The organism is Coralliovum pocilloporae (genome assembly GCF_030845175.1).
GTDB lineage: Bacteria > Pseudomonadota > Alphaproteobacteria > Rhizobiales > Cohaesibacteraceae > Coralliovum > Coralliovum pocilloporae.
Genome location: NZ_CP132542.1, coordinates 3,435,318 through 3,550,660 on the forward strand (window position 1 = coordinate 3,435,318; position 115,343 = coordinate 3,550,660).

General features: G+C 54.8%; 108 protein-coding genes and 2 tRNA genes (1 of these 110 only partly in view). 41 read left to right on the forward strand and 69 right to left on the reverse strand.

All coding sequences use genetic code 11. The annotated features are described in order from the left end of the window. Positions 1-271: 271 nt before the first annotated feature. Entirely contained in the window at positions 272-1,546 is a 1,275-nt protein-coding gene (gene eno / locus RA157_RS15550) for a phosphopyruvate hydratase (RefSeq protein WP_350334036.1), read from the reverse strand. A gap of 240 nt (positions 1,547-1,786) precedes the next feature. Here eno and RA157_RS15555 point away from each other — a divergent pair, with 240 nt between their 5' ends. Further along, on the forward strand, positions 1,787-2,227 hold the full coding sequence (locus RA157_RS15555; RefSeq protein ID WP_350334037.1) for a GFA family protein: 441 nt from the start codon (positions 1,787-1,789) through the stop codon (positions 2,225-2,227). On the opposite strand, the gene RA157_RS15560 is transcribed toward RA157_RS15555, so the two are convergent. Next, a complete protein-coding gene (locus RA157_RS15560; protein WP_350334038.1) occupies positions 2,215-3,348 on the reverse strand; it encodes an NAD(P)/FAD-dependent oxidoreductase in 1,134 nt (377 codons plus the stop codon). The two genes, RA157_RS15555 and RA157_RS15560, sit on opposite strands and share 13 nt — an antisense overlap. Positions 3,349-3,502: 154 nt before the next feature. On the opposite strand from RA157_RS15560, the gene queF reads away from it, so the two are divergent. The 3 genes from queF to RA157_RS15575 all read left to right on the forward strand — a co-directional run bounded on the left by queF (position 3,503) and on the right by RA157_RS15575 (position 6,464). Continuing rightward, positions 3,503-3,949 carry a preQ(1) synthase gene (gene queF / locus RA157_RS15565; RefSeq protein WP_350334039.1) on the forward strand — a complete coding sequence of 149 codons (447 nt, stop codon included), beginning with the start codon at positions 3,503-3,505 and terminating at the stop codon, positions 3,947-3,949. Between the two features lie 5 nt (positions 3,950-3,954). Further along, on the forward strand, positions 3,955-4,944 hold the full coding sequence (locus RA157_RS15570) for a DUF1835 domain-containing protein (RefSeq protein WP_350334040.1): 990 nt from the start codon (positions 3,955-3,957) through the stop codon (positions 4,942-4,944). Positions 4,945-5,105: 161 nt separating this feature from the next. Then, positions 5,106-6,464 carry a VWA domain-containing protein gene (locus RA157_RS15575; protein WP_350334041.1) on the forward strand — a complete coding sequence of 453 codons (1,359 nt, stop codon included), beginning with the start codon at positions 5,106-5,108 and terminating at the stop codon, positions 6,462-6,464. Between the two features lie 36 nt (positions 6,465-6,500). Here the strand turns inward: RA157_RS15575 and kdsA are convergent, their stop codons facing one another. The 5 genes from kdsA to tpiA all read right to left on the reverse strand — a co-directional run bounded on the left by kdsA (position 6,501) and on the right by tpiA (position 11,413). After that, a complete protein-coding gene (gene kdsA, locus RA157_RS15580; protein ID WP_434058450.1) occupies positions 6,501-7,349 on the reverse strand; it encodes a 3-deoxy-8-phosphooctulonate synthase in 849 nt (282 codons plus the stop codon). Between the two features lie 139 nt (positions 7,350-7,488). Then, the gene (locus RA157_RS15585; RefSeq protein WP_350334042.1) at positions 7,489-8,364 is read right to left on the reverse strand and encodes a VOC family protein; all 876 of its coding nucleotides are present in this window, start codon (positions 8,362-8,364) and stop codon (positions 7,489-7,491) included. A gap of 11 nt (positions 8,365-8,375) precedes the next feature. Continuing rightward, complete coding sequence (pyrG, locus tag RA157_RS15590; RefSeq protein ID WP_350334043.1) at positions 8,376-10,004, reverse strand: CTP synthase; 1,629 nt, start codon at positions 10,002-10,004, stop codon at positions 8,376-8,378. A 119-nt stretch (positions 10,005-10,123) separates the two neighbouring features. After that, positions 10,124-10,534, reverse strand: a complete 411-nt coding sequence (secG, locus tag RA157_RS15595) for a preprotein translocase subunit SecG (protein WP_350334044.1) — start codon at positions 10,532-10,534, stop codon at positions 10,124-10,126. 123 nt (positions 10,535-10,657) lie between these two features. Continuing rightward, positions 10,658-11,413 (reverse strand): triose-phosphate isomerase, encoded by a 756-nt coding sequence (tpiA, locus tag RA157_RS15600; protein WP_350334045.1) that lies wholly within the window; start codon positions 11,411-11,413, stop codon positions 10,658-10,660. A gap of 211 nt (positions 11,414-11,624) precedes the next feature. Here tpiA and RA157_RS15605 point away from each other — a divergent pair, with 211 nt between their 5' ends. From RA157_RS15605 to RA157_RS15635, 7 genes are read left to right on the forward strand one after another with little or no spacing between them, the layout of a single operon-like run. Then, entirely contained in the window at positions 11,625-13,457 is a 1,833-nt protein-coding gene (locus RA157_RS15605) for a peptidyl-prolyl cis-trans isomerase (RefSeq protein ID WP_350334046.1), read from the forward strand. A 14-nt stretch (positions 13,458-13,471) separates the two neighbouring features. After that, positions 13,472-14,986 (forward strand): anthranilate synthase component I, encoded by a 1,515-nt coding sequence (gene trpE, locus RA157_RS15610; protein ID WP_350334047.1) that lies wholly within the window; start codon positions 13,472-13,474, stop codon positions 14,984-14,986. Continuing rightward, positions 14,983-15,594, forward strand: a complete 612-nt coding sequence (locus RA157_RS15615; protein ID WP_350334048.1) for an anthranilate synthase component II — start codon at positions 14,983-14,985, stop codon at positions 15,592-15,594. The genes trpE and RA157_RS15615 overlap by 4 nt, the downstream gene beginning before the upstream one ends. Positions 15,595-15,608: 14 nt before the next feature. Next, positions 15,609-16,625, forward strand: a complete 1,017-nt coding sequence (trpD, locus tag RA157_RS15620; protein WP_350334049.1) for an anthranilate phosphoribosyltransferase — start codon at positions 15,609-15,611, stop codon at positions 16,623-16,625. 2 nt (positions 16,626-16,627) lie between these two features. Further along, positions 16,628-17,422 (forward strand): indole-3-glycerol phosphate synthase TrpC, encoded by a 795-nt coding sequence (trpC, locus tag RA157_RS15625; RefSeq protein ID WP_350334050.1) that lies wholly within the window; start codon positions 16,628-16,630, stop codon positions 17,420-17,422. Positions 17,423-17,442: 20 nt separating this feature from the next. Then, positions 17,443-17,928, forward strand: coding sequence for a cyclic pyranopterin monophosphate synthase MoaC (moaC, locus tag RA157_RS15630; RefSeq protein ID WP_350334051.1), 486 nt, complete (start codon positions 17,443-17,445; stop codon positions 17,926-17,928). 18 nt (positions 17,929-17,946) lie between these two features. After that, positions 17,947-19,158 carry a molybdopterin molybdotransferase MoeA gene (locus tag RA157_RS15635; protein ID WP_350334052.1) on the forward strand — a complete coding sequence of 404 codons (1,212 nt, stop codon included), beginning with the start codon at positions 17,947-17,949 and terminating at the stop codon, positions 19,156-19,158. Between the two features lie 42 nt (positions 19,159-19,200). On the opposite strand, the gene pgi is transcribed toward RA157_RS15635, so the two are convergent. Beyond that, complete coding sequence (pgi, locus tag RA157_RS15640; protein WP_350334053.1) at positions 19,201-20,814, reverse strand: glucose-6-phosphate isomerase; 1,614 nt, start codon at positions 20,812-20,814, stop codon at positions 19,201-19,203. Between the two features lie 90 nt (positions 20,815-20,904). After that, positions 20,905-21,558 (reverse strand): fructose-6-phosphate aldolase, encoded by a 654-nt coding sequence (fsa, locus tag RA157_RS15645; protein ID WP_350334054.1) that lies wholly within the window; start codon positions 21,556-21,558, stop codon positions 20,905-20,907. Between the two features lie 434 nt (positions 21,559-21,992). Between fsa and RA157_RS15650 the strand changes: the two genes are divergently transcribed. The 3 genes from RA157_RS15650 to RA157_RS15660 all read left to right on the forward strand — a co-directional run bounded on the left by RA157_RS15650 (position 21,993) and on the right by RA157_RS15660 (position 25,678). Beyond that, positions 21,993-22,907: a radical SAM/SPASM domain-containing protein gene (locus RA157_RS15650; RefSeq protein WP_350334055.1), complete on the forward strand. Its 915-nt coding sequence runs from the start codon at positions 21,993-21,995 to the stop codon at positions 22,905-22,907. A 147-nt stretch (positions 22,908-23,054) separates the two neighbouring features. Further along, positions 23,055-24,212: a dTDP-4-amino-4,6-dideoxygalactose transaminase gene (rffA, locus tag RA157_RS15655; RefSeq protein WP_350334056.1), complete on the forward strand. Its 1,158-nt coding sequence runs from the start codon at positions 23,055-23,057 to the stop codon at positions 24,210-24,212. Next, positions 24,209-25,678 carry a tetratricopeptide repeat protein gene (locus tag RA157_RS15660; RefSeq protein WP_350334057.1) on the forward strand — a complete coding sequence of 490 codons (1,470 nt, stop codon included), beginning with the start codon at positions 24,209-24,211 and terminating at the stop codon, positions 25,676-25,678. Before rffA ends, RA157_RS15660 begins: the two co-directional genes overlap by 4 nt. Before the next feature lie 12 nt (positions 25,679-25,690). Here the strand turns inward: RA157_RS15660 and RA157_RS15665 are convergent, their stop codons facing one another. Then, positions 25,691-26,380: a WbqC family protein gene (locus RA157_RS15665; RefSeq protein WP_350334058.1), complete on the reverse strand. Its 690-nt coding sequence runs from the start codon at positions 26,378-26,380 to the stop codon at positions 25,691-25,693. Positions 26,381-26,588: 208 nt separating this feature from the next. Here RA157_RS15665 and lexA point away from each other — a divergent pair, with 208 nt between their 5' ends. After that, positions 26,589-27,311: a transcriptional repressor LexA gene (gene lexA, locus RA157_RS15670; RefSeq protein WP_350334059.1), complete on the forward strand. Its 723-nt coding sequence runs from the start codon at positions 26,589-26,591 to the stop codon at positions 27,309-27,311. Between the two features lie 87 nt (positions 27,312-27,398). Here the strand turns inward: lexA and RA157_RS15675 are convergent, their stop codons facing one another. After that, entirely contained in the window at positions 27,399-29,699 is a 2,301-nt protein-coding gene (locus RA157_RS15675; RefSeq protein WP_350334060.1) for a ComEC/Rec2 family competence protein, read from the reverse strand. A 132-nt stretch (positions 29,700-29,831) separates the two neighbouring features. Here RA157_RS15675 and gltX point away from each other — a divergent pair, with 132 nt between their 5' ends. Together gltX and gltA are read left to right on the forward strand one after the other, a co-directional pair. Continuing rightward, positions 29,832-31,265, forward strand: coding sequence for a glutamate--tRNA ligase (gltX, locus tag RA157_RS15680; RefSeq protein ID WP_350334061.1), 1,434 nt, complete (start codon positions 29,832-29,834; stop codon positions 31,263-31,265). A 171-nt stretch (positions 31,266-31,436) separates the two neighbouring features. Then, a complete protein-coding gene (gene gltA, locus RA157_RS15685) occupies positions 31,437-32,729 on the forward strand; it encodes a citrate synthase (protein ID WP_350334062.1) in 1,293 nt (430 codons plus the stop codon). A gap of 36 nt (positions 32,730-32,765) precedes the next feature. On the opposite strand, the gene lpxB is transcribed toward gltA, so the two are convergent. From lpxB to RA157_RS15890, 41 genes are all read right to left on the reverse strand, one after another. Next, entirely contained in the window at positions 32,766-33,935 is a 1,170-nt protein-coding gene (gene lpxB / locus RA157_RS15690; protein WP_350334063.1) for a lipid-A-disaccharide synthase, read from the reverse strand. Further along, the gene (locus tag RA157_RS15695; RefSeq protein ID WP_350334064.1) at positions 33,928-34,806 is read right to left on the reverse strand and encodes an LpxI family protein; all 879 of its coding nucleotides are present in this window, start codon (positions 34,804-34,806) and stop codon (positions 33,928-33,930) included. The genes lpxB and RA157_RS15695 overlap by 8 nt, the downstream gene beginning before the upstream one ends. Before the next feature lie 34 nt (positions 34,807-34,840). Beyond that, positions 34,841-35,629, reverse strand: coding sequence for an acyl-ACP--UDP-N-acetylglucosamine O-acyltransferase (gene lpxA / locus RA157_RS15700; RefSeq protein WP_350334065.1), 789 nt, complete (start codon positions 35,627-35,629; stop codon positions 34,841-34,843). Beyond that, positions 35,622-36,098, reverse strand: a complete 477-nt coding sequence (gene fabZ, locus RA157_RS15705; protein ID WP_350334066.1) for a 3-hydroxyacyl-ACP dehydratase FabZ — start codon at positions 36,096-36,098, stop codon at positions 35,622-35,624. Before fabZ ends, lpxA begins: the two co-directional genes overlap by 8 nt. Before the next feature lie 27 nt (positions 36,099-36,125). Further along, complete coding sequence (lpxD, locus tag RA157_RS15710) at positions 36,126-37,178, reverse strand: UDP-3-O-(3-hydroxymyristoyl)glucosamine N-acyltransferase (RefSeq protein ID WP_434058451.1); 1,053 nt, start codon at positions 37,176-37,178, stop codon at positions 36,126-36,128. 107 nt (positions 37,179-37,285) lie between these two features. Continuing rightward, positions 37,286-39,598, reverse strand: coding sequence for an outer membrane protein assembly factor BamA (gene bamA, locus RA157_RS15715; RefSeq protein ID WP_350334068.1), 2,313 nt, complete (start codon positions 39,596-39,598; stop codon positions 37,286-37,288). 145 nt (positions 39,599-39,743) lie between these two features. Further along, positions 39,744-40,898, reverse strand: a complete 1,155-nt coding sequence (gene rseP / locus RA157_RS15720; RefSeq protein WP_350334069.1) for an RIP metalloprotease RseP — start codon at positions 40,896-40,898, stop codon at positions 39,744-39,746. Positions 40,899-40,972: 74 nt separating this feature from the next. Next, entirely contained in the window at positions 40,973-42,181 is a 1,209-nt protein-coding gene (locus tag RA157_RS15725) for a 1-deoxy-D-xylulose-5-phosphate reductoisomerase (RefSeq protein WP_350334070.1), read from the reverse strand. Further along, the gene (locus RA157_RS15730) at positions 42,175-42,993 is read right to left on the reverse strand and encodes a phosphatidate cytidylyltransferase (RefSeq protein ID WP_350334071.1); all 819 of its coding nucleotides are present in this window, start codon (positions 42,991-42,993) and stop codon (positions 42,175-42,177) included. Before RA157_RS15730 ends, RA157_RS15725 begins: the two co-directional genes overlap by 7 nt. Positions 42,994-43,057: 64 nt before the next feature. Further along, complete coding sequence (locus RA157_RS15735) at positions 43,058-43,843, reverse strand: isoprenyl transferase (protein ID WP_350334072.1); 786 nt, start codon at positions 43,841-43,843, stop codon at positions 43,058-43,060. A gap of 35 nt (positions 43,844-43,878) precedes the next feature. Beyond that, positions 43,879-44,442, reverse strand: a complete 564-nt coding sequence (frr, locus tag RA157_RS15740; protein WP_350334073.1) for a ribosome recycling factor — start codon at positions 44,440-44,442, stop codon at positions 43,879-43,881. 78 nt (positions 44,443-44,520) lie between these two features. Further along, positions 44,521-45,246: a UMP kinase gene (pyrH, locus tag RA157_RS15745; protein ID WP_350334074.1), complete on the reverse strand. Its 726-nt coding sequence runs from the start codon at positions 45,244-45,246 to the stop codon at positions 44,521-44,523. A gap of 161 nt (positions 45,247-45,407) precedes the next feature. After that, the gene (gene tsf / locus RA157_RS15750) at positions 45,408-46,334 is read right to left on the reverse strand and encodes a translation elongation factor Ts (protein WP_350334075.1); all 927 of its coding nucleotides are present in this window, start codon (positions 46,332-46,334) and stop codon (positions 45,408-45,410) included. 151 nt (positions 46,335-46,485) lie between these two features. Continuing rightward, entirely contained in the window at positions 46,486-47,286 is an 801-nt protein-coding gene (rpsB, locus tag RA157_RS15755) for a 30S ribosomal protein S2 (protein WP_350334076.1), read from the reverse strand. Positions 47,287-47,516: 230 nt separating this feature from the next. Beyond that, positions 47,517-50,969, reverse strand: a complete 3,453-nt coding sequence (dnaE, locus tag RA157_RS15760) for a DNA polymerase III subunit alpha (RefSeq protein ID WP_350334077.1) — start codon at positions 50,967-50,969, stop codon at positions 47,517-47,519. Between the two features lie 407 nt (positions 50,970-51,376). After that, the gene (locus tag RA157_RS15765) at positions 51,377-52,078 is read right to left on the reverse strand and encodes an ABC transporter ATP-binding protein (protein WP_350334078.1); all 702 of its coding nucleotides are present in this window, start codon (positions 52,076-52,078) and stop codon (positions 51,377-51,379) included. Then, positions 52,075-53,343, reverse strand: a complete 1,269-nt coding sequence (locus tag RA157_RS15770) for a lipoprotein-releasing ABC transporter permease subunit (RefSeq protein ID WP_350334079.1) — start codon at positions 53,341-53,343, stop codon at positions 52,075-52,077. The genes RA157_RS15765 and RA157_RS15770 overlap by 4 nt, the downstream gene beginning before the upstream one ends. Before the next feature lie 51 nt (positions 53,344-53,394). After that, entirely contained in the window at positions 53,395-54,714 is a 1,320-nt protein-coding gene (proS, locus tag RA157_RS15775; RefSeq protein ID WP_350334080.1) for a proline--tRNA ligase, read from the reverse strand. 722 nt (positions 54,715-55,436) lie between these two features. Then, entirely contained in the window at positions 55,437-55,703 is a 267-nt protein-coding gene (locus tag RA157_RS15780) for a DUF1467 family protein (protein WP_350334081.1), read from the reverse strand. A 41-nt stretch (positions 55,704-55,744) separates the two neighbouring features. Beyond that, complete coding sequence (mce, locus tag RA157_RS15785; protein WP_350334082.1) at positions 55,745-56,149, reverse strand: methylmalonyl-CoA epimerase; 405 nt, start codon at positions 56,147-56,149, stop codon at positions 55,745-55,747. A gap of 15 nt (positions 56,150-56,164) precedes the next feature. Next, positions 56,165-57,772 (reverse strand): ribonuclease J, encoded by a 1,608-nt coding sequence (locus RA157_RS15790; protein WP_350336225.1) that lies wholly within the window; start codon positions 57,770-57,772, stop codon positions 56,165-56,167. Positions 57,773-57,855: 83 nt separating this feature from the next. Continuing rightward, the gene (locus RA157_RS15795; RefSeq protein ID WP_350334083.1) at positions 57,856-58,641 is read right to left on the reverse strand and encodes a biotin--[acetyl-CoA-carboxylase] ligase; all 786 of its coding nucleotides are present in this window, start codon (positions 58,639-58,641) and stop codon (positions 57,856-57,858) included. A 3-nt stretch (positions 58,642-58,644) separates the two neighbouring features. Beyond that, the gene (gene nuoN / locus RA157_RS15800; protein ID WP_434058452.1) at positions 58,645-60,084 is read right to left on the reverse strand and encodes an NADH-quinone oxidoreductase subunit NuoN; all 1,440 of its coding nucleotides are present in this window, start codon (positions 60,082-60,084) and stop codon (positions 58,645-58,647) included. A gap of 23 nt (positions 60,085-60,107) precedes the next feature. Then, the gene (locus tag RA157_RS15805) at positions 60,108-61,619 is read right to left on the reverse strand and encodes an NADH-quinone oxidoreductase subunit M (RefSeq protein ID WP_350334084.1); all 1,512 of its coding nucleotides are present in this window, start codon (positions 61,617-61,619) and stop codon (positions 60,108-60,110) included. Next, a complete protein-coding gene (gene nuoL / locus RA157_RS15810) occupies positions 61,619-63,604 on the reverse strand; it encodes an NADH-quinone oxidoreductase subunit L (RefSeq protein WP_350334085.1) in 1,986 nt (661 codons plus the stop codon). The genes RA157_RS15805 and nuoL overlap by 1 nt, the downstream gene beginning before the upstream one ends. 10 nt (positions 63,605-63,614) lie before the next feature. Then, the gene (gene nuoK / locus RA157_RS15815; RefSeq protein ID WP_350334086.1) at positions 63,615-63,923 is read right to left on the reverse strand and encodes an NADH-quinone oxidoreductase subunit NuoK; all 309 of its coding nucleotides are present in this window, start codon (positions 63,921-63,923) and stop codon (positions 63,615-63,617) included. A 45-nt stretch (positions 63,924-63,968) separates the two neighbouring features. Then, positions 63,969-64,583 carry an NADH-quinone oxidoreductase subunit J gene (locus RA157_RS15820; protein ID WP_350334087.1) on the reverse strand — a complete coding sequence of 205 codons (615 nt, stop codon included), beginning with the start codon at positions 64,581-64,583 and terminating at the stop codon, positions 63,969-63,971. Between the two features lie 81 nt (positions 64,584-64,664). After that, positions 64,665-65,153: an NADH-quinone oxidoreductase subunit NuoI gene (gene nuoI, locus RA157_RS15825; protein ID WP_350334088.1), complete on the reverse strand. Its 489-nt coding sequence runs from the start codon at positions 65,151-65,153 to the stop codon at positions 64,665-64,667. Positions 65,154-65,207: 54 nt separating this feature from the next. Continuing rightward, entirely contained in the window at positions 65,208-65,426 is a 219-nt protein-coding gene (locus RA157_RS15830) for a hypothetical protein (RefSeq protein ID WP_350334089.1), read from the reverse strand. A 13-nt stretch (positions 65,427-65,439) separates the two neighbouring features. Then, entirely contained in the window at positions 65,440-66,489 is a 1,050-nt protein-coding gene (nuoH, locus tag RA157_RS15835; protein ID WP_350334090.1) for an NADH-quinone oxidoreductase subunit NuoH, read from the reverse strand. Positions 66,490-66,501: 12 nt separating this feature from the next. Continuing rightward, positions 66,502-68,565 carry an NADH-quinone oxidoreductase subunit NuoG gene (gene nuoG / locus RA157_RS15840; protein WP_350334091.1) on the reverse strand — a complete coding sequence of 688 codons (2,064 nt, stop codon included), beginning with the start codon at positions 68,563-68,565 and terminating at the stop codon, positions 66,502-66,504. 31 nt (positions 68,566-68,596) lie between these two features. Then, positions 68,597-69,901 (reverse strand): NADH-quinone oxidoreductase subunit NuoF, encoded by a 1,305-nt coding sequence (nuoF, locus tag RA157_RS15845; RefSeq protein ID WP_350336227.1) that lies wholly within the window; start codon positions 69,899-69,901, stop codon positions 68,597-68,599. A gap of 12 nt (positions 69,902-69,913) precedes the next feature. Further along, entirely contained in the window at positions 69,914-70,894 is a 981-nt protein-coding gene (gene nuoE, locus RA157_RS15850; protein ID WP_350334092.1) for an NADH-quinone oxidoreductase subunit NuoE, read from the reverse strand. A 13-nt stretch (positions 70,895-70,907) separates the two neighbouring features. Beyond that, positions 70,908-71,144: a hypothetical protein gene (locus RA157_RS15855; protein WP_350334093.1), complete on the reverse strand. Its 237-nt coding sequence runs from the start codon at positions 71,142-71,144 to the stop codon at positions 70,908-70,910. Then, the gene (locus RA157_RS15860; RefSeq protein WP_350334094.1) at positions 71,141-72,331 is read right to left on the reverse strand and encodes an NADH-quinone oxidoreductase subunit D; all 1,191 of its coding nucleotides are present in this window, start codon (positions 72,329-72,331) and stop codon (positions 71,141-71,143) included. Before RA157_RS15860 ends, RA157_RS15855 begins: the two co-directional genes overlap by 4 nt. 20 nt (positions 72,332-72,351) lie before the next feature. Then, positions 72,352-72,954, reverse strand: a complete 603-nt coding sequence (locus RA157_RS15865; protein WP_350334095.1) for an NADH-quinone oxidoreductase subunit C — start codon at positions 72,952-72,954, stop codon at positions 72,352-72,354. Between the two features lie 14 nt (positions 72,955-72,968). After that, positions 72,969-73,550 (reverse strand): NuoB/complex I 20 kDa subunit family protein, encoded by a 582-nt coding sequence (locus RA157_RS15870; protein ID WP_350334096.1) that lies wholly within the window; start codon positions 73,548-73,550, stop codon positions 72,969-72,971. Next, on the reverse strand, positions 73,541-73,906 hold the full coding sequence (locus tag RA157_RS15875) for an NADH-quinone oxidoreductase subunit A (protein WP_350334097.1): 366 nt from the start codon (positions 73,904-73,906) through the stop codon (positions 73,541-73,543). Before RA157_RS15875 ends, RA157_RS15870 begins: the two co-directional genes overlap by 10 nt. 462 nt (positions 73,907-74,368) lie before the next feature. Continuing rightward, positions 74,369-74,445 (reverse strand) — tRNA-Asp (locus RA157_RS15880). A 45-nt stretch (positions 74,446-74,490) separates the two neighbouring features. Next, a tRNA-Asp gene (locus RA157_RS15885) sits at positions 74,491-74,567 on the reverse strand. 226 nt (positions 74,568-74,793) lie between these two features. Then, on the reverse strand, positions 74,794-75,030 hold the full coding sequence (locus RA157_RS15890) for an Lrp/AsnC ligand binding domain-containing protein (protein WP_350334098.1): 237 nt from the start codon (positions 75,028-75,030) through the stop codon (positions 74,794-74,796). Positions 75,031-75,284: 254 nt separating this feature from the next. On the opposite strand from RA157_RS15890, the gene RA157_RS15895 reads away from it, so the two are divergent. Further along, positions 75,285-75,773 (forward strand): DUF4864 domain-containing protein, encoded by a 489-nt coding sequence (locus RA157_RS15895; RefSeq protein WP_350334099.1) that lies wholly within the window; start codon positions 75,285-75,287, stop codon positions 75,771-75,773. A gap of 70 nt (positions 75,774-75,843) precedes the next feature. Here RA157_RS15895 and tgt read toward each other — a convergent pair whose 3' ends face one another. The 5 genes from tgt to coaD all read right to left on the reverse strand — a co-directional run bounded on the left by tgt (position 75,844) and on the right by coaD (position 79,646). Further along, the gene (gene tgt, locus RA157_RS15900) at positions 75,844-76,974 is read right to left on the reverse strand and encodes a tRNA guanosine(34) transglycosylase Tgt (protein ID WP_350334100.1); all 1,131 of its coding nucleotides are present in this window, start codon (positions 76,972-76,974) and stop codon (positions 75,844-75,846) included. Further along, a complete protein-coding gene (queA, locus tag RA157_RS15905; RefSeq protein WP_350334101.1) occupies positions 76,971-78,032 on the reverse strand; it encodes a tRNA preQ1(34) S-adenosylmethionine ribosyltransferase-isomerase QueA in 1,062 nt (353 codons plus the stop codon). The genes tgt and queA overlap by 4 nt, the downstream gene beginning before the upstream one ends. A 68-nt stretch (positions 78,033-78,100) precedes the next feature. Next, positions 78,101-78,562, reverse strand: a complete 462-nt coding sequence (locus RA157_RS15910; RefSeq protein WP_434058509.1) for a peptidylprolyl isomerase — start codon at positions 78,560-78,562, stop codon at positions 78,101-78,103. Positions 78,563-78,593: 31 nt separating this feature from the next. Beyond that, positions 78,594-79,136 carry a peptidylprolyl isomerase gene (locus tag RA157_RS15915; RefSeq protein WP_350334103.1) on the reverse strand — a complete coding sequence of 181 codons (543 nt, stop codon included), beginning with the start codon at positions 79,134-79,136 and terminating at the stop codon, positions 78,594-78,596. Between the two features lie 21 nt (positions 79,137-79,157). Next, positions 79,158-79,646 (reverse strand): pantetheine-phosphate adenylyltransferase, encoded by a 489-nt coding sequence (gene coaD / locus RA157_RS15920; protein ID WP_350334104.1) that lies wholly within the window; start codon positions 79,644-79,646, stop codon positions 79,158-79,160. A gap of 150 nt (positions 79,647-79,796) precedes the next feature. Between coaD and RA157_RS15925 the strand changes: the two genes are divergently transcribed. After that, positions 79,797-80,108: a hypothetical protein gene (locus RA157_RS15925; protein ID WP_350334105.1), complete on the forward strand. Its 312-nt coding sequence runs from the start codon at positions 79,797-79,799 to the stop codon at positions 80,106-80,108. Between the two features lie 93 nt (positions 80,109-80,201). Here RA157_RS15925 and RA157_RS15930 read toward each other — a convergent pair whose 3' ends face one another. Together RA157_RS15930 and gyrA are read right to left on the reverse strand one after the other, a co-directional pair. After that, positions 80,202-80,816 carry a LysE family translocator gene (locus RA157_RS15930; RefSeq protein WP_350336228.1) on the reverse strand — a complete coding sequence of 205 codons (615 nt, stop codon included), beginning with the start codon at positions 80,814-80,816 and terminating at the stop codon, positions 80,202-80,204. Positions 80,817-80,950: 134 nt separating this feature from the next. Continuing rightward, complete coding sequence (gyrA, locus tag RA157_RS15935; RefSeq protein WP_434058510.1) at positions 80,951-83,671, reverse strand: DNA gyrase subunit A; 2,721 nt, start codon at positions 83,669-83,671, stop codon at positions 80,951-80,953. Positions 83,672-84,202: 531 nt separating this feature from the next. Between gyrA and RA157_RS15940 the strand changes: the two genes are divergently transcribed. From RA157_RS15940 to RA157_RS15975, 8 genes are all read left to right on the forward strand, one after another. Further along, positions 84,203-85,939: an ABC transporter substrate-binding protein gene (locus tag RA157_RS15940; RefSeq protein WP_350334107.1), complete on the forward strand. Its 1,737-nt coding sequence runs from the start codon at positions 84,203-84,205 to the stop codon at positions 85,937-85,939. Positions 85,940-86,072: 133 nt separating this feature from the next. After that, positions 86,073-87,134, forward strand: coding sequence for an ABC transporter ATP-binding protein (locus RA157_RS15945; RefSeq protein WP_350334108.1), 1,062 nt, complete (start codon positions 86,073-86,075; stop codon positions 87,132-87,134). Positions 87,135-87,148: 14 nt separating this feature from the next. Further along, the gene (locus RA157_RS15950; RefSeq protein WP_350334109.1) at positions 87,149-88,243 is read left to right on the forward strand and encodes an ABC transporter ATP-binding protein; all 1,095 of its coding nucleotides are present in this window, start codon (positions 87,149-87,151) and stop codon (positions 88,241-88,243) included. Beyond that, positions 88,243-89,109 (forward strand): carbohydrate ABC transporter permease, encoded by an 867-nt coding sequence (locus RA157_RS15955; RefSeq protein WP_350334110.1) that lies wholly within the window; start codon positions 88,243-88,245, stop codon positions 89,107-89,109. The genes RA157_RS15950 and RA157_RS15955 overlap by 1 nt, the downstream gene beginning before the upstream one ends. An 11-nt stretch (positions 89,110-89,120) precedes the next feature. Next, positions 89,121-89,918, forward strand: coding sequence for a carbohydrate ABC transporter permease (locus tag RA157_RS15960; RefSeq protein WP_350334111.1), 798 nt, complete (start codon positions 89,121-89,123; stop codon positions 89,916-89,918). Continuing rightward, the gene (locus RA157_RS15965) at positions 89,918-90,196 is read left to right on the forward strand and encodes a DUF2160 domain-containing protein (RefSeq protein WP_350334112.1); all 279 of its coding nucleotides are present in this window, start codon (positions 89,918-89,920) and stop codon (positions 90,194-90,196) included. The genes RA157_RS15960 and RA157_RS15965 overlap by 1 nt, the downstream gene beginning before the upstream one ends. 79 nt (positions 90,197-90,275) lie before the next feature. After that, entirely contained in the window at positions 90,276-90,674 is a 399-nt protein-coding gene (locus RA157_RS15970; RefSeq protein ID WP_350334113.1) for a BlaI/MecI/CopY family transcriptional regulator, read from the forward strand. Further along, positions 90,661-91,758, forward strand: coding sequence for a M56 family metallopeptidase (locus RA157_RS15975; RefSeq protein WP_350334114.1), 1,098 nt, complete (start codon positions 90,661-90,663; stop codon positions 91,756-91,758). The genes RA157_RS15970 and RA157_RS15975 overlap by 14 nt, the downstream gene beginning before the upstream one ends. Before the next feature lie 25 nt (positions 91,759-91,783). On the opposite strand, the gene RA157_RS15980 is transcribed toward RA157_RS15975, so the two are convergent. Genes RA157_RS15980 through RA157_RS15995 form a run of 4 tightly spaced genes read right to left on the reverse strand, consistent with a single transcriptional unit; the run spans position 91,784 to position 94,248 of the window. Beyond that, complete coding sequence (locus RA157_RS15980; RefSeq protein ID WP_350334115.1) at positions 91,784-92,263, reverse strand: DUF6505 family protein; 480 nt, start codon at positions 92,261-92,263, stop codon at positions 91,784-91,786. Continuing rightward, a complete protein-coding gene (locus RA157_RS15985; RefSeq protein WP_350334116.1) occupies positions 92,263-92,967 on the reverse strand; it encodes a biotin/lipoate--protein ligase family protein in 705 nt (234 codons plus the stop codon). The genes RA157_RS15980 and RA157_RS15985 overlap by 1 nt, the downstream gene beginning before the upstream one ends. Then, the gene (locus RA157_RS15990) at positions 92,964-94,043 is read right to left on the reverse strand and encodes an Mrp/NBP35 family ATP-binding protein (RefSeq protein ID WP_350334117.1); all 1,080 of its coding nucleotides are present in this window, start codon (positions 94,041-94,043) and stop codon (positions 92,964-92,966) included. The genes RA157_RS15985 and RA157_RS15990 overlap by 4 nt, the downstream gene beginning before the upstream one ends. Positions 94,044-94,050: 7 nt before the next feature. Beyond that, positions 94,051-94,248 (reverse strand): DUF6494 family protein, encoded by a 198-nt coding sequence (locus tag RA157_RS15995; protein WP_350334118.1) that lies wholly within the window; start codon positions 94,246-94,248, stop codon positions 94,051-94,053. Between the two features lie 87 nt (positions 94,249-94,335). On the opposite strand from RA157_RS15995, the gene RA157_RS16000 reads away from it, so the two are divergent. Continuing rightward, entirely contained in the window at positions 94,336-95,091 is a 756-nt protein-coding gene (locus RA157_RS16000) for a hypothetical protein (protein WP_350334119.1), read from the forward strand. On the opposite strand, the gene RA157_RS16005 is transcribed toward RA157_RS16000, so the two are convergent. Continuing rightward, a complete protein-coding gene (locus RA157_RS16005) occupies positions 95,085-96,968 on the reverse strand; it encodes a 4Fe-4S binding protein (protein WP_350334120.1) in 1,884 nt (627 codons plus the stop codon). The genes RA157_RS16000 and RA157_RS16005 overlap by 7 nt on opposite strands. A 447-nt stretch (positions 96,969-97,415) precedes the next feature. Here RA157_RS16005 and RA157_RS16010 point away from each other — a divergent pair, with 447 nt between their 5' ends. From RA157_RS16010 to RA157_RS16060, 11 genes are all read left to right on the forward strand, one after another. Beyond that, positions 97,416-98,018, forward strand: coding sequence for a DUF3305 domain-containing protein (locus tag RA157_RS16010; protein WP_350334121.1), 603 nt, complete (start codon positions 97,416-97,418; stop codon positions 98,016-98,018). Beyond that, positions 98,015-98,695, forward strand: a complete 681-nt coding sequence (locus RA157_RS16015) for a DUF3306 domain-containing protein (RefSeq protein ID WP_350334122.1) — start codon at positions 98,015-98,017, stop codon at positions 98,693-98,695. Before RA157_RS16010 ends, RA157_RS16015 begins: the two co-directional genes overlap by 4 nt. A 19-nt stretch (positions 98,696-98,714) precedes the next feature. Further along, complete coding sequence (locus RA157_RS16020) at positions 98,715-99,323, forward strand: TorD/DmsD family molecular chaperone (RefSeq protein WP_350334123.1); 609 nt, start codon at positions 98,715-98,717, stop codon at positions 99,321-99,323. Positions 99,324-99,382: 59 nt separating this feature from the next. Next, complete coding sequence (locus RA157_RS16025) at positions 99,383-99,574, forward strand: twin-arginine translocation pathway signal protein (RefSeq protein WP_350334124.1); 192 nt, start codon at positions 99,383-99,385, stop codon at positions 99,572-99,574. A 106-nt stretch (positions 99,575-99,680) separates the two neighbouring features. Next, positions 99,681-102,575 carry a formate dehydrogenase subunit alpha gene (locus RA157_RS16030; protein WP_350334125.1) on the forward strand — a complete coding sequence of 965 codons (2,895 nt, stop codon included), beginning with the start codon at positions 99,681-99,683 and terminating at the stop codon, positions 102,573-102,575. Positions 102,576-102,587: 12 nt separating this feature from the next. Next, positions 102,588-103,181, forward strand: coding sequence for a formate dehydrogenase FDH3 subunit beta (fdh3B, locus tag RA157_RS16035; protein WP_350334126.1), 594 nt, complete (start codon positions 102,588-102,590; stop codon positions 103,179-103,181). A gap of 78 nt (positions 103,182-103,259) precedes the next feature. Beyond that, complete coding sequence (locus RA157_RS16040) at positions 103,260-104,468, forward strand: formate dehydrogenase subunit gamma (RefSeq protein WP_350334127.1); 1,209 nt, start codon at positions 103,260-103,262, stop codon at positions 104,466-104,468. Next, entirely contained in the window at positions 104,469-105,761 is a 1,293-nt protein-coding gene (locus RA157_RS16045; protein WP_350334128.1) for a c-type cytochrome, read from the forward strand. It abuts the gene before it with no gap. A gap of 19 nt (positions 105,762-105,780) precedes the next feature. Further along, the gene (locus RA157_RS16050) at positions 105,781-105,918 is read left to right on the forward strand and encodes a hypothetical protein (RefSeq protein WP_350334129.1); all 138 of its coding nucleotides are present in this window, start codon (positions 105,781-105,783) and stop codon (positions 105,916-105,918) included. A 2-nt stretch (positions 105,919-105,920) separates the two neighbouring features. Beyond that, positions 105,921-107,291 carry a sigma-54-dependent transcriptional regulator gene (locus RA157_RS16055; RefSeq protein ID WP_350334130.1) on the forward strand — a complete coding sequence of 457 codons (1,371 nt, stop codon included), beginning with the start codon at positions 105,921-105,923 and terminating at the stop codon, positions 107,289-107,291. A 185-nt stretch (positions 107,292-107,476) separates the two neighbouring features. Next, a complete protein-coding gene (locus RA157_RS16060) occupies positions 107,477-109,270 on the forward strand; it encodes a methyl-accepting chemotaxis protein (protein WP_350334131.1) in 1,794 nt (597 codons plus the stop codon). A gap of 60 nt (positions 109,271-109,330) precedes the next feature. On the opposite strand, the gene RA157_RS16065 is transcribed toward RA157_RS16060, so the two are convergent. Beyond that, entirely contained in the window at positions 109,331-111,334 is a 2,004-nt protein-coding gene (locus tag RA157_RS16065; RefSeq protein ID WP_350334132.1) for a sensor histidine kinase, read from the reverse strand. A 157-nt stretch (positions 111,335-111,491) separates the two neighbouring features. Between RA157_RS16065 and RA157_RS16070 the strand changes: the two genes are divergently transcribed. Further along, a complete protein-coding gene (locus tag RA157_RS16070) occupies positions 111,492-112,124 on the forward strand; it encodes a MarC family protein (RefSeq protein ID WP_350334133.1) in 633 nt (210 codons plus the stop codon). On the opposite strand, the gene RA157_RS16075 is transcribed toward RA157_RS16070, so the two are convergent. Then, on the reverse strand, positions 112,105-112,470 hold the full coding sequence (locus RA157_RS16075; protein WP_350334134.1) for a hypothetical protein: 366 nt from the start codon (positions 112,468-112,470) through the stop codon (positions 112,105-112,107). The genes RA157_RS16070 and RA157_RS16075 overlap by 20 nt on opposite strands. A 134-nt stretch (positions 112,471-112,604) precedes the next feature. Here RA157_RS16075 and RA157_RS16080 point away from each other — a divergent pair, with 134 nt between their 5' ends. Next, the gene (locus tag RA157_RS16080; RefSeq protein WP_350334135.1) at positions 112,605-113,561 is read left to right on the forward strand and encodes a cation diffusion facilitator family transporter; all 957 of its coding nucleotides are present in this window, start codon (positions 112,605-112,607) and stop codon (positions 113,559-113,561) included. An 11-nt stretch (positions 113,562-113,572) separates the two neighbouring features. Here the strand turns inward: RA157_RS16080 and queE are convergent, their stop codons facing one another. The 3 genes in view from queE to queC are tightly spaced (at most 2 nt apart) and all read right to left on the reverse strand, a layout consistent with a single transcriptional unit that may run on beyond the window. Then, a complete protein-coding gene (gene queE / locus RA157_RS16085; RefSeq protein ID WP_350334136.1) occupies positions 113,573-114,298 on the reverse strand; it encodes a 7-carboxy-7-deazaguanine synthase QueE in 726 nt (241 codons plus the stop codon). Further along, the gene (locus RA157_RS16090; RefSeq protein WP_350334137.1) at positions 114,295-114,651 is read right to left on the reverse strand and encodes a 6-pyruvoyl trahydropterin synthase family protein; all 357 of its coding nucleotides are present in this window, start codon (positions 114,649-114,651) and stop codon (positions 114,295-114,297) included. Before RA157_RS16090 ends, queE begins: the two co-directional genes overlap by 4 nt. Positions 114,652-114,653: 2 nt before the next feature. Next, positions 114,654-115,343 carry the 3' portion of a 7-cyano-7-deazaguanine synthase QueC gene (gene queC, locus RA157_RS16095; protein WP_350334138.1) on the reverse strand. 12 nt of this gene lie beyond the right edge of the window, so only the last 690 of its 702 coding nucleotides appear in the window; the start codon falls outside the window, past its right edge; the stop codon is at positions 114,654-114,656.

Below are 115,343 nucleotides of genomic sequence, written 5' to 3' on the forward strand. Positions count from 1 at the left end.
GTGATCAAGTTCTGCAAGAAAAGTGTGCCAATTCACACCCGGATTTCACATTCATAAATTCAGACTTTTTGATGCGAAAAGATCTGGAATGAGCTGCGGATGTGTACTGACCTCAGACCAGGATCAAAACTCATTGCTGATGTTCATTCTAGAGACAGCACCCTGACAACAGGGCCATGAGGAACAGAAACGGGGTCAGAGCATATCGCTCTGACCCCGAAAGCAATCAATCGTCTATCCTCCGGCCAACTGTGAAGGCCGGACGGATCAATCAGCGCTTGAGAATGCTCCGCCCAGCATAGACCGCCTGAGGGCCGAGCTCTTCTTCAATCCGAATGAGCTGATTGTATTTGGCCAACCGGTCAGACCGTGCAAGAGAGCCTGTCTTGATCTGTCCGCAATTGGTGGCAACAGCCAGATCAGCAATTGTGGAATCTTCCGTTTCACCGGAACGGTGAGACATAACAGCGGTGTAGCTGGCCTTATGCGCCATCTCAACCGCATCAAGTGTCTCGCTGAGTGATCCGATCTGGTTCACTTTCACAAGTATAGAGTTGGCCACACCCTGGGCGATGCCCTGCCCCAGGCGCTCGGAATTGGTGACAAACAGATCATCACCGACCAACTGGCAACGGTCACCGACTTTTTCCGTCAGGGCCTTCCAGCCATCCCAGTCGTCTTCCGCCATGCCATCTTCAATCGAGATGATCGGATAATCATCCACCAGTGCAGCAAGATAGTCGGCCATTTCCTCAGATGAGAGAACCTTACCCTCGCCTGACAGATTATACTGACCGTCCTTGAAGAATTCCGTCGATGCCACATCAAGGGCAAGACAGACATCATCGCCCGGCGTGTAACCGGCAGCGGAAACAGATTCCATAATGAAATCAAGTGCGGCGCGGGTTGAAGCGATATTCGGTGCAAAACCGCCTTCATCACCAACATTGGTGTTATGGCCAGCCGCATTCAACGCTTTCTTCAGCGTGTGAAAGATTTCCGACCCCATACGAACAGCCTCGGAAATTGATTCAGCACCGACCGGCATGATCATGAATTCCTGAACATCAATCGGGTTGTCCGCATGCTCACCACCATTGATGATGTTCATCATCGGCACCGGCAGCGTCCGGGCATAGGCGCCACCCACATAACGGTAGAGTGGCAGGCCGGATGCCTGGGCCGCCGCTTTGGCAACTGCAAGAGAAACACCGAGGATGGCATTTGCACCGAGACGGCCTTTGTTGTCAGTTCCATCGAGCTGGATGAGCGCTTCATCGATATGAATCTGGTCTTCTGCATCCATGCCGCTGATTGCCGAGAAAATCTCATCATTCACGGCATCAACAGCCTTCAGAACACCCTTGCCCAGATAACGTTCGCCGCCATCACGCAACTCGACCGCCTCATGAGCACCGGTAGACGCGCCGGACGGCACAGCCGCACGACCAAAAGACCCATCCTCCAGGATGACATCAACTTCAACGGTCGGATTACCCCGACTGTCCAGAATTTCACGGGCGGTGATGTCAACAATGGCGGTCATCTGATGTCCTCTTTGCAAATCGCAGGGCCTAGCATTTCGAATTCCCTCGCTTCTAACCGAACGAAACCGAGAATGAAAGAGACAGATACATCCCCAAAATGACGGTAATGCAACAAAAGGGCGAAACCGTCCTGTCAGCAAAACACTTACGCCGGCAACAGACATTGCTTCAAAGTCTGTTTTGGCCAAAGCTCTACCAATCATGCAGAATAAATGCCGATTGATCTCAGGGAGGGTCAGATGCAGGGTCACTGTTTGTGTGGAGCAATCCGATTTGAAGTGGATGAGCCGGTAGAGGCCTGCGTCAATTGCCATTGCGAGAGCTGCAGGCGCCAATGCTCAGCCCCAATGACCACATATATCGGCGTTCTGGACAAAAACTGGCGCTGGATTTCAGAACCGGCCAAGGTCTACAGATCGTCTCCTGGCGTCGAGAGGCGGTTCTGTGCCGAATGCGGCACCCCTATCTCGTTCAGATCGCTCAAGATGTCTGACACCATGCATTTCTATGTGGCTGCGATGGAGAGACCTGAACGATTCGAGCCAAGCCTGCATGTTTCACATGAGGAGAAATTGCCCTGGCTCAAGCTGGCAGATGGACTGCCAACCTGTGTCGGACCGGATTATACCAAAGCCGAGATTCAGGACGCTGATAACAGTGCCGACAATCAGCCGGATTGAACCACCGTTCCATCCAACAAGGCCTGAACTCTCTCAGCGATTGCCAGACAGGATGTGAGGCCCGGTGATTCTATACCGTGCAGCCCCACATAGCGCACGCCCTCCACACCATCCGAGACATTGATGACAAAATCTCCGCCACGCATAACCTTTGGCCGTATACCGGCGTAAGACGGGACAAGATTGTCCGGCTCAAGATCAGGGAAATATGAACGAACACGCCCTGTAAACCGTGCGGCAAGTTCACTGGAGACGGAGTAATCCAATTGATCCGGTTCAGTCTCGGGCAAGAGCCAGTCCACATCAGGGCCAAACCTGCCACTGCCAGCCATATCAAGGGTAAAATGCACCCCCAGGCCACCCGGTTCCGGAATTGGATAGATCAGACGGGAGAACGGCGTTTTGCCGGAATAAGAACAATAGCACCCCTTGGCGAACCGAAACTCTTCAATCTGATCCGGATCGGCTCCCAGCATTGTAGAGACGCGGGCAGAAAAGAGACCGGCTGCATTGACGACAAGCCGTGTCCGGAGCCGATATTGGTCCTGGCCGTCTTCAAGACTGACGGATAGTTCCCCTCGCTGCCAGTCCCCTCCATTAACTGAGGAGCGGAAGGCTATGAAACCGCCTGCATCCTCTATTTCGCCAACAAAGGATGTCATCAGTGCATGGGAATCAACAATACCTGTCGACGGAGAACAGACAGCCGCTACAGAGAACAGGGCCTGCTCCTCTTGCCTCTCCCGGGCGGAAAGGAAGTAGAGATCTTCAACGCCTTTATTCCGCGCATCGGACACAATGCCGGAGAGTGTGTCCTCTTCGGACGGATTTGTTGCAACAATCCATTTGCCGATACGTTGATGAGGAACATGGAAATTGCGGCAATAGTCATAGAGCAAATGCTTGCCGCGCTGGCAAAGTTCGGTCTTGAGCGATCCTGCCGGATAATAGATCCCGGCATGAATGACCTCAGAGTTTCGGGAACTCGTCTCCATGCCGACCATATCGTGCTGTTCCAGAACAAGAACAGAATGGCCCGAGAGCGCCAGAGCCCGCGCCACCGCAAGCCCCACAACGCCAGCACCAATCACAACAGAATCGAACTCGTAATCGGCCATCATCAGCTCTTTTTCTCGTTCATGACAGATGAAACCTACAGGAACCGCATGTCGAAAACACGTCTGCATTAACCGGTGTGAAAAAGAACTGGTACAGAGTGGATCTGCTGCCTAAATTAGCGGCAATCTGATCAACCTGTGAAAAAGACAAATCTCCATGGATACAAAACTTCTGGGACAAGCCGCCGAGGTTCCTCAAACGCCTGAAGAGGCCATTCTGGATCGCGTGCCCAATCCGCACACAGATACAGATTACGTGACCCGTTTCGTCTGCCCGGAATTCACTTCGATCTGCCCAGTGACGGGGCAGCCCGATTTCGCCCATATCGTCATTGATTACATCCCTGACGAATGGCTGGTTGAATCCAAAGCCCTGAAACTCTTCATGCAATCCTTCCGCAATCATGGTGCTTTTCATGAAGACTGCACGGTAATGATCGGCAAGCGTCTTGTGGAAACGCTGTCGCCGCGGTGGCTGCGGATCGGTGGATACTGGTATCCGCGTGGCGGCATCCCGATTGATGTCTTCTGGCAAACCGGTCAGCAGCCAGATGGCGTCTGGATTCCTGATCAGGGTGTCGTTCCCTATCGTGGCCGGGGATAAACATCATGTCAGTCCTGATTATCACCAATGGCGACTCCGCTGCCAGCCTGCTGGAAGAGGCAAAGCTGGCCGACACTGTTCTTCCGTGGCGCGATGTCCTCCACGAAGGCCCGCTGCCGCAGGACAAGCAAGGACCGGATTTCTGGGCTGTCCGAGCGGATTACCTTGCCAGCCAGTTTGGCGGGGCACGGGATGAGATTCTGAAGGACTTCGAAGACCGTCATGCCATCCTCGAGAATCACGAGGCCTTTGAGCGCATTGAACTGTGGTTCGAGCACGACCTCTATGACCAGCTGCAGCTCATTGAGTGCCTGACAGTGCTTGCGGATCTCAACGCAATCAACAAGACTTACCTGGTCCAGTCCCCCACATTTCTCTCCATGAAGACCGCAGAGACAATCGGCGACCTCCTAAGCCTGCGGGTTCCGGTAGCCCCTGCGGCTCTGGTGTCGGCACAGAAGGCATGGCTTGCAGTACGTTCATCCAACCCGCAGGCCATCGAAACCATGCGCGCGGATGAGATCACAGATCTGATGTTCCTCCGGCCCGCGCTCAAGCGTCTGCTGCAGGAATATCCCGGCCCTGAAGGTCTCTCACGAACCGAGCGGCAAATCCTTTATTCCATTGATCGCGGGATAAGCCGCACCGGCATGCTGTTCGCCAGAGCGCTGAATATGGAAGAAGCGGCTTTTATGGGAGATCTATCCTTCTACACCATTCTGTCTTCCATGCAGCACTGTGCCTTCCCGCTTGTCCAGGGCCTCTCGGAACCCTTCTCAAGCGCTGTTATGGATGACGGTGAAAGGCGGAAGGCCTTCATTACCAGCAATCTCGAACTGACGCAGACAGGCAAAGATGCCCTCAATGGCAAGCTCGATATTATCGGTCTGAACGGTATAGACAGGTGGATTGGCGGCCATCATCTGAAAGGCCTGCCCTGCTGGCGCTGGGATGATGAGAACGAACGTCTGGTCGCACCACCGCTCAGTCATTGATCAGCAACATACAAAATCAGAGGAGTTGGCGGTACTATCACATGAGCGTTATTGCCAGCTTCCAACAGCATATAGATACAATTTTATTCAATCCGATAGCCAGATATTAAGATCGCATCCTTAAACTAAGCCGTATCTATGACAAGAGATCGGTCTCTACCATGTCTTTCACGCTCAAAAGCCTATTCAAACGGTTTCGCCACGATGAGCGCGGCGCGGTCGTTATCATGTTCGCGCCGATATCATTGATGCTTATTATCAGTGTTGGTGCTGCTATTGATTATACCCGCCTTGCAACAACGCGAAACACCATTCAGGATCTGGCCGATGCCATGGCAATTGCTTCGACACGGGGGTTGCTGATCAGCGAGTCCGAAGCGCGGAACGAAGCCAGTCGGGTGTTCGATTCAAACCAGCGCTATTATTCAGAAGACATGAACCTGCGCTTCAACCGGACCAGTGATCTGGAGATTACTAATACAATCGATACCAGAGCTGCCGGTGTTACCGTTCATGCCGAGGTCAAGACTGTCTTCTCTGGCCTACTTTCCCTGCAGTCCGTAGATTTTTCTGTCTTTTCCCGCAGTGAAGTGAACGAAGACAATATTGAAATCGTTCTCGTACTCGACGTATCAGGTTCCATGTCGGGCACGAAAATTAAAAACTTGCGTACGGCTGCCGCCGATTTCATGAATATCATCTTCGGCGAAAAATCAACGGCGGATAATATTCGTATTACAGTCATTCCCTATTCGGGCAATGTTCGGTTTCCAGCGGGTTATGGTAGCTGGTTGCATCCTGATCACAATCCCAACGCATCCTTCAATGGGTGCTTCCAGGTCATGGGATCCAAGCTGGAAAAATATAATGGCCAAACGAATATAAGCAGGGTTTCCGCCCGGCAGATGACACTTTACAGCGGCATCGGCGGCATGCGTCGAGACTATCTCGATTCAGGTGGGTCAAGCAGTACCAGGCGTCATGGCGCAAGACGGACACAAGCAGATGCACAATGTCTGACACGCTCACAGCATGCAATTCTGGCCTTTTCCAACAGCAAATCACGCCTGGTGAACTATGTCCGCAACCTGCAGACAGAAAAGCGAACTGCAACAGACATTGCCATGTCATGGGCCCGGAGATTTACCAGTCAGACCTGGAGAGGCCGGTTTCTTGAAAGTGGTCAGTACCCGCAGAACCGCAATGATGCAAAAAAGATCATCGTCCTCATGACCGACGGCGCGATCTATCATGGCAGTACCAGACATGACAGAGGAGATCACGGCTATTCAACAGGAAAAGCCGGTCAGTTTTTCGACTCCGTCTGCAGTCTGACCAAAACTGATGGCGTGGAGATATTTACAATTGGATATTCAGTGAGTAACAGCACTCTTCTGAATCAGCTGAAGCGCTGCGCAACAACTGTAACGGATCACTATTTCAATCCATCAATCGCCAACTTGAAGAAGACGTTTGAAACGATTGGAAAGAACATCACAGAGCTTCGCCTGACGAACTAGGTGTGATCAGGCTGTAGTGCAACAAACCGGGCAGGATTATTCCAGTCCGGTTTTTGCTATTTTATCAAAGGCCATAAGGGTCTTGAGCAAGCTCTTGAACTCATTCAGCGGCACCATATTGGGTCCGTCAGATGGCGCTGTATTCGGGTCCTGATGGGTCTCGATAAAAAGACCTGCAACACCAACAGCTACCGCTGCTCGAGCTAGAACCGGAACGAACTCACGCTGGCCACCGCTGGTCGCACCTTTACCACCTGGCTGCTGCACAGAATGGGTCGCATCAAAAATCACCGGAGCACCGGTCTCTGCCATAACCGGCAGGCCGCGCATGTCAGAGACCAGCGTATTGTAGCCAAAACTGCTACCGCGCTCTGTCAGCATCACTCTGTCATTGCCCGATGCAGTGACCTTGTTGACCGCATGCGCCATATCCCATGGCGCCAGGAACTGTCCCTTCTTCACATTGACCACAGCACCGGACTGGGCTGCCGCAACCAGAAGGTCCGTCTGACGACAGAGAAAGGCCGGGATCTGAAGCACATCGACAATCTCTGCCACCGGCGCACATTGATGCGGTTCATGCACATCTGTCAGCACCGGCAGGCCAAATGTCGTCTTGACTTCAGAAAAGACAGACAGCGCCTTTTCAAGACCAATGCCACGCCCGGAGGACACACTCGACCGGTTAGCCTTGTCAAAAGACGATTTGTAGACAAGACCAATACCCAGATCATCGGCCATCTCTTTCAACGCGCTGGCCATCTCCATGGCGTGATCACGGCTTTCCATGGCGCATGGCCCGGCGATGACCGAAATGGGAGCCTTGTTGGAGAAGGTCACCGATCCCAGAGTGATGGACGATGCAGGTACGAGCATATCAGACATGAAACCTCTCTACAGCGTGCTTCTGAAAAGTTGACAGACTTTTCAGATAAAAGCTCGCGCAAAAATAAACTCTTAAAGCACCGCACCCAATTCAAGTTAAAGGTCTGGTGCTCTAAAGGCATGAAACAGGTGCAGGAATTCAGACCTGTTCAAAAATCAGCCCTGTACCGAACAGATCGGCAGGTTGAATAACAAGCGTGTCACGGAACTCGGAAAATCCGATTCCCGACTTCTCTACAATAGAGCAAAGTGCGGCCAAATCGCGAACACCGACCCGGATAGCCTGCAAAAACAGCCCCTCACCCGTCTGCTCATGCGATTGAAGCCCATACAACACCTGCGCTGCACTTGGGGTAACCGCTGCAATCTGCCCCCGAGGGGTCTCAAGTTCAAGCCCGAGGCTGGTGGCTCGCATTTCACGCTGGCCGGAAAAGCCGCCCAGAAACTCGTGGTGACTGGCGGGTTCCGCAGCCGTCAGCACAACACCCGTGACAGAACACGCACCATTGGCATGCGTCTGATAATCGGACTTCCAGAAGTTTTCCGGATAAAGATTATGGCAGGTGAAGAACATCATATCAGGCGACAATGCGTCCCTGACAAAGGTCAGATCAAAGGCAACCTTGCGCACAGATCCATCCGGACCAACGGCCTCGCGCTCAAAGCCAAAGGGTTCACAAACATCCAGTGCCAGTGTTTCGAAATCTGAGCGGTCTTTCGCCGCGTCACGACTTTCAACAACCAGCATGGAACCGCCCTCATACCGGGCCAGCACATCGCGGTTGAACCCACCAAAACTGAACGTCTTCCCGGCACCGTCCGCAATAAGGTTCGGCCGGTCAGCCGTCAGGATTTCAAAGAAAAATCCGTCCAGCTGAACAAGCCGGTTGGCGGTCCCCCAGGGATGCTCACCGCGCGGCGTTACCGAAAAGCCAAGCGCCTCATAGCGCTCGGCAGCCCGGTCGAGATCCTGAACAGCGAGAACCACATGATCGAGACCACGCACATCAAGCATCGCAAAAAGCCCTATACCAGACGGCTTTGTTCAACAGCCGCAGCGATGAACGAGCTGAACAGAGGATGCGGCTCAAACGGACGCGATTTCAGCTCCGGGTGATACTGCACACCAATGAACCAGGGATGATCCGGATATTCTACGGTTTCCGGCAGGAAACCGTCCGGCGATGTTCCCGCAAAACGCATCCCGGCCTCTTCCAGCCGGTCACGATAGGACGCATTCACCTCATACCGGTGGCGATGCCGCTCGGAGATTGATGTGGATCCGTAGACATCCGCAATCCGGGACCCGGCAGAAAGGCTCGCCGGATAGGCGCCCAGGCGCATTGTGCCGCCCATGTCACCATCGGCCAGACGAACCTGTCGCTCATTGCCCTGAACCCACTCGGTCATCAGGCCAACAATCGGCTCTTCTGTCGGGCCGAACTCTGTCGAGCTGGCCTTTTCGATACCGGCCAGATTGCGTGCCGCTTCAACAACCGCCATCTGCATGCCGAAGCAGATACCAAAATACGGAACATTCCGCTCACGAGCGAACCGGACCGCTTCGATCTTGCCGGCAGCCCCACGCTCACCAAATCCGCCCGGCACCAGGATGCCATGCACATGCGACAGGTAAGGTGTCGGATCTTCCTGTTCGAAAACTTCCGATTCGATCCATTCCAGATTGACCTTGACCCGATTGGCAATGCCACCATGGGTCAGAGCTTCAATCAGGGACTTATAGGCATCCAGCAGGCTCGTATATTTGCCAACCACAGCAATGGTGACTTCGCCTTCCGGGTTCTTGATCGTCTCGACGATCTGTTCCCACTGGCTCAGGTCAGGCTCATTACGGTCTTCAATGCCGAATGCATTGAGCACTTCATTGTCCAGCCCCTCATGATGATAGGCCAGAGGCACCTCATAGATGGTTTTCACATCGAGGGCCTGGATGACAGCGCTTTCCCGAACATTACAGAACAGCGACAGCTTGCGGCGCTCGCCTTCCGGAATCGGTCGGTCGCAACGGACCAGAAGAATATCCGGAGCGATACCAATGGACCGCAACTCCTTCACAGAGTGCTGTGTCGGCTTCGTCTTCAGCTCACCCGCGCTCGGAATGTAAGGCATCAGGGTCAGATGAATATAGATCGCATGACCACGGGGCAGCTCATTGCCCAGCTGACGGATTGCCTCAAAGAACGGCAAGGCCTCAATATCACCAACCGTGCCACCAATCTCACACAGGACGAAATCATACTCATCGTTGCCATCCAGCACGAAGTTCTTGATCTCGTCGGTCACATGCGGAATCACCTGAACAGTTCCGCCGAGATAATCTCCGCGGCGTTCCTTTGTCAGAATGTCCTGATAGATGCGACCGGTCGTGATGTTGTCACGCTTGTTACAGGGGCGCCCTGTAAACCGCTCATAATGCCCCAGATCAAGGTCCGTTTCGGCACCATCGTCGGTGACAAAACATTCCCCATGCTGATAGGGCGACATCGTGCCCGGATCAACGTTGAGATAGGGATCGAGTTTACGTAGCCTGACGGAATAGCCACGTGCCTGAAGTGCCGCTCCAAGGGCCGCAGACGCAAGCCCTTTGCCTAGCGACGAAACCACACCGCCGGTGATGAAAATATACCGCGCCATGGGCGTGCAGAGTACCGTGTTCTTGTTGATTCGCAAAAGGGTGAATGCATGTTTCCACGCAAAAGAAACCGGCCGGTCGACAAATTCATCAACCGGCCGGAATCAAAACTCAATCCACGTTATTCAGCCGCAGGAATCTGCGGCCCTGACGTGGTCTCGCCGCTCTGCTGACGCAGGACATCGAGAATACCGTTACCGGAACCGGACGAACCATCCGTGTTCGTGCCACCAGCCGCGCCATCATTGGTCTGCTGTTGTTCCACATTATCCAGAATGGAGGACGGTGGATTATCAACACGAGCCAGAATGGTCAGGGTGATTGACGTGGCAAAGAATACGGTCGCCAGAATAGCCGTTGTCCGGGTCAGAACATTAGTTGCTCCGCGATTGGTCATGAAACCACCGCCGCCACCGCCGCCGCCCATGCCGAGCGCACCGCCTTCAGACCGCTGAAGCAGTACCATGGCAATCAGCGCCAGAACCACAAGCAGGTGGATCACAATCAGAGCTGTTTCAAAAATGCCTTCCATGGGATTTGGTCATCCTTTGGGTTGGCGCAGACAAAACGCGCCATACCTGTCATATGAGATCTGAGGCGCGTTCTACACGAACTCGCCCCAGCTTTCCAGTCGCTAATCGGTAAAACCGTGAAATTAGCCGTATGCCGCCGCAATACCGAGGAAATCAGCGGCTTTCAGGCTGGCACCACCCACCAGTGCGCCGTCAACATTCTCCACAGCCATCAGCTCTTTCGCATTGCCCGGCTTAACCGAACCACCATAGAGAATCCGCATCTGCGCGCCTTCTTCACCGAACCGATCAGTAAGTTCCTTACGGATATGGGCATGAACTTCGGCCACATCAACCGCGCTCGGGGTCCGACCGGTACCAATGGCCCAGACAGGTTCATAGGCAACGACAGTATTGTCTGCGCGAGCCCCATCAGGAACAGATCCGGCAACCTGACTGCCGATTCGGTCAAGGGTCGCACCCTGGTCCCGTTCAGCTTCCGTTTCACCGACACAGACAATAGCGATAAGGCCAGCGCGCCATCCGGCTTCTGCCTTGGCTTTCACAGTCCCATCACTCTCACCATGATCTGCACGACGCTCGGAATGGCCAACGATCACGGCGGACGCTCCTGCATCAGACAGCATCTCGGCAGACAGATCACCCGTATGAGCACCTGACGCGTTCTGATGACAATCCTGACCACCTGTTGTGATACCACTCCCAACAGCACTAACCGACATGGTGTAGAGCAGCGTGGCAGGCGGGCAGATCATCAGATCGACTGCAGACTGAAGCTCCGCACCATAGCCTTTACCCATCGCCTGAAACTCGGAGAGAGCCTCTTTCAGGCCGTTCATTTTCCAGTTTCCGGCAACAAGTGGTTTAGGAGCTGTCATGATAAAATCCTCTTGAAGTCTGCGCTCATCGTCAAAAAGTGTCCACTATCACGGAATTAGATGCGAGAAAGCCTCTTGCTGTCCTTGCGATAGCAGGTTTCGCTCTCTATTATCCGCGCGCGCTCGATGGGTCCAGTACGGATTTTGTCGAGCATGATACATCCCTGGAGCAAGGCTCCGTACACCGATTAAGCAAGGACGGCGTGAAACGATGCTGGATGCACTCAGAGGAGCTGCCGGAACATGGGTAGCAAAACTGTTTATTGGCCTCTTGATCATGAGTTTCGCCGTCTGGGGCGTTGCTGACTTTACCGGCGGTGTTGACCTTAATGCCGTGGCGAAAGTCGGAAAAACCAATGTCAGCGGGCTGCAGCTTCAACGCGCCACGGCCAATCGGGTGACACTGGATCAGCTCATTCTTCAGGCTGCGATGAATGATCGTGCCAAGTCCTACAATCTTGGTATTTCCGAAGAAGCGCTGACAAAGGCAATTGCCGAAGATCCTATCTTCCAGGCCGGGACGGGTCGTTTCAGCCGTTTCGCCTTCCAGAACATTCTGAGTCGTCTGGGCTACACGGAAGATGACTACATCGAAGAGCGCAAGATCGACGAGCTGCGTGTACAGCTGATCGGCGCTCTCACTGGCGGGTTCCAGATTCCCGACACGGCTCTTGAAGCTTATGGGCGTTATCAGAATCAGGAGCGCACCATCCGTGCTCTTGTTATCGACAGGAATCAGGTTGAGGCGCCTGCAGACCCGGATCAGACAGCTCTTGAAAGTTTCTACGAAGACCGCAAGAGCTCTTTCAGAGCACCGGAATATCGGTCTTTTTCCTATATCAAGCTGGAGCCGGAAGATATCGCCAAACCGGGCGATGTAACCGATGTGGAAGTTGAAGACTCCTATAAAGCTGACCTCGCGCGCTATGAAACAGCAGAACAGCGCCGCGTTCAGCAGGTTCTCTTCCCAAGCGAAGATGAAGCCAAAGCTTTCAAAACCAAACTTGATGGCGGCATGAGCTTCGAGGATGCCCTGAAGGAACGCAACCTGACCCCGGAAGGCGTGGACCTTGGCCTGCTGACACGCCAGCAGTTCACCGACGCCGGTGTTGCCGACGCGGCATTCAGCCTGACGGAAGGAACCGTCAGTGATGTGCTGGCCGGAACATTCGGCTCAATCGTCATCCGCCTTGCGGAAGTCAAGCCAGCTGCTGTCCAGCCCTTGAGCGAAGTTGAAGGTGAGATTCGCGCATCCATCGCAGCACAGAAGGCCGAGAATGAAATTCTCGATCTTCATGACGCCATTGAAGATGAGCGCGCCGGTGGTTCTAACCTTGAACAGGTGGCAGAGAAACTCGGCATGCCGATTGAGATTGTCACCGATGCGGATGCCAGCGGCGCTCTTGAAGCTGGCGGTCAGCTTGAAGGCCTGACATTGCAGAACGAAGCTCTGCGGGCCGTGTTCGGTGCCGATGCCGGTGAAGAAATCAATGCCCTTGATGTTTCCGGTCGTGGCTTCGTCTGGGTCGAGACCACATCTGTAAAAGCAGCACGGGACAGAACACTGGACGAAGTTCGCGATCAGGCCATCGCCGCCTGGAAAGAAGCCGAGACAGCAAAAGCCGTTGAAGCCTTCGGTCAGGAGCTCGCCGGTCTTATCAAATCCGGAGATGGCACCATGGATCTTCTGGCTGCCTCTCTGGGATTGAGTGTGGTGGATACAGGAGCCATCAAGCGGACGGACCAGAGCGCCCTTCCCCCAAGTGTCGCCACAGCAGCCTTTGACAAGCCACAGGGCACCATTGACGTTCTGCCGGGCAGCAATGCCACCGATCGGATTGTCTACCATGTGACAGAGGTCAAGGATCCGGCCTTCTTCAAGGAAGCAGCAGAGAACCAGCCCATTGCCAATGGTGTTGCCAATGAAGTGCAGAACGAACTGATCAGTCAGTATGTTTTCAAACTTCAGAGCGAGCTTGGCGTTACCATCAATCAGCGCGCCGTGAATGCCATCATGCAGACCGGTCAGCAGCAGCACTATTGATATTGTGAGGCTTCATGCTGATTGAACCATCCTGTGAGGCGTTCGAAGCGCCCTATTCATCTGGCACGCCGCAAGTGGTGTGGACCCGCCTGATCGCGGATCTGGAAACCCCTGTATCAGCCATGATGAAGATTGCCGCCGACCAGCCCAATGCCATTCTGCTTGAATCGGTGGAAGGCGGAGCTGTTCGTGGCCGTTACTCCCTGATCGGTCTTGATCCGGATATCATGTTCCGGTGCAATGGTGCCGAAGCGGAAATCAATACAGATATCGCCCAGGGCTCAACCGAGTTTACTCCGTGCGAAAAGCCTTCACTTGAGGCTCTCCGGGATCTGATCGACGCGTCCCGGATTGATATCCCGGAAGGCCTGCCCCCCATGTCCGCCGGCATCTTTGGCTATCTGGGCTATGACATGGTGCGACAGGTCGAGGAACTGCCGGATACCAGCGTCGACGTGCTTGAGGTCCCCGATACCATTCTGGTCCGACCGCAGCTTGTTGTAATCTTTGATGCGGTCAAGGATGAAATGGTTCTGGTGACACCGGTGAGACCAAAGGCCGGGCAAACCGCAAAGGCAGCCTATAATGCCGCCGTCAACCGGTTGACGGACGCTATTGACCGTATTGAAGAACCGGCACCGCGCCAGACAGTTGACGTTCCTGAGCATCTGGAACTTCAGCAGACATCCAACACGACACCCGAACGCTATCGGGAGATGGTGGAAGCAGCGAAAGACTACATCACAGCTGGCGATATTTTCCAGGTGGTGCTTTCACAAAGGTTCCAGACCCCTTTCCCGCTCCCAGCCTTCTCGCTGTATCGGGCCTTGAGACGGACCAACCCGGCACCGTTTCTTTATTTCCTGAATTTCGAAGGCTTCTCTATTGTTGGCTCCAGTCCGGAAATCCTGGTGCGCGCCCGCGACGGGGAAATTACGGTCAGACCCATTGCCGGAACACGCCCGCGCGGCGCAACCGCCGTGGAAGACAAGGCCTATGCAGACGACCTGCTGGCCGACCCGAAAGAATGCGCCGAACACCTGATGCTGCTTGATCTGGGACGCAATGATGTGGGTCGCATCGCAAAGATCGGCTCGGTCAAGGTCACGGATAAGTTCTTCCTCGAATATTATAGCCAGGTCATGCACATCGTCTCCAACGTGGTTGGCGAACTGGCCGATGATCATGATGCTCTGGATGCACTGGCTGCAGGCTTTCCCGCAGGCACGGTCTCCGGTGCGCCCAAAGTGCGCGCCATGGAAATTATCGATGAGCTGGAGCATGACAAGCGTGGCCCCTATGCCGGATGTGTCGGCTATTTCTCCGCTGACGGGAACATGGACACCTGCATTGTCCTGCGCACAGCCGTCGTAAAAGACGGTGTCATGCACGTTCAGGCGGGTGCCGGGATCGTTGCGGATTCCGTGCCGGAAAACGAACAGCAGGAATGCATCAACAAGGCCAAGGCCCTGTTCAGAGCCGCCGATGAAGCCCTGCGCGTTGCCCAGTCCGGGAGGCGAGCTCAATGATCCTGATGATCGATAATTATGACAGCTTCACCTATAATCTCGTCCATTATCTGGGTGAACTGGGTGCCGAGCTGTCGGTGGTTCGCAATGACAAGATTTCTGTCGACGACATCCGTGCGCTTGACCCGGATGCCATCGTCATTTCCCCAGGCCCCTGCACACCCAATGAAGCAGGTATCTGCCTTGATCTGATTGAAGCCTTCGCAACAGAGATTCCCATTTTCGGAGTTTGCCTGGGTTTCCAGTCTATCGGTCAGGCCTTTGGCGGCAAGGTCATCCGCGCACCTTATCTGATGCATGGCAAGCTGAGCCCGATGCATCACGGCAACAGAGGGGTCTTCAGAGACCTGCCGGACCCGATAACAGCGACCCGCTATCATTCGCTGATTGTCGAGCGTGAGAGCCTGCCGGACTGCCTTGAGATCACGGCAGAGACCGAAGACGGCATCATTATGGGCTTCCATCACAAGAGCCTGCCGATCCACGGGGTCCAGTTCCATCCGGAGAGCATAGCGTCCGAGGGGGGCTATGACATCCTGAAGCATTTTCTGGCCATTGCCGAAGACTGGAATACAGAAACCGGACGTCGAACCAAGAGTGACGGCTGAGGGGGAGTGAATAGATGACCGATCTGAAACCACTTCTGGCACAGGCTGCGGACGGCAAAGCCCTGTCCCGGCAGGATGCGGAAGCCGCCTTCAACATCATCATGTCCGGCGGTGCGACTCCGGCGCAGATCGGCGGTTTCCTGATGGCACTCCGGGTGCGTGGCGAAACGGTTGACGAGATTGCCGGTGCCGTTGCCACCATGCGGTCAAAGATGCTGCGGGTAAACGCGCCGGATGGGGCCATCGATATTGTCGGTACCGGTGGAGATGCCTCGGGCACCTACAATATCTCAACCACATCGGCTTTCGTTGTCGCCGGTGCAGGCGTGCCTGTGGCCAAGCATGGCAACCGCGCTCTGTCTTCCAAATCCGGCACGGCTGACGCTCTGATGGCGCTGGGTGTAAACCTTGATCTGGAACCTGAGCAGATTACCCGCTGTATCGAAACAGCCGGTGTCGGCTTCATGTTTGCTCCCAATCACCATGCGGCAATGAAGCATGTGGGTCCGGCCCGTGTGGAACTCGGAACACGCACAATCTTCAATCTGCTGGGTCCGCTCTCAAACCCTGCAGGCGTCAAGCATTATGCCATTGGCGTCTTTGCAGCCCATTGGGTTGAACCAATCGCTCATGCTTTGCGGGACCTTGGTGCGGAAAGTGCCTGGATCGTCCATGGCGACAGCGGTCTTGACGAACTGTCAATCACTGGCCCCAATCTCGTTGCCGAGCTGAAGAATGGTGAGATCAACACTTTCGAGATCGCACCGGAAGATGTCGGGCTCACAAGACGCGACCTTGAAGAAATCAAGGGTGGCGACGCGGAAGAAAATGCAACAGCACTCAAGGCGGTGCTGGATGGCGATCTCTGCGCTTACCGCGATACTGTGTTGATGAATGCCGGGTCAGCTCTTGTGGTCACCGGCAAGGCGAAAACCCTGACGGAAGGCGTCGAAATGGCTGCCCGGTCCATCGATAGCGGCAAGGCTCGCAAAGCCCTGGATCTGCTGGTTGAGACCTCAAACGGATCGTAAGTATGGATATCCTCAAGAAAATCGAACTCTACAAGCGCGAGGAAATCGCCGCTGCAAAGAGCACAACAAGCCTCGATGATCTCAAGGCCCGCATCCAGGATGTCTCAGTACCACGCGGGTTCGCCCAGGCACTGACGACCAAAATTGATGCCGGTCACTTTGCCCTCATCGCAGAGATCAAGAAAGCCAGCCCGTCAAAAGGCCTGATCCGCCCGGATGACTTTAACCCGCCTGAACTGGCGAAAGCCTATGAACGCGGTGGCGCAGCCTGTCTCTCTGTCCTGACTGACACACCGTCTTTTCAGGGGCATCCCGACTATCTGGTCGCGGCACGTGAGGCAACGGCCCTGCCCGCTCTGCGCAAAGATTTTCTCTATGATTCCTATCAGGTTTATGAAGCACGCGCCTGGGGCGCAGACTGTATCCTGATCATCATGGCTTCGGTGACAGACGACGAAGCCCGGATGCTTGAAGAAACCGCTGGTATGCTTGGCATGGATGTTCTGGTCGAAGTTCATGACAGGGAAGAGCTGGACCGGGCACTGACACTGCAGTCAGCATTGCTGGGCATCAACAATCGCAATCTCAAGACATTCGAGACCAGCCTTGAAACAAGCGAAATTCTGGCTCCGCGTGTCCCTGCGTCAAAGACCCTCGTTGGCGAGAGCGGTATTTTCAGTCATGACGATCTGACAAGGCTCAGCCAGTCCGGCATCAACACCTTCCTCGTGGGCGAGAGCCTGATGAGGCAGGCTGATGTGGAACAGGCAACACGAGACCTGTTGACCAAGGCATAACACACGATCAGGAGATCCTCATGGCAACCGGCGACCGCCTTACCCATCTGGACGAAACAGGCTCCGCCAACATGGTGGACGTATCCTCCAAGGATGTCACGACAAGAACAGCGATTGCCGGTGGCTCGGTGCAGATGGCCCGTGAAACGCTGGACATGATCATCTCCGGCAATGCCAAAAAGGGCGATGTGATCGGCACTGCCAGACTGGCTGGCATTATGGCTGCCAAGAAGACGCATGATCTAATCCCGCTGTGCCATCCCCTCGCGCTCAGCAAAGTGGCTGTCGATATCGAAGTTGACGAGGAGCTCCCCGGGCTGCAGGTGCGTGCCCTGGCCAAGCTTGCCGGACAGACCGGCGTCGAAATGGAAGCCCTGACAGCCGTTTCCGTAACCTGTCTTACTATTTACGACATGGCAAAAGCGGTTGACCGCAGCATGACCATTTCCGGTGTCCGCCTGCTCGAAAAGACAGGTGGTCAGTCCGGCAGCTACATCGCCGAATAGCAAACCGGGAGTGATATCATGGCTCTGATGCCGGTCGCAGAAGCGCTGGATCGCCTATTGGCGAATGTAAGGCGAAAAGACGCTGAACACCTGCCGTTGCACAACGCCTATCGCCGTGTTCTTGCATCAGATCTCAAAGCCAGAAGAACCCAGCCCCCCTTTGCGGCATCTGCCATGGACGGCTTCGCAGTCCGGTCTGAGGATATGATTGAAGCGCCCTCTGAACTGACCATTATCGGAGAAGCCCCGGCTGGCCATGGTTTTGACGGAACGGTTGGCGTCGGAGAAGCCGTTCGCATCTTTACAGGGGCACCGCTGCCGAATGGCGCGGACAGTGTCCTCATTCAGGAAAACGCCGATTACGCCAAAGGCCGCCAAACCCTAAAGGCTCTTGAACCAGTCAAGCCAGGCCAGCATGTGCGTCCGGCCGGGCTGGATTTCACTGAAGGCCAGACCCTGCTGGCTGAAAGCTGCGTGATTGGTCCTGGTGAACTGGCTTTGGCAGCATCCATGGACTACGCGCAGATACCGGTGGTGCGGAAACCTCTGGTCGCCGTTCTGGCTACGGGCGATGAACTCGTCGCCCCGGGCACCCCGAGGCGAGATGACCAGATTGTTGCCTCCAATTCCTTTGGTGTTGCGGCTCTTGTCCGTGACAATGGTGGAGATGTTCTCGACCTCGGAATTGCCGCTGATACCGTTGAAGCCATCGGCTCGGCCATCAAACAGGCTCTTGAAGCAGGGGCTGATCTGATTGTCACACTCGGAGGAGCCTCTGTCGGCGATCACGATCTGGTCCAGACTGTCCTGAAAGATCACGGCATGTCTCTGGATTTCTGGCGCATTGCCATGCGTCCGGGCAAGCCGCTGATGGCCGGCTCCATCGACAGCACGCATATTCTCGGCCTGCCGGGCAACCCTGTATCCAGCATGGTCTGCGGCCTGCTGTTCATGCGGCCATTGATCCGCACACTTGCAGGCCTGTCTCTGGATGATATCAGTGATGTAGATGCTGTTCTTGGGGCGGATCTGCCCGAGAACGATCAGAGGCAGGATTATATCCGCGCCACCCTGTCACAGGGCCCTGACGGACACCTGACGGCCACACCATTTGCAAAGCAGGACAGCTCCATGCTGGCGCGGCTTGTTCAATCAGATTGCCTGATTATCCGCCCACCATTTGCCGAGGCCGTCAAGACCGGGGATGTCTGCAAGATCCTGAAACTATAGGTCGTCAAAGCTGGTCAAGTGAACCAACAGAATAGACGCGCTCTAATCCTGAAGATCCTTGAACATTGCAATCAGGCCAGCCGTTGATGAATCAAGGTCGTCAACCTGCTCGCCGTCTCTGATCACAGGCAGGAGTTCCCCGGCAAGGATCTTGCCAAGTTCGACCCCCCATTGGTCAAACGAGTTGATCCCCCAGATCACTCCCTGGACGAACACCTTGTGTTCATAGAGTGCAATCAGGCTGCCAAGCACTCTCGGGCTCAGTCGCTCATACAGAATGGTGTTGGAAGGTCTATTTCCCGGACAGACCTTGTGTGGCAACAGTTCGGCTATTTCCGCCTTATTCAACCCTCTGCCTTCAAGATCCGTCTGGACTTCATCAGCCGTCTTGCCACGCATCAGAGCTTCAGACTGAGCAAAACAGTTGGCCACCAGAACCGCATGGTGCTCACCCTTTTTCTCCTGCGGATTTGCCGCCAGCAGGAAGTCGCACGGGATCACATCAGTGCCCTGATGAATAAGCTGGTAGAATGCATGCTGTCCGTTGGTCCCGGGCTCTCCCCAGACGATGGGACCGGTTTTGCACCCTGTGCCCTGGCCGTCCATATCAACCGACTTGCCATTGCTCTCCATATCAAGCTGCTGGAGATAGGCTGGAAACCGCAAAAGGCGCTGATCATAGGGCAGAACAGCCAGAGACGGATACCCGAGACAATTCCTGTTCCAGATCCCAATAAGGGCCAGAAGAACCGGCATATTCGCATCCAGCGGTGCATCCCTGAAATGGCAATCCATATCATGGGCACCGGCAAGGAACTCGCGGAATCTCGCGGGACCAATAGCCAGCATCACAGAGAGGCCAACAGCGGACCAGACAGAGTAACGTCCACCGACCCAATCCCAGAAGCCGAAAACACGCTCAGACGGGATCCCAAACGAGGACACCGCCTCAAGATTGGTGGAGAGCGCAACAAAATGATGTGGAATTGCGCCCTCGCCTAGTGCGTCGACCAACCATTCACGAGCGCTGCCAGCATTCAGCATCGTCTCATGGGTGGTGAAGCTCTTTGAGACGACAAGAACAAGCGTCGTTTCAGGCGGCAGGCTTTTCAGCACATCATGAAGATGCGCCCCGTCTGCATTGGACACGAAATGGCATCTGGGACCATCGGCATAAGGAGCAAGCGCAGAGGTCACCATCGCCGGACCGAGATCAGAGCCGCCAATCCCGATATTCACCACATCTGTAAAGACCTGGCCACTGGAGCCAGAGATTTCTCCGTTACGGATGCTGTCTGCAAAGGCAGACAATTGCTCCAGAACCTCGTGGACATCGCCCATGACCGGTTCACCATCGACGCGCATATCCGCATCGACCGGAGCACGCAGAGCAACGTGAAACGCGGCACGGCGTTCTGTCCCGTTGATCAGTTCACCGGAAAACATGGCCGACCGGCGTTCAACAACACCGCGCTCCCGGGCCAGTTCCACAAGCGCCGCCCGAACAGTCTGGTCTATGAGATTCTTCGAGTAATCCAGAAGCAGGTCGGACGCAGACAGTGAAAACTGCTCGAACCGTGTCGCATCAGCTGAAAACATGTCGCGCATATGCATATGCGCCATCTGCTTTGCCAAAGCCCGCAAGCCGTTATTCATCTTACCCCGTCCGGTAGAGTAGAGCGTGCCGGACCTTTATCAGCATAAAGGCCCAGCCAATGACATTAGACCTCAGACCCTAATATTGTCCTACAGGATCGATTGACCGGTCTTTTCCCAGTCTGCCACAAACTGGGCCAGCCCCTTGTCCGTTAGCGGGTGTGCCACAAGCGCCTTGATCACATTTGGCGGGATCGTAGCCACATCGGCACCAGCCAGAGCTGAATCCGTTACATGATTGGCTGACCGGATAGAGGCAGCCAGAATCTTCGTCTCAAACGCATAATTATCATAGATGGCACGGATATCGCGGATAAGGTCCATTCCATCAAGATTGATGTCATCCAGACGGCCGATGAACGGAGAAATATAAGTGGCTCCTGCCTTGGCGGCCAGCAGCGCCTGATTAGCAGAGAAACACAGCGTTACATTGGTCTTGATGCCTTTACGGGAGAAATGCGCACAGGCCTTGATACCATCAAGGGTCAGAGGCAGCTTGATCACCACATTATCCGCGATCTTGGCCAGATGTTCACCCTCTGCGACCATGCCATCAAATTCTGTCGAAGCCACTTCAGCGGAAACAGGGCCATCGATCAGAGCACAGATCTCGGCAATGACTTCCTTGAAGTCACGGCCCGACTTGGCAATCAGACTCGGATTGGTGGTCACCCCATCAAGAAGTCCGGTTTCAGCCAGTTCCTTGATCGCAGCCACATCAGCCGTATCAACAAAGAATTCCATCAGTTCAGTCCCTCAATTGAGAACACCACCCCTTAACGGAAGCGGTCACATTTCATCATCTGACCAAGGCTCAGCGATACTGAAACCCGGCACAGAATTGCGTTCTCTTTTGCATCGCACACCAGAGCCTCACTCGCAATAGCCCAGAGCTTCACTCGCAATAGCAATGCCCATATCAAAGGCTGCGATGATCACTCCCGACACTGCGTGACAAGAACAGAACCAGCGAAGTGTTAGCGTGTTGTTGGGAGACTGTCAGCATGATAGTTTGTTGAAGATCAATAACTTGATTCGGCAAAGACTTTTGCTGATGTGGGCGGGCCAGTTTTCAATTTCCTCAAACAGCGAAGACTATCTTATTCGTGAAACACCAGGTCGATGCATTATTCAAAAACGGTTTGGCTGAGCAGTTTCCATCTCAGTTGAATATTGACGTGTCGGAATTCTGCAATCTTGCTTGCGTGCATTGCCCATACGAGATCGTAACCAAACTCAAGGGTGCACAGCGCAAGAATCTTGACCCGGACCTTCATACGAAGATCGTTTCAGAGATCGTCGAGGAAGGAATGCCCCATTGCCGGTTTGTACGTTACACCGGAGATGGAGAGCCAACGCTTCACCCCAAGCTACCGCAAATGATTGCTGACTTAAAAAATCGCACCGGCATTCAGACCAATCTGACCACAAACGGTCTCCTCATGACACAAGCCCGCGCGGAAGCCTATCTGGACGCAGGCGTTGATGTTTTCGACATCAGTATTGATGCCTTCAAGGAAGAAACCTATCGTCAGGTCAGAGTGAACGGTGAACTGGCCGACCTTCTGGTGGCCGTACGGCTCTTGCTGGCAGAGAACAAAAAGAGAGGAAAGCCTGCAAAGATTGTTGTGAGCTTTGTACACCAGCCTCTGAATGAGGGAGAAGCAGACGACTTCCGGGCTTTCTGGAACAATGAAGGTGTGGATTTCGTTGTTATCCGCGACAAGCATTCCTGCGCTGGAGAGATGAAAGAAACAGCTCAGGAAATGTGGTCAACTGCACCAACGCAACGCACTCCCTGTCGTTATCCCTGGGAGAGACTGGTCGTGAAGCCGGACGGAAAAGTCGTCTTCTGCCCGGCTGACTGGTACCACAAAGCCGAGATCGGGCACGTCAAAGACAATACAATCGGTGAGATATGGCGTGGTGAAAAGATGCAGGCTCTGCGGCAGGCTCACGTCACGAACCGGCTTGAGAACCATTCATTTTGTCGTCAATGCCCCGACTGGCAGGTCATTCCCTGGCCAGGCCAGAACAAGGACTATGCGTCAATGATGAAACTGTTTCAAAATCGCGATGTCAAAGCCTCTTAGGGCGGGGATTTTCAGCATAGATCTCTCGCCTCACTGTATATCCGACCGGTTTTGGTTCCACCTCAGTCAACTGTCTGTTGTCCTGAGCAAGGCGAAGAAGTCGAAACAGGAACCAGACAACCCAACTCATATCAATGGAGGGAACGAATGGAACCGATCCCCCTGACAAAAGCCCCGCTGGATACAACAGACAAAGACGCTGTTCTGGCTGCATTGGACAACCCTCGTATGGAGGGTGGAGGCACCTATTCAATCGAAGCTGAAAAGCTTCTTGAAAAGCTGATCGGCTCACCATGTGCGATGCTGACAAATTCAGGCACTGCGGCGCTTGATATGGCCATGATCCTCGCGAATGTGACAAGCGGGGATGAGGTTATCCTGCCATCCTATACGTTTTCATCAACGGCCACTTCTGTTGTCTTGAGAGGTGCCACTCCGGTTTTTGTCGATATCGATCAGCATACGTACAATATTTGCCCGGATGCTGCTGAGGCAGCCATTACCGACAAAACCAAGGCAATCATTGTGGTCCACTATGCCGGCGTTGCTTGTGACATGGAGCGCTTTCTGGATCTGGGACGTCGTTTCAATCTCATGATAGTTGAAGATGCTGCGCATGCGATCGGCGCCAGCTGGCATAATCACAAATTGGGAAGCCTGGGTACCCTCGCTGCCTTCAGTTTTCACGCGACCAAAAACATTTCCGCAGGCGAAGCAGGCGCTTTGATGGTCAATGATGAAAGACTGATCGAGCGGGCGGAGGTCATTCTCGAAAAAGGAACCTCCAGGCGGCAGCTTATCAGAGGCAAGATCAGCAAATACAGATGGGTTGATATGGGCTCATCCTTCCTTCCAAGTGAGCTGACAGCAGCCCTCTTGCTCAGTCGCCTTAATCGACTGGATGAGATCAACCAGAGCAGGCTTGCGGTCTGGAACTATTATGCTGGCCATCCAAAGATACAGTCTCTCTTGAAATCCGGCCTTATAGAGATGCAGACCCATTCGCCGGAGAGCAGCCACAACGCCCATCTGTTTTGCCTGCTTCTGCCAACCGCTGATATCCGTGACAGGCTGACTCAAAAGCTCAAGAGCATGAATATCTCTGCCTATCATCACTATCTGCCGCTGCACGACTCGCCAGCAGGACAGAAATTCGGCCGCGCCTCAGGGAGCCTGAGGAACACTCAAAACATCTCAGATCGCCTGATCCGCCTGCCGCTCTATAGTGAGCTTAGAAACGATCAGGTTGATTTCATTCTCGAGGCAGTCCACGATTTTCTCGTCGGAGAAGGAACTGGGGCATGAACCTGGCAGACGATGCCTTACAGGCCCAGCTTATCCAGCAAGCACAAATGCTTATCAAAATAGCCAGCCAGGCGATCAACCAGGGTTCCGCTGCCGAATGTCAGGCAGCTTTTACCCTTCTGGTTCCCAAGTTCGCTGATATTCTGAAAGATGCCAAAAGAGAACATACTGATATCCTGGTTGCCTGCTATGGAAATCTTTACTTTCTCGCGTGGCGTGGTTGCGATGAATTGACCAGCCTGACTTCTTTTTCTGATGCAGTTTCTAAACCGTTTGGTGCATTTATTCGAGAAACCTGGGAAAGCAAGACATCACGGGAGCTTTTGGCGGGGAAAGACGCAACCGCGCCCATGAAGCTGGCTTATATTTGCAGCGCCGCACAACTAAAGTCAGCCAACGCGATTCCCAAGGTTATTTTTGCATTTCTGGCGGGCCATGCCACATCTTCGGCTCTGCCGCTTGAGCTGACGGTTTATCTGCTGTCGAAGCCGGACAATATATTTCTTAATGCCATGTCGGCTTTCGGCGCCAACGTTGTTGATGTTTCAGATACAGGTTCGGCATCCGGTCGCGCAGATACCGTTGTAAATCATGCAAGATCCAACAGGATTGATGCTATCGTCTGCGATGAGCCAGGGGCAATCCAGTCCATTATCTATCAGAGACGAGCTGCACCGGTGCAGGCATTTGCCGAGATGGGATTTGCACCTTGGGGCATAGAAGGTCTCGATATCTGTTTCTCGGGTATCAGTCAGGATGAACAAAGCCTCAAAGCCTGCTGCAACAAAGTCGTTCCCACCAAACGCCCCGTCATCAAGGACAGCCTGATTACAGTCGCAGAGCCAGAACAGATTGACGCGTTGAGGGCGCAATTGCTCGAACTGCTGGACGAAGACGCTCGCACATCCGAGGACGCTCTGATCTATGGATTCTATGGCCGTATCGTAAAAATCTCAGAAGATTATCTCAATCGAGCAGAACAGATCCTGCAACACAATCAGAATGCGGTCTTGTTTATCGGTGGCACCGGCAACGGTAAACTGATCAACACATTCCTGAGCGGTAGCCCGGTCCGTTCGCGCATCCATTTTATAAATTCGTTTGTGCCTGGACAGGTCATTGCTCAGGCAATTGACGTCTTCCTGGACAGCGATCCCTTTCCTGGCGGCGTATCGTGTCTTGAGTGCCAGATTAGATCAGTTCCGGTTATCTGGCGTGCCGGTTTCGGAGATCAGACATTGGGCCTGCTGGCAGACATGCGGGATCCGTCTCTTTCTGCTGAAACAGACGAGGAATATGTTTCAAAAGCCGTCGAGCTGGCCAATACCGAATTACTGGCCGAGGCTCGCATAAGAGCATTGTCCATTGCTGAGGAAACCTGCGATTATGTTGGGGCAGCCCGTCAGATTGAAACCGCCTTACGAGACGAGCTTGAGGCTCTGCGCAGTCATGCAGGTGAAACCTGACATCACACCCGATCAGTCACACGGCAACATATAGTCCAGCGCATCCGGTCCAGTATTAAAGAGCAGATCCAGTATCGTAACGGCATGATCGAATGGCTCGTGGCATTGCCTGTAGGGGCGATAAGATGAATAATCCATATATTCGAGCATGATACCGCAATCATCAAAGCTGTTTTCCTGCAGGTAATTTCGCCCGGCCGGACCGCTGAGATAACGGGTGGCTCCGGCTTTCGTGAGAAGTTCCAGCACGCGCGCTTCACCACGGTGAGACAGGTTATAGTTTTCAGACTGATCAAATGCGGTCTGCGCACCAAGAAACTCGGAAGCAATATGGCGGATCAGAAACTGGTTCAGCTCGGAAAGAAACTGCCATTTTCTTTTCAAATAGACCTCTTTGACAAAGTCAGAATAGACATCCCAGTAAGGTGCAGCTCGATAGTTCTCTTCCAACAGTCGATAGTGCTGGGCCTGCCAGTCCACCTGGTCTACCCTCACCTCATTAATCAGCCTGTTTTGATCCGTCCCGCAAGGAATCGTAACCCATCGACTACCTGTCTCTGTCTGAATGCGATTCCGGTTCCGCCAGTCATTTTTTGTGTAGCGTAGATCATCATGAAAAATGAACAGATCCACCTGTCGGATGATGTCAAAATACCCTTTCCAGGGAATATAATTGGACTGAAGGATCGCAACTTTTTTCATGACTGTCCGGTAAAAACTCAGGGTAGCTTACAAGTCGAGGGCGCGACTCTCTCCGCCAATATTATCGAAAATAGAGCAAACCATATCGAAAACCACACATCAAATTTGCCGTGACGTTAACCTCTCTTGAAGAACATAACCAGAATATGTATTCTATGTTCGCGTTTTGTACGCATTGATTCGATCAGAAATCGGTCCGGAGGGTGGTATGCTCACTCAGAAACAATATGAACTTTTGCTGTTCATTCATGAGCGTTTGAAAGAAACGGGCATTCCGCCATCCTTTGACGAGATGAAGGACGCGCTTGATCTCAGGTCCAAGTCAGGCATTCATCGCCTTATCACTGCGCTTGAGGAACGTGGCTTTCTGCGACGGCTTCCAAACCGGGCGCGAGCACTTGAGGTTATCAAGTTACCGGAATCCGTATCCCCCAGTCTGGCGTCACCACGGCAGAAGGGGTTCTCTCCGGCTGTTATTGAAGGCTCTCTTGGCAAGAAACCACCAGCCAAGCCAACCAACGATCAGTTCGATGATGCCGGGCAGTCCGTTTCAATCCCGGTGATGGGTCGTATCGCAGCGGGGACGCCAATCTCTGCCATTCAGAGCCATTCCCATACCATCGCAGTTCCTCCGGAGCTTCTGTCCTCGAAACCAGGCGATCACTACGCGCTTGAGGTCAAGGGCGACTCCATGATTGAGGCAGGCATTCTGGATGGCGACACAGTTCTGATTTTCAAGACAGAATCAGCGAATACCGGCGATATTGTCGTTGCTCTTGTGGACGATGAAGAAGCCACTCTGAAGCGCCTGCGCAAAAAAGGGGCTTCCATTGCACTTGAAGCAGCAAACCCGGCCTATGAGACGCGAATTTTCGGACCTGACCGTGTAAAGGTGCAAGGCCGTCTGGTCGGGCTCGTTCGCCAGTATTGAACCGAAAGCGTGATGCGCCAAAGTGGAAGCCGGTTTGGCGAAAAGACCGCTCCAGCAAAGGTGTTGAGCCTGTGGTCTGGATCCCATTCAGCGCAATTTGCTCTGACCCAATTGACTGGACGCAGCTTTCTGTCTGTTACGGGACCAGGGGCGGTTATGATTTGAGGCGGCAGGCACAACGTAAAAGTCGTTTCGTGAATTCCCCTGATTGATGTTGGCTGTCGGGTTCTCAATAACCTCGGAAAGATAGACAGCCAATGTACCCTGCTCTCTCAACCGTTGACCATCGATAGCCAAATCAGCCTTGCATGTCTCGGGCAAAGGAAAACGGCTGATGACGATATCAGCAGAATGACAATCCCAATGCGCTGCCTCAGGGCTCTTGGCGACTGAGAGCACATGCGCTGCGCGAAGAACGCAACCCTGATCATCACAGCTTAAGGCATCAGAATCGTTTTTGGTTGATGACAACAGATCCGGGTCCGCAAGAGCCTGAGCCCAAAGTTCTGCTGTGAATGTGTTGCGCCGGGTTTGAACGAGTTGGTATTGACCCGATGACAAACGGTAAACCACCTGCGCCCCGCTTTCAGCAACCAGGATGTCGGGCTGTCTGTGCAGTGGCTTGATAGAAACCGCTATCAACAGAACGGCAAAACCGAGCCATCGCCAGCGGTTTGACCAGATGCACAACCAGCCAAGCCCCAATCCAGCCAGAACAGGCGTTGCTGCAGGAAACTGACCAATCCCGCCGAAATCGCTGAGTTGATCAACCCAATTCGCAATCCCGACCACAGCATCAAGCGACCATCCGACCACAGAAAACGCGAGACTGTCATACCCAAACGGGATCAGCAGAACACCCAGCAGAAGAACCGGCATCAAGATGAAGGTGACAACAGGCATCGCCAGGCTGTTGGCAATCAGACCAAACTCCGCCACGCGGTTGAAATGATAGGCTGCAAAGATACCCGTTGCCAGGCCGGCAACAAGGGAAGACAGGATCAGAGCACCGAACCAGCGGATAAGGGTCCTCAAGGCAGCTGCAAATCGTCCGGGCTGCTCCATCACCAGGCTTGCGTGTCCGTTACTATCTCTTGACCAGGTCAATCGCTCAAACACTGCAATCAGACTGGCCGCAGCGGCGAAAGACATCTGAAATCCTGGGGACAGAAGGCTCTCCGGCGCGATCAGAAGCACACATAGCGCTGCCAAAGCGAGGTTTCTGAGCGTCAGGGCGCTTCGATCAAACAAGACGGCTGTCAGAAATATAGCTGTCATGATAAAGGCCCGCTGTGTCGCCACACCGGCCCCGGACAAGGCAAGATAAATCACGGCAGACAGAAGAGCTCCCGTAGCCGCCCACTTCCTGATCGGATGATGGAGAGCGAGATATGGAAACGCCGCGAATATGGCACGCAAGAGCCAGTAGACAGCTCCAGCAACAATCGCCATATGCATTCCGGAAATAGCCAGGACATGCGCAAGGCCAGAGGCACGCAGGGCTTCTACAGTGTCGTTGGGTATCAGCCCTCTATCCCCTGTAACCAGCGCTACAGCAAGCGCGCCGTTCCTGCCCGGCAGGCTCTCCATAATACGCAGAGCCAGACTTTGCCTTATATCTGAAAGGGTCGCCCGCACATGACTGGCGAGCGGCCAGGACATGTCACTTTCACCGAAATCAGGTTTGCCGTAGAAATAGCCGATAGCCCCTTTGCCATCGAAAAACGCAGCGCGTCTGAAATCATAGCCACCGGGAATAGCCGGACCGGATGGCGGCAACAGGCGCGCCCGACCTGTGATCACGGTTCCTGACATCAGCATCCCCTGATCAACGGATCGGGCTGAAACCTGAACGCGCGCGGGAAGCCCTGGAGATGACTGTGATGGATCAACACGCAGCAGGAACCGCTGCCCGACAGGCCGGAACTCAGCCCATTCAACAAACCCTGTCACGGTGACAGAGCGTTCCCTGTCTATGAACTCTGTTCCAATACGGGCAGTCTGCAATGTGGCTATGGCAAAGCCAACAAAAACCAGACCTGAGAGAGGGAGAAAACGCCCCAGACCCGTTCGGTTGATTCCCCCGATTAAAGCACAGACAGCCAGAACCAGGAGGCATCCGATAACAATCGCATTGGGTTCATGCGGGGCAGAGAAGTACAGCAGAATACCGGTACCAATAAGAAACGGCGTCCACAGAAACAGGCGCCCCCGTTCAAGGTCTCCACGAAACTCGTCAGCAAGCCGGGTGGAAAAATACCGCAGAGTTTCGCCAAAGGTCGTTCGGACATCCGGGGTTTCAAACAGATAGGATCGGTCAGTGGCGTGATGATCAGACCGCGCCTCTTCCTCATCTTTCCCTGTCTTGTTCTCCCTGATTTCGGCCAAGAACCACCCTCTTTTTGCGGCGCAACACTTGCCTGAAACGTGTTCTGTGTTACACCTCTCAGCAAACATCAATCAGGCTGTCTTCGCAACAAGGACGTGTGAAGACCCCGCCTTCCCAGTCTGGTAGAAACTATGTCAAAGACCGTTGTCACACGCTTTGCTCCATCACCAACCGGCTTCCTCCACATCGGTGGTGCCCGGACGGCCCTGTTCAACTGGCTCTACGCCAAAAGCCAGGGCGGCAAGATGCTGCTGCGCATCGAGGATACGGATCGCGAGCGGTCAACAGACGCCGCTATTGATGCCATCAAGGAAGGGCTTGTCTGGTTGGGCCTCGATTGGGATGGCGATGCAGTCTCTCAGTTTGCCGGTGTTGAACGCCACCAGGAAGTTGCCCGGCAACTGGTTGAAGCAGGCAAGGCCTATTACTGCTATTGCACACAGGAAGAGCTGACCGAAATGCGTGAGACCGCACGCGCTGAAGGTCGCCCGCCCCGTTATGACGGACGCTGGCGGAACCGGTCTCAGGACGAAGCACCGGCTGGTGTCGATCCGGTGGTCCGGATCAAGGTTCCTGAAGAGGGTGAAACTGTTGTGGACGATCAGGTTCAGGGACGCATTGCCTTCCCGAACAAGGATCTGGATGATTTTATCATTCTCCGCTCAGACGGAACGCCAACCTATATGCATGCCGTTGTGGTCGATGATCACGACATGGGCGTTACCCACATCATCCGTGGCGATGACCACCTGACCAATGCGGCCCGCCAGACTGTCATCTATCAGGCCATGGGCTGGGACGTGCCTGTTATGTCACATATTCCACTTATCCATGGCCCGGATGGTGCCAAGCTCTCCAAGCGTCACGGAGCCCTGGGTGTAGAAGCCTATCGCGACATGGGCTATCTCCCGGAAGCGCTCAGAAACTATCTGGCGCGCCTCGGCTGGAGCCATGGCGATGATGAGATTTTCTCCACCGAACAGGCCATTGAATGGTTCGACCTTGATGGTATTGGCAAATCAGCAGCCCGTTTTGATTTTGCCAAACTCGAGAATCTCAATGGTCATTACATGCGGACCACGGATGACCAGACACTTCTCGATGCAATGAAAGCGCTGCTGCCACATCTCGAATCCGGTTCTGAAATATTGTCAAAGCTGAATGACACGCGCAGTCAGCAGGTCTTGCTGGCTATGCCTGGCCTGAAAGAACGCGCCAAGACCCTGCCCGACCTGGTCGACGGTTGCGGGTTCATCCTGTCGGAGAGGCCGCTCGCGCTGGATGAAAAAGCAGCCAAGATTCTGACGGACGAAGCAAGAGACGTATTGTCCCGCCTTCTGCCAGGCCTGAAATCTGTCGGAAATTGGACAGTGGAAGAAACCGAAACAGCAGTCAAAGCCTTTGCGGAAGATGCTGAACTGAAGCTCGGCAAGGTTGCTCAGCCACTGCGTGCGGCCCTGACCGGCCGTGGCACCTCACCAGGTATTTTTGATGTTCTGGTTACCCTGGGACGTGAAGAAAGCCTTGCACGCATTAAAGATCAATCAACGGAAACAGAAAGCTAACCATAGGGCATCTATACCAAAGTCATATCGGGAAACTGCGGGGCAAACTTGCAGGTTTCCGGCAAATCAGATAGGCAGTCTACGGACTTCCTCCAACTCAAAGCGTGCCTCGGGCAGCAGAATACCCTGCCAACCGAACCATGTACGTTTTGCCAGAAAGGGGCTTGTTGCATGACCAACACGACCGCAAAGTTTACGATCGGTGATAAATCCTGGGATTTTCCCGTTCGTGACGGTACCATTGGACCCAGCATTGTAGACATCACACCATTCTATCGTGATTCCGACCATTTTACTCTGGACCCGGGTTTCACATCTACGGCGTCCTGTGAATCAAAAATCACCTATATCGATGGCGACAAGGGCACCCTGCTCTATCGCGGCTACCCGATTGAACAGCTCGCTGACGGCGGTGATTTTCTGGAAACCTGTTATCTGCTTCTTTACGGAGAACTGCCGACAGCGGCGGAAAAGCAGGACTTCGATTCCCGTGTGACCTATCACACCATGATCCATGAACAGATGATGCGGTTTTTCACGGGCTTCCGCCGTGACGCGCATCCAATGGCAATCATGGTAGGTGTTGTCGGTGCCCTGTCTGCTTTCTATCATGACTCGACCGATATCTCAGACCCGCACCAGCGGATGATCGCGTCCCTGCGCATGATTGCCAAGATGCCGACGATTGCGGCCATGGCTTACAAATACTCGATTGGCCAGCCATTTGAGTACCCGCGCAATGATCTGGACTACTCATCCAACTTCCTGAAAATGTGCTTCGCGGTGCCATGTGAGGAATACAAGGCCAATCCTATCCTGGCTCGCGCCATGGACCGGATCTTCATTCTTCATGCTGATCACGAGCAGAATGCTTCCACCTCTACCGTACGGCTGGCCGGCTCTTCTGGTGCCAATCCGTTTGCCTGTATCGCAGCAGGTATCGCCTGTCTCTGGGGCCCTGCTCACGGTGGCGCAAATGAGGCCGCTCTCAACATGCTTGAGGAGATCGGTACCGTTGACCAGATTCCGGAATATGTCCGTCGTGCCAAAGACAAGGATGACCCGTTCCGCCTGATGGGCTTCGGCCACCGGGTTTACAAGAACTACGACCCACGCGCCAAAATCATGCAGAAAACCTGCCATGAGGTCCTGAATGAGCTCGGTCTTGGCAATGACCCGACCCTTCAGGTCGCCATGGAACTGGAGCGGATTGCGCTTGAAGACGAGTATTTCGTGGAGAAGAAGCTCTATCCGAATATCGACTTCTACTCAGGTATCACCCTGCGCGCCCTTGGTTTCCCGGCTTCCATGTTTACAGTCCTGTTCGCACTGGCACGGACCGTGGGCTGGATTGCCCAGTGGAAAGAAATGGTGGAAGATCCAAAGCAGAAAATCGGTCGTCCGCGCCAGCTCTATACAGGCGCGGAAGAGCGGAACTATGTTCCAATCAACGATCGCGGCTAAGGCCAGGAATCAGGATGTATAGTCAAAAGGGGCGTCTCAGACGCCCCTTTTTTGTTGAACAAGGTCCAGAACAATATCGGCAGGTTCAGCCTTTTTACCGCCGCCATCGGCCATAAGCCCGTGCAGTTCGGCGAATGAAGCCAGCTGAGCCCGTCTCTCCGGTGTGTCCGTCAGCAATGACGCTACCGCCCGTGCCAGCACATTGGCGCGAGCCATCTCATCCACATATTCCCGGATGGCCGGTCGCTGCAAAATGAAGTTCGGCAGAACAATCGTCCAGGTCCGAATGAATGGCCGAACCAGCCTCGCCAGCCAGTCGAGCTTATAGACGATCGTCATCGGAACCCGGGCCATGGCCAGCTCCAGCGCAACAGTACCGGAAACAGCAAGAGCCGCATGGGCATCACGAAAAGCCTGATCACGTCCGGCCTGCCCTGAAACCACCTCAGCCTGGAATGGCCATTCAGCCACCTTCTGCCTGATTTCACCTGCGAGATGATCAACCGCCGGAATAACAATCCTTGGCGTCAGACCAAGCGCCTGAAGCTCTTCAAGCGTGTGCCTGAACAGGTCAAGATGACGGGTTATCTCGCCACGGCGACTGCCCGGCAGAACCAGCAAATGCGGCCTATCAACCTTATCCAGCGCAGGACGCTCATCTTCATGGGGGGGATAAAGATGATGAAGGCGATTCATCACCGGATGGCCGACATAAGAGCAGGCAGGACCACCAAGCACACGATGCGTCTCGGGCTCAAACGGCAAGATGGCCAAAAGGTGATCAATATAGGAGCGCATCCTGGCGGCACGCGCCGGCCTCCAGGCCCAGACACTGGGAGAAACCCAGCCCACAATTGGCAGATCCGGCTGTGCCTGTCGCACACGTTTTGCAACGCGATGAGAAAAGTCCGGGCTGTCAATCACCACCAGAACATCAGGCCGAAAAGCCAGAACGGCAGAAACCGTCTGCTTCAGGCGCTTTAAAATAGTGGGCAGGCGTCCAATAACTGCAGACAATCCCATGACCGCGATATCAGAAACGGGAAAAACAGACTGGAAACCAAGGCGTCCCATGGCTTCACCACCAACACCAGCAAAGGTTACCTGTTCACCCAGCCGGTCTTGCAAATCCGCCACCAGACTTGCGCCGAGGCGGTCTCCGGATTCCTCTCCCGCAACAATGAACACACGAAGCGGCTCAGACATCGCCAGCCTCCGCTACCTCAAACCCGAAGAGAAACAAGCCCGCTTGATCCGCCAGCTGAAGCGTGCGCTCCCTCTCGGCTATCAGAACGCGACCAGCCTGAACGGCCAACCCGGCCAACCCGGCTTTCTCAGCCACAAGAACCGTATTCGGACCGATGGTTGGGAGGTCCACCCGAATATCCTGTCCAGGCTTTGACACCTTGACAAGAACACCATGGCCGTTCGGCCAGTTTATCCGACCGGATGTACGCAATGCACCGACGCGATCTATCATGGCGTCGGTCCCTTCAGCCCCCTCAACAGCCACAATACGTCCACGCACAGCAACAGCGGCCTGGCCGACATCAAAGTCACCAAGCACGCCCAGTGCTGCAGAAGCTCTCTCCACATCAAGCTGATTATCTGAGGACAGCCGCTGTCTGGTCATATGACCGCTCTGGGCGATAAGTTCAGGTGCGATGTCCGGGACAGAAACAATACGATGCCCACGGTCCTCAAAGATCCCCAGAACACCGCGCAGAACCTGATCATCCCCCCCCACCAGAATGCGTAGGATTCGGGGCAAGAGCCTGACAGCGCCAAAATCTAGCCGGATGGACTTGAAGTCAGGTCGTTTGGACACGGAACCAACAAAAACAACATCCTGGCACCGGTGCTGCTTCAAAAGCTCGAACAAGCGACCGACTTCCCCCCATTTCAATCGATAATGAACGGGCCAGGTTTCCAGCACGTCAGATGGCTCGTCAGCCAGGCCGATCATAATGACCTGGCGACCAACGGCCTCGACTGACCGGGCAATTTCAAACGGCAGAACGCCACCGCCCGCAACGACGGCTAATGGTGGCATATCTGACGCTTTGTCTTTTGTCACCGGTCACCCTGATATGTTCAGCAACGCCGCGAGCCTAGTCACGCGGCGTACAGAATGATCGCTTTGAATCCGACGTGATGAACTGAACCACCTCACTGACCAGCGGGTCAGACGCCAGATCGGCACCAAGAAGAGCAACACGCTCTCTCAGGGTTCCATCACCACTGAATAGCTCACGATAGGCCTGCCTGAGATTGTGAATGCTCTCACGCGGGAAACCGCGGCGCTTCAGCCCCACCAGGTTCAACCCGCCAAGATGCGCCCTGTTGCCGATAACCGAGCCGTATGGAATGACATCATGCTCGACACCGGACATACCACCGACAAATGCATGAGGACCAACACGAACAAACTGATGAAGCGCGCAAAGTCCACCGAGAATGGCGTGATTACCAATCTCGCAGTGACCGGCGACTGTCGCATTATTGACCAGGATCACATGATTACCAATCATGGCATCATGGGCAACATGCACGCCTACCATCAATAGGCAATTGCTGCCAATCTGTGTCAGAAGGCCGCCACCTTCCGTGCCTGGGTTGATTGTCACATGCTCACGGATTGTGACGTTGTCGCCAATCTCCACACGGCTGTCTTCACCGGCAAATTTAAGGTCCTGCGGCGGCAATCCGATACTGGCAAACGGAAAAACCGTGCAGCCTGCTCCAAGGCTGGTCTGCCCTTCAATCACCACATGGGAATAAAGGCGCGTCCCCGCCCCAAGAGAAACACCTGGGCCAACAACACAAAACGGGCCGATGGTCACATCATCAGCAACAACCGCCTTCTCATCAACAAGAGCGCTTGGATGAATGTCAGCCATTCGACGGGTCCGCAAGAAGCATGGCGCTGATTTCAGCCTCAGCAACCTTGACACCATCAACCGTGGCGACCGCATCAAACTTCCAGATGTTGGAACGGTTCTTCAGCTTCTCAACCCGATAGTGAACCACATCACCCGGAACCACCGGCTTCCGGAACTTACAGCGGTCGATGGTCATGAAATAGACAAGGCTGGGTGTGCCCATATCCTCACGATCGAGAACACAAATGGCACCGGCAGTCTGGGCCATACCTTCAATAATCAGCACACCGGGCATGACCGGCTGGCTGGGAAAATGCCCTTGAAAATGCGGCTCATTAGCCGTCACATTTTTGATGCCGGTTGCGGATCTGTCACCATCAATGTCAATGATGCGATCAACCATAAGAAACGGATAGCGGTGCGGCAGAAGCTCAAGCACCCGCATGATATCCGCAGATTTCAGCTCTTTTGTTTCAACGTCTGTCATAATTCAACCAGCTCAGTTTCTGCTTCGCTATTGTTTAGGGCTCTCGCTTCGAGATGCAAGCTGTTTCAGTTTTGTCATCTCGCGGAACCACTCTTTAACCGGCTTGGCCGGCGTTCCCCCCCAGCGCGCACCAGCAGGCACATCACTGTTCACATTGCTTGATCCGGCAATCTGGGCACCCATACCAATCGTCAGATGTCCGACTACGCCGACCTTTCCACCAAGAACCACAAAGTCCTCCAGTGTGGCGCTGCCAGAGATCCCAACATGGGAAACCAGAACACAATGCCGCCCTACGACCACATTATGCGCAATCTGTACCAAATTATCGATCTTGGTCCCTTCACCAATGATGGTGTCGCGATTAGCACCGCGATCAACCGTCGAATTAGCACCTATCTCCACGTGATCCTGAATAATGACACGCCCGATCTGCGGCACCTTCAGATGCCCGCCAGGCCCCATGGCAAAGCCAAAGCCATCCTGCCCGCATCGCACACCGGGATGCAGGATAACATTGTTACCCAGCAAACTGTGCTGCACGACAGCGCCTGAGCCAATGGAACACTCACGACCAATACAGACATTCGGACCAATAACTGCTGATGCAGCAATCAGAGTATCTCGCCCAACCCTTGCACCAGGCCCGATAGAAGCACCAGCTTCAACGACGACACCATCCTCAAGCTCCGCGCTGTCATGGATGAAGGCTGAAGCGGACATCCCGGTCTCGCCAGTCATCGGTTGCGGCCTGAGTGCTTCAGGATAGAACTGCCGCATGACCGTTGTGAAGGCACGATACGGATCACCTGTCAGCAGGACACAAACATGGTCTGGAAAGCGATCTGCATATTTCTTGTGGCAGAAAACAGCCGTCGCCTTCGTTTCACCGGCAAGAGCCGCATATTTCGGATTATCCAGAAAGCTGATCTGCCCGGCTTTCGCATCCGTCAGTGGAGCGACATCCGATATGACAACGGAGACGTCAACAGAGTCAGACCGGGGACTAGCCCCGGTCAGTTCGATAATATGCGAGAGATCCATAGGGCTCGGAGAGGAAAAAAACTTCGGACTATCCATAACCTCGCCTTTAATACTCTCTGTTGGTGAGAAGGCTTCACCCTTTACAGGATGAAGCCTTCAGACTGCTTGGATATAAACCAATATATTGGACTATAACGCTCATCTTAGAACGCGGTAGAAGCTCCGAACCGGACAATTTCCGTGTCATCGAAATCTTCTTCAAGGAGCGGGTAAGCAATGTCAACGCGCAATGGACCAAACGGTGATTGCCACAAGATACTGCCACCAACAGAAGCTCGAAGCGATTCAGAATCCTGAATAGACGCACCGGAAAGATCCGTACCGAATGCAGAACCTATATCAGCAAAGAATGCCCCACCAAAGCCAAGTTCCTTTGGAATATATGGGATTGGGAACTGAACTTCAGCCGACGCACCATAGTAGGTTGTCGCTCCAAGTGAATCTTCCCCATCACGAGGTCCAAGGCCACTAGTTTCAAACCCGCGAACCAAGTTACCACCACGCTGAAAGGCATCCAGAATACGGACATCATCCCCGCCCCAGCCGGTAATATAACCACCTTGTACACGAATAAGGCCGACGATTTCCCATTCCGTGTTCAGCTCGCGATAGTAACGCCCATCAAAGGTCGTACTCAAGAACTGGACATCTCCACCAATACCAGCGAATTCCTGGGTTAACCGAGCGAAAATACCGCTTGTTGGCTTCTGGACATTATCAATCGTATTGTAGACCAAACTCCAGTTGAAAGCAGACTTAATCGTCTCACCTTCCGCAGCGGCTTGGATAATAGCGAGAGATGTGGAACCATCATTCGTCACTTCGCGCTGCTCAATACCATAACCAACATTCAACTGCAGATCATCAGTGATCGGAAGGCCAAACCGGATGCCGCCACCGGTCTCTTCCTGCTCGAAGTTACGGTTATCGTTGTCGTCAAGTTCACGACGATAGACATCGAACCCTGCAGATAGTCGGCGACCCAAGAAATAAGGCTCTGTGAAGCCAAACTCATAGCTCTGCTGGCTTTCACCAAAACCAACGCGGGCATTTACCAGATGGCCACGACCAAGGAAGTTACGCTCAGTCAGCGATACGTCACCAATGATACCGTCTGACGTGGAATAACCCGCACCAACCGAGAATGAACCGGTTGCCTGATCCTGCACCAGAACATCAAGGATGATACGATCTGGAGTAGAGCCTGGCTGCGTATCAATACGTACTGTTTCGAAGAAACGAAGTGCACGCAAACGACGTTCCGCTCTGTTGACCAGTGCACGGTTATAGGCATCACCCTCAGAAATATCGAACTCGCGACGGATAACATAGTCCCTGGTACGGGTATTACCGCGAATATTGATCCGTTCAATAAAGACCCGCGCGCCTTCATCAATCGAGAAGGTTACAGCAATCGTACGGTTCTCAAAGTCACGATCAGCCCGAGGCCGAACAGTCGCGAAGGCATATCCAGCACGTGCCAACTCAATAGTGATGTCCTCAACTGTTTTATCAACGAGCAGAGAATTATAAACATCACCAGGCTCAACACGCAGAAGACCACGCAAGCTTTCGGGATCCACATCAGGGATGTTGGATTCGATTTCCACATCACTGAAGGAATACTGCTCACCTTCATCAATCGTGAAGGTAATGAAGAACACATTCCGCTCACGATCAAGATCAGCTACAGCGGAAACAATCTGGAAGTCCGCATAGCCATGCTTCAGATAGAACTGACGCAGGCCTTCCTGGTCAGACCGCAACCGATCTGGATCATACGTGTCAGTTGTTCGAATAAAGGAAAGTAACCCACCTTCTTTGGTCCGAATAACATTCTGAAGCCGGGAATCACTGAAAGCATGATTGCCGATAAAGGTTATGCGTGAAATCCCGGTCTCAGCACCTTCATCAATCTCGTATACTAGATCAACGCGATTCGAAGAGCGTTCAATGATCTTCGGCGTCACACTGGCTCCAAAACGGCCACTACGACGATAGACCTCAAGAATACGCTGGATGTCCGTCTCCACACGGGACTGGGTCAGAACACCACGCTGCTTGGAGCCAACCACCTGAGCCAGAGACTCGTCTTCAATCTTCTTGTTACCTTCGAAAGCAACACGATTGATAACCGGGTTCTCGACGACCGTCACAACAAGCGTGCTGCCACGACGCTCAATAGACACATCCTTGAAAAGGCCTGTCGCAAAAAGCGCCTTGAGAGAATCATCAATTGCAAAGGCATCCACGCGCTGACCGAGCTGCACGGAAAGATAGGCCTTGATCGTCTCATCTTCCACCCGCGTATTACCGCGAACGTCGATGAGCCGGATTACCTGCGCCTGCGCTGATGTCGCTCCCAGGAAACCGAGATCCGGGGCCACAAGAGGACCAGCAGCTGCCAGAATTGCCGCAAGCGCCGTGCCTCTCAAAAAATGCTTTACAGAAGTCATTGGGTCAGATGGTCCCCGATATGCCATTCTTATTTTACTGCAGCGCCATCAGGCGATACGCACTTCGTGTTCTTTTACAGTGTTTTGTAATCGTTTCAAGACCGCAAAAGTCTATTCACGAAAAAGGTTGGAGGTCGTTGCAATTTTATCCCCCACCCCACGAAAAACCGCTCAGCCTTATATCATTCCAACTGACAAACACCAACAACAGAATGATAGCCGTAAAACCAAGACGGAACGCGATTTCCTGTGTTCCCTCACTCAATGGGCGCCCCCGAATGGCCTCAGCCAGATAAAACATCAGGTGTCCACCATCAAGAATCGGAATCGGGAACAGGTTAATCAGTCCAATACTCACTGACAATGCAGCCGTTAGAGGAATAAGCCAGCTCCAGTTCGCTGAGGCTGCCTTGCCCACCATGTCTGCGATGCCAATCGGACCGGAAAGCTGGTCTGCCGACTGCTTACCCGTAAACATCCGCCCGAGAAAGTGGAACGTATCTTCCACGATTCCCCATGATTCAGCAACGCCCAGAGACAGGGCTTCGAGAGGTCCATAATGCTTGATGATCAGTTCATCGGGATTACGTGTCTGCTGGATACCCAGCAACCCGACCTTTCCTCTGGCAAGCGTCCCTTCCGCCACGGACGGTTTTGGCGTTGCCTTGAGGGTGATGACCTCTTCACCACGACGAACTTCAAACGACAGCTCTTCGTCAGCCCGTGTACTGACAGTTCGCCGCACATCAAAGAAGCTTTCTACCGGATTGCCGTCAATCGACAGAATCAGATCACCAGCCTTGAAACCACCGGCCTCTGCAGCACTGCCAGCTATCACAGCATCAGCGCGCGCAGGTGTGAACTGCTTGCCTGAAATCATGAAAAGACCAGCGAAGATCGCAATTGCCAGAATAAAATTGGCAATCGGTCCGGCGGCGACTACTGACGCCCTCTGCCAGAGCGGCTTCAGATGGAAGGCCCCTTCCTTGTCCTCATCAGACATCTGCGCCAATGTTTCATGATCAGGAACCGACGCACCATTGTTGTCACCGGCAAATTTCACATAACCGCCAAGCGGGATAATGGCAAAACGCCAGCGCGTACCACGCTTGTCATTAAAGCCGAACAGTTCCGGGCCAAAGCCGATGGAAAACGCATCAATGCGCACCCCGCACCAGCGCGCCACCAGGAAATGACCAAGCTCATGAATAAAAACAACAATTGTCAGAACGACCAGCAGGGAGAATACCTTGTCCAAGGCAAACTCGCCCAACCCAAACAGTGAGTCCCAAAATTCCATAAGTGCTGTCCGTCTTAATCCCCGAGCACGTACGCTACGTGCCGCAACATTCTGAACCGAAACTGCCGACTCGTCTATATTAACTCTGTGGCAAGAACGCGGCTTTCTCGATCGATGGTGAATATTTCGTCAACAGTCTCAACCGCCTTGAAGAGCTGGTGACCCTTCTCAAGGGTCTCATTGACAATACGGGCAATATCAACAAACCGGATCTGCCCCTTCAGAAATGCCTCAACAGCCACTTCATCCGCAGCATTCAGAACCGCAGGCGCCATTCCACCGGTTTTCATGGCCTCGATCGCCAGTCCGAGCGCCGGAAAACGCTCGAGATCAGGCTCTTCAAAGGTCAGCGTTCCAATTTTGGCGAGATCAAGTGACTTTGCAGGACTCTCCTTGCGCTGTGGCCAGGCCAGAGAATGACTGATCGCCACACGCATATCCGGCGCAGCCAGCTCTGCCAGCACGGAACCATCTGAATAGCGGACAAGACCGTGGATGATCGATTGCGGGTGCACAAGCACCTCAAGCTGATTCGCCTCAACCGGAAACAGATGGTGGGCCTCAATCAGCTCGAAGCCCTTATTCATCATCGTAGCCGAATCGATGGTAATCCGCGCGCCCATGGACCAGTTTGGGTGTTTCAGAGCATCCTCAACACCTGCCCTGTTGATCTGATCCTGCGACCAGGTTCTGAATGGCCCACCAGACGCGGTCAGAATGACCGATTCGACCTCTGCCGCATGTTCGGTCTCAAAAATCTGGAAAATGGCATTGTGCTCGGAATCAACCGGCAGGATTGGCCGACCAACCCGCCTGGCCGTCTGTGTAAACAGATCACCGGCACAGACCAGGCATTCCTTGTTGGCAAGAGCCAGAACAGAACCGGTTTCGAGTGCAGCAAGGGACGGCCGGATGCCCGCAGCACCAACGATCCCGCCAACCACAATGTCCGCCCCGATTGACGCGGCTTCAATCAAACCAGAGAGGCCTGCGGCCACATGGATGTTTGTGCCAGACAGCGCATCACGCAAACGCGGATAATGCGCTTCATCTCCGATCACGACCAGATCGGGCTGAAACTCAAGCGCCTGCTCTGTGAGGAGAGTAACATTGCTTTGCGCCGTCAAAGCCTGTGCACGATACAGCTCCGGCGCGTTTCGGATCACATCAAGAGTGCTGGTGCCGATTGAGCCCGTGGCTCCAAGAACAGCCACAGACTTCGACTCTGCCCCGGCCTCGGGCTGAAAGCTGACGGCTTCATCTGTCGCTTGGCGTACTACCATACCAGCAGTCCCTGGGCCGGATTCTCAGGCATTCTCAACCAGCCGATAACGCAAGCCAGAACACCGGCCGTAACCAGTCCATCTACCCGGTCCATCAAACCACCATGGCCTGGCAGGATGCGGCCGGAATCCTTCACATTGAAAGAGCGCTTGAACCAGGATTCTCCCAGATCACCGATCTGCGAGACAACAGAAAGACCAACGGCAATAAACAGCAATTGCGTCACAGACGTCTCAATCATGGCCTGCATCAGCAGAACACCCAACAAAACGCCACCCACTGTCCCGCCTACTGCACCGGACCAGGTTTTCCCGGGGGAAATCGGTGGGCAGAGTTTCGGACCACCAATCAGACGGCCAGCAAAATAGGCGCAGACATCCGTTCCCCAGACAACAGCAAACAGAAACGCCAATGCCGCAAGCCCCAAATCCGGAGCGTCACCACCCAAATCCATACGAAGCCAGATGAGCGGCAGCGCAAAGGCTGCACCGTAAAGCCCTGAGAACACCATCCATCCGGCATTCTTCTGAACACACCGCACACCAATGGCCAATACGGGAGCTGCAAGAGCAATCCACATCGCCAGGTCTGAAACACTGGCAATCCGGGTGCAAACAACGGCTGCTGCCAACCCGAGCGCAACAAGGATTGAGAGCGGATCAAGAAGGCGATTGCCGGTAATCGTCACAATTTCAGAATGGATGATCAGAGCTCCAAAGCCAATCAGAAGCGCGAAAACCCAGCCGCCATAAACAGTGGCACCAATAACCAGAACGCCAAGGAAAAGAGCAGAAACAGTACGTGCTACCAAGTCGGACCACTGGCTCTTTATTGCGACAGCCTGGCCTTCTGCATCTTTCGACCCTTGATTCAATTCACTGGTCCTCAGGCTCAGACAAACCGCCAAACCGACGGTCCCGTTTCTGGAACTGTTTGATGGCAGAGATCAAGGTATCCTTCTCGAAGTCCGGCCAATAACAATCGAGAAAAATAAATTCCGCATAGGCCAGTTGCCAGAGCAGGAAGTTTGACAAACGCTGCTCTCCGCTGGTGCGGATCAAAAGGTCGGGCTCTGGCAAACCACCCGTATCCAGACGATCAGAAAGCACTTTTTCATCAATCGTCTCAGGATCAATCAGTCCAGCCTTGACGTCACGCGCAATAGCGCGGGTCGCCCGGACCAGTTCATCCCGGCCGCCATAGTTGAAGGCAACCACGAGGTCCAGTCCGGTATTGGCGCGGGTTTCACGTTCCGCATGGACCAGAAGAGCTCGAATATCTTCCGGCACACGTTCCTGATCCCCAACAATATGGATTCGGACGTTATTCTTGTTCAGATCGGCAAGGTCACGCTTGATGAACAGTCGCAGGAGACCAAAGAGATCTGCAATTTCCTGTGCTGGCCGCGACCAGTTCTCAGAACTGAAGCTGAAGATCGTCAGGGCCTCAAGCCCCAGCTCAAGCGCTGCCTTGACAGTACGCCGAACCGCATGAACACCTTCCCGGTGACCTTCGGTCCGCGTAAGTCCCCGAGCGGTTGCCCATCGACCGTTACCATCCATGATGATAGCCACGTGACGGGGCATCCGCGCAAGGTCCAGCCCCTGCTCACCCCTACCGTGATCTACAGTCTCAACAACACGTTCCGAACTGACCGACATCAGGCGGTTCTCCGACATGGGATCATACAGGGCTACTAAACCTGCATGATCTCCGTTTCCTTCGTCGCCAGGACCTCATCAATCTGCTTGATGGCATTATCTGTCATCTGCTGGATTTCATCCTGATACAGATGCAGTTCATCTTCGCTGATTTCACTGGCCTTTTCAGCCTTCTTGAGAGAATCCATGCCATCGCGACGGACGTGACGGACGGCGACTCGCGCTTGCTCCGCATATTTATGCGCAACTTTGACCATTTCCTGTCGACGTTCCTCATTCAACTCGGGAATGGGGATACGAAACAGCGCGCCTTCTACAACCGGATTGAGACCAAGGCTGGATTCGCGGATAGCCTTCTCCACAGCCGGCGCAACCGTTCGGTCCCAGACCTGAACGGAAATCATCCGGGGTTCCGGAACGCTGACCGTCGCAAGCTGGTTCAGTGGTGTCATCGCGCCATAGGCTTCTGCCTGGATCGGATCAAGAAGACTGGCAGAGGCACGCCCCGTGCGCAGGCCGGACAATTCGGACCGGAACACGGAAACCGCTCCATCCATACGCCGGGTCAGGTCATCAAAATCCACTGCTTCATCAGACATAGTCTATCTTCCTCTTCCGTCCGGCTGATCGTCACACATCATCTTCGGTTCGCCAACCAAAAGACAGCCGGTTAAAAGCTATTCGGCCTTTGCTGAGACAAGGGTATAGCGCCCCGCCCCCCGCAAGACATCAAGCATTGATGTTTCATCATGAAGTGAAAAAACGATTATGGGAATAGCGTTCTCGCGCGTTACCGCAAAAGCGGCTGTATCCATAACCGCCAGGCCACGTTCAATCACTTCAGAATGGGTAATCCGGTCGAACCGTTCCGCATCAGGATTCGTTTTCGGGTCTGCCGAATAGATCCCGTCAACCTGTGTTGCTTTCAGCAGGGCGTCACATTGCATTTCAGCAGCCCGCAATGCAGCGCCGGAATCAGTTGTGAAATAGGGATTACCGGTTCCGGCAACAAAGATGACGACCCGCCCGGCATTCATATGGTCCAGAGCGGCACGCTGGGTGAATGTCTCGCAGATCTCAGGCATGGCAATCGCCGACATAACGACCGTCTCAATGCCCCGTGCGGACAAAGCCTCTCCCATGGCCAGGCCATTCATCACCGTAGCCAGCATTCCCATATGGTCGCCAACGACCCGGTTGCCGCCTTTGGCAGCAACGGAAACACCGCGGAAGATGTTGCCACCCCCGATAACCAGCGCCAGTTCGGCACCCGCATCCACCAACGTACCGATTTCAGCTGCAAACTTGTCGACAATCGCTCGATCAATTCCAAACGCCTGATCGCCCATCAACGCCTCACCTGAGAGTTTGAGCAGAACCCGTTTGAACTTGAGATCGGACATGTCAGCTATCCTCAATGGGCAGGTCTTTGAAAAGTCGTCAGTAAAAGCGCTATGGAACAGATCCGGTCGAATCATATTCCTCGCGACAAACAGCAATAAGCTGCCTTCAGATACACGAAGGGCGCCGTTTCGTCACCCGGCGCCCTTCAGATTTCGACAGATTATGCCTGGCCGGTAGCCGCAGCAACTTCAGCAGCGAAGTCTTCTTCGACTTTCTCGATGCCTTCACCAAGAGCAAGACGGATAAAGCCTTTCAGTGCAATCGGTGCGCCAACGTCGCCTTCAGCGTTCTTCAGAGCCTGCTCAACGGTGTTTTCACCATCGATAACAAAGGTCTGCTTGAGCAGAACGACTTCTTCGTAGAACTTGCGGATACGACCTTCGACCATCTTCTCGATGATGTTGTCTGGCTTACCGCTTTCACGAGCCTGCTCGGAGAACACTTCGCGTTCACGAGCAACAACAGCTGGATCCATCTCATCGGTCGTTGCAGCAAGCGGGTTGGTCGCAGCAACGTGCATGGCAACCTGACGGCCGATTGCTTCAAGCTTTGCGGCATCGCCAGCAGATTCCAGAGCAACCAGAACGCCGATCTTGCCAAGGCCGGCACTTGCAGCATTATGGATGTAGGACGCAACAACACCTTCAGAAACAGACAGTTTGGTGACGCGACGCAGGGTCATGTTCTCACCAATTGTCGCAACAGCATCAGTTAGTGTGTCAGCAACAGACTTGTCTGAGCCCGGATATCCGGCAGCAGCCAGACCTTCAACAGTGCCATCAGACTCAACCGCAGTTGCTGCAATGTCAGAAACCAGTTTCTGGAAGCCTTCGTTACGGGCAACGAAGTCGGTTTCGGAGTTCACTTCAACAACAGCAGCAGTTGCACCGGAAGACGCAACGCCAACCAGACCTTCAGCAGCGACACGGCCAGCTTTTTTGGCAGCTTTCGCCAGGCCTTTGGTGCGGAGCCAGTCAATGGCTGCTTCCATGTTGCCGTCGTTTTCTTTCAGGGCGGTCTTGCAGTCCATCATGCCTGCGCCGGTGGTTTCGCGCAGTTCTTTGACCATAGCTGCAGAAATGCTCATCTCAGCCTCTCTTTGCTTCGTTAAAGGCGGCCAGTAGCAAACCGCCCATGTCATCTCAATCTCATTATCCGGCTTATATGCCAGAGATGTGAAATTGCCGGACGAAACCGCCCGGCAACCAAAATAACCTCAACCGTTAAGACGGAAGGTCTCAGGCTTCAGCGGCAACCGGCGCATCTTCTTCAGATGCAGCGCCGTCTTCGAGAGCTTCTTCAAGAACCTCTTCTGCCTCACCGGCATCAACGCCCATATCGCCCTGAGAGCGGGAAATACCGTCGATGGCAGCACGGGCAACCAGATCGCAATAGAGCGAAATAGCGCGAGCAGCATCGTCGTTACCCGGGATCGGGAAATCGATATTGTCAGGGTTGGAGTTGGAATCAACAACAGCAGCAACCGGAATACCCAGACGACGAGCTTCCTGGATAGCCAGGGATTCCTTGTTGGTGTCGATGATGAAGATCAGGTCAGGCAGGCCGCCCATGTCCTTGATACCACCCAGCGCACGATCCAGCTTTTCACGCTCGCGGGTCAGAGTCAGACGCTCTTTCTTGGTGAAAGCCTGTGCGTCAGATTCATTATCGAGGGTTGCTTCCAGCGTACGCAGACGCTGAATGGAATTGGAAACGGTTTTCCAGTTCGTCAGCATACCGCCGAGCCAACGTGCATTCACGTAGTACTGAGCGGAACGACGGGCAGAATCAGCAATGGATTCAGAAGCCTGACGCTTGGTACCAACCATCAGAACGCGGCCACCACCAGCAACGGTGTCGCTGACAGCTTTCAGTGCACGCTCAAGAAGCGGTACAGTCTGGGTCAGATCAAGAATGTGGATGTTGTTGCGCTCACCGAAGATAAACTGCTTCATGCGCGGGTTCCAGCGGTGACGCTGGTGACCAAAGTGTACGCCTGCCTCAAGCAGCTGGCGCATGCTGAACTCAGGAAGAGCCATGCTCATTTCTCCTTTACCGGTTTAACCTCCGCGAATGTTGGGCTTTCGCCACCGGATGGACCCGACCAACACAGTCGGACCCGACACTTCGCGTGTGGAATGCGCGCGTTATAGGGGGAGAAACGGGTTATGACAAGAGCAAAGACAGCCACGACAACGCATGTGCAGCATTTTTTCCGCCATAAAGCCGGTCGTCACAACACAAACACGATGAAGCAGTGCGATATGGATCAGGCCAGTTCGACCTGAACAACACCAGGCACGGCCTTCAGAGCACTCGCCACCTGTGGGCTGGTGGCATATCGTTCTTTCAGACGGACCTCCACCTCTTTCTGCCCACCCTCACCAAGCAGAACAAGGCTCACATGCCCGTCACCCTTCGCCGCCTGCAGGTACTTCTGCACACTGGTCAGCGGTGCCTCATCACGAATGAAAATCCGCATATCTTTCTGAACTGCATTGGCCTTGCGTTCCAGAGGTTCAACAGTCTGGATGCGGACATTGATCCCTTCCGGCCTGTCTTCAGCACCAACCAGAAGAATGACATTCTGTCCGGGCTCCAGCATATCGCGGAACTGGTTGAGCGCTTCGGAAAACAGCACGGCTTCATACTGACCGGTCGGGTCGGAAATCTGGACAATACCCATGCGGTTCCCGGTTCTGGTTTTCCGCTCCTGTCGTGCAGTCACCGTGCCCGCCAGCCGACCTGCAGGCGCGCCACCCTTCACCGATTTCTGGAAATCCGCCCAGAGCTGCACGCGCAGCTTGTCAAAAACATCACGATATTCATCAAGCGGATGCGCACTCAGATAGAATCCAACCGCCGCATGCTCTCGCTGCAGCCGCTCTGCGGGCGCCCAGTCGATCACCATCGGCAGAACCAGCATCGGGGCGCTGTCATCAGAACCAAAAATATCGGCCTGACCAGACGCTGCATTCTGTGCTTCCTGATTGGCCAGCCCCATGACCAGCTCAAGGGCACCAACAATCTGCGCCCGGTTCGGATTGAGCGTGTCAAACGCTCCGGCACAAACCAGATTTTCAAGCGTCCGCTTATTGAGAATGCGGGGATTGATGCGCCGGGCAAAATCCGTCAGATCCTTGAACGGTCCATCCTTGCGAAGGTCAACGATATGCTCGGCTGCCGCTTTTCCGACACCCTTGATAGCCGCCAGCGAATACAGGATCTCGTCCTTATCCACATCAAAGGCCACCCCTGAGCGATTGACCGATGGCGGCTCGACCGTAATACCCAGCCTATGGGCCTCTCGACGGAATTCGCTGAGCTTGTCCGTATTGCCCATATCGAGAGTCATGGACGCAGCAAGAAATTCGACAGGATAATTGGCCTTCAGATAACCGGTCCAGTAAGACACCAGCGCATAGGCCGCAGCGTGGGATTTGTTGAAGCCGTAATTGGCAAACTTCGCCACAAGATCGAAGATATGATCAGCATCCTTCTGATCTGTACCAAGATTGACAGCCCCTTCAACAAAGCGGGCTTTCTGCTTGTCCATCTCAGCCTTGATCTTCTTGCCCATGGCGCGGCGGAGAAGGTCAGCTTCACCAAGCGAGTAGCCGGACAGGACCTGAGCGATCTGCATGACCTGTTCCTGATAGACGATAATACCGAACGTCTCTTTCAGGATCGGTTCCAGCTTGGGGTGCAGATAGTCCGGCGTTTCATAACCGTGCTTCCGGGCGTTAAAGACCGGAATATTCTCCATCGGTCCCGGACGATAGAGAGCGACCAGCGCGATGATGTCTTCAAACCGGTCGGGCTTCATATCGAGAAGCGCCTTCCGCATGCCCGCACTTTCCACCTGAAACACGCCAACCGTCTCGGCCCGCGAATAGAGGTCGTAGGTTTCCTTGTCATCAATCGGTGTCGTCGAGATATCAACCTCGACACCACGCTTGGTCAGAAGCTGAACAGCCGTATCAATCACCGTCAGGGTCTTCAGGCCGAGAAAGTCGAATTTGACCAGCCCGGCCTGTTCTACCCATTTCATATTGTACTGGGTGACCGGCATATCCGAACGCGGGTCTCGATAGAGCGGGACAAGCTCCTCAAGCGACCGGTCCCCGATCACAATACCGGCGGCATGGGTTGAGGCATGCCGATAAAGCCCCTCCAGCTTCATGCCCATCTCGATCAGACGGGCAACAATCGGCTCTTCATCCCGCATGGCCTGAAGACGCGGCTCTTCCTCAAGCGCTTTCGGAAGCGGTGTCGGATTGGCCGGGTTTGACGGCACCAGCTTGCAGATACGGTCCACTTGCCCATAGGGCATCTGCAGAACACGCCCCACATCACGCAGAACAACACGGGCCTGAAGGGTTCCATAGGTGATAATCTGGGCAACCTGGGACAGGCCATATTTCTGCTGAACATACGCGATCACCTCATCCCGGCGATCCTGACAGAAATCCACGTCAAAGTCCGGCATGGACACACGTTCGGGATTGAGAAAACGCTCGAACAGCAATGCAAAACGGATCGGATCAAGATCCGTCACCGTCAGAGAATAGGCCACAAGAGACCCCGCCCCTGAACCACGGCCCGGCCCCACGGGAATGGATTTGCTTTTCGCCCATTTGATAAAGTCGGCGACGATCAGGAAGTATCCCGGGAACTTCATGCTCTCGATGATCCCGAGCTCGTAATTCAGCCGCTCCCAATATTCTTCCTCAGTCGTATCCGGCGCAAGGCCATGCACAGCTATACGAGCTCTCAGACCATCCTCAGCCTGCCGTCGCAATTCCGCAGCCTCAGCAGCCAGACCGTCGGTAACCCCGTCATCCTCAGTAAAACGAGGCAGAATGGGCGCGCGCGTCTTCGGGCGGAACGAACAGCGCCGGGCAATCTCGACGGTGTTTTCAAGCGCTTCCGGCAGATCAGAAAACAGAGCCGCCATCTCTTCTGCAGTCTTGAAATAATGCTCTGCAGTCAACCGGCGACGGTCGTCCTCAATCAGAACCCGGCCCTCAGAGATGCAGATCAGGGCATCATGGGCCTCATAATCGTCCTTGCTGGGAAAAAAGGCCTCGTTGGTCGCAACAATCGGCAGGTCCATGGCATAGGCCATATCCAGAAGGGCAGCCTCCGTCCGCACCTCCTCCTCCATGCCATGGCGCTGCAGCTCCACGTAAAGACGGCCGGGGAAGAGCGATGAAAGCTCTTTCAACAACGCTTCCGCCTTCTGCCTGTTGCCGGTCAGAAGCGCCCGGTTGACGGGCCCGGATGTGGAGCCGGTCAACGCAATCAAACCATCCGTCAACCCTCTGAGCTGATCCAGACTGACATGCGATTCCTGCAGCCCTTCCGTCATCAGATAGGACCGGCTGACCAATCGGACGAGATTGTTAAACCCTTCCTCATTGGCCGCAATCAGAACCAGAATGGGATCACTCTCGGTTCGGCCTGACGGACGACCACTGTCTGTATCCCCCTGGTCAAAGGTTACGCGGAGCTGACAACCAATAATCGGTTGCAATCCTTCACCAGAGGCTTTTTCGGAAAATTCCAGTGCACCAAACAGATTACCCGTATCTGCAATACCGAGCGCTGGCATTGACTGCTCAACAGCCAGTTTGACCAGCTTGGCAAGCGGCAAGGCCCCTTCAAGAAGCGAATAGGCTGAATGCACACGCAGATGAATGAAACCCGGGTCGGCGGTCATGGAGTTCTCCCTTTCGGCAAGAGTGCGGCTTTCCGCACTGCAAGTCCATCCCGATCAGGTGGTAATCCCCAGAAGTCACATCAGAAACCACCCGAAAAGCCAGCCGGGGCGCCTCCTCTGAACCTGGCCCGAAAGGCCTCCGGTCAAGAGTGAGGGTCAGTATCCTTTTGCCAGAATATCAAGCCAGAACCCGGCAGAAGAGAAAAACAGAACAAGCGAACCAAGGGCAAAAACATCGCGAAACAACATAACGTCCTCCTTCATGTTCCTCTTTAATACTTATATTGTTCTATTTTTGTTCTCATTGCAAGCGCAATTGAAATCAGGCCACTCTTCCTCACAAATTAGGTAAACAATGTCTGAATCAGCTGATTTGAAACAACAGCGCAGATACAGCGGGAAATTCTCTAAAGCTGAATTTCGACCGCCCGTCCCTCATGCAGCGTAATGCAGCGATCCATCCGCCGGGCAAGGTCGTGATTGTGGGTCGCGATCAGAGCACCAAGCCTTGATCCCCGCACAAGCGCCAGCAGCGCATCAAACACATAGGATGAGGTCTTCGGATCAAGATTCCCGGTCGGCTCATCAGCAAGAAGCAGTCGCGGCACATTCGCCACGGCCCGGGCAATCGCCACACGCTGCTGCTCACCACCCGACAGCTCGGACGGGCGATGTTCAGCCCGGTGATCAATCCGCATATATTTGAGCAATTGCCTCGCCCGGTCTTCCGCTTCCTTCCGCTTCAGGCCGCGGATGATCTGCGGCATCACCACATTCTCAAGTGCGGTAAATTCAGGCAGAAGATGATGGAACTGATACACAAAGCCGATTTCCGTCCGCCGAATAGCCGTCCGTTTGTCGTCAGACTGATCATGACAGGATACATTGCCAATAGCCACTTTGCCGGATGCCGGTCTCTCCAGAAGACCGGCAATATGAAGCAAGGTCGATTTTCCGGCCCCTGACGGCGCAACAAGCGCAACAATCTCTCCGGCACGAATGGCCAGATCGACACCCTTCAGGACATCAAGCCTGTCTTCACCGGTGGTGTAGGACTGGGTTACGCCATTCAGCAGCAATGCGTGAGGTGCAGCTTGCGTCGTCATCATTCGTATCTCAGGGCCTGTACAGGGTCGAGACGCGCAGCGCGCCAGGCGGGATAAATGGTTGCCAGCAGCGACAGCACAAGCGCCATACAGAGAATGGCAAATGTCTCTGTCATGTCGATCTTGGCGGGGAGCTGACTGAGGAAATAGATTTCCGGAGAAAAGAGATCCGTGGCCAAAAGGGATGAGACAGCCTGACGGATTGTCTCGATATTCAGACAGAACACCACACCAAGCACGAACCCGGCGACGGTTCCGACCACGCCAATCATCGCGCCGGAAATGCAGAAAACCCGCATGACAGCTCCGCGCGTCGCTCCCATGGTCCGGAGGATTGCAATATCATGCCCCTTGTCTTTCACCAGCATGACAAGACTGGAGATGATATTGAGTGCCGCCACCAGAATGATCAGGGTCAGAATGATGAACATCACATTCCGTTCCACCTGAAGAGCAGAAAAGAACGTCCTGTTCCGCTGTTGCCAGTCCACCAGGAACAGAGACCGGTCCGCCGCATCTTCTACAGGCTGGCGATACTCTTTCACCTGGTCGGGATCATCCACATAAAGATCAATCGCGGTCACCTGGTCCGGCGAATTGAAATAGGCCTGAGCTTCTGGAAGCGGCATGAAGACAAAACTGGAATCATATTCCGACATGCCGATCTCAAAGATCGCCACAACTTCATAATTCTTGATGCGAGGAGCCACACCAAGCGGGGTCACAGCTCCCTTGGGAGAAACCAGCGTGATCCGGCTTCCCGCAAAAAGCCCAAGCTGCGCCGCCAGCCGCGTGCCGATGGCAACACCGCCGCTATCATCAAAACCCTCCAGCGTACCCTGCCGGATATTACCGGAGACAAGCGACATCTTGTCGAGGCTGGCGCGGGTCATGCCGCGCACCAGAACCCCGGAACCAACATTCTTGCCGGATGCCAGCGCCTGCCCTTCGACAAAGGGAATGGCTGCATTGACAAAGTCCAGCTTTTCAACCCGACTTGCCAGACCATCAAAATCCCTCAGCGGTTCATCAATCGGCTGGATGATCAGGTGACCGTTAATGCCGAGAATCTTGCCCAGCAGCTCTGCCCGGAAACCGTTCATCACAGACATAACGATAATCAGTGTGGCCACACCCAAGGTAATGCCGAGGAACGACAGACCGGCGATGATCGAGATAAAGGCTTCCTTGTTCCGCGGACGCAGATAGCGCAGCGCAATCATCCATTCAAACGATGAAAACGGTCGTGTACCGGTTGGCTCAGACATCTCCCGTCCCCTTTCCGCTCAATGATCTGGGCGTGTGCCCGCGAATTGCGGTTATTGTGCGGTCAGGCGGTTCACCAATGCATCAATCGACAGGCTTTCACGCTCGCCTGTAGACCGTCGCTTCAGCTCGATCTCACCGCTTTTCAGTCCTTTTGGTCCAACCACGATCTGCCACGGCAGACCAATGAGATCCATTGTGGCGAATTTCGCACCGGCACGGCCATCCGTATCATCATAGAGCACATCAAGGCCGGCATTGCTCAGCCGCTCATAAAGCCCCTGACAGGCCGCGTCCGTTTCCGCATCACCAACTTTCAGATTGATCAGACCGGCATCGAACGGCGCAACGGAATCCGGCCAGATAATCCCGTCATCATCATGGCTCGCTTCAATGATCGCACCCAGAAGACGGGAAACACCAACGCCATAAGAGCCCATATGGACAGGAACCTCGGAACCATCCGGCCCGCTGACCTTGGCACCCATGGCAGCAGAATATTTGGTGCCGAAATAGAAGATATGACCCACTTCGATGCCACGTGCGGACACACGATTATCATCCGGCAGGTCATTAAAGGCTGCCTCGTCATGCATCTCGTCAGTGGCTGCATAGACTGAGGTCCACTTGTCAACGATTGGCTGCAGGTCGCTGTCAAAATCAACGTCCTCACCCGGAACCGGCATGGACAGCATGTCAGAGTGGAGGAAAACCTCGCTCTCGCCAGTGGAGGCCAGAATGATGAACTCATGGCTGAGATCACCGCCAATCGGCCCGGTGTCAGCCTTCATCGGAATGGCTTTCAGTCCCAGACGTTCAAAAGTCCGGAGATAGGCAACGAACATACGGTTATAGGCCTTGCGGGCTGACTCCTGATCAATATCGAAGGAATAGGCATCCTTCATCAGGAATTCGCGGCCACGCATGATGCCGAATCTCGGACGGATCTCATCGCGGAACTTCCACTGGATATGGTAGAGGTTCTTGGGCAGGTCCTTGTAGGAACGAACAGACTGGCGGAAGATATCCGTAATCATTTCCTCGTTGGTCGGACCAAACAGCAGATCGCGCTCATGCCGGTCCTGGATGCGCAGCATTTCCTTGCCATAGTCATCATAACGACCGCTCTCGCGCCAGAGGTCCGCAGACTGAATGGTCGGCATGAGAAGCTCGACCGCACCGGCCCTGTTCTGCTCTTCACGGACGATATTACCGATCTTCTGCAGAACCTTGTATCCAAGCGGCAGCCAGGAATAGATACCGGCAGCCTGTTGACGGATCATGCCGGCCCGCAGCATGAAGCGATGGGATACGATTTCCGCTTCTTTCGGATTTTCTTTGATGATGGGCAGAAAATATCTGGAGAGACGCATAGGTAAGGCCTGGCTTTAGATTCGAACTCGCTCGCATGAGTGAAACCGTAACCGCTCGCAAAACACAAGAGCAGGAACGCGAAAGACTCACAGAAGGTGCAAAATAATCCAACTTTCCCGCGATTTTCGGGCAATTAATCAAATCGGCGAAAAAATGACAGAAGCATGTCAATGGCTGGTGACAAAATGTCCCACATTGATTATGATGCGTCCCATAATAAAAAGGTGGCGTCAAACAGACAAAATTGTCAATTTGCCCCTACTCGCGGTCTAAGTCTTGGGAGGAACATCTCCTGGCGCACGACTGTTGCCGCCGCTCGTAAGAGCTACGGAGATGAGACGCGGAACTTCTTTTTGCAAGGCTCAGGCCTTGCATTTTTTTTTGGTGGATGCGAGTTACCAAAGCTCCACACCGGCAATCCGTAAAAGTTGCTATTCTTACACTGAAGACAGCTGAGTTAATTTCAGAGCAGATAAATAAGAGTCAACTTCAGACAGTTCAATCCGATGATACTGGACATTTCCAGGGTACGAGAACTTAAGATATAAGACCTTGCCGCCTCGCTTGTCGACGCAAGAAAATAAGACTGATCTATCAGTAATTTTATGTGAACTGACAATCTTCTTACGAAAAAAGATAAGTCTATCAATAAGATTAGGTTTATAGCTCGTGTTCACTCAGCAAGCTCCCAAGAAACAAGCTCCAGAGCAAGCCTGTCAAATCATGAAAAGTCAGGCCCGATCGGGATATCATCAAGCGACAGGCCCAGAACCTCAACCGCATAATAGAACGCACCGAGGACCACCGCAGCGACCAGGCTTGTCAGCAGAGCTTTCAGTCCAAGCCGTGGATTAACCGGTGCGCTGGGGGCTGTGCCCAGAATCTGCTCACCGGCATCAGCCTGCGTTTGCACACCGATGGGCAGAACAGCGAACAACATAATCCACCATACAATGACGTAAATCGCTGTCCAGGTTACCCAACTCATAATGTGCGCGCTCCGCTTGCCGTGATCCCCTGTCTACGAGGTCAGGCCTGTTCCAGTTCAACCAATGTACCGCAGAAATCCTTGGGATGCAGGAAAAGGACCGGCTTGCCATGTGCACCGATTTTCGGCTCACCTGTTCCAAGAACACGAGCGCCTTCATTCTTCAGATGGTCTCGTGCTGCAATGATGTCATCCACTTCATAGCAGACATGGTGAATTCCACCAGACGGATTGCTCTCAAGAAACCTGGCAATCGGAGAATTTTCGCCGAGTGGTTCCAGCAGCTCAATCTTGGTGTTCGGCAGTTCAACAAACACCACTGTTACGCCGTGATCGGGTTCGGCCTGAGGTTCCGACACCTTTGCACCCAGCATGGACTGATAAACAGCCGTGCCTGAAGCAAGATCAGAGACAGCAATTGCAACGTGATTGAGGCGGCCGATCATGGGGAATTCCTTTCGTCAGACGACAGAGACCAGAACTGTGCAGTGGGTTTTCTTACCCCAAACCTGCAGCACTGCCGACCTGACCGAACGACGTATTGCCTCCCGGACCAAACCTGTATCTCGCTTTTTCGTCTTCGGCAGACTGTCGAGAACCCCATAGATAGCCTTGTCGACAATCTCAACCATCGGCTTGCCCCCGTTGTCCATTTCCGGCAGGCCTTTAAGGTCAAACAGGGCATCAGCAGCCACCTCGCCCTGCTTGTTCAGCGTAACGGCGACGGTGATTGATCCGGCAAAGGCCAGCTTGCGGCGCTCGCGAATGCCGCACAGTTCCGGGTCAGCGATAATATGACCATCCTTGACCCAGCGGCCGGACGGCACATCATCAATCACCTCCGGCTTGCCCGGCTGCAGGCGAACCATGTCACCATTCAGAACGGAAACCACCCGCTTGATACCGCAAGCACGCCCGAATTTCGCGTGCTCCCGCAGGTGGTAGGGTTCACCGTGTACCGGGATCAGCGTGTCCGGTTGGGTCCACTCATACATTTGCTTCAGCTCATCACGGCGCGGATGGCCAGTGACGTGAACAAGGTCATCCTTGTCAGTGATGATGTCGATCTTCTGCAGGGCCAGGGCATTGAGAATATCACCAACGCTCTTTTCATTGCCCGGGATGGCACGGGATGAGAAAATTGCCAGATCACCGGCATTCAACGTCACATCAGGATGTTCCTGACGGGCGATGCGCGCCATGGCCGCCCGGCTCTCGCCCTGACTGCCCGTACAAAGCGCCACCACTTTTTCACGCGGTATATAACCATAGGCATCCTGATCCAGGAATGGCGGAAGCCCCTCCATATAACCAAGCTCGGTCGCCACATCGACCATACGGCGCATGGCACGGCCGATCAGCACCACATCCCTGCCATTGGCAGCAGCAGCTTCTGCTACCGCCTTGATCCGTGCCACATTGGAGGCAAACGTCGTAACAGCCACCCGGTGCTTGGCTTTCTGGATAATCTTGCGCAGGTTTTCTCCCACATCTTTCTCGCTTGGAGAAATCCCGTCCCGAATAGCATTTGTGGAATCACAGACCAGGGTCTTCACCCCTTCCCGTCCGAGAGCGCGAAACGCGTCTTCCTGAAGAGGCAGACCAATGCCGGGTGTGGGGTCGATCTTCCAGTCACCCGTATGCAGGGTCAGACCAAACTCGGTGCGGATTGCCAGCGCATTCGGCTCAGGGATCGAATGGGACACCGGGATCGGTTCCACATTGAACGGCCCGATATCATAACGCTCCCCAGGCACAATCTGGCGCACGGGGATTTTCTCCTCATGATACCCGGTCAGTTTTGCAGCCAGCAGACCAGCCGTAAAAGGTGTCGCATAAATCGGCGCACGCAGCCTGTCCCAGATATAAGGCAAGGCTCCGAAATGATCCTCATGGGCGTGGGTGATGACAATACCGGCAATGCGGTTCCGCTCGGCTTCCAGATAGCGGATATCCGGCAGCACCAGATCGACACCCGGCAGGCTTGGGTCCCCAAAGGAAATCCCGAAATCAACCACAAGCCAGGTACGGTCATCTGCAGGCCCTATGCCATAGAGCCCGAGATTCATACCGATTTCACCAACGCCCCCCAAGGGCGCAAAGACGAGTTCAGACCCGCTATCTGTCACAGAAGCACCTACACCAAAGCCGATCAGGCGTGTCTATCGCCATCGGAGAAAAAAACATCACCGGCCAGAACCCGTCTGGTTCCACCATCCGCCGTCCGTAGCATCAAGGCCCCGTCCTGCGCAATCTCTTCGAAGGTTCCGGACAGTTCTTCATTCGGCAAACGCACCGTCACAGCCCGTCCAAGACCAATCGCACGCTCTCGCCAGGCATTCAGCACAGCCTCTAACCCACTCCCCAGGTTCCAGACCCGAAGCCAGTGCAACACCTGCTCTGAGAGAACATCCAGAAGATCAGACGGCAGAACCGGCGCACCCTCAAGCTTAAGGCTCGTTGCCTGTCGCTCCACCTGCCCCCGTTCCGGCTCTGTCAGGCAGTTGACACCAAAGCCGATGGCCAGGGCAAGCCGGTCATGCTTGAGCATTCGCTGTTCCAGCAGCATGCCGGAGATTTTGGCGCCATCAACCAGAAGGTCATTCGGCCATTTGATTGCCAGACGACCATCAAATGTCCCGGCTGTACGCGCCACGGCCTCATAAATCGCAATCGCCATAACCAGAGGCAGGTTGCTGTAATCCCTGCCCTGCACCCTATCATCGACGATCAGAAGACTGGCATAGAGATTTCCATCATCAGAAACCCAGGCACGCCCGCGACGGCCCCGGCCTTCTGTCTGGCGCTGCGCACTGATCCAGAGGAAACCCGGATCCCCCTGCTCTCCATAATGCAATGCGAGAGCATTGGTCGATCCAACGCTCTCGAATGCAAGGTGACGACAATCGTCAGGCAACCGATCCAGACTGAAAGACATGGGTCAGAAGAATGTGGCTGCAGCCGTCTCGGCAACTGAAATCAGCGGATAGGCAAAGGTCAGGAAAGCAATGACAAACACACCACATGTACCGAGCACCAGCTTCAGCTCTCCAGACATTGGCTGGAACGGAGCTGCTGGCTCATCGAAATACATGATCTTGACGATGCGGATATAATAGAACGCGCCAACAACACTAGCTAGAACGCCTACAATAGCCAGAGCGAGAAGGTCTGCCTGAATGGCCGCAGCAAAGACAAAGAACTTACCGACAAACCCGGCGAGCGGCGGAATACCGGCAAGCGAGAACATGATCATCGCCAGAAGGAAAGCCTGGGCCGGATTATTCCGATGCAAACCGGCAAGTTCACAGATGTCCTCGACCATACCTTCCTTGCGTCGCATGGCAAGAATGCAGGCAAAGGCACCAAACGTCATTGCCAGGTAGGTAATCAGGTAAATGATCACAGACTGAACGCCAGCCTGTGTTCCAGCGGCCAGACCAACCAGTGCGTATCCCATATGACCGATGGATGAATAGGCCATCAGGCGTTTAATGTTCGTCTGACCAATCGCGGCAAAGGCACCGAGAACCATTGAACCAATCGAGATGAAGACAACAATCTGCTGCCAGGAATCCGTCGCGTGCTCAAAGGCACCATAGGTCACCCGGATAAACAGAGCCAGCGCGGCCACCTTCGGGGCTGCGGCAAAGAAGGCTGTCACCGGTGTTGGTGCGCCCTCATAGACATCCGGTGTCCACATATGGAACGGAACCGCTGAAATCTTGAAGGCCAAGCCTGCCAGAATGAAGGCAAGACCGAAGATAAAGCCAGTCCCGACACCCTGAGAGGCGGCTTCGGCGATGCCGTCAAATCCCGTATGACCGGTAAAGCCATAGACCAACGACATGCCGTAAAGCAGCATTCCGGAGGACAGCGCCCCCAGGACGAAATATTTCAGCCCGGCTTCTGATGCCCGGGCTGAATCCCGGTTGATGGCGGCAATCACATAAAGCGACAGAGATTGCAGTTCCAGCCCCAGATAAAGCGCGATCATGTCATTGGCTGAAATCATCAGCAGCATGCCGAGCGTCGCAAGCAGGATCAGGACAGGATATTCGTAAGTGTCAAACTTCTGGGCTCGGGCATAGCCAACAGACATGATCACAGCCACGGTTGAGCCCAGCAGTGCCATGATCTTCATCACCCGCGTGAACGGATCAATCACAAAGACACCATTGAATGTTGTCGCCTCAACCGGACCAATAAGCACCGCACCACCAGCAATCACCAGCAGAGCCGTTGCAAGTCCCGTCACCAGATTGGCTGACCGGTCCCCCATGAAAACGCCAACCATCAGCAGCGCCATGGACCCAACGGCCAGAAGAACTTCTGGTACAGCCGGTGCGAAATCCGGGATCATCATCACTTCAGATGCCATGACTGTCTCGCTTCTCCAAACCGTTAGTTCCCGGCCACAGCAACGGTCTCCGCCGCTGCCAGTGCCGCATTGTAAGATGTCACCAGATTCTCTACCGCCGCCGCTGTCACATCAAAAACCGGCATCGGATAGATGCCAAAGAAGATGGTCAGCACGATCAACGGCACCAGCAGAACCTTTTCCCTGAGATCGAGGTCAAGGATCGACTTGAGACTCTCCTTGTCGAGCTTGCCGAAAACAACCCGGCGATAAAGCCACAGGGCATAAGCCGCAGACAGGACCACGCCAGAGGTGGCAAACAGAGCCACCCAGGTGTTGACCTTGAACACCGCAATCAGGGTGAGGAATTCGCCGACAAACCCGCTGGTACCCGGCAGCCCCACATTGGCCATTGTGAACACCAGAAACGCCACCGCATAGAACGGCATCCGGTTCACCAGGCCGCCATAGGCCGTAATCTCACGCGTGTGCATTCGGTCATAGATGACACCAACGCAGAGAAACAGTGCGCCTGAAACAATACCGTGAGACAGCATCTGGAAGATGCCGCCCTGAATGCCCTGCACATTCATGGTGAAAATGCCCATGGTCACATAGCCCATATGCGCCACAGATGAATAGGCAATCAGCTTCTTGATATCTTCCTGCATCAGGGCAACAAGCGATGTGTAGATGATCGCGATGACTGACAGGGTAAAGACAAAGGGCGCGAAATCCGCAGAAGCCAGCGGGAACATCGGCAATGAGAACCGCAGGAAGCCATAGCCTCCCATCTTCAGCAGGATACCGGCCAGGATAACCGAGCCCGCCGTCGGAGCTTCCACATGGGCATCAGGCAGCCAGGTGTGCACCGGCCACATTGGCATCTTGACGGCGAAACTCGCAAAGAAAGCCAGCCACAGCCAGGTCTGCATGTTGGCAGGCAGCTTGTGGTCGAGCAGATAAACAATATCCGTGGTTCCCGCGTCCCAGTAGATGGCCATGATGGCCAGCAGCATCAGAACGGAACCCAGCAGCGTATAGAGGAAGAACTTGAAACTGGCATAGATGCGGCGCGCGCCACCCCAGACACCAATGATGATGAACATCGGAATGAGGCCAGCCTCAAAGAACACATAAAACAGAACCAGATCCAGCGCGCAGAACACGCCGATCATCATGGTTTCAAGCAACAGAAACGCCACCATATAGGCGCGGACATTCTTCTTGATCGCAAACCAGCTGGCCAGCACGCAGAACGGCATCAGGAAGGTCGTCAGGATGACGAACAGCATGGAAATGCCGTCAACACCCATCTTGTAAACGATGGACCCACCCAGCCATTCCGTCTGCTCGACCATCTGGAAACCGGGATTGGAATTGTCAAACCCGGCCCAGATCAACAAAGACAGAAGGAATGTGGCACTGGTTGCCAGAAGCGCCACGCGCTTGGCATTGTCGTCCGTCTCGCCCTCTTTTCCGGGCATGACCATAAGCAGAAGCGCAGCGGCCGTGGGCAGAAACGTTACCCAGGATAGGATTGGCCAATCGATCATCAGTGCGCCCCTCCACCGGAGAACATGAACCAGGTAATCAGCGCTGCGATACCGATCATCATCGCGAACGCATAGTGATAGACAAAACCTGTCTGAAGTTTCGTGATCTTGCCGCTCAGCTGAAGAACACGCGAGGAGATACCGTCAGGTCCGAACCCGTCGATAACCATCCCATCGCCTTTCTTCCAGAGGAACCGGCCCAGCCATTTCGATGGGCGGACAAACAGCACGTCATACAGCTCGTCGAAATACCACTTGTTGAGCAGGAACTGATAAAGCCCGTCATGGCGCTCCGCCAGTTGTTTCGGCAGATGCGGAGCCTTCAGATACATGTACCAGGCGGTCACAAAACCGATCAGCATCATGACGAATGGTGAGGCTTTCACCCAGAACGGCACGTGGTGCATATGGGTCAGAATGCTGTCACTGGATTCCTGATCAATCAGAGTGAACAGTGATCCATCCCAGAAATGATTGTATCCGTGGCCAATAAAGGCCTCCTTGAAGACAATCCCCGCCAGCACCGCTCCGACCGCAAGAACAAACAGCGGGATCAGCATGATCTGGCCTGACTCGTGAATATGCGATTTCACATCGGCCGACATCCGCTCCTCACCGTGGAACGTCAGGTGGACGAGACGCCAGGAATAGAAACTGGTGAACAGGGCCGCGATCACAGTCAGCACAAAGGCATAAGACGCAAAGGCATTATGGCCGACAAAGGCCGCCTCAATCACGGCATCTTTTGAAAGGAAGCCTGCAAAGCCGATATAGGTGCCCGGAATACCAACGCCGGTCAGCGCCAGCGTACCTATGGTCATCATCCAGTACGTGGTGGGGATGTGTTTCTTGAGCCCGCCCATCTTGCGCATGTCCTGCTCGTCCGACACCGCGTGAATGACAGAGCCAGCACCAAGGAACAGCAGTGCCTTGAAGAAAGCATGGGTAAAGAGGTGGAAGATACCGACGGAATAAGCACCAACTCCGAGAGCCACGAACATGTAACCGAGCTGCGAACAGGTGGAATAGGCAATCACCCGCTTGATATCATTCTGCACAAGGCCAACGGTCGCTGCAAAGAATGCCGTTGTTGCACCAAAGAACGTGATGACGGTCAGTGCCGTATGGCTGAGTTCAAACAGCGGTGACAGACGAGCCACCATGAATACACCGGCGGTGACCATGGTTGCTGCATGAATGAGTGCAGAAACAGGCGTCGGACCTTCCATCGCGTCCGGCAGCCAGGTGTGCAGCAGGAACTGGGCCGATTTGCCCATGGCTCCCATGAACAGGAGGAGACAGATAACGGTCAGTGCCCCGCTGGCACCATACTGCTCTCCAAGGAAGGTAAAGGTTGCATCGCTGCCGGCAACGGCCTGAGCATTGGCGAAAATTGATGGAAACTCAATCGAGTTGAACAGAACGAAGACACCAAAGATACCAAGGGCAAAACCAAAGTCGCCGACACGATTAACCACAAAGGCTTTCATCGCAGCCGCGTTGGCAGACGGTTTCCTGTACCAGAACCCGATCAGCAGGTAGGACGCCAGGCCCACACCTTCCCAGCCAAAGAACATCTGCAGCAGATTGTCAGATGTCACTAGCATCAGCATGGCAAAGGTAAACAGCGACAGATAGCCAAAGAACCGCGCCCGGTGCGGGTCATGGCTCATGTAACCAATGGAATAGATATGAACCAGCGCCGACACTGAGGTGACCACAACCAGCATCACCACGGTCAGTGTGTCAATCCGCAAGGCCCAGTCGACAACCAGATCACCTGAGACAATCCAGGGCAGGATCTGCTCTCTTGTTGCAGTCGCATCGCCAAGCCAGAACGTGACAAAGGCAACCCATGACAGAAGCGCTGCAATCACAAGAAAGCTGCTTGTAATCACTTCCACGGCCCGATGCCCGATGGCACGGCCAAACAGACCGGCAATCAGAAATCCAAGGAGCGGCAGGAAGACAATGGCTGAATACATGTTCTTTTCCTCAGCCCTTCATCATGTTGATGTCTTCAACGGCAATCGTGCCGCGATTACGATAGAACGTCACCAGAATAGCCAGGCCAATGGCCGCCTCAGCCGCTGCAACAGTCAACACCATCAGCGCGAAAATCTGCCCGACCAGATCACCAATAAAGGCTGAGAACGCCACCAGATTGATGTTGACCGAAAGCAGGATCAGCTCAATCGACATCAGAATGATGATGACGTTTTTCCGGTTCACGAAAATTCCGAACACACCCAGCGTAAACAGGATCGCCGAGACCGTCAGATAATGTTCAAGACCGATTGCCATGGCATAGTGCCTTCCTGGTTACGTTCCAATTCTGAAATCCGGAGCCTAAAGGCCCTTGCCGGACTCAACCTTCTTGATTTCAATTGCATCTTCAGGCGTCCGTGCCACCTGGTCTGCAACATTCTGCCGTTTGACGCCTTCCTTGTGGCGCAGGGTCAGCACAATTGCGCCGATCATCGCCACCACCAGCACAAAGCTGGCCACTTCCACAAAGAAGGCATATTTCGTGTAAAGCACCTGACCGAAGGCTTCCACATTGGTTGCTGTGGCTGCATCCGGAATGGGAACAACCGCATTTCCGGCCACATCAGGCGAGATAACCGAGCTGCCGAACACAAGCACCAGTTCCGCCAGAAGCACAAAGGCCACAAGGCCGCCAACAGGCAGATATTGCAGGAACCCCTGGCGCAGCTCGACAAAATCCACGTCCAGCATCATCACCACGAACAGGAACAGCACGGCCACCGCCCCCACATAGACCACCACCAGAAGCATGGCGAGGAATTCGGCTCCGATCAGGATGAACAGGCCCGAGGCATTAAAAAATGTCAGGATCAGAAACAGAACAGAGTGAACCGGGTTCCGGGATGAAATCACCATAAACGCCGCAGCGACCATAACAGCCGCAAACAGATAGAAGAAAAAGGTCGTCAGGATCATGGTTCTGTCCTAGGCCCCAGGGGCGTTTCCTCGTCTTGTCTCAAAGCCGGGCACCAATCTCAAGCTGCCCGTTTGCCTCACTCAGCGATAAGGCGCGTCCATTGCGATATTCCGGGCGATTTCCCGCTCCCAGCGGGCACCATTCGCCAGAAGTTTGTCCTTGTCATAGAACAGCTCCTCGCGCGTTTCCGCTGCAAACTCAAAGTTCGGGCCTTCCACAATCGCATCCACCGGGCAGGCTTCCTGACAGAAACCGCAATAGATGCATTTGGTCATATCGATATCGTAGCGGGTTGTCCGGCGCGTACCATCATTGCCACGCGGCTCAGCCTCAATGGTGATGGCCTGTGCCGGGCAGATAGCTTCACAGAGCTTGCAGGCAATGCAGCGCTCTTCCCCGTTGGGATAGCGACGCAGGGCATGCTCACCACGAAAGCGCGGGCTGACAGGTCCTTTTTCGAACGGGTAGTTGATCGTCGGCTTCGGCTTGAAGAAATAGCGCATGGCGAGGAAAAACGCCCCTACGAACTCCTTCAGAAACAGCGAATTGACCGCCTGTGCTACTCTCATCGTTCATCCTCCGGGAGCCTTGGCTCCCACCCTTTCATTCGGGACTATGCCCCGTTATCCGATCTCAAGCCCCAGCAGATAGCCGACAATCGGAAATCCGATTACAGTCACGGCAAAAATGCCAAACTGAATCCAATCCAGCTCTTTTTGTCGCGTGGCTCCGAACCTGGTCTGCCATTTGGCCCGGACCACACCCGCCACCATCTTGAAGTCCACATAGCCAATCACCAGACCGACCAGCGCGCCTATAACTGCAGCAGGCGGAAATTCCATTACCCTCTCCCCATCAGGCCGGAGCCCAGCCCGTCACCTGCAGAACAAGTGCCGTGGCAAAGACCATGAAGAGAGAAATCGGCAGAAACACCTTCCATCCCAGACGCATCAGCTGATCATATCGGTAACGCGGCACGAAAGCCTTGACCATGGCGAACAGGAAGAAGATGAACCCGGCCTTCAGGATAAACCAGACAATGCCCGGCACCCAGTTGAACGGTGCGATATCAATCGGTGGCAGCCAGCCACCCATGAACAGAATGGCGGTCAGCGAACACATCAGAACGATGGATGCATACTCGCCCAGCATAAACATCATGTATGGGGTGGAGCCATATTCCACCATGAAACCGGCCACCAGCTCCGATTCCGCCTCTGGCAGATCAAATGGAGGACGGTTTGTCTCAGCCAGAGCCGAGATGAAGAACACCACATACATCGGGAACAACGGAATCCAGTACCAGTCGAGGAATGAATTCGGCATGCCCAGCAAGGTACCGAGACCGGTCTGTTGCGAGTTCACGATATCCGTCAGGTTCAGCGATCCGACACACAGCAGAACCGTGATGATGACAAACCCGATGGAAACCTCATAGGACACCATCTGCGCGGCAGACCGCAGCGCGCCAAGGAACGGATATTTCGAGTTGGAGGCCCAGCCTCCCATGATGACGCCATAAACACCCAGGGAGGAAATCGCCAGCAGATACAGGATACCCACATTGATATCCGCAATAACCCAGCCATCATTCACCGGCACAACAGCCCATGCCGCCAGAGCCAGGGTGACAGAGACAAGCGGAGCCAGCAGGAACACGCCCTTATTGGCACTGGCCGGAATAACCGGCTCTTTGAGAACGAATTTCAGCAGGTCGGCAAAAGATTGCAGCAATCCCCACGGACCAACCACATTTGGTCCACGGCGGATCTGAACGGCAGCCCAGATTTTACGGTCGGCATAAAGAATATAGGCAATGAACACCAGCAGCGCGACCAGCATCAGGAGCGACTGCCCCACCATGATGGCGCCGGGAATAAGCCAGTTATCGACAAAGGCCTGCATCTGTCGTCCCCGTTATTCAGCCGCTTCGGCGGCTGGTCTGTTCAACAAGGCGCTGCACTCGGCCATAACGGCAGAGGCGCGCGCAATCGGATTGGTCAGGTAGAAATCATCAATGGCTGATGACAGAATGCCGCCAAAGCTGTCACCCCCGGCAGCACTCAGAGCGCCAAGGTCAAGAGCCTCACTTTCGGCAATTTCATCAATGCGGACCATATGTGGATGCGCCTGATAAAGCGCAGACCGCAGCTGAGCCAGCGAATTGAACGGCAATGTCTTGCCAAGAACGTCAGACAGCGCCCGCAGAATGGCCCAGTCCTCGCGGGCATCACCGGGAGGGAAAGCGGCCCGATTGGCCAACTGCACACGGCCTTCCGTATTCACGTAAGTTCCGGATTTTTCTGTATAGGCAGCACCTGGCAAAATCACATCAGCCCGGTGCGCTCCACGGTCACCATGGGTGCCCATATAGACCACAAAGGCACCTTCCGGCACGGATACTTCATCCACGCCCATCAGGAACAGAAGATCCTTGGCACCCGGCTCCAGCATCTCACCGGTAGACTGACCACCCTCACCCGGTACAAAGCCCACATCAAGGGCACCGGCAAGACCAGCATCCGTATGCAGAATATTGAAGCCGTTCCAGCCATCCCGGACAATACCCAGCGCTTCAGCCGCCCTGGCAGCTGCCGCCAGAACAGCGGCGCCATCAGGCCTATTCAGGGCTCCCTGCCCGATGATCATCATCGGATGCTCTGCCTTGGTAGGCCCGCGTTTGGCTAGCTCTGTCAGGATATCCGGGCTGTCCCCCATGTGGACCACAGGATAAGTCAGGTCAGCCAGTTCACCAATAAGGCCGATATTCACACCACCAGCCAGATAACGCTTGCGCAGTCGGGCGTTCAGAACTGGCGCTTCCCTGCGCGGATTTGTTCCCACCAGAAGGATAGCATCAGCGTCTTCAATCCCCTCAATGGTGGAATTGAACAGATAGCTGGCGCGACCATGTTCGGGATGAAGCGGCGAGCCAGGGAAACGCGCGTCAAGGCTGGTCACGCCAAGGCTGTCCATCAGGTCCTTAAGAGCGAAAACCTCTTCCACATTGGACAACTGACCGGCAAGCGCCCCAATCCGCTCTGGCTGAGTATCAGCAACCTTGTCCGCGATAATCCGGAATGCTTCCGCCCAGGAAACCGCCTGTAATTTACCGTCTTTCCGGGCATAGGGACGGTCAAGGCGCTGGGTTCTGAGGCCGTCCCAGACAAAGCGGGTCTTGTCCGAAATCCATTCCTCGTTCACGGCCTCATTCAGGCGCGGCATGATCCGCATCACTTCACGGCCACGGGTATCCACACGGATATTCGACCCCAGCGCATCCATCACATCAATGGATTCCGTCTTGGTCAATTCCCACGGCCTGGCCTGAAACGCATAGGGTTTGGATGTCAGTGCACCAACCGGGCAAAGATCAATGACGTTACCCTGGAGCTCTGACGACAGCGCTGCTTCCAGATAGGTGGTGATCTCGGCATCTTCTCCGCGACCAACCAGCCCCAGTTCCTGAATACCAGCCACCTCAGTGGTGAAGCGAACACAGCGGGTGCAGTGAATGCAGCGGGTCATGATCGTCTTGACCAGCGGCCCGATATGCTTGTTCTCAACCGCACGTTTGTTTTCCTGGTAGCGAGAACCGTCAACACCAAAGGCCATGGCCTGGTCCTGCAGGTCACACTCACCACCCTGATCACAGATAGGGCAATCAAGCGGGTGGTTGATCAGAAGGAATTCCATCACCCCTTCACGGGCCTTTTTGACCATCGGCGTATTGGTGAAGACTTCAGGAGCTTCCCCATTCGGGCCCGGACGCAGATCGCGGACAGACATGGCACAGGACGCAGCAGGCTTGGGAGGACCACCCTTGACCTCGACCAGACACATCCGGCAGTTTCCGGCAACAGACAAACGCTCATGGAAACAGAAACGCGGCACTTCGGCCCCCGCCTCCTCACACGCCTGCAACAGCGTGTAATGGGCCGGAACGTCCACCTCATTTCCATCTACGATCAGTTTAGTCATCGATCGCTCTCCAACGTTTGTCTTGTCCGCCTTACTCAGCAGCCACTGCGGGCGCTTCGTCCGGTTTCGGATTAGCAGTATACTGATCAATCCGCTCTTCAATCACATGACGGAAGTTGCGGATCAGGCCCTGAATAGGCCAGGCTGCAGCATCGCCAAGGGCGCAGATCGTATGACCTTCCACCTGCTTGGTGACATCAAACAGCATGTCGATTTCTTTCTTCTGCGCTTCACCACGCACCATGCGCTGCATCACACGATACATCCAGCCGGTGCCTTCCCGACACGGGGTGCACTGGCCACAACTTTCATGTTTGTAGAATGCACTCAGACGCGCAATTGCCTTGATGATGTCGGTGGACTTGTCCATCACGATCACAGCCGCCGTGCCCAGGCCCGAACGCCTGTCCCGCAGAGCATCAAAATCCATCGGGCAGTCAATAATATCCTCTGCCGTCAGGCACGGCACGGATGACCCGCCCGGGATAACGGCCAGAAGATTGTCCCAGCCGCCACGAATGCCACCGCAATGCTTGTCAATCAGCTCGCGGAACGGAACGCTCATCGCCTCTTCAAACGTGGCTGGCCGGTTCACATGTCCTGACACGCAGAACAGCTTGGTGCCGTGATTGTTCTCGCGACCAAATCCTTTGAACCAGCCGGCTCCCCGGCGCAGGATTGTCGGCGCAACAGCAATGGACTCCACATTGTTGACCGTAGTGGGACAACCATAGAGCCCCACATTGGCCGGGAATGGCGGCTTCAGACGCGGCTGACCCTTTTTACCCTCAATGGACTCGATCAGGGCCGTCTCCTCACCGCAGATATAGGCCCCGGCACCGTGATGGACGATGATGTCAAAGTCCCAGCCATTCTTGTTGTTCTTGCCGATAAGTCCGGCATCATAGGCCTGGTCAACAGCCGCCTGAAGGCGTTCGCGCTCACGGATGAATTCTCCGCGAACATAAATGTAGGCATGGTGCGCGCCCATGGCGAAACCGGCAACCAGACACCCTTCCACCAGCGTATGCGGATCATGGCGCAGGATTTCCCTGTCCTTGCAGGTACCAGGTTCTGATTCATCTGCATTCACAACAAGATAATGCGGACGATCTGTCACCTCTTTGGGCATGAAGGACCATTTGAGGCCGGTCGGGAAACCGGCACCGCCGCGGCCACGCAGGCCGGACGCCTTCATTTCCTCAATGATCCAGTCCTTACCCTTTTCAAGCAGAGCTTTGGTGCCATCCCACTGGCCGCGCCGGATCGCACCCTGCAGGTCCCAGTCATGCAGGCCATAGATATTGGTGAAGATACGGTCCTTGTCAGTCAGCATCTGAACCATGGATCAATCCTCCCCGTTTGAGCTGGAGGGAACATCGCCTGCCTCAACGCGCTTGGAAAAGGCGGTCTCACCACCAGACGACAGCTGTTTCGCCTGTTCAATCCAATTATCCCGCTGGATACGTCCCTTGAAGCTGAGCTTTTCGTCAAAAGCCGCAATATCAGCCTCGGTCCAGGCCGCTATCTGGGCAAATGTCGTAATACCAAGCCCCTGCAGCTTGCCTTCTATCACCTTGCCCACACCGGAAATCTTCTTGAGATCATCAGGCTTGCCGGACATGTCTGCCGGGGCAGCCGGTTTAACAGGTGTCGGGGCTGGCTCAACCGCAGGCGCAGGCTCTTTCACTGGAGCAGATTCCTGACCGCCTTTCAGCGTCGGGAAAATCTCATCCGTATTAATCGTAACCGGTCCGCCTTCAGGAGCGGAGAAAATCCGGTCAATCTGTGGACCCGGTTTCGGCGTTTCACCACGCGCAAAGCTGTCGAGAATAGCTTCCAGGGCCTCAGGCGTCAGATCTTCATAGGTATCCTTGAACACCTGAACCATCGGCGCATTAACACAGGCACCGGCACATTCCACCTCTTCCCAGGAGAAATCCCCATCATCCGACAGGGTGAATGGCTGGGCCGCAATCCGGTTCTTGCAGATCCGGATCAGGTCTTCAGCACCCCGCAGCATGCAGGGCGTCGTGCCGCAGACCTGGACATGGGCCTTCCTGCCAACCGGCTGCAGCTGAAACTGTGTGTAGAACGTCGCGACTTCGAGAACACGGATATAGGGCATATCCAGCATGTCGGCGATGGCCTCAATGGCCGGACGGCTGACCCAACCCTCCTGCTCCTGCGCCCGCATCAGCAGCGGGATAACCGCAGAGGCTTGTCGGCCTTCCGGATATTTGGCAATCACCATATTCGCCCAATCCACATTTTCCGCTGAAAATGCGAAGCTCTCAGGCTGCTCATGATGTAGGCGACGAACTGACATGTGTCACTCGCTCTCAGAATATTGTCGACGTCAGCAGATTGGTCCGAAGCACCCGATAGGCTCCATTCTTGAAGACCACAGTTGCAATCGCCACATCCGATTCAAACTGCAGAAGAATGGCAAATCCATTCAGTTGCCTCTGCTCTCCGCCTTCGCCTCCGTCTTCAAATTCGGTTACGGGCTGGAAACCTTTGACAGCCCAACCCGACTGCAAAAGAGCTTTCAGCTCGCTTGCAGCCTGTTCAATCACCGGTCCACCTCGCCAAACACGATGTCGAGAGACCCGAGGACTGCCGATACATCAGCAAGCTGATGCCCACGACAGATAAAATCCATGGCCTGCAGATGCGCGTATCCCGGCGCGCGGATCTTGCAGCGATAGGGCTTGTTGGACCCGTCCGAGACCAGATAGACGCCAAACTCACCCTTCGGTGCCTCAACAGCCGCATAGATCTCGCCTGCAGGCACGTGATAGCCCTCTGTATAGAGTTTGAAATGATGGATCAGCGCTTCCATCGACCGCTTCATCTCGCCACGCTTCGGTGGCACCACCTTGCCGTCAACAGAGGACACCGGCCCCTGCCCCGCAGGCGTCCGCAGTTTCTCAATGCACTGCTTCATAATGGAAACAGACTGGCGCATTTCCTCCATGCGGATCAGATAGCGGTCATAGCAGTCGCCGTTCTTGCCGATGGGGATATCAAAGTCCAGCTCGTCATAACACTCATAGGGCTGCGACTTGCGCAGATCCCAGGCAGCACCCGAACCACGCACCATGACGCCGGAAAATCCCCAGGCCCAGGCATCATCGATATCCAGAACACCGATATCCACGTTGCGCTGCTTGAAAATCCGGTTATGGGTCAGAAGGCCCTCGATGTCATCGCAAATGTCGAGGAACGGGTCACACCAGTCGTAAATGTCATCAATCAGCTCTTCAGGCAGATCCTGATGCACGCCGCCGGTACGGAAGTAGGCCGCATGCATGCGGGAACCACTGGCGCGCTCATAGAAGACCATCAGCTTCTCACGCTCTTCAAAGCCCCAGAGCGGCGGCGTCAGCGCCCCAACATCCATGGCCTGGGTGGTGACGTTGAGAAGATGCGAGAGGATGCGGCCGATCTCGGAATACAACACCCGGATCAGCTGCCCGCGTTTGGGAACTTCAATCCCCAGCAGCCGCTCGGTCGCCAGACAGAATGCATGCTCCTGGTTCATCGGAGCCACATAGTCCAGTCGGTCAAAATACGGGATAGCCTGATTGTAGGTCTTCGCCTCGATCAGCTTCTCGGTCCCGCGATGCAGAAGCCCGATATGCGGATCAACCCGCTCGACCACTTCCCCGTCCAGTTCCAGAACCAGACGCAGCACACCGTGGGCTGCCGGATGCTGCGGGCCAAAGTTGATGTTGAAATTGCGAACCTGAGCCTCAGCCATGGATCGTTACGCTCCCTGCATCAGCTGTTGGCTTTCTCATCGCCGGGTAGCACGTAATCCGTGCCTTCCCAGGGACTGAGAAAATCGAAATTGCGGAATTCCTGATTGAGCTTCACAGGCTCATAAACAACCCGCTTCTGCTCATCGTCATAACGGACCTCAACAAAACCGGTCAGCGGGAAGTCCTTGCGCAGAGGATGACCATCAAACCCGTAATCCGTCAGAATGCGGCGCAGATCCGGATGGCCCGAGAACAGAATACCGTAGAAATCATAGGCTTCCCGTTCGAACCAGTCAGCACCGGGAAACACCGGCACGGCAGAGGGCACCATCAGGCTCTCGCTCGTCTCAATCTTGATCCTGATCCGTGCATTCTGTGTCGGGCTCAGAAGGTGATAGACCACATCAAACCGGTTTTGCCGACCCGGATAGTCCACACCGCAGATATCGACGAAATTGACGAACTTGCAGCGGGCATCATTCTTCAGAAACCGCAGCACCTCGATAATCGATGTGCGTTCCGCCTGAACCCAGAGGTCACCGAAATCGACACCCCAGGCGCGCAGATGATCGCCAAGCGCATCCGCAATATACTCGCCAAGCTCTTTCAGATTGTCATCCATCAGCGCCACCCCGCCTATCGCTCGATTGTGCCGGTGCGGCGGATCTTCTTCTGAAGCAGCAAGACACCATAGAGAAGCGCTTCAGCCGTTGGCGGACATCCCGGAACATAGACATCAACGGGAACAATACGGTCACAGCCACGGACCACTGAGTAGGAATAGTGATAATAGCCGCCGCCATTGGCACAGGACCCCATTGAGATCACATAGCGCGGCTCCGGCATCTGGTCATAGACCTTGCGCAATGCAGGCGCCATCTTGTTGGTCAGTGTTCCGGCAACGATCATCACATCCGACTGGCGCGGTGACGCGCGCGGCGCAAAGCCAAACCGCTCCACATCATAACGCGGCATAGACAGCTGCATCATCTCAACCGCACAACAGGCAAGACCAAAGGTCATCCACATCAGCGAGCCGGTTCTCGCCCACTGAATAATGCTGTCGGTTGATGTTACGAAAAAACCCTTGTCGGCCAGCTCGTCATTCACCTCGAGGAAAAACGGATCATCGGCTCCAACGGACTTGCCGGTCAGCGGATCAACGGCACCGCGCGGCGACGGGGCAATCAGCGTGCCTGTCGTATCGCTCAATCCCATTCCAGAGCTCCCTTTTTCCAAGCATAGATAAAGCCAATGGTCAGCTCGGCCAGAAACACCATCATCGTGACAAAGCCAAACCCGCCCGCATCAGAGAATGATACAGCCCAGGGAAACAGGAAAGCCACCTCCAGATCAAAGATGATGAACAGGATTGCCACGAGGTAGAAGCGCACATCAAACTTCATCCGCGCATCATCGAACGGATTGAATCCGCACTCATAGGCTGACAGCTTCTCGGTATCCGGCTTTTTGAACGCCAACAGGAAGGGAGAGATCAGCAGCGCAAGTCCGATGACAAGCGAAAGTCCAATGAAGACGACAATCGGCAGATAGTCCTTCAAAAGGTCTTCCATTGAGCCAGGCCTTATCTCATCGCATCTCGGATGCAGATTTTTATTGATATGGCCACGGATTACAAATCAAACCTGCAGCCATATGATGACTGAGGCTTAGCCCACTGAACACAAAGAGGCAAGCCCCCGAACCATGATCAAATCACCGTGTGACCCGTTGATTGTGAACAGTTTTCACGATGTCAGTGTTGATACGGATCAGTCGCAAGATTGGATGAATGTCATTCCAGTGACATCATTTAATCCGCCAGAAACTCGCAAAGCCTGATTACACAGGCGTTATCTGTGCATTCCCAGAGATTTACACAAACATGACATTCATAGTCATATATTGACTTGAGAAAAACACATGATCACTTGCGAATGCGATCGAACCAATGCACGCGGAAGACCCCCAAACGCAGAACAATGCGCATAGACCAATGGCTAAGCGCGAAAAACAGAAAAATTGTCTGGAGAAAATGGCGGGAGTGACGGGGCTCGAACCCGCGACCTCCGGCGTGACAGGCCGGCACTCTAACCAACTGAGCTACACCCCCGCGTGTAGCACGGACATCTTGTTCTGGCGAGGCATTCCCAAGGAATGGCGGGAGTGACGGGGCTCGAACCCGCGACCTCCGGCGTGACAGGCCGGCACTCTAACCAACTGAGCTACACCCCCTCGCCTGCGAACGTTGTCGCCCGTGAGGTGACGCTGAATTACGAAAGTCCGATGACAGTGTCAAGCAAAGAAGTGACACCAAAATCACCACATCCACAGGCTTTCGGCGGAAATGCTGGTCTTGGCCTGTGGATGAATGAAAAAATAAAATGCGCGACTTCACAAATCGGTCGCTTAACCGGCTGATTCACAACCGGAAACCCAATCCGTCTCCGCACAGAAAGCGCTAAAATGCCTTGAAGGTAATAATCGTGTGCGTATCGATGATTCCATCGATGATCTGGACTTTTTCATTCACGAAATGCCCGATATCGGCTTCCTCTGACACGTAGAACTTGACCAGAAGGTCATAATTCCCGGCCGTCGAATAGATTTCAGATGCGATTTCCGCATCCGCCAGCGCATTTGCGACATCATAGGAGCGGCCAAGTGCGCATTTGATCTGTACAAAAAAGGCGATCATTCTCGTAATCCAGTTTCTTTCATAGTCCAGTGACCGGAGCGTTCTGCCCCACTCGAACATGCGCCCGGATGAAGCGCAAGCCCTTTGATTTCCAACAGTCAAAAACAAGCTTTGGCCACACAGGTCAACAGATTCGTGAGCCAGCGTTGAAGCCGTTCGTGCTTGCTCCCGTGCTCGCAGATGACCATATCCGGTTAAGACGCACAGGCAACAGCCGCAAACAAGGAGATTGCGCCAACGGAAGGAGAGACCTCATGTTCCGCTCATTGAAAACACTTGCCAAAGTGACCCTTGTCGCTTCTGCCCTACTGATGACAACAGGTGCGACCAGTTATGCCATCGATGCAGGCATGAGCATCAAACAGAGAACATCTCTTCAATCGCTGACGACTGCAGACAAGCAGGAAATCGCCTTTGTTGTTCATTCCCATATCTGGGCCATGACACAGAGAAAAGCCGAGCTGGCCTATCAGCTTGCGACGCCATCCTACAGAAAACCGTTTGCCACGGCACCGGACTATTTGAAGTTCCTGCGCAAGGAGCACACGCCCCTGGCCTATGCCAAATCACTTACCATCGATTCTATCTCATTTACCGATGGAGCACTGATCCAGCACGCTTATGTCACGGATGTGAGAAAGAAAACATGGCGCGCCTCCTTCACACTCAGACACAATGATCTGGATGGCAGTTGGCGGATTGATTCCTTTGCCATGGCTTTGGCACCCGGTCAGACAGTCTGACCTAACACCCGAAACGACAAAAGGCGGTCCTTAGAGGCCGCCCTTGTCCGTTCTGCAGACCATATCGCTGTTACAGTGGAGCCATATCACCAGCAGCCCAGGCTGCTTTGGTCTGAAGACGGAAATCGTCAAACCGGCCTGCTTCGATCGCGTCGCGCATACCCTGCATCAGGGTTTGGTAGTAATGCAGATTGTTCCAGGTCAGCAACATAGCACCCAGAGCCTCACCTGACTTGACCAGATGATGCAGATAAGCCCGGCTATAATCCCGCGCCGCCGGACAGGTGCTTTCCGGGTCCAGTGGTCTGTGGTCGTCCGCATGGCGGGCATTTCTCAGATTGACCTTGCCGAAACGGGTGAAAACCTGCCCATGCCGCCCCGCCCGGGTCGGCATGACACAGTCAAACATGTCCACACCACGTGCCACTGATTCAAGCAGATCGTCCGGCGTTCCCACACCCATCAGATAGCGGGGCTTGTCTGATGGCAGAACCGGACAGGTTACCTCCAGCATGCGGAGCATCACCTCCTGCGGCTCCCCAACCGCAAGCCCGCCAATGGAATAGCCTTTCAGGTCCATGGCTTTCAGGGCTTCAGCTGATTCCACCCGCAAATGCGGCTTGTCGCCGCCCTGAACAATGCCAAACATGGCCTGCCCCGGCCTGTCGCCAAAAGCAATCTTGCAGCGCTCCGCCCAGCGGAGCGACAGCTCCATAGCCCGTTTGACATCATCTTCGGACGCTGGCAGAGCAATACACTCATCAAGCTGCATCTGAATATCGGACCCCAGCAGGCACTGGATCTCAATAGACCGCTCCGGCGACATGAAATAGCGCTGACCATCAATATGGGACTGGAAGGTAACACCCTCTTCCTTCAACTTGCGGATCTTGGCAAGAGACATAACCTGAAAACCGCCCGAATCCGTCAGGATCGGATGGGGCCAGTTGGCAAACGTGTGGAGACCACCCAGTTTAGCCACCCGTTCAGCCCCGGGACGCAACATCAGATGATAGGTGTTGCCCAGAATGACATCCGCACCAAGCTCACGCACCTGACCTGGATACATGGCCTTGACGGTACCGGCTGTACCAACTGGCATGAAAGCAGGTGTACGAATATCACCGCGTGGCGTCTTCACAGTCCCGCGCCTGGCTTCACCGTCCTTGCCAATCAGCTCAAAGCCAAATTCCGTAGTCATGAACGCGCCTCCAGCGGCTTGCGGAATAACAGGGAGGAATCCCCGTATGAATAGAACCGGTAACCGGTCTTAATTGCATGAGTATAGGCCTGACGCATGGCATCAAATCCGGCAAACGCGGAAACGAGCATAAAGAGCGTCGAGCGCGGCAGATGGAAGTTGGTCATCAGCACATCCACTGCCTTGAACCGATAACCCGGCGTGATGAAGATATCCGTGTCCCCGGCAAAGGGCCGAATGGTGCCATCATCATCTGCAGCACTTTCAAGCAAGCGCAGAGATGTGGTGCCAACTGAGACAAGTCGCCCGCCACGTGCACGCACGGCATTCAGCGCATCAGCCTGTGCAGGTGTAATCTCCCCCCACTCGGAATGCATCTTGTGACCGTCCGTATCATCAGCCTTCACCGGCAGGAATGTTCCCGCCCCAACATGCAGGGTGATGAAGTGACGCTCGATGCCACGAGCATCCAGAGCCGCAAACAGTTCATCGGTGAAATGCAGGCCGGCCGTGGGCGCAGCGACTGCGCCGTCTTCCTCGGCATAGATCGTCTGATAATCTTCAGCATCCTGCTCATCCTCAGGCCGTTTCGAGCCGATATAAGGTGGCAGAGGAATATGTCCGGCACCGGCTATCTTCACATCCAGATCCTGCCCGGCGACATCGAAGGTCAGAAGCACCTCTCCAGCCTCCCCTTTGTCGCTCACCTCGGCAACAAAGTCCGGACCGAATTCGACACGGTCGCCCACAGCCAGTTTCTTGGCCGGGCGGGCAAAAGCCAGCCAGCTGTTCAACGTTTCCCGTTTGTGCAGATTGAACGTCACTTTGGCCCGCGCATCAGCACGGCAGCGATACCCGGTCAGCTCCGCCGGGATCACCCGGGTATCATTGAACACCAGCGCGTCGCCAGGCTGCAGCAGGTCCGGCAGATCAACTACAGTCCGGTCTGACAGCGGATCGTCTGAGACAATGAGCATGCGTGCATCATGCTTGGGATGCACAGGACGCAGCGCTATCCGCTCCTCAGGCAGCTCAAAATCAAACTGGTCAACACGCATGGGTCAGTCTCTCACAAAACAGGCGGCACATCTGGTGATGCGCCGCCCGAAAACAGAATTTAGTCGCCTTAGGCGTCAGCAGCCACTTTCAGGCTGATGATCTTGTCAGGATCCTGCACCGGCTCGCCGCGCTTGATCTTGTCCACATTCTCCATACCGGAGATCACTTCACCCCAGACCGTGTACTGGCCATTGAGGAAACCGGCATCATCAAAACAGATGAAGAACTGGCTGTCCGCGGAATCCGGATCCATCGCACGCGCCATGGAACATACACCGCGTCCGTGATGACCATCATTGAACTCGGCTTTCAGATTCTGGCCGGAACCACCCATCCCGGTTCCGGTCGGATCACCGGTCTGAGCCATAAAGCCCTCGATCACCCGGTGGAAAACAATCCCGTCATAGAAGCCATCCCGAGCCAGTTCCTTGATACGGGCCACATGGTTCGGTGCCAGGTCTGGGCGAAGAGAGATCACCACTTCACCATGGGTCATCTCCATGATCAGTGTGTTTTCCGGATCCTTGATATCGGTCACGGGTGTGTCCTTTCAGATTTGGTTATTCTTTAACGTCAGCAGCAACCTGCATCCGGATAATCTTGTCCGGGTTCTGTACAGGTTCACCACGTTTGATGTTGTCGACAAACTTCATACCTTCAACGACCTCACCCCAGACCGTGTACTGGCCATTGAGGAAATGCCCGGCGTCGAACATGATGAAGAATTGCGAATTGGCACTGTCCCGGCTCTGGGCACGCGCCATACCAACTACGCCACGCTCAAATGGGCGCGGTGAGAATTCAGCTTTAAGGTCAGGATAGGAAGAGCCACCACGGCCGGTTCCTGTCGGGTCGCCACTCTGGGCCATGAAACCGTCAATCACACGGTGAAAGACAATACCGTCATAGAACTTCTCACGCGCCAGTTTCTTGATCCGCTCCACATGCTGGGGTGCCAAATCGGGGCGGAGTTTGATGACCACACGGCCATCTTTCAGGTCAAGAAGAAGCGTATTTTCCGGATCGAGATCCTCGGCCCCTGCCGAAAGTCCGGAAAATGCAAAGAAGAAAAGCGAGAAAACAGTAATCAGGAAGGACCGCATGGAAGGCTCCGCTATCTGATATCAGGATTGAGGAAAACGGGCTTTGAGACGTTCAGCCACACCGGAGGGAACAAAAGAGCTGATGTCACCGCCCATTTTCGCTATCTGGCGCACAAGCGTGGCCGTGATATGGCGAACGTCGGGCGACGCGGGCAGAAAGATGGTCGAGACGTCTAGTGCCATCGCGCCATTCATGCCGACCATCTGCATTTCATAGTCAAAATCGGTCCCATCCCGCAGGCCACGAACAAGCAGGGACGCGTTATGCGCGCGGGCTGCATCAACCACCAGGCCATCAAACGCAATCACATCCATACGATTGGACAGCTCCGGCAATGCTCCCCGGATCATCGCCTCTCTGTCTTCAAACGAAAACAGCGGTGTCTTGCCCGGATGAATGCCAATCGCCACGACCACACGGTCAGCAAGCGCGAAAGACTTCTCCAGAATATCAAGATGCCCGTTCGTCATCGGGTCGAACGAACCAGGATAGAGTGCAATCCGTTTCATTCCGCCTCAATAGCTGTGTTTGGCCCTCAGAACAAGGCCGAATGGCGGGTTTTCAAACCTGAACGCAAGATGAACGGCAGACTCCGGCTTCATTCAGTTAAGCATCGCTAGGATGAACACCATCAGAGAAAACAAACCAGGGAGTTGACCATGCCCCGCCTGAACCAGATTTGCCTGACCGCCTTGTCCATCATGATGCTGATGCTTGCAGTCCTTTTCAGCGCAAATATGGCAAGCCGGGCACAGACCGACTCAGCTCTTACCCTGAAGGGCGACCGCCTTCAGTTGGCCAAGGACATTACCGAGACATGCGGTGGAGAAGCCTGGCCGGCACAGGACCCCGACTGTGTTGAAGACATCCTGATGACCAACGGACTTGACCGCGATGTGCGTGTCATAACCATCGCCCGGAACACCGGACCAAACACCACTACACTGGTTCGCAAAGCCCTGATCGATTAATCCCGAGACCTCCAACGCTCACCCCACACCCCAGTTTCTCCAGAGTGTAACCTTGATGCCGGTCTTCGGACCGGCATCTTTTTTATGTCTGAATCATGCCTTCTGCTTCAACAGCGCCAGCCAGAGCCCTCCGCCAATCAGAAAAGACCCGCTGATCCGCTCCACCAGCCGGACCCGACTTTGTGAGAGAAGAGACCCCGCCCGCCCGGCAAGCACCGCATAAGCTCCATCAAGAACAGTCGCGACAATCATGAAGGTTGCACCGAGCAGAATGGTCTGCAGCAGAGCATTCCCGGCCGGATCTATGAACTGGGGAATAAAGGCACCAAAGAACAGCAACGCCTTTGGGTTTGACCAGATAACAATGAAGCCCTGCCAGAAAAACCCGCCATTCGGCTTGCGTCCTGCCGAAGAACCAAGGCTGCCGTCGGATCGCCACATCCTGACACCAAGCCAGACAAGATAGGCCGCCCCGAGAAGACGCAGCCAGTCAAACACGACGCCAAGATTGTTGACAATGGTCGACAAGCCGAATGCCAGAACACAGAGCATAATCGCCAGACCAACCTGGGTTCCCACAACATTCAGCAACCCGGCCATAGGCCCATGGCGCAGGCTGTTCGCAATGATCACAGTCACCGTTGGCCCCGGTACAATGACAATGGCGATGCAGGCAAGGACATATGTGAAATACAGATTGGGATCGATCATTCCGGCACTCCGTTTGGCCCCCATGATGCCCCGATCTCAACCAGGCTCCAAGAAAAAAGGGAGGTCCAGTGACCTCCCTTGATATCGTTGACTGAGATAAAGCCTTAGGGTCAAGGCTCATTGCTCACGCCCTATTCTTCAGACGGCGCTCCGTCTTCAGATGAGGAACCGGCATCTGGCGAAGCCTCGGATCCGTCCTCTCCCTCATCCAGATCGTCCGCATCATCCTCGTCCACATCCGAAATCCGGCCGACCGAGACAACTTTCTCGTCATCCTTGGTCTTGAAGACGGTTACACCCTGTGTAGAGCGACCGGCGATACGGACACCATCAATCGGGCAGCGGATCAACTGGCCAGCATCGGTTACCAGCATGATCTGGTCACTGTCCTCAACCGGGAAAGACGCCACAAGCGGGCCATTCCGGTCATTCACAGCCATGGCTGCAATGCCTTTGCCGCCGCGACCGGAGACGCGATATTCAAACGACGATGACCGCTTGCCGAAGCCACGTTCCGAAATCGTCAGGATGAACTGCTCGGACGCGCCCATAGCCGCATAGAGTTCGGCTCCGAGTTCAACACCTTCCGTGCTTTCCTCTTCCTCAATCTCCTGTGCTTCCAACCCGTCTTCCGCATTCAGCATGGCCCGGCGACGGCGCAGATATTCACTGCGTTGTGCCGGAGTTGCGTCGAAATGGCGGAGGATAGCCATGGAAATCACATCATCCCCATCGCCCAGGTTGATGCCCCGGACACCCGTAGATGCCCTGCTCTGGAAAACGCGTACATCCGTGACCTTGAAGCGGATCGCCTGGCCATGGCCTGTAGTCAGCAGAACGTCATCAGCTTCCGTACAGGTTTCCACACCAACGATGCCATCACCCTCATCGAGCTTCATGGCAATCTTGCCGTTCCGGTTCACCTGAACGAAATCGGACAGCTTGTTGCGGCGGACAGAACCGCTCTGGGTGGCGAACATCACATCCAGTTCGCCCCAGCTGTTCTCGTCTTCCGGCAGGGGCATGATTGTATTGATCGTTTCCCCGGCCTCAAGCGGCAAGATGTTGATCAGGGCCTTGCCTCGGGACTGCGGAGCAGCCAGCGGCAGACGCCAGACCTTCATCTTGTAGACAATCCCGCGCGATGAGAAGAACAGGATCGGCGTATGGGTGTTGGCCACAAAGAGACGGGACACAAAATCCTCGTCCTTGGTGGACATGCCCGACCGCCCCTTGCCGCCACGCTTCTGCGCGCGATAGGTCGAGAGCGGCACCCGCTTGATATAACCACCATGAGTCACGGTCACGACCATGTCCTCACGGGCAATCAGATCTTCATCTTCGAGATCAGCACCACCCTCGACAATTTCTGTCCGGCGCGGTGTAGCAAACTCATCCTTGATGGCCTGAAGCTCACCGCTGATGATGCTGAAAATTCGAGCCCGTGAGCGCAGGATTTCAAGATAATCACTGATCTGCTCACCAAGCTTGTTCAGCTCATCACCGATTTCATCGCGTCCAAGCGCCGTCAGGCGCTGCAAACGCAGGTCAAGGATGGCCCGAGCCTGCTCTTCAGACAGCTTATACGTCCCGTCCGGCCGGATCATGTGACGCGGGTCGTCAATCAGTTCCACCAGAGGAGCCACGTCACCCGCTGGCCAATCCCGTTCCATCAACTGGCGACGGGCTGTTGCGGGGTCCGGCGCATGGCGGATCAGATGGATCACTTCATCAATATTGGCAACGGCAATAGCCAGACCAACCAGCACATGGGCCCGGTCACGAGCCTTGTTGAGCAGGAACTTGGTTCGGCGGCTGACCACTTCCTCACGGAAGTTGACAAAGGCCTGGATGAAATCCTTGAGACCAAGCTGCTCCGGACGACCGGAATTCAGGGCCACCATATTGGCACCGAATGAGGTCTGAAGCTGTGAGAAACGGTAAAGCTGATTGAGGATCACGTCCGGATTGCCATCCCGTTTCAGCTCAATCACAACCCGCATGCCGTGACGGTCGGATTCGTCACGAATGTCAGAGATGCCCTCCACCCGCTTGTCACGGACAAGCTCGGCAATCTTCTCGATCATCGAGGACTTGTTCACCTGATAAGGAATCTCGTGAACAATCAGCGCCTCACGATCCTTGCGGATGGTCTCGGTCGTCACCTTGGCCCGCATAACAATGGAGCCACGGGCATTCTGGTAGGCATTGCGAATGCCCGACCGCCCGAGAATGGTGCCACCGGTCGGGAAGTCCGGCCCCGGCACATGTTCCATCAGCTGCTCGGTGGTGATCGCCGGATCTTCAATATAGGCGTGACAGGCATCAATCACCTCGCCCAGATTGTGCGGCGGAATGTTGGTGGCCATACCAACGGCAATACCACCGGCACCATTGACCAGAAGGTTGGGGAACTTGGCAGGCAGAACGCTCGGTTCACGCTCGGATGCATCATAGTTCTCGACAAAGTCCACAGTATCCTTGTCGATATCATCCAGCAGCGAATGAGAGACCTTTTCCAGTCGGCATTCCGTGTAGCGCATGGCAGCGGCCGGATCGCCGTCAACAGAACCGAAATTGCCCTGCCCGTCGATCAGCGGTAAACGCAGAGAGAAGTCCTGCGCCATACGCACCAGAGCGTCATAAATGGCCGAGTCACCATGCGGGTGATACTTACCCATAACATCACCGACCACACGGGCCGATTTGCGATAGGGCTTGTTCCACTCATAGCCATTCTCATGCATGGAATAGAGAATGCGCCGGTGTACCGGCTTGAGACCATCCCGCACATCCGGGAGCGCACGGCTGACAATCACGCTCATGGCGTAATCCAGATAGCTGCGCTTCATCTCTTCCGTAATTGAAGTCGGGCGAATGTCAGATGGCAGATCGCCGCCCTGAGTCGCGTTTGTCTCGTCTGTCAAGAAAGTGACTCGTCATTTGATGTCGTTAACTGCCTATGTAGCCGATTCCCGGACAAAACCGCAAATATGGCGAACAAGTATCCCCATTATTGCATTCTCCCCGAACCCGGCCTGATATTTTATGGCCCGCCATTGGTCACGGCAGAACCCGACTGGTCACATTATGTGAGGTCGTGATCGCGTATGAAATCAGGTCAAGGCAACAATGCCTCTATCCGCTGCCTGCCATCCGTTGCTTCTATCCAAGGCATCCGGCACCTCTTTTTAACGCTGCAATGCAGCATGAATTTTCACGTCAATTCAGTTCGAAACACCAATTTATTATGCTATATTATTCAGTATCTTACGGATAAAAATCCAGTCTACTAAATTTTTAGTTTGACAAAATCCATGCCCTCATATGACATTTTTGTATATCGGCTTCGGCCGATTGGATTTCTCAAGGGAGGAGACAAGATGCGCAAGTATCTGCTCTCCGCAGTCGCGGCCGCTGCCGTTATTGCGGGGTCTTCGTCAGCTATGGCCGATACGGCAGCAGCGAAGAAATGGATTGATCAGGAATTCCAGCCGTCCGCTTTGAGCAAGGACGAGCAAATGAAGGAAATGGAATGGTTCATCAATGCCTCTGAACCATTCAAGGGTATGGAAATCAACGTTCTGTCTGAAGGTATTCCGACCCATTCCTACGAATCTGAAGTGCTGACCAAAGCATTCGAGGAAATCACTGGCATCAAGGTCAACCACCAGATCCTCGGCGAAGGGGAAGTGGTTCAGGCCGTGCAGACCCAGATGCAGACAAAGCGGAATCTCTACGACGCATATGTCAACGATTCCGACTTGATCGGCACCCATTCCCGTCTGCAGCTTGCCTATAACCTCACTGACTGGATGGCGGGTGAAGGCAAGGATGTCACCAATCCGGGCCTTGATCTGGGCGACTTCATGGGCACCCAGTTCACTACAGGCCCCGACGGCGACCTCTACCAGCTGCCCGATCAGCAGTTCGCAAACCTCTACTGGTTCCGCAAGGATTGGTTCGACCGCGAAGACCTGAAAGCCGCCTTCAAGGCAAAATACGGTTATGACCTTGGTGTACCGGTCAACTGGTCCGCTTATGAGGATATCGCCGAATTCTTCTCGAAAGACGTGAAGGAAATCGACGGAACCACAATCTACGGTCATATGGACTACGGCAAGCGCGCGCCTGACCTCGGCTGGCGTATGACGGATGCCTGGCTCTCTATGGCCGGTGCCGGTTCCAAAGGTGAGCCAAACGGTATTCCGATTGATGAATGGGGCATCCGCATGGAAGCCGGCAGCTGTAACCCGGTTGGAGCATCGGTCACCCGTGGCGGTGCTGCAAACGGCCCGGCTGCTGTCTACGCCATCCGCAAATGGGACGAATGGCTCCGCAACTTCGCACCTCCGGGCGCTGCCAGCTTTGACTTCTACCAGTCTCTGCCGGCTCTCTCTCAGGGTAACGTTGCACAGCAGATCTTCTGGTACACCGCTTTCACCGCCGACATGGTGAAGCCGAAATCAGAGGGCAACAACACAGTTGACGAAAGCGGCAACCCGCTGTGGCGCATGGCTCCAAGCCCGCATGGTCCTTACTGGGAAGAAGGCCAGAAGGTCGGCTATCAGGACGTTGGCTCCTGGACCATCCTGAAGTCTACACCGGTTGATCGCGCCAAGGCGGCCTGGCTCTATGCCCAGTTCGTGGTGTCCAAGACTGTTGACGTGAAGAAGTCCCATGTGGGTCTCACCTTCATCCGCGACAGCTCCGTCAACCATGAGAGCTTCACAGAACGCGCACCGAAGCTGGGTGGTCTGGTCGAGTTCTACCGTTCTCCGGATCGGGTTGCATGGTCTCCAACCGGTGTTAATGTACCTGATTATCCGAAGCTGGCCCAGATCTGGTGGCAGCAGATCGGTGACGTGAACTCAGGTGCCTTCACACCGCAGGAAGCCATGGATCGTCTGGCTCAGGAAATGGACGTCACCATGGCCCGTATGCAGGCCGCCGATGAGGCAGCCAATGTATACGGCGGTTGCGGACCGCGCCTGAACGAAGAAAAGGACGCCGAATGGTGGTTTGCCAATGGCGGTGCCAAGCCGAAGCTCGCCAATGAAAAACCCCAGGGCAAGACGGTGAACTATGACGAGCTGGTTGCCCGCTGGGCTTCCAACTAACGCATAACCTCCCGACTGGGTCCGCGAGCCCAGTCCTGATGGCCGGGCCTCAACGTCCGGCCATCTCTCACCGCACAGCCCCATTCCAACAGGCCTATTTCACCTGTGCGGATCACTTCGGCGGAAACGGACCATGACTATAGAACTCGAACGCATCACCAAACGCGTTGGCGCGGTGACCCACATCAAGGAAACGAGCCTTCGCCTTGAAGCCGGACATTTCAATGTCCTTCTGGGAGAAACAGGCTCAGGCAAGACCTCTCTCATCAAGATGATGGCAGGTCTGGACCCGATTGCTTCCGGCCGTGTGCTGATGGATGGTCAGGATGTGACCCGCCTCTCCACACAGAAGCGCAATATCAGCCTGGTGCACCAGTTCTTCGTCAACTACCCGCATATGTCGGTGTTCGACAACATCGCATCACCACTGAAGGTGGCCGGTATGGCCAAATCTGAAATTCAGGGACGCGTCGAGGAAGCAGCAGACCTGCTGCAGCTCCGCCCCATGCTGAACCGTCGCCCACATGAACTCTCGGGCGGTCAGCAGCAGAGAACAGCGCTCGCACGCGCCATAGCCAAGGAAAGCAACGCCGTTTTCCTTGATGAGCCGCTCGCCAATCTGGACTACAAACTGCGCGAAGAACTCCGCGACCAGCTGCCTGAACTCTTTGCCGGGCGCGGAGCCGTTGTGGTCTATGCGACATCAGAGCCCGAAGAAGCCCTGCTGCTTGGTGGTTATACCGCGCTGATGAATGACGGGCATGTCAGCCAGTTCGGCCCGACTGCCGACATTTACCGCAAACCGGCCAATCTCATAGCAGCCCGGGTTTTCTCTGATCCGCCCATCAACACAGCCCCTATTTCAAAGCGTGGAAATGTTGCGCATCTGGGCTCCGACATCAGCTGGACGATCGAAGGCCCGGCAGCAGACCTGTCAGATGGCGACTATGTCATCGCCATCAGGCCAAACCATATTTCCCCGCTGTCTCACGACAAGGGGGTCGCCCTTACCGGTGCGGTTCAGGTCACAGAACTGAGCGGGTCTGAAAGCAGTGCCCATTTCCGGCTGCATAATGAGAGCTGGGTCTCTTTGGCCCACGGTGTTCATGCCTATCAGGTTGGCGAGGACCATACCTTCTACATGGACCCGTCCCGCTGCTTCTACTTTGCCCCAGATGGCACCCTGGCTGCCTGAACGGAGACTTCAATATGGCAAAAATCACGCTTTCAAAGCTCCGGCACAGCTATTACCCCAATCCCAAGAGCGCGGCGGACTATGCGCTGAAGGAAATCGACCTCGACTGGCAGGATGGTGGCGCTTATGCCTTGCTCGGGCCATCCGGTTGCGGCAAGTCGACCCTTCTCAACATCATTTCGGGTCTGCTGACACCAAGCGAAGGGCAGATTCTGTTTGATGGCCAGGATGTGACCAACCTGCCGCCAGATGCACGGAACATTGCGCAGGTTTTCCAGTTTCCGGTGATCTATGACACCATGACGGTTCGTGACAATCTGGCATTTCCACTGAAAAACCGCGGGGTTGACAGCGGAACCATTGAGCGCCGTGTCACCGAAATTGCCGAGATGCTGGAAGTCACCGAGCTCCTGGATACCCGTGCGGCCGGTCTTTCCCCGGATAACAAGCAGAAGATTTCAATGGGGCGCGGTCTCGTGCGGGATGATGTGAACGTCATCATGTTCGATGAGCCTCTGACCGTCATCGACCCGCACCTAAAATGGAAATTACGCTCTAAACTCAAAGAATTACATCAAAGAGTTAAAGCGACCATGATCTATGTAACACACGATCAGACGGAAGCTCTGACTTTCGCTGATCAGGTGGTGGTGATGCAGGATGGTGAAGTGGTGCAGATCGGCACACCGGTGGAACTCTTTGAACGACCGGCCCATACCTTTGTCGGCCACTTCATTGGCTCACCCGGCATGAACATCATGCCATGCGAGGTAAAAGACGGCACTGCCCGTTTCAACGGCCAGCCCATCACCCTTGAAGGACCGATCAAGGGTGACGAAAGCGGCAAGACCGAAATCGGAATCCGTCCGGAATTTGTCTCTCTGGATCAAGGCGGAAGCCTGGAAGGCCGGGTTCGCAAGGTTTCCGATGTGGGGCGTCACAGCGTGGTTGACGCCATGATCGGCGATACGGTCATCAAGGCGATAACTGACGGCCCTGTCCCGAACCAGGGCGAAACCGTCCGTCTTTCCCTGAAAGCATCCCAGACACGCCTTTATCGCGACGGATGGATTTCAAGCGACGCAACACGCCAGGCGGAAGGAGTCTGATGATGAAAACGCAAAATCAGAAAGCCTGGTTCTTTGTTCTCCCGGTTCTGGTCCTTGTGGCGTTCAACGCCCTTATCCCGATGATGACAGTGGTGAACTATTCGGTTCAGGAGACCTTCGGGAACAATCTCTTCTTCTGGCAGGGCCTCGACTGGTTTGAGAAACTGCTGAATTCAGACCGTTTTCACGCGGCTCTCGGACGCCAGTTCCTGTTTACCGGTATCATTCTGGCCATCGAGATTCCGCTCGGCATTATCATCGCGCTCTGCATGCCAAGAAAAGGCTTCTGGGTGCCGGTCTGCCTTGTCACCATGGCACTGCCCATGCTGATCCCCTGGAACGTGGTCGGAGCCATGTGGAACATCTTCACCCTGCCGGATATCGGCCTTCTGGGTTATCTGATGAACCACACGCTGGGCGTAACCTACAACATGACCCAGGACCCGCTTGCTGCCTGGATCACCATTGTTGTGATGGATGTCTGGCACTGGACATCACTGGTGGTCCTGCTCAGCTATGCGGGTCTCGTCTCCATACCGGACGCCTATTATCAGGCTGCCAAGATCGATGGTGCATCAAGCTGGTCTGTTTTCCGCTATATCCAGCTGCCGAAAATGAAGCAGGTCCTGACCATCGCTATCCTGCTGCGGTTCATGGACAGCTTCAATATCTACACCGAGCCGTTCGTGCTGACTGGTGGAGGCCCGGGCAATTCAACCACCCTGCTCTCCATTGACCTGGTCAAGATCGCCCTCGGGCAGTTCGACCTTGGTCCGGCAGCAGCCATGTCGCTCATCTATTTCGCTATTACGCTTCTGGTCTCCTGGCTGTTCTACACGCTGATGACCAAGAACGACGCCAAGTAAGGACCAGACACATGCAGAAAAGACATCTGATCCTGATCCTCTATATCCTGTTTCTCCTGCTGCCGATCTACTGGCTGGTAGCAATGAGTTTCAAGACAACGAATGAAATTCTGTCCGGCTTCTCGCTGTTTCCGCAAACATTCACCCTGGAGAATTACGAAACGATCTTCACCGATCCAAGCTGGTATTGGGGCTATATCAACTCGATCCTCTATGTCTCCATCAATACGGTGATTTCCGTGGCCGTGGCCCTGCCTGCAGCCTATGCCTTTTCCCGTTACAGCTTTCTGGGAGACAAACAGCTCTTCTTCTGGCTGCTGACAAACCGCATGGCACCGGCAGCGGTCTTCGCCCTGCCCTTCTTCCAGCTTTATTCCGCAGTGGGTCTGTTTGACACCCATCTGGCTGTGGCGCTTGCCCATTGCCTGTTCAACATTCCACTGGCGGTCTGGATCCTTGAAGGCTTCATGAGCGGTGTCCCCAAGGAACTGGATGAAACAGCCTATGTGGACGGTTATTCCTTCCCGCGTTTCTTTGTCACCATCTTTCTGCCGTCCATCAGTTCAGGCGTCGGTGTGGCTGCGTTCTTCTGCTTCATGTTCTCCTGGGTGGAACTGCTGCTTGCCAAAACACTGACAGCAGTGGCCGCCAAGCCGATTGCCGCAACCATGACAAAAACCGCCTCAAGCGCCGGTTATGAGCTGGGCCTGCTGGCCGCGGCTGGAACCCTGACCATCATTCCGGGCGCCATCGTCATCTATTTCGTACGAAACTACATTGCCAAGGGCTTTGCCCTGGGGAGGGTCTGATGTTGAGTTGGATGGCCTGGACCTGGCCGACTGCACTGGTCTTTATCGGTATCTTTTCCGCAATGGGAATTCTTACAGCCCTTGAGATCCGCAATCCGGGCGGAGATGCACGCAAAGGCGCACTGGGTCTCGTCACCACACGCGGTGACCGCCTGTTCATCTCCCTGCTCGGAACCACCTATATCTTCCTGGCCTGGCTCGGACTGATGGGTATGCCGCTCTGGGCACCACTCGGCATCAGCATCTGCTGGGGTATCTTCTGCTTCTGGAAAGTTTAGCCTGCTAAGCAGGATCGACAAGAGCTTTCGTTTGAATTAGAGTTTCTCTCTGAATTGCAGACTTCCGCTGGATGAAACAATGGTTAGACAAAAGAAAAAAAGTGAATTTCTGACCGAGGTGGAGCTGGAATTCATGACGGAGCTCTGGGCACTTGGAGAAGGCTCAGTTCGAGACATTCTGGCAAGGCTCGACCCGGATCGGAACCTTGCCTACACTTCTGCGGCGACCATTATGCGCATTCTGGAGCAGAAGGGCTTTGTCACAAGCAAGAAACACGGCAAGACCTTTATCTATGAAGCGCTTCTCAGCAAGGACAGCTATCAGACCAAATCTCTGAGAAACCTGTCGCAGAAACTGTTCGATGATACACCCGTATCATTGGTTGCCCGTCTCGTGGATGACAGCGATCTGTCAGAAGATGCTCTGGAAGAAATCCGGGCTCTGGTGGAGAGGAGGCTCAGCCATGATACAGAGTGATGCTGTTCTGGATTTCTACATCAATGCGAACATCCTGCTGGTGATCGCGTTCTCGGCCTGGCTTCTGATCAGGTTTGCTCTTCACCGAACATCACTCAGTCAGGCCTTCACGTTCCAGCTTCAGGTCTTGAACGGCATGGTCTGGGCGCTTCTGCTCAGTCCCGTTTTCGTGCTGCTGTTCGGCCTCCTGCCAACATCATACTCACTCAACCTGTCCGACTTCCTGGTCTCGCAATATCTGAACGGCGGCTTTGAAATGAAGCCCAGCGAATTTGAGGGCCTGATGGGCATGCGTGAGCAGCTGACGACCCAGATGCTGGACGGTCAGACCATACTCAGCCAGCTTGTGGCCCTCGCCCTCGCATCCGGTTTTACGCTTTATGTCATCCGACTGGGCATCAGTGCTGCGCGGCTGCGGTCCCTGATCGCATGCAGCTATCACTGGCGTCGGTTCGGCAATCTTCATCTGCGGATTTCCGACAAGACCATCGTGCCGTTTTCTACCCGCAGTCTTGGCAGCCGCTATGTGGTGATCCCGACAGACATGCTGACGCGTCCGCATGATTTGAAAATCGCTCTGGAACATGAGTTCCAGCATTTTCGCCAGAATGACATTGAATGGGAAATCGCAACCGAGCTGCTGCGTCCGTTCTTCTTCTGGAATCCGGTGTTCTACATCTGGAAAAACCAGATAGAACACCTGCGCGAACTGGCCTGTGATCAGCAGGTGCTGGCGCGTGGGCATTTTGACGTCAAAGCCTATTGCGACTGCCTTCTGCGGGTATGTGATGCCAGCGTATCAGGGAACCGGAAAATGGTCTCCATGCCCCGTGTCGCTCTGGTCCAGATTGATCGGTCCGCACTCCTGCGCCGCCGTATTCTGTCTCTCTTCACCGCCAGCAAGAAACCGCTGCCACGCCATGTGGGCGGCCTGGTTATTCTACCCGCCATCCTGCTGGTCGCAGCCTCGGCCATTGCCATTCAGAAACCGGCTGACTGGAGCCAGGATCGCCTGATGCTGTCATCCATCGTTAATCTGGAACGGCTGGAATATCGCAACAGGTTTGGAAGCCCGTATCCTTGAGGCAGTCGTAAGGGTGACGGGTGGATTATCCACCCGTATCACCGTGAATGGCAAACTGATCCAGCCCGGCATCGCTTGACTTGATCGAGCGAAAACTCTCCCTGACGCCCGCATCAGTCAACTCGCGCTGAACGGTCAGCAGGGTATTCGGCTCATGCTCATCACAAAGATCCTGCATATGAGCCAGTTCCTCGAGTGCTACGCCACGTGCAGCCTCAACTGACGGAGCACCATAGACCCTGACAAAATGCTGCGCCAGAGCATCCGCAAGAGCCTCAAGCTCGAACGGCTCAATTTGTGTCACCGCCACGAAGGTCACCCGACCAAAGGTTTCAAGGCCCAGCCAGCCATTGGCAAAGGCCTGTCTTGCCTTGCCTTCCAGATCTCCATCTGTCCAGTTGGAGAATTCAAACCCGCCGGACAGGCACCATTCCCCGGTCCGGGCCGGAGAATGGAAGACATTCATGTCACTTTCATCGAAGTGAATAGCCCGCGCCAGTTTCATTACACACCCTCCAGCCGTGTCGACAATGGGATCAGACGCGTATCGTCTGACTGGCGCAGCAGCAAGCCGAAGCGCTCATCCAGTCCAAGAAAAACGCCCTGCTCTCCATCAACCTCGATATCCTCGCCCAAGCCCTGGGCAAGACCACGCCATTCATCATGAATGCGGTTGAGCTCACCATCCTGCCAGTGATTGAGCCAGACCAATGTGTGACGCACCCAGCTCTCAAGCAATTGCTGAGGCTCAATTTCGGCACATCCTTCCAGATGCAGCACCGTCTGGTCCGGAACATCTCCAGGCGCATCTGTTGTCGGCAACAGAGGGACTTCCAGCCCGACGACCAGCCAATCCGGCTGCTCTTCCGGCATGCCGGTAGACGCAGCCATACGCAGACGACCACAGGACGCGCCATTGACCCGTATTCCACCCTGCCAGTCCAGATGAACGGCCACTTCCGGCGGAGCAAGAGCGCCCAGCGCATTCTGAAACCCGATGCCGCAAACCGGCATCATGGATACGGCCTCTTCCAGCGCGACTTCAGGAGCAAACACAATGGCTGCCCCCAGCCGATCCGCTGCCAGATTATAGACGACAAGACCTGAATCGCAGCCAAGCACCGCCTGGGTACAGGCCTTTGCAAAGGGATCAATGCTGCCATCCACAGCCTGCCCGTGAAACAATGGAGGAAAGCTTGGCTCCGTCACCCGAGATGCTCCTTCACAAGCGCACTTGCCGTAGAGCGAAACACCTCAGCCTGCGTGGAATCCGGCTTGGAAACCACAATCGGTGCTCCACCATCCGCCGCCAGGCGAATATCCAGATGAAGCGGAATTTCTGCCAGAAGCGGCACTCCGAGCTTTTCCGCCTCCGACGCCACACCGCCATGGCCGAAGACATGCTCCTCATGACCACATTGCGAGCAGATATGGGTCGACATGTTCTCGATCATGCCCAGGATCGAAGTTCCCATCTGGCGGAACATATCAATGCCTTTGCGCGCATCTATCAAGGCAACATCCTGTGGTGTGCTGACCACAATCGCCCCATCCACCTGGAATTTCTGGCAAAGCGTCATCTGCACGTCACCGGTTCCCGGCGGCAGATCGACAATCAGCACATCAAGAGCACCCCACTGAACCTGTGTCATCATCTGTTGCAAAGCACCCATCAGCATCGGCCCGCGCCAGACCACTGCCTGGTCATCATTGGTCATCAGACCGATCGACATCATGGTGACGCCATGGTTCCTCATGGGCAGAATGGTCTTGCCATCCGGCGATGACGGCCGCCCGGAAACGCCCAGCATACGCGGCTGTGACGGTCCATAGACATCCGCATCAAGCAGGCCAACCCGTTGACCTTCTGCCGCCAGAGCACAGGCGAGGTTAGCGGAAACCGTCGATTTGCCGACGCCCCCCTTGCCGGACGCAATGGCAATGATCTTGCTGATCCCGGGAATGGCTTCAGGCCCCTTCGGTTCAGCCTGCCTGTGAGCCGGAGCAGCAGCAGCCTGTTGCGGGGCCTGCCCCTCGGCACTGTGGGCCGTCATGATGACGGAGGCTTTGGAAATACCCGCCATGGCCTTCAGCTTCATTTCCGCTTCAGCCCGGACAAATTCCATTTTGCCCGCAGAGGCCGGATCAATCTCCAGAACAAGGCGCACCTCATCACCTTCAAGCGTCAACGCGCGCGTCAGACCGGCGGCAACCAGATTCTGATCGCTGACAGGGTCGGTAATGGATTTCAAGACGTTCAAGACGTCATCACGGGAAACTGCCACGTGCGTATTATCCTTCAATCGTACCGGTCACTTCATGAGTGAGGTCCAGATCCTCAATGGTGAGCACAACCTTGGCGGAAAAGGTTTTGCCATTCACGGCATCAGCGCCCGCGTTACGGACAGCCTCCTCAATCGCCTGCTGGGATGTCACCCCCACCTGCTTGAGAAATTTTCTCATGGTCATATTCAGATTATCGCTCATCATGTCCTCCCATGTAACCCTGCCCAAGGATTGACGAACTGCAGCTGAGCCCCATACCCTGATACAAAACCAGAAAGGGAGAGAAGTGCAATGCGTCTGATCCTGGCAACCGTTTTCTCTTTTCTTTTCAGTATTCTATCTGCATTCTCAGCAGAAAAACGCTTTACTCTGTCAGCACCGGATGATCTGACCTCCAGCGGCTTTCTGAAACACATGCTACCGCGATTTTCACTGAAGACAGGCATTCGCATCACCCTGTCCGAAGACGCAACTGCGGCCGATTTCATCATCAGCGACACGCCAGAAAGCACGTCCAGACCAATCTTCAGCGGCCTTTCGAAAACCTGGTATGCCAGCCTGCCAAATGCCGACAATACTCATGTGAAGCGCTTTCTTGACTGGCTGCTGTCGGATGTCGGCACCCGTACAATCACCAGCTATGCGCCGGACGGCACCGCGCTGTTTTCCCCGCCCAAGGCACAGAAGACCGTTATTGCCGAAGTGGAAATATCCGGAGACAAGGCCAAAGGCGAGGCTCTGTCCCTGACCCATTGTGGTCGCTGCCATGTGGTCAGTGCCAAGAACCGGATGAACGCAATCGGCTCCACCCCGTCTTTCGCTCTGCTCAGAACGTTCAAGGACTGGTCGGATCGGTTCGAGGCCTTCTATGCGCTGAAGCCCCATGGAGCGTTTACTCAGATCGAGGAGGTCACGGAACCGTTCAGCGATCAGTTGCCACCGGCTATCGTACCGGTGGAAATGACCCTGGAGGACCTTGGCGCAATCCTCGCCTATGTGGCGACCATCAAGCCCGCCGACCTTGGAGCCCCGATACGTCATCAATGATCCTTGCGGGCGCTGCCGTTAAGATAATCCTCGGTCGTTCTGACACGCGGACGCTCACCGCCCATGAATGGATTATCTTCAGCATGATACTGGGCATTGACCCGGCAATTGTCACACATCTGGATCATCCGTGCGGCCTTCTCATTGACGAACATGGAATGTTTGCCCGCCAGTTTCTCGACCACCTTTTCAACCGTTGAACGGACCCCGAAAAGCGCCCCACACTCTATGCAGGCAAAGGGCTCTTCCTCGTGCAGGACAACCTGCTCAAGTGCACTGTCATCCAGGTTCAGACGTGGTTCAAGCGTGATGGCGCTTTCCGGACAGACCGACTTACAAAGCCCGCATTGCAGACAGGCATCTTCCTGAAAGCGGAGCTGGGGCATATCCGGGTTGTCAACCAGAGCGCCTGACGGGCAGAGGGAAACACAGGACAGGCACAGCGTACAGGCATCCTTGTTCACGTTGATCCGCCCGTATGGCGCATTGTCTGGCAGCGGCACAACGGACTGATCGTCATGTATGGATTTGGCCACGAGCCGGGTGACCTGGCGCCGTGTTCCAAGCGGCAGCACAGACGCTGCCGCTTCACGCTCCTCAGCCGGGTCATACAGTGCATCGCTCATACCGTCCGGATCACCTACATCCAGCAGTCGGATACGCCCTGCCCCGTCAATCGCCCGGGCCAGCTCTATCTCACCATCAAGCGCATCACGCTCTGTATCAGGCGCAGGCAGAACAGACACTTCAACAAAGCCACACCCCAGTGCGGCAAGCATCTCCGCGTGACCAAACCCGGCAATGGTTTCAAGCTCAAGAGGGATCACATCAACCGGCAGTCCTCGCCCGAACCGTGCGGCAAGCTGGATCATCTCCCGACCATGCTTGTCATCACAGACCAGCAGCCGAGGCTGTTCACCACCGGCCTTTCGATAGGCCCTGGCCAGAACATCGATGCGTCGGAACAGAGCATCCACCGGAGGCGCATCATAGGTAATGGCACCCGACGGACAAACGGCAGAACAGGATCCGCACCCAGCACAAATCAGCGGATCAATAACAACATGCTCCCCGGCAGATGTGATCGCACCTGTCGGACAGACAGAAAGACATTTGGAACAGCCCGTTTTCTGCGCCCGTGAATGGGCACATATGCCTTCTTCAAGACGCACATAGAGCGGCTTTTCAAACGTTCCGACCATATGGGAAGCCTGCAGGATACAGCGCCCCACGGCCAGGCTGTCATCCGGATCAGCCCGCAGATAGCCATCCCGTTTTTCCCAGGCGGGGAGCAGTGGAGTCCCTCCTGTAAAATCAAGGATAATATCGCATTGGGATTGCCCGCCATTCCGTGGCGCTGTCAGAGCAAAGCCGCCATGGCCTCCGGGGTTAACTTCCTGAAGAGCATCAATACGGATATCGAAATGACCCAATGTCCCCGTTGCCTTCACAAGACGTCCCCGGACCACATCAAAACGACGGTCAAACGGAAGCTCTTCTCCTTCATCAAGCAACACAGTTACACTGAGCAGGTCCGCCAGGTCAGTCGCTGCGCGCAGGGCAACGTCACCCTTGCCGAGAATGAGGCAGAGCCCTTCAGACACCACATCAACGGCCTTGGCAGTTGGCATTTCCAGGTTTGCTTCAGCAATCAGAGCGGCCATTTTGGGCACATTCGACCCCTGATCAGAGGTCCATCCGGCTCTGTCACGCAGGTCAACAAAGTCCGGACGGGGCCTGTCCAGCTCATCGGCCAGAGCCTCAAAACGGGCTTGCTCCTGTCCACAGGCAATCATCACATCGCCCGTCATGATTTGTTCGGCAGCAGCATCCATCTGCTTGGTACAGAGGTCAGAGAAGCAGCGTGAACAACTCATATCCGTTACTGCGTCAAGCGCCTTTGAATCAACAGACTGACTCTCCGAACAATTACATAAAATCAATGTCTTGGACATGATTCTCCCGTGGTCTTCCATCTGGTTTTTTCGTTGTTTTTCAGGCGTTCCAGTTCGTCCAGCTAGTCATATTTGGACGAGGAGGTAAAGGCGTTTTTGCGATTCTTTTTCTGCCACAAGGCCGTATCCGGAGTGCCGTTTCAGCCCGTTTGGCGACATCACGAAACCCGGTAAAATCTGACTGAAAAATTCATCAAAGGACATTTCGTCCGCGCGGTTTAAAGGCCTGAAAAACCCCTGCCCATTTTGTCCACTTTCCAAAAAAAGGCCGAAATTTAGCCAAAAAGCGCTTTTCCGCCCTGCCTGTTTGAACTTAGTCTAATTCCAAACTACTGCGACAGTTTGTCCTGGGGAGGACATGTAAGACACATGCAGGATCGCGACCAAGCGCAGGATCATGGCCAAAGCCAGTCCATTCCACTGGGCGTCGTTCTACGACGGGCTCCAGGCGTAACCCGCTGGGCCAAATGGACCTGGAAAGCCGTGGCGGTTCTTCCCGGTGCTGGAGATGCTGACTGGGCTCCGCTGCGCGAAGAAGGCGACATCTCAGACTTCCACGCTGCAACACTCTCCCTCGAACTGTTCAGTGCAGAAACGGAAGCCTATCTTCATGGCCTCGCAGCCAACATCCCGGCAATCTATGTGGTGATGCGCAAAACCTCCGCCGATCACGCTGCTCCGCTGGACGTTGTTCTGGTGACCGCGTCCCCATACGAGGCTCAAGACTATGCCGACAGCGGCGAGGAAATCGTCGAGAAAGTTGCCATGCCGGACGGGCTGATCGCCTGGATACAGGATTTTATCAATCAGCATCACGAAGAGGAAGTCTTCGTCAAACGCCGCCGGGACAAGAAACGCATCGACCTGGTTGAAGATGGCATTGGTGATCCACGTATTCGTCAGATTTCAGATGTCTACCGCGCCCCACGCTCCAAATCTGCGAGCAGAAACGGCAAGGAGCAGGTGCATTGACAGAAGCAACTGATTTCTGGTCCCGCCGTAAGGCCCGTGTTCGCGAAGAACGCCTGAAGGAAGAGCAGGCCACAGAAGCGGAACGCCTTGAAGAAGAGCTTGCCCTTCGCGAACAGCAGACTGACGAAGAGATCCTTGCAGAGCTTGACCTCCCTGATCCTGACAGCCTGAAAGCGGGAGATGATTTCTCCGCATTCATGCAAAAGGCCGTACCGGATCGTCTGCGTCGCCGGGCTCTCAGGAAACTCTGGCTGAGCAATCCGGCCCTCGCCAATCTCGACGGGCTGCTTGATTACGGCGAAGACTTCACGGATTCAGCCAAGGTCATCGAAAATCTCCAGACCACCTATCAGGTTGGCAAGGGCATGCTGAAACATATTCTGGCCATGGAAGAAGAGGAAGCCGCAGCAAAGGCAGCAGCTGAAAGCGAAGAGATAGAGAATCCGGACGAACTTCCGGAAGACGAGAACGGCGAAACCGCCGCCAACAATGACCTGGACGTTGCCTCTGAGTCTGAGGCCGGGGAAGAAGAACTCATACACGATGCTGCTGCCGAGCAGATGGCTCTGGAATCTGCTGCCCCAATGGAGTCAGCGGGTGAAAGTCTGCCTGATGATACAACTGATATCATAGCCCCTCGCCCCATCAGACGTATGCAGTTCGCCTACAGTTCATAACAAGAGAGACCCTGAGACCATGCAAGCCGCCGATATCAAAGCCACCATTACCGAGGAAGACCAGCTCCGCGCTGATCTCTACAATTTCCTCGGGCTTATTCTGGCAAAGGCACCGGATGACAACCTGCTGGCACAGGTGGCCGGTCTCACGGGAGATGACACCGATCTCGGCAAAGGCATTACAGCGCTGGCCAGGATTGGCCGGATTACAAATCCTGCGGATGCGGAACGGGAGTTCAATGCGCTCTTTATCGGCCTCGGCCGCGGAGAGCTTCTGCCCTATGCCAGCTATTACCTGACCGGTTTTCTCAACGAGAAACCACTGGCAGTCCTGCGCCAGGAAATGGCTGACAGACGGATCACACGTTCGAAGGATGAATCAGACCCGGAAGACAAGATCAGCACCCTGATGGAAATCATGAGCGGTCTTATTACCGGTCGCTTTGGCTCCCCGGCTACGCTTGAGAGCCAGAAACTGTTTTTTGACCGCCATATCGGTCCCTGGGCCGGTCACTTTTTCTCAGATTTGGAAACAGCCAAGAGCTCGGTTTTCTATGCAGCCGTCGGCGTTGTCGGCAAGGCTTTCATGGAAGTCGAACAGGAGGCATTCCGAATGACAACGGCCTGATGCCGTTTTCACCACCGATGGCTTTCGGGCCGTCACAACCCCACGGGAGGACTTACTCCATGAGCAGGAAAAAAGACGGAGACACCAGTCGCCGGGACTTTCTCAAGCTCGCAGGCACAGCAGCCCCAACTGCTGTGGCAGCAGCAGCGATCGGTACAACCGCTGCAGAAGCTGCAACACCGGACGTCTCTGACGACCGGATGAAAGATACGGCGCATACCCGCGCCTATTTCGACAGCGCCCGCTTCTAGAGGCGGACCCTGAACCCCGGTCCATGGTTGCGAAACGCCCGGACGACCGGTTTCGAAAAGAGAGCCCCTGCAGAACACACGTTCCTCGCAGGGAAGGGAGAGAAAAATGCTTAGGAAAAAGACCAATGGGGTTGCGAAACGCCCCCAAAGGACAAGTATCCTGTCAAAAGTCGCCGACAGTTCGGTTGACCGGCGTGCATTCCTGCGCGGCTCCGGTCTGGCAATCGGTGGTCTCACAGCCATCAGTGCTACTGGCGGGTCTGTTCAGCAGGCCAAGGCGCAAAGCGCATCAAAGAGCGCGGTCGAGACGGTCAAGTCTGTCTGCACCCATTGTTCTGTTGGCTGTACGGTTGTTGCCGAAGTGTCCAACGGCGTCTGGGTCGGTCAGGAACCTGGCTGGGACAGCCCGTTCAACCTGGGAGCTCACTGCGCCAAAGGCGCGTCCGTACGTGAGCACGCCCATGGCGAACGCCGTCTGAAATATCCGATGAAGAAGGAAGGCGGCGAGTGGAAGCGCATTTCCTGGGATCAGGCCATCGAGGAAATCGGCGATGGCATGATGAAAATCCGCGAAGAAAGCGGCCCGGACAGCGTTTACTGGCTCGGCTCGGCCAAGCACAATAACGAACAGGCCTACCTGTTCCGCAAGTTTGCTGGCTACTGGGGCACCAACAACATCGACCATCAGGCACGTATCTGCCACTCAACCACTGTTGCAGGTGTTGCAAATACATGGGGCTACGGCGCCATGACCAACTCCTACAATGACATCCATAACTCCAAGGCGATCTTCCTGATCGGCGGCAACCCGGCAGAAGCCCATCCGGTTTCCCTGCTGCATATTCTGCGCGCCAAAGAGCAGAATAACGCACCGCTGATCGTCTGCGATCCCCGCTTTACCCGCACAGCAGCCCATGCGGACGAATTTGTCCGCTTCCGTCCTGGTACGGATGTGGCACTGATCTGGGGCATTCTCTGGCACATCTTCGAGAATGGCTGGGAAGACAAGGAATTCATCCGCACCCGTGTCTGGGGTATGGATCAGATCCGTGAAGAAGTCGCCAAGTGGACACCGGAAGAAGTCGAGCGCGTAACCGGAACTCCGGGCTCACAGCTTCGCCGCGTGGCCCGCACCATGGTCAACAACCGTCCTGGCACGGTGATCTGGTGCATGGGTGGCACCCAGCATACCAACGGCAACAACAACACACGTGCTTACTGTGTGCTGCAGCTTGCTCTTGGCAATATGGGTACATCCGGCGGCGGTACCAACATCTTCCGCGGCCACGATAACGTTCAGGGCGCAACCGACCTTGGCGTGCTCAGCCATACCCTGCCCGGCTATTACGGCGTATCGGCAGGCGCATGGGCGCACTGGTCACGGGTCTGGGGCGAGGATCTGGATTGGCTGAAAGGCCAGTTTGCAACCGTGAAAGGCTCAGACGGCAAGGACAAGCCGTTGATGAACCTGAAGGGTATACCGGTTTCCCGCTGGATTGACGGTGTGCTTGAAGACCCGGCCAATACCGATCAGCCGAATGCTGTTCGGGCCATGGTTCTCTGGGGTCATGCACCGAACTCCCAGACACGCGGTAAGGAAATGAAGACCGCGATGGAAAAACTGGACATGCTGGTGGTGGTTGATCCCTACCCGACGGCATCTGCCGTTCTGCATGACCGGACGGATGGTGTCTATCTGCTGCCCGCCTGTACCCAGTTTGAAACCCGTGGGTCTGTTACTGCTTCCAACCGCTCCCTGCAGTGGCGCGACCGGATTGTGGAACCGCTGTTCGAAAGTCTTCCTGATGAGGTCATCATGGCCAAATTCGCGAAGAAATTCGGCTGGTCAGATCGCTTCTTCCGTAACATCAAGATGGAAGAAGACGGTGTTCCGCATGTGGAAGACATCACCCGTGAGTTCAATGCGGGTATGTGGACTGTTGGATATACCGGTCAGTCACCAGAGCGCATCAAGCTGCACATGGCCAATCAGCACACGTTCGACAGAACAACGCTGCAGGCTGTAGGCGGCCCGGCGGATGGCGACTATTACGGCATGCCATGGCCATGCTGGGGTACGGCGGATATGAAACATCCGGGTACACCGAACCTCTATGACATGTCCAAGCCGGTGGCTGAAGGTGGTCTCACCTTCCGTGCACGCTTCGGCGTCGAGCGGGATGGCGACAATCTTCTGGCTGAGGGTGTCTACAGTGCTGGATCGGAAATTCAGGATGGTTATCCGGAATTCACCATGCAGATGCTGATGGATCTTGGCTGGGACGGTGATCTGACCGATGAGGAACGGGCTGCCATTGACGCAGTGGCCGGACCGAACACCAACTGGAAGACCGACCTTTCAGGCGGCATCCAGCGCGTGGCCATCAAGCATGGCTGTGCACCGTTCGGAAACGCCAAGGCACGTGCAGTGGTCTGGACCTTCCCGGATCCGATCCCGCTTCACCGTGAGCCGCTCTACACCAACCGTCGTGACCTTGTTCAGGATTATCCGACCTATGAAGACCGGCATGATTACCGTCTGCCGACCCTTTATGCGTCCATCCAGAAGAAGGACTTCTCGAAGGATTATCCGATCATCCTCACCTCCGGTCGCCTTGTTGAATATGAAGGTGGCGGCGATGAGACCCGGTCCAATCCATGGTTGGCTGAGCTTCAGCAGGACATGTTCGTGGAAGTGAACCCGCGTGACGCCAACAATCTCGGCATTCGCGACGGGGCCCAGGTCTGGGTTGAGGGTGCGGAAGGTGCCAAGGTCAAGGTAATGGCCATGGTGACCGAACGCGTCGGTGCCGGTGTGGCTTTCATGCCATTCCACTTCGCCGGTCACTTCGAAGGCAAGGATTTGCGGGACAAATATCCGTCCGGTGCCGATCCTTATGTTCTGGGTGAGTCCTCGAACACCGCGCAGACATATGGCTATGACTCCGTTACGCAGATGCAGGAGACCAAAGCCACACTCTGCAAGATCACAGCAGCTTAAGGAGACAAGGAAATGGCAAGAGCAAAATTCCTCTGTGATGCCGAACGCTGCATTGAGTGTAATGCCTGTGTTACGGCCTGTAAGAACGAGCATGAGGTGCCCTGGGGCATCAACCGCCGCCGTGTTGTCACCATCAATGATGGCCAGCCCGGCGAACGCTCGATCTCGGTAGCCTGCATGCACTGTTCAGACGCGCCATGTATGGCCGTCTGCCCGGTGGATTGCTTCTACCAGAACGAGGAAGGTGTGGTTCTCCACTCCAAGGACCTCTGCATCGGCTGCGGTTATTGCTTCTATGCGTGCCCCTTCGGCGCGCCGCAATTCCCGCAGGCAGGCAACTTCGGCAGCCGCGGCAAGATGGACAAATGTACCTTCTGTGCCGGTGGTCCTGAAGAAACGCACTCAACGGCAGAATTTGCAAAATACGGTCGTAACCGTATTGCAGAAGGCAAACTGCCGATCTGTGCCGAAATGTGCTCCACCAAAGCCCTGCTCGCCGGTGACGGCGATGTGGTATCCGGCATCTATCGCGAGCGCGTTGTCGCCCGCGGTTTCGGATCCGGTGCCTGGGGCTGGGGTTCAGCTTACGGCCAGCGCGGAAGCTAAGCCTTTACCGCAAACTCAGGGTGGCCCGGATAACCGGGCCACCTTTCCGTCTTTTTCATTTTCGTTTGAGAGATGACCATGATCCGCTCTGTCCTCGTCGTTTTGTTTACGCTGCTGTTCGCAGCCCCGGCTTTTGCACAAGATTCAACGGCAACAGCACAACCGGATCGCTCCGCCACGGGCGGCGCTCAAACCCTCGACGATATTCTCGCCCGTCAACGGGGCGAGAAGGTTGATGACAAATTCCGGCGCGATAACACCGGGGCCAGTGGGGAAGCTGCTGACATGGCACGACAACTCGGCATTCTGGGTGGGGCATCCGATTCCGAATTGTTCCGGGCTCTGCGTTATGGTTCCGCAGATGTAACCGTATCCTCCAAGACCCCCGCCTCCGAAGTCCTCATTCAGGATGGAGGCATGTGGTGGCTGGAATTCCGGCAAGGACCATTGCTGAAATGGGGTGGCTATCTTCTTTTGGGAACCCTGGCTTTTCTCGGGCTGTTTTATCTGCTCCGTGGTCGTATCAGGATCGACGGCGAGAAGGCCGGACATACCATTCTGCGATTCAAGGCAATTGAACGCTTTGGCCACTGGCTTTTGGCCGGCTCGTTTATCCTGCTCGGGATAACAGGATTGATAACGCTCTTCGGTCGCATTGGTCTCATCCCCATAGTCGGCCACGATGCCTTTGCAACGCTCGCATCCGGCTCAAAGTGGATTCACAACAACGTCTCCTGGGCTTTCATGCTTGGCCTCGCCCTTATTTTTGTTCTGTGGGTGGCAAAGAACATCCCTGATCGCACCGACATCAAATGGCTGGCCGTTGGCGGCGGACTGTTCTCAAAGGGTGTTCACCCGCCAGCGAAAAAGTTCAATGCCGGGCAGAAGATGATATTCTGGTCAGTCATTGTCTTTGGTACATCCATTTCCCTGACAGGCCTCTCGCTGCTGTTCCCGTTTGAGATCCCGATGTTCGCCGGCACTTTTGCAACGCTGAATGATCTGGGCATTTCTGCGGCCCTGGGTCTCGGACAACTCCAAACCGCCCTGCTCCCGCATGAAGAAATGCAATATGCCCAGCTGTGGCATGCCATCATGGCTTTCGTCCTGATGGCCATCATTCTGGCACATATCTATATCGGATCTGTGGGTATGGAAGGCGCGATTTCTGCGGTTACATCCGGCGAAGTGGATGAACAATGGGCCAAGGAACATCACAGCCTTTGGGTTGATGAAGTCAAAACGGCAGCGTCCCCCAATCCAAGACAGACAACGCCAGCGGAATAAATGCGATATCTGCTGGCTGCCGCTCTGTGTCTCATCCTGCCAACCTCTGGCCTGGCCGTGCCTTTCTTCACATTGAAAGGACATGGCGGGCCGGTTATGGGTATTGCTGTCTCACCCAGTGGGGACCAGATCGCCACAGCCAGCTTTGATTATTCAGCCGGAATCTGGAGAGACGGCAAACCGAAGTGGCTTGACGGACACCGGGCCGCAATCAAGGCTATCTCCTTTATTGATGACAACCGCCTGATTACGGCAGGGGATGATTTCAGCATCAGGGTCTGGGATATTTCAGCCGGCACACACACCACCCTGGGAACCCATCAAGGCAAGGTCAATCATGTCGCCATTGCGCCCGACAGAAGCCGAATAGCCTCGGCCAGTTGGGATGGCACAATCGGCCTGTGGTCTGTGGATGGAACAGAAAAGCTCAGCCTCAAGGGCCACACCGCAGGAGTGAATGCGGTTGCCTTCTCAGATGACGGCGCGAGCCTTTATTCATCATCTGCAGACGGCACCATCCGCATATGGGATATGAAAACCGGTGAGCAGAAGCGGTTGCTCAAGCGGCATGGCTTTGGGGTCAATACTCTTCTTCTCAACGATAAAGCAGGCTGGCTCGCTTATGGAGCTGTTGATGGTGTAACCCGCATCATTGACCCCGTCACCGGCAAACAGAAGGCTGATTTCACCCTTGAGCGGCGCCCCATTCTGGCTATGGCTGTAGACAGACAGATGACGCGTATCGCCGTTGGAGATGGCGAAGGCTACATCATGGTGATTAATGTGAAGCGCTGGGAAATCATCAAGGATTTCCGCGCAGCTCTGCGCGGGCCTGTCTGGGCACTGGCCTTTTCTGATGATGGCGAGAACATCCATTCCGGTGGCCTCGACAGCGCACTCTATTCCTGGCCCTTGAATGAGAAAATCAACAAGGACGGGCTCAACACCGAAGAGCGCAGTTTCCAGAGGGCACCAGAAACCATGAGCAACGGGGAACGGCAGTTCCAGCGGAAATGCTCGATATGTCACAGCCTGACACCAGGCAGTGCGCGCCGAGCCGGGCCAACGCTGCATGGTGTGTTCGGCAGAGCAGCGGGGGCCGTACCGGACTACCCCTATTCCGCCACGCTGGAAAAGTCTGATATCATCTGGTCTGACAAGACTATCGATGGTTTGTTCGACCTCGGTCCCGACCACTATATTCCGGGAACCAAAATGCCTATGCAGGTAATCGCCAGACCACAAGATCGTAAGGATCTGATCAACTTCCTTCGAGAAGCGACCAAACAATAACAAGGGGCAATGGAAGCACATGAAAACGGTTATTCTGGCCTTTGTGGCCATTATCGTTATCGCCATAGGGGCCGATCTGGCCCTGGAGCAGGCAGGTTTCTCAAGCAGCGAAGCTGCCAAGGGGAATGCAGTCCGCCTTGATGAAAAAGGTGCCTGACCTTGCAGTCAACAACAGCCGCAAAGCAGACCCCCTCCGTCGTGGAATTCGGGCATAACCTCGCTCATGCCTCCATTCTGATCGTGGATGACGAACCGGGTATCCGCAACTTCCTGAACAAGACCCTTGCCCCCCGTTGCAAACGGGTGGAACAGGCAATGAATGCCGAAGAAGCAAGCCGCATTCTTGACAGCAATCATTTTGACCTGGTGATCCTGGACAACATCATGCCAAGGAAAACCGGTCTCGAATGGCTTCAGGAGCAGCGACGGGTCGGCTTCTTCGCAGACGCCATTCTGATGACAGCCTATGCGGATCTCGATACGGCTATTCAGGCGCTACGGATTGGTGTTGTTGATTTTGTTCTAAAACCCTTCCGGACCAATCAGATTCTCAACTCGGTTGCGCGCGCACTGGATAGGCGAACTCTCCGTCGCGAAAACTATCTGCTGAAGCACGAGCTGTTCTCGGAAAACACCGTCTCTCGCGGCCGCCTGCTCGGCACATCAGCCGGGATTGAGGCAATCCGCGAAACCCTGCACAAGGTTGCACCGGTTCCCACATCCGTTCTCTTCACCGGCGAAAGCGGAACCGGAAAGGAAATTGCAGCCCGAACTCTGCATGCCCTGTCAGACAGAGCCAACAAGCCGTTTGTTCCGATCAACTGTGCCACAATCCCACCGGATCACATCACAGAAGTTCTGTTTGGTGTGGTCGGGCCGGATGATCAGCGTCGGGATGGACTTCTGCTCAACGCCGACGGGGGAACCTTGTTCCTCGATGAAATCGTCCAGCTGCCCTATTCCGTCCAGGCAACACTGTTGCGGGTTCTTGAAGAGCACAAGATCAGACCATTGGGCTCTGAGCGTGAGTTGCCACTCAATCTCAGATTCCTCTTTGCCACCAATACCGACCTTGAACAGGCCGTCGCAGAAGGCACGTTCCGTGCAGACCTCTATCACCGCATCAATGTCCTCAACATCAAGATGCCTCTTCTGAAAGAGCGAGAAGGTGACGTGGTTGAACTCGCTTCCATGTTCATGGGTCAACTCTCCCGCAGCCTTGGCATGCCGCCACTTGAGTTGAACGAGGAGATACTGCTGAAACTCAGTCGCTATGACTGGCCCGGTAACGTGCGCGAGTTGCGCAACCTGATTGAACGCTCTCTTATCCTGGGCGAATTCCCACCGGAATTTTCCGGTACCGGATCCATCACAGGCATCGAGGCAGTCGAATCACTGGAGCTTGTGGAACAGCGTCACATCATGAAAGTACTGGATGCCTGTGGAGGAAATCGCGCAGAAGCCGCTCGCCGTCTTGGTGTCTCCCGCAAGACCATTGACCGGAAGTGCACATTGTGGGGGCAAGGGTGATCAAATCGGGGGTTTCAGCGGTTTGCCGTCGAGCTTTCTTACTTAAGCAAGCACATAGATACCACACTACTCAAATTAGAAAAATGAAGTAATGCACAATTATTAGGCACGAAAACCACACGTTAAACGAATATTTACTACGTACATACTCTTATGAAGGCCTTCTTATTGGGGATGAAGGCAAGATGAAAATTAGATCTATGATGCAGATCCTCGGCGCGTCCGTGCTGGCGACCGGTGGATTATTCGCAACCGTTTTTTCTCTCGAGATTGGTGTTCAAAACGACATTTCAAAGGCGCATGAGATTCGTTATCGCTCATACCTGCTTGCCGATGAGTTGCGACAGAGCTCTGATGATCTGACCCGCCTTGCCCGGACATATGTCGTGACAGGGGACGAGTCCTACAAAAGCCAGTATTTTGACATTCTCGCCATCCGCAACGGCGAGAAAGCTCGCCCGGCCGATTATCACAGAATCTACTGGGATTTCGTAGCCGCCGGCAACAGCGCTCCTCGCGCAACCGGTGAAACACGCGGATTGCTGGACCTGATGAGAGATGCAGGCTTTACCGAGGGTGAGTTTGCCAAGCTTGAAGAAGCCAAGGCCAATTCCGACGGTCTCGTCAATCTCGAAGTCGAGGCAATGAATGCGGTTGAAGGCAAGTTCCCTGATGCAAGTGGTGCTTATACCAAAACAGGCGAGCCAGACTTCAAGAAAGCTCGCGAGTTGATGCATTCCCGTCAGTATCACGTGTACAAAGCCAATATCATGCGGCCGGTGGATGAATTCTTCGAGGCTCTTGAGACACGAACACTTGCAGCCGTGAACGATGCAAAGGCCAAGGCCGATCTCTACAAGAGTATCCTCATCGGATGTATTGCTTTGCTGGCTATGGCCATCCTGGTTACAGGTCTGATGATTACCCGCCGCATTCTGAGCCCGATCCAGGGTCTGCATGACGCCATGGACCGGATTTCAAAGGGTGATCTCAGTGTTCAGGTCAGCCACGGTGATGGTCGTGACGAAATCTGCGACATGACCCGTGCACTTGCCATTTTCCAGGCGAGCGAGCAGGACAAGCAGGCATTGGCTCACAAGACTGAGCAGGAACAGAGCGACCGGAACAATCGTCAGAAGCAGATTGAAGCACTGGTTTCGGACTTCCGCCAGCAGTCCAACCACATGCTTGAGACCGTACTGGTCAATGCCCAGCAGATGGAAGATGCCTCCACCTCCTTGAACGGTCTGGCACAGGATGCGTCTGACATTGCATCCCGTGTGACCGGAGCAACCACCGAGGCCAACAGCAATGTGCAGTCAGTAACCCATGCCTCAGAAGAACTCTGTGCATCGGTTCAGGAGATCACACAGCAGGTTAACCAGACACAGTCGGTTGTCAGCGAAGCTGAAAGCCATGCGACCAATACAGACAACAAGATCTCGAACCTGGCCAATGCAGCCCAGAAGATCGGTGATGTTGTTGCACTCATCCAGGACATTGCCGAACAGACAAACCTGCTGGCGCTGAACGCCACCATTGAGGCGGCTCGTGCCGGTGAGATGGGCAAAGGCTTCGCGGTTGTGGCCTCTGAGGTGAAAGACCTTGCCACACAGACAGCCAAGGCGACTGAAGAAATCTCCGAACAGATCAATGACATCCAGTCAGAAACATTCGGTTCTGTTGAAGCCATCAAACAGATCACCCAGACCATGCAACAGGTGAGCGAATACACCGCCTCAATTGCTGATGCCGTCAACAAACAGGGTGAATTCGCTCAGGCAATTCTGGTCAATGCCCAGCAGGCTTCCGGCAGCACGGAGCAGGCATCCAGTCACATGCACAGCGCCAACGAATCCACGGACCGGACAGTCAGCGCAGCCGATCAGGTCCGCTCTGCTTCAACGGAAGTGTCTTCTCAAGCCAAGCAGCTAAGCCAGGTCGTGACCGACTTCCTGGCCAAGGTAGAGGCGGCCTAAGCCCCGCAAACACTTCTCTGTAACGAGTTCCACCCTCCGGATTGCATTCGGAGGGTGTTTTTATTCTGCCGCCTTGATGTCGATCTCGTTGGACGCAGGCAACCAGATAGAGAAACAGGCCCCTTCGCCTGACCGGCTCTTAACGGTGATGAGCCCTCCAGCTCTTTGAATGAGAGTCTGACTAATAGAGAGCCCGAGCCCGGTACCTTCACCAAGTTTGGTGGTAAAGAACGGATCGAACACCGTTTCCAGCTTTTCAGCAGCAATGCCAGGCCCCGAATCCTGCACCAGGATACGTGCCCCTTTCCGCTCGTCTCGCTCCTCAGAGCCGATATGGATCGATATCAGACCAGGTCCGTCTATAGCCTGAATCGCATTGACCAGAAGATTGATCAGAACCTGCTGCAGCTCGCCTGTATTGATCTGAACCATAGGCGCATCATGGAACACGCGCTCCAACTCTATCTCTGTTTTGGAGAGCATATGGTCCACAAGCACCAGGCTGTCCTCAAGAACCGCTTCCACGTCAATAGCTTCTGCATAATCGCTAAAGTCACTGGGACGGGCAAACTGGAGGAGTTTACCGACAATCACATTGATACGATGGACCTGCTGATCGATAAGCTGCAGCTCTGTCGTCACCTCATCTGTCTGGCCGGACAAGATCTCGCGGATAACATCCAGATTGCCCTGTATCACAGCAACCGGGTTGTTGATCTCGTGAGCGACACCGGCAGTAATTTCACCGATGGAAGCCAGTTTTTCGGACATAACCAGCTGCTGAAATGTTGCCTCGAGCTTACGATTCGCATCCCGCAGCTCCTCCGTACGCTCATCAACACGGGAGTTCAGTTCATCAGCCCAGCTTCGCAAGGCATGATCCCGCTCCTGAATCTGGTCAAGCAGTTCATCCAGATGCCCGGCGACCTGACCGATTTCGTCCCGGCTGTCAATTTTCCCAATCCTCGCTTCCAGATCACCCTTTTCCACCCGGTGCATGATGCGTGTCATGATTTCAAGCGGCCGGAAAATGCCACGAGCCATCCGGAGAAAGATCGGTACAGACAGGCCGATAACGATCAAAATACCGAGAATAATCGACAGGTAAGCTGACTGCTTGGTGGCCTGAAACGGTTCCTCGAGGAACCCCACATAGAGCATTCCGACCCGTTTACCAAAGCTGTCAGTCAGAGGAAGATAACCGGAAATGTACCAGTTGTTGACCACAAAGGCCCGGTCGAGCCAGGTCTTTCCCTCCCCCAGAACCGTGCGTCTTACGATTGCTGAAACCCGGGTACCAAGAGCACGGACATTCTCGAACAGGCGCACATTGGTGCTGACACGCACGTCATCGAGAAACAGTGTTGCCGTCCCCGCTCTTGCGCCTTCGGTGCCACTTTCCCGGAACACCAGGTCGTTGATCGTATCGATAAATTCAAGATTCCGGTTCAGCAGTTTGCCGCCAACAACAATCCCCCCCTGCTCAGGCCATTGAACCGACGTTGCCGTATGAATAACCATCCCCCGGTCTTCCACCGTCCTGTTGGTCGGAACAGCAGCCTCGGTCGGTATCAGCGATACCCGCGCCTGAGCTTTGAGAACCGACGAAACGCCAGCCAGATCATCCGCACTGAAAATATCGATTTCAGAGACAGACGCGCCCGCAAGAGCCTTGGCAATCACGGGCCACCGTTCCGCCTCGTCCGCCGCTGAATCCGGTGTCAGATAATAGACAAAATCCAGCCCCAGGGCTTTCTGGCGTTCCTTGAGAAAAGCCTTGAAGACAGCATCCGAAGTGCGGGCGGCCTCCATATAGGCGACCGACCCGGCCAGACTGCGCATCTCGTCTGCGCTCGTCGCCATCAACCGGCCAAGATATTGTTCGGCTATTCTGAGATCACTCTCCACATTGGAGATCAGCAGCTCATCGAACTTTGAAGCCCACCGGTTCATCCCGGCAGCCAGAACAAGCGGCAGAATAATCACAAGCGGCAACAGCGCCAGCACCAGAAGGCGCAGGCGGACGGATTTCGAAAAAAAGATACGCAGAGGTCCGGGGATCAAGGTTCATTCCTCCCGGAGCCATTTTATACACCCCGTCCCGTGTCACAAGGCGATTTCCCCGGTTCCTGACATGTCGACCAAGACGTTTCTGTTGACATTGCATCGAAAACCCGAGAAGGCTCCCTCATTCCCTGTTTCTGGCCAATGATGGTGCCCCATGTCTGTCGACGTTCTAATCCACGCCCTGATAACGCTGTTTGTTACGATTGATCCAATCGGGATGGCGCCTCTGTTCCTCGCTGTAACGGCAGGCATGGATGATCAGGCGCGGAAGCAGGTCGCTATCCGGGCTTTCTTTATCTCAACCAGCATTCTTCTGGCCTTTGCCTTTCTCGGCTCATCAATCCTGAGCGCGATTGGCATCACCCTGCCCGCCTTCCGTATTGCCGGGGGGCTCCTGTTGTTCTGGATAGCCTTCGAGATGGTGTTCGAACGACGTCAGGCCCGGAAAAGCAAAAGCGCCGAGCGGGCTGTCACGATGGACGAGATCCGCAATGTCTCGGTCTTTCCATTGTCCATCCCGCTGATTGCCGGCCCCGGCGCCATCTCGGCCATCATCCTGCTGTCAGCCTCATCAACGGACTGGGTATCCCAGGCCGAGGTCATCCTGGCGCTGGTCCTGATGACGCTGGCTGTTCTGGCTGTCTTCCTGATTGCCCCCAGAATTGAGAAAATCCTTGGTGAAACCGGACGCGTCGTCCTCACCCGGCTCCTCGGACTTCTGCTCGCAGCCCTGTCTGTGCAATTCGTCGCCGACGGTATTGCTGCCTTTATTCAACAGCAACCGTAAGCTCGACCCCGCCATAACCATGCACCTTGTCATGGGCGCGAACACGGACTTCTGAAATATCCGCCGGAATGCGCACACCGCTGAGAGAGCGGGTAAAAGGCTGCTCATTCTCATGGGGGTGATGCAGAATCCGCGTTCCCAACACCGACCCGTCCGGCGCGACCACATCCCACTTGTCCGCATAGTGATCCCATCCGGTATCATCATGGCGAACAGTCACGGAGAAGCGGTACACACGATCTCCCTCTTTCTGCACACGCACATCAACCACATCGGCTTCACCCGCCTGGGCGAAAGACAATGTGGTCAGGAGACAAAGGGCCGTCAGGAAAAATCGCATCATCATCAATCCTGTTTATTATGTACGAGCACTATACTTGAGCTTTAACCCGATTCGACATACCAGACTTTACATGTGGCTCGGACACACGTCCTGGTGACCACTCATCAGGCTCAAGTCGAACAGAAGGTAGAGGAATAATGGCAGCAGGCTCAAAAAAAGTCATCATTGCAGCATTGGCCGGCAATGGTCTGATTGCCATTACCAAGTTCATCGCCGCAAGCATCACCGGCTCCTCTGCCATGTTGTCAGAAGGTATTCACTCACTGGTGGATACAGGCAATCAGGGTCTACTGCTCTATGGCCTCAAGCGATCCAGCAAACCTGCCGATGAAACACACCCGTTCGGCTATGGCTCAGAGCTTTATTTCTGGGCCTTCGTGGTCGCTATTCTCATCTTCGCCGTTGGCTCCGGTGTTTCCATCTATGAAGGTGTGCAGAAGGTCCTGCACCCGCATCCGATTTCCGATCCGACTATCGCCTATGGCGTTCTGGCCCTTGCAATTGTCTTTGAATCTGTTGCCTGGTGGATTGCATACAAGGAATTCAACCGCCGTCGCGGCGACCTCACCATCATGCAGGCTGTGCGACGGTCCAAGGACCCCGCTGTTTTCACAGTCCTGTTCGAGGATACAGCCGCCATGCTGGGTCTGATTGTTGCAGGACTTGGTATTGCCGGTGCCCAGTTCTTTGCCCTGCCCTGGCTGGACGGTGCAGCCTCTATCCTGATCGGCCTCATCCTGGCAGCGACTGCCGCTCTGCTCGCCTATGAAACAAAGGGTCTTCTGATTGGTGAAAGCGCCGACCCCGAGGTGATCTCAGACATTCGCAAGCTGGTGGATGACGTCCCACATGTGGAGCAGGTCAACGAGATGCGGAGCATGCATCTGGGTGCCAATGAGGTACTGCTGGCCCTGTCACTTGATTTCCAGGACGACCTGACACCAGGCACTGTGGAACAGACCATCACAGCGCTGGAGCTTTCCATCAAAAAACAGCACCCTCATGTCAGCCGGATATTTATTGAAGCGCAATCCAAAGAGCAGCACGAGCAGGTTATCACTCATGATGCAGAGCGTTTAGAAGCACCTCAATAAGATCCAACATTTCAGACGCCGCGTTTGCCGCCCCAGATCACCACATGCAGCTGGGGCAGCACGCTTGCTTTGAACCAGCGATCTTCGGCGACCCGTTCCACCAGCCATTCAAGCTTGCTCATGAGGCCATCCTGATCAGGCTCCCCCGGCTGCTCCAGCCCATCCACGTCCCGGTTTCCCGGCTGCAGATAGACCGACAATGATGGATACTGAGCCGCTATCTGTTTCGCAAACTGATAATCAGTCTCATCAAAGACAACAAACTTGAGAGCACTCTCAGGATGATCACCCGCAGCATCAAGACAGGCTTCTATATCGTGGTCGCTGAGAGTATGCGCTGAGGATGGCGGCTTGGGGCTGAGTGTCAGATAGTCCAGCTGCGCAAACCAGTCCTTTGCCAGAGAACCCTGGGTTTCCATGGCAAAACTGTGCCCGCGCTCATGGCCAGCGCGCAACAGACCGCCCAACGGCTGGATAGCCGGATTTCCCCCCGACAGGGTAATCAGGATAGGCTCCCCGCCACTCAGGCGCTCCACATCGTCCAGAATGGCTTCTGCTGACATGGGCTTCCAGTCATGACGGAAAGCAGAATCCACTGCATAGATCGTATCGCACCAGGAACAGCGGAAATCACAGCCACCAGTCCGTACAAAAACCGTAGGCCTGCCGATCAGAGCACCCTCGCCCTGGATGGTCGGGCCAAAGATTTCACTGATGCGAATCCGTTCCGCAGTCACGGACGGTACTCCGCCCAGGTCTTGGGCGTTTCACTGACCCGTACCGCTGAGACCTCCGGCCATCGCGCAGACGCCCAGTCAAAAAGGTGCTTCGCCAGGCGTTCAGCTGTAACCAGATCATCACCCAGCACATCGTTCAGGTGACGGTGATCAAGCTGGCCGTCGATATAGTCTTTCAGGGCTGCAAGCTCGCGATAGTCCCTGACAAATCCGACGCTGTTCAACACCTCGGACCGGAGTTCGACTTCCGCGATATAATTATGCCCATGAAGCCGTGCACAGGGATGGTCTTCCGGCAGACCGATCAACTGATGGGACGCCGAAAAGTGAAACTGCTTCGAGATCGTGTACATGGTCAGCGCACCTCGGCAGACGCAATGGCCGCCCGCCAGAAATCCGGGTCTTCATAGACAGTCGGGTCTTCAGCGCCAGCCAGATCAAAGGCTTCGCGGCGCTCGACGCAGGTGCCGCAGCGGCCGCAGTGATGATCGCCACCCTTATAGCAGGACCAGGTCTCAGCAAACGGCACACCCAGCCGCACACCATCAGCTGCAATATCCCCCTTTGAGCGGGTCACATAAGGCGTATAGAGCGTGATCTCGCCCATCCCCTCAAGAGCTTCATTCTGCATGGCCTGAAAAGCGGCGATAAAGCCGGGACGGCAATCCGGATAGATAAAGTGGTCGCCACCGTGAACCGCAACCGCGACCGCATCCAGTTTCCGGGCCGACGCGATGCCAAAGGCTATGGTCATCATGATGGCATTACGGTTTGGAACAACCGTCGCCTTCATGGTTTCCTCGGCATAATGACCATCCGGAACAGCCACATCATCAGTCAGGGCTGACCCGGACAGAAAGGCACCGACGGCGGAGATATCCAGGACATCAATCGGCACAGACAGAGCATCAGCTGCAGCGCGCGCGCAATCCAGCTCACGGCTGTGTCGTTGTCCATAGTTAAATGACAGCAGACGAGCGAGCTCATGCTCTTTCGCCACATGATAAGCCAGCGTCACAGAATCCATGCCGCCGGAACAGACTAC

Excerpts from the sequence above, each read along its gene's own strand:
- rseP (WP_350334069.1), bottom strand. The coding sequence starts at position 40,898 with ATGGAATTTTGGGACTCACTGTTTGGGTTGGGCGAGTTTGCCTTGGAC.
- RA157_RS15870 (WP_350334096.1), bottom strand. The coding sequence starts at position 73,550 with ATGGGATTGAGCGATACGACAGGCACGCTGATTGCCCCGTCGCCGCGC.
- RA157_RS16005 (WP_350334120.1), bottom strand. The coding sequence starts at position 96,968 with ATGAGTTGTTCACGCTGCTTCTCTGACCTCTGTACCAAGCAGATGGAT.
- RA157_RS15725 (WP_350334070.1), bottom strand. The coding sequence starts at position 42,181 with ATGGTAGTACGCCAAGCGACAGATGAAGCCGTCAGCTTTCAGCCCGAG.
- coaD (WP_350334104.1), bottom strand. The coding sequence starts at position 79,646 with ATGAAACGGATTGCACTCTATCCTGGTTCGTTCGACCCGATGACGAAC.
- rpsB (WP_350334076.1), bottom strand. The coding sequence starts at position 47,286 with ATGGCTCTTCCTGAGTTCAGCATGCGCCAGCTGCTTGAGGCAGGCGTA.
- tgt (WP_350334100.1), bottom strand. The coding sequence starts at position 76,974 with ATGACTACGGAATTTGGCTTTGAGCTGATTGGCAAGGACGGTGAAGCC.
- lpxA (WP_350334065.1), bottom strand. The coding sequence starts at position 35,629 with ATGGCTGACATTCATCCAAGCGCTCTTGTTGATGAGAAGGCGGTTGTT.
- RA157_RS15970 (WP_350334113.1), top strand. The coding sequence starts at position 90,276 with ATGGTTAGACAAAAGAAAAAAAGTGAATTTCTGACCGAGGTGGAGCTG.
- gltA (WP_350334062.1), top strand. The coding sequence starts at position 31,437 with ATGACCAACACGACCGCAAAGTTTACGATCGGTGATAAATCCTGGGAT.
- RA157_RS15925 (WP_350334105.1), top strand. The coding sequence starts at position 79,797 with ATGCCCCGCCTGAACCAGATTTGCCTGACCGCCTTGTCCATCATGATG.
- RA157_RS16030 (WP_350334125.1), top strand. The coding sequence starts at position 99,681 with ATGCTTAGGAAAAAGACCAATGGGGTTGCGAAACGCCCCCAAAGGACA.
- RA157_RS15860 (WP_350334094.1), bottom strand. The coding sequence starts at position 72,331 with ATGGCTGAGGCTCAGGTTCGCAATTTCAACATCAACTTTGGCCCGCAG.
- RA157_RS15830 (WP_350334089.1), bottom strand. The coding sequence starts at position 65,426 with ATGGAATTTCCGCCTGCTGCAGTTATAGGCGCGCTGGTCGGTCTGGTG.
- mce (WP_350334082.1), bottom strand. The coding sequence starts at position 56,149 with ATGATCGGCCGCCTCAATCACGTTGCAATTGCTGTCTCTGATCTTGCT.
- lpxB (WP_350334063.1), bottom strand. The coding sequence starts at position 33,935 with ATGTCTGAGCCGCTTCGTGTGTTCATTGTTGCGGGAGAGGAATCCGGA.
- RA157_RS16010 (WP_350334121.1), top strand. The coding sequence starts at position 97,416 with ATGCAGGATCGCGACCAAGCGCAGGATCATGGCCAAAGCCAGTCCATT.
- queF (WP_350334039.1), top strand. The coding sequence starts at position 3,503 with ATGGATACAAAACTTCTGGGACAAGCCGCCGAGGTTCCTCAAACGCCT.
- RA157_RS15555 (WP_350334037.1), top strand. The coding sequence starts at position 1,787 with ATGCAGGGTCACTGTTTGTGTGGAGCAATCCGATTTGAAGTGGATGAG.
- nuoN (WP_434058452.1), bottom strand. The coding sequence starts at position 60,084 with ATGGCATCTGAAGTGATGATGATCCCGGATTTCGCACCGGCTGTACCA.
- nuoE (WP_350334092.1), bottom strand. The coding sequence starts at position 70,894 with ATGTCAGTTCGTCGCCTACATCATGAGCAGCCTGAGAGCTTCGCATTT.
- RA157_RS16080 (WP_350334135.1), top strand. The coding sequence starts at position 112,605 with ATGGCAGCAGGCTCAAAAAAAGTCATCATTGCAGCATTGGCCGGCAAT.
- RA157_RS15875 (WP_350334097.1), bottom strand. The coding sequence starts at position 73,906 with ATGGAAGACCTTTTGAAGGACTATCTGCCGATTGTCGTCTTCATTGGA.
- tpiA (WP_350334045.1), bottom strand. The coding sequence starts at position 11,413 with ATGACAGCTCCTAAACCACTTGTTGCCGGAAACTGGAAAATGAACGGC.
- RA157_RS15765 (WP_350334078.1), bottom strand. The coding sequence starts at position 52,078 with ATGATGACGACGCAAGCTGCACCTCACGCATTGCTGCTGAATGGCGTA.
- RA157_RS15950 (WP_350334109.1), top strand. The coding sequence starts at position 87,149 with ATGGCAAAAATCACGCTTTCAAAGCTCCGGCACAGCTATTACCCCAAT.
- nuoL (WP_350334085.1), bottom strand. The coding sequence starts at position 63,604 with ATGTATTCAGCCATTGTCTTCCTGCCGCTCCTTGGATTTCTGATTGCC.
- RA157_RS15735 (WP_350334072.1), bottom strand. The coding sequence starts at position 43,843 with ATGTCGGTCAGTTCGGAACGTGTTGTTGAGACTGTAGATCACGGTAGG.
- RA157_RS16060 (WP_350334131.1), top strand. The coding sequence starts at position 107,477 with ATGAAAATTAGATCTATGATGCAGATCCTCGGCGCGTCCGTGCTGGCG.
- RA157_RS15820 (WP_350334087.1), bottom strand. The coding sequence starts at position 64,583 with ATGATCCTGACGACCTTTTTCTTCTATCTGTTTGCGGCTGTTATGGTC.
- nuoG (WP_350334091.1), bottom strand. The coding sequence starts at position 68,565 with ATGACTAAACTGATCGTAGATGGAAATGAGGTGGACGTTCCGGCCCAT.
- RA157_RS16070 (WP_350334133.1), top strand. The coding sequence starts at position 111,492 with ATGTCTGTCGACGTTCTAATCCACGCCCTGATAACGCTGTTTGTTACG.
- RA157_RS15965 (WP_350334112.1), top strand. The coding sequence starts at position 89,918 with ATGTTGAGTTGGATGGCCTGGACCTGGCCGACTGCACTGGTCTTTATC.
- RA157_RS15995 (WP_350334118.1), bottom strand. The coding sequence starts at position 94,248 with ATGATGAGCGATAATCTGAATATGACCATGAGAAAATTTCTCAAGCAG.
- fabZ (WP_350334066.1), bottom strand. The coding sequence starts at position 36,098 with ATGACAGACGTTGAAACAAAAGAGCTGAAATCTGCGGATATCATGCGG.
- RA157_RS15575 (WP_350334041.1), top strand. The coding sequence starts at position 5,106 with ATGTCTTTCACGCTCAAAAGCCTATTCAAACGGTTTCGCCACGATGAG.
- RA157_RS16040 (WP_350334127.1), top strand. The coding sequence starts at position 103,260 with ATGATCCGCTCTGTCCTCGTCGTTTTGTTTACGCTGCTGTTCGCAGCC.
- RA157_RS16000 (WP_350334119.1), top strand. The coding sequence starts at position 94,336 with ATGCGTCTGATCCTGGCAACCGTTTTCTCTTTTCTTTTCAGTATTCTA.
- moaC (WP_350334051.1), top strand. The coding sequence starts at position 17,443 with ATGGCAACCGGCGACCGCCTTACCCATCTGGACGAAACAGGCTCCGCC.
- bamA (WP_350334068.1), bottom strand. The coding sequence starts at position 39,598 with ATGACTTCTGTAAAGCATTTTTTGAGAGGCACGGCGCTTGCGGCAATT.
- RA157_RS15980 (WP_350334115.1), bottom strand. The coding sequence starts at position 92,263 with ATGAAACTGGCGCGGGCTATTCACTTCGATGAAAGTGACATGAATGTC.
- frr (WP_350334073.1), bottom strand. The coding sequence starts at position 44,442 with ATGTCTGATGAAGCAGTGGATTTTGATGACCTGACCCGGCGTATGGAT.
- RA157_RS15615 (WP_350334048.1), top strand. The coding sequence starts at position 14,983 with ATGATCCTGATGATCGATAATTATGACAGCTTCACCTATAATCTCGTC.
- RA157_RS15805 (WP_350334084.1), bottom strand. The coding sequence starts at position 61,619 with ATGATCGATTGGCCAATCCTATCCTGGGTAACGTTTCTGCCCACGGCC.
- RA157_RS15605 (WP_350334046.1), top strand. The coding sequence starts at position 11,625 with ATGCTGGATGCACTCAGAGGAGCTGCCGGAACATGGGTAGCAAAACTG.
- fdh3B (WP_350334126.1), top strand. The coding sequence starts at position 102,588 with ATGGCAAGAGCAAAATTCCTCTGTGATGCCGAACGCTGCATTGAGTGT.
- nuoI (WP_350334088.1), bottom strand. The coding sequence starts at position 65,153 with ATGAGAGTAGCACAGGCGGTCAATTCGCTGTTTCTGAAGGAGTTCGTA.
- secG (WP_350334044.1), bottom strand. The coding sequence starts at position 10,534 with ATGGAAGGCATTTTTGAAACAGCTCTGATTGTGATCCACCTGCTTGTG.
- RA157_RS16045 (WP_350334128.1), top strand. The coding sequence starts at position 104,469 with ATGCGATATCTGCTGGCTGCCGCTCTGTGTCTCATCCTGCCAACCTCT.
- RA157_RS16075 (WP_350334134.1), bottom strand. The coding sequence starts at position 112,470 with ATGATGATGCGATTTTTCCTGACGGCCCTTTGTCTCCTGACCACATTG.
- eno (WP_350334036.1), bottom strand. The coding sequence starts at position 1,546 with ATGACCGCCATTGTTGACATCACCGCCCGTGAAATTCTGGACAGTCGG.
- nuoH (WP_350334090.1), bottom strand. The coding sequence starts at position 66,489 with ATGCAGGCCTTTGTCGATAACTGGCTTATTCCCGGCGCCATCATGGTG.
- gyrA (WP_434058510.1), bottom strand. The coding sequence starts at position 83,671 with ATGAAGCGCAGCTATCTGGATTACGCCATGAGCGTGATTGTCAGCCGT.
- RA157_RS15795 (WP_350334083.1), bottom strand. The coding sequence starts at position 58,641 with ATGTCTTTCAGTCTGGATCGGTTGCCTGACGATTGTCGTCACCTTGCA.
- RA157_RS15635 (WP_350334052.1), top strand. The coding sequence starts at position 17,947 with ATGGCTCTGATGCCGGTCGCAGAAGCGCTGGATCGCCTATTGGCGAAT.
- queA (WP_350334101.1), bottom strand. The coding sequence starts at position 78,032 with ATGCGTGTTGACCAGTTTGATTTTGAGCTGCCTGAGGAGCGGATAGCG.
- RA157_RS15975 (WP_350334114.1), top strand. The coding sequence starts at position 90,661 with ATGATACAGAGTGATGCTGTTCTGGATTTCTACATCAATGCGAACATC.
- gltX (WP_350334061.1), top strand. The coding sequence starts at position 29,832 with ATGTCAAAGACCGTTGTCACACGCTTTGCTCCATCACCAACCGGCTTC.
- proS (WP_350334080.1), bottom strand. The coding sequence starts at position 54,714 with ATGCGTCTCTCCAGATATTTTCTGCCCATCATCAAAGAAAATCCGAAA.
- RA157_RS16025 (WP_350334124.1), top strand. The coding sequence starts at position 99,383 with ATGAGCAGGAAAAAAGACGGAGACACCAGTCGCCGGGACTTTCTCAAG.
- nuoF (WP_350336227.1), bottom strand. The coding sequence starts at position 69,901 with ATGCTGACTGACAAGGACCGTATCTTCACCAATATCTATGGCCTGCAT.
- RA157_RS15940 (WP_350334107.1), top strand. The coding sequence starts at position 84,203 with ATGCGCAAGTATCTGCTCTCCGCAGTCGCGGCCGCTGCCGTTATTGCG.
- RA157_RS15960 (WP_350334111.1), top strand. The coding sequence starts at position 89,121 with ATGCAGAAAAGACATCTGATCCTGATCCTCTATATCCTGTTTCTCCTG.
- trpD (WP_350334049.1), top strand. The coding sequence starts at position 15,609 with ATGACCGATCTGAAACCACTTCTGGCACAGGCTGCGGACGGCAAAGCC.
- pgi (WP_350334053.1), bottom strand. The coding sequence starts at position 20,814 with ATGAATAACGGCTTGCGGGCTTTGGCAAAGCAGATGGCGCATATGCAT.
- rffA (WP_350334056.1), top strand. The coding sequence starts at position 23,055 with ATGGAACCGATCCCCCTGACAAAAGCCCCGCTGGATACAACAGACAAA.
- pyrG (WP_350334043.1), bottom strand. The coding sequence starts at position 10,004 with ATGGCGCGGTATATTTTCATCACCGGCGGTGTGGTTTCGTCGCTAGGC.
- RA157_RS16050 (WP_350334129.1), top strand. The coding sequence starts at position 105,781 with ATGAAAACGGTTATTCTGGCCTTTGTGGCCATTATCGTTATCGCCATA.
- RA157_RS15780 (WP_350334081.1), bottom strand. The coding sequence starts at position 55,703 with ATGAGTTGGGTAACCTGGACAGCGATTTACGTCATTGTATGGTGGATT.
- RA157_RS15665 (WP_350334058.1), bottom strand. The coding sequence starts at position 26,380 with ATGAAAAAAGTTGCGATCCTTCAGTCCAATTATATTCCCTGGAAAGGG.
- RA157_RS15945 (WP_350334108.1), top strand. The coding sequence starts at position 86,073 with ATGACTATAGAACTCGAACGCATCACCAAACGCGTTGGCGCGGTGACC.
- nuoK (WP_350334086.1), bottom strand. The coding sequence starts at position 63,923 with ATGGCAATCGGTCTTGAACATTATCTGACGGTCTCGGCGATCCTGTTT.
- tsf (WP_350334075.1), bottom strand. The coding sequence starts at position 46,334 with ATGAGCATTTCTGCAGCTATGGTCAAAGAACTGCGCGAAACCACCGGC.
- RA157_RS15585 (WP_350334042.1), bottom strand. The coding sequence starts at position 8,364 with ATGCTTGATGTGCGTGGTCTCGATCATGTGGTTCTCGCTGTTCAGGAT.
- lpxD (WP_434058451.1), bottom strand. The coding sequence starts at position 37,178 with ATGGATAGTCCGAAGTTTTTTTCCTCTCCGAGCCCTATGGATCTCTCG.
- trpC (WP_350334050.1), top strand. The coding sequence starts at position 16,628 with ATGGATATCCTCAAGAAAATCGAACTCTACAAGCGCGAGGAAATCGCC.
- RA157_RS15560 (WP_350334038.1), bottom strand. The coding sequence starts at position 3,348 with ATGATGGCCGATTACGAGTTCGATTCTGTTGTGATTGGTGCTGGCGTT.
- pyrH (WP_350334074.1), bottom strand. The coding sequence starts at position 45,246 with ATGTCCGATCTCAAGTTCAAACGGGTTCTGCTCAAACTCTCAGGTGAG.
- RA157_RS15890 (WP_350334098.1), bottom strand. The coding sequence starts at position 75,030 with ATGATCGCCTTTTTTGTACAGATCAAATGCGCACTTGGCCGCTCCTAT.
- dnaE (WP_350334077.1), bottom strand. The coding sequence starts at position 50,969 with ATGACCGCCGACCCGGGTTTCATTCATCTGCGTGTGCATTCAGCCTAT.
- RA157_RS15895 (WP_350334099.1), top strand. The coding sequence starts at position 75,285 with ATGTTCCGCTCATTGAAAACACTTGCCAAAGTGACCCTTGTCGCTTCT.
- RA157_RS15660 (WP_350334057.1), top strand. The coding sequence starts at position 24,209 with ATGAACCTGGCAGACGATGCCTTACAGGCCCAGCTTATCCAGCAAGCA.
- trpE (WP_350334047.1), top strand. The coding sequence starts at position 13,472 with ATGCTGATTGAACCATCCTGTGAGGCGTTCGAAGCGCCCTATTCATCT.
- RA157_RS16090 (WP_350334137.1), bottom strand. The coding sequence starts at position 114,651 with ATGTACACGATCTCGAAGCAGTTTCACTTTTCGGCGTCCCATCAGTTG.
- RA157_RS15770 (WP_350334079.1), bottom strand. The coding sequence starts at position 53,343 with ATGTCTGAGCCAACCGGTACACGACCGTTTTCATCGTTTGAATGGATG.
- RA157_RS15790 (WP_350336225.1), bottom strand. The coding sequence starts at position 57,772 with ATGAATCTCGGGCTCTATGGCATAGGGCCTGCAGATGACCGTACCTGG.
- fsa (WP_350334054.1), bottom strand. The coding sequence starts at position 21,558 with ATGGAATTCTTTGTTGATACGGCTGATGTGGCTGCGATCAAGGAACTG.
- RA157_RS15570 (WP_350334040.1), top strand. The coding sequence starts at position 3,955 with ATGTCAGTCCTGATTATCACCAATGGCGACTCCGCTGCCAGCCTGCTG.
- RA157_RS16020 (WP_350334123.1), top strand. The coding sequence starts at position 98,715 with ATGCAAGCCGCCGATATCAAAGCCACCATTACCGAGGAAGACCAGCTC.
- RA157_RS15865 (WP_350334095.1), bottom strand. The coding sequence starts at position 72,954 with ATGGATGACAATCTGAAAGAGCTTGGCGAGTATATTGCGGATGCGCTT.
- RA157_RS15915 (WP_350334103.1), bottom strand. The coding sequence starts at position 79,136 with ATGCGGTCCTTCCTGATTACTGTTTTCTCGCTTTTCTTCTTTGCATTT.
- lexA (WP_350334059.1), top strand. The coding sequence starts at position 26,589 with ATGCTCACTCAGAAACAATATGAACTTTTGCTGTTCATTCATGAGCGT.
- kdsA (WP_434058450.1), bottom strand. The coding sequence starts at position 7,349 with ATGTCTGATATGCTCGTACCTGCATCGTCCATCACTCTGGGATCGGTG.
- RA157_RS15955 (WP_350334110.1), top strand. The coding sequence starts at position 88,243 with ATGATGAAAACGCAAAATCAGAAAGCCTGGTTCTTTGTTCTCCCGGTT.